Below are 115,343 nucleotides of genomic sequence, written 5' to 3'. Positions count from 1 at the left end.
CTCCTGGGCCGGGGGCCGGAGTCCCGTCCTTCGCCTTGCCTCCCCCCTCGGCTCCCTCGTCCTTCTCCTTCTCCTCCTCCGTCGGCGACTTCGTCGGCGACGCCGATCCGGACGGGCTCATGCCCGAAGGGGAGGCCCCGGGCACGGCCGGGGCGGTGGCCGGGGCCGTCGGCCCGGCCGCCGCGCGGTCGTCGGGCCCGAAGGTGTGGGGCAGGAGCTGGACGGCGAGTGTCGCTCCGCCCAGCGTCACGACGACGGGGACGACGGCGAAGAAGACACGGGTACGCCGCCGGCGCTCGCGCGGCTTCGGGCGGGCCTTCCCACCGAGGGGCAGCGTCTCCACGGACTCGGGTTCCGGCAGCTCGATCTCCTGGACGTGCGCCGCGAAGGCGGCCTTCTCCGCGAGGTTCCCGCTGATGGATTCCGGCCAGAGGGGAGCTGCGAACGGCCCGTGTTCCTCCGCTTGCCGCACCAGCTCGGAGGCCGTAGGACGGGCCGCGGGGTCCTTGGCGAGGCATGCCGCGACGACGTCGGCGAGCGCGGGGTCCAGTGCCCGTACGGCCTCCAGGTCAGGCTCTTCGTGCACGATGCGGTACAGCACGGCGGGGCCGGACTCCTCGCCGAAGGGCGGGCTTCCGCCGGCCGCGTAGGCGATCACCGATCCCAGCGCGAACGCGTCGGCGGCGCCGCTCAGATCCCGCCTGGTCGTGGCCTGTTCGGGAGCCATGTAGGCCGGCGTCCCGACCACCATGCCGCTTCTGGTCAGCTGGCTCTGTTCGGAGGCCCGGGCCACACCGAAGTCGATGACCGTGGCGCCCTCGACCGTCAGCATGACGTTGGACGGCTTGAGGTCCCGGTGCACCATGCCCAGCTCGTGCACCGGAACGAGCCCAGCGGCGGCTTCGCGCAGCAGCAGCCACAGGGTGGGGGCGGGCAGCGGGCCCCCGTGCAGTTCGAGGGCCTTACTCAGGGTGACACCGGGAACGTACGCGGTCGCCAGCCAGGGGGGCCGTGCGTCGCGGTCACTGGCGAGCAGGGGTGCGGTGGCCTCGGCGGGCAGCTGGAAGAGGTTGTCCAGCTCGTGCCCGAAACGGCGGACGAAGTCCTGGTCCTCGCCGGCGATCGAGGGCAGCACCTGCTTGACGGCGACGTACCGGCCCTCGTGGACACCGAGGTACACACGCCCCATGCCGCCGGAGCCGAGCCGGCCCGCGAGCGGGATGCCGCCGATCTGCCGTGGGTCATCCGCTTCCAGCGGCCTGGCTCCACTGCCTGTCAGGTCCAACACGCCCACACCGACTCCCCCGTGACACACCTTTTCCGTTCCAGGGGAAGTCTGACCAGTGGATACTGGAAGCGGAAGCCTATTCTAGAAAATCACTCTAGAAATTCACCGCGGAAGAGCCCCGCCTCACGAACCACAGGGACGGTCACTCGATGAGCCCCAAGCAGCATCGCGGCGAAGTCACTTCCGATCTGCTCCTGGACGCCGCACTGCGCGTGTTCGTCGCGTCGGGCGAGCAGGGACTCACGGTCAACGCCGTCATCCAGGAGAGCGGCGTCAGCCTGGGCAGCCTCTACCACCACTTCGGAAGCCTGGACGGCCTCATCGGCGCCCTCAGTCACCGCTGGCTGGACCGGCTGCTGGGCGAGCTCGCGAAAGCCCTGCAGGACGCGGACACCGCGCGTGCGGGCATCGCCGCCGCCGTGCGGGCCTATCTGACCTTCGCCCAGGAGCACCGCGGGCCCGCCCTGCTCCTGCACTCGCCGCTCGCCGACCGCAAGGGCATGGCGCGGGGCAAGGAGTTCCGCGACGCCCAGGAGGCCAGGGTCTCGGAAGTGGCGCTCTGGATCCGGCTCCACATCGATTCCGGGGAGCTCGCCCCGCTCCCCCTGCCCCTGATCGAGTCCCTCGTCATGGGCCCCGTCGTCGCCGTGGCCCGGCGATCGCTGTCGGGCATCGACGACGTGGACCTCGACGAGGCGGCGCGCCTCCTGCCGGAGCAGATCTGGCGGTCGGTCCGCGCGTAGGGGAGCGGTCAGCCGGCGAGGCTCCAGGAGACCGTGCCGTTTCCGGTGACCAGGACGGCGAGAACGACCAGGTCGGCGACGCCGAGGGCCAGTCCGAGCAGGGCGCGGCCCCGGCGGGCGGTGGAGCGGGCGAGGGCGACGACCGCCATGACGATGGCGACCGGGCCGAGCAGGATGTTCATCACCAGGAGGCCGAGCAGCCCGAGCACGAACGAGGCAACGGCGAGCCCGTCGGCGTCCCGGGTCACGGAGGCGCCACCGGGAGCGGTGCGCGCGGTGCGTGCGGTGGTGAGCGTCATGGTGCGGCTCCTTCTCAGCGGGTGCGGCGGGCGAGGCGTTCACGGACTCCGAAGACCGCCAGCCAGAGACCGATCACGGCCGCGGCGGTCAGGGTCACGGGGAGCGGCAGGTGGGCGACCGCTCCCAGGACAACCCCCAGCAGGAGCAGGGCGGCGACGAGGACGAACATGTCCGGGCCTTTCTGCGAGCTTTGAGAGCACGACTGTTCACTGACTTACGAGTCTAGACCCTGTGCCCCTTCCAAGACTCGGAGAACGGTTGTTTACTGAATGGCATGAGTCACATCACCGGCATCCGCCAGGCCCAGAAGCTGAAGACGCGTCAGGCGCTGCTCGACGCCGCCCTGGAACTGCTGGAGCACCAGAGCCTGAGCAGTCTGGGGCTGCGCGAGGTGACACGGGCCGTGGGCGTGACCCCGACCGCCTTCTACCGCCATTTCGACGGCACCGCGGCACTGGGCGTCGCCCTCGTCGAGGAGACCCTGGGGAGCCTGCACGGCATGATCGGCGCGATCCTCGCCGACACCGGGGACAGCGAGGAGCGGCTGGACCGCAGCGTCGGGCTGATAGCACGTCATGTCGGCGCTCAGCCGGCCCACTTCCGCTTCATCGCCCGTGAACAGCACGGCGGCGTCAGGCAGGTGCGCGAGGTCATCGCCGCCCAGCTGCGCGGCTTCGCCGAGGAGGTCGCCCACGTCCTCGGCGAGGAACCGGAGTCGACGGGCTGGGACCGGGAGGACCTCCGGATGCTGGGCGGGCTGTACGTCGATCACATGGTGCTGACCGCGTCGGCACTGCTGGACGCCGGCCCCGAGGGCGAGGCCGAGGTCGTCCGGGTGGCGCGGCGCCGACTGCGCCTGGTCACGCTGGGCAGGGCCCACTGGCTGGACAGTCCGGCCGTAGGGCCGGCGTCATGAGCGACTGGACTCTGAACCGGACCTTCACCGGCTCCTCGGGCGAGGTGCGCTGGGACGTACTCGGCCCCGAGCAGGCCCCGCCCGTCGTCCTGGTGCACGGCACACCCTTCTCCTCGTACGTCTGGCGCGGCATCGCACGGGCGCTGGCGCAGGACCACCGCGTCCACGTGTGGGACCTGCCGGGTTACGGCACTTCCGCGCAGTACGCCGGCCAGGACGTGTCGCTGGGCTCCCAGGCCCGGGTGCTCACCGAGCTCCTCGATCACTGGGGGCTGGAGGAACCGGCCGTGGCCGCCCATGACTTCGGAGGCTGTGTCGCCCTGCGCGCGCACCTCCTGCACGGCGCCCGCTACCGTCGCCTCGCTCTCGTCGACCCGGTGGCACTGGCCCCGTGGGGGTCACCGGCCTACCGTCTGCTCGGCGGCCGGGCCGAGGTCTTCGGCGAGCTGTCGCCGGAGCTGCACCGGGCACTGGTGACCGAGTACGTCGGCTCGGCGAGCCACCGGGGACTGCATCCGGCAGTACTGGACAGGCTCGTCGCCCCCTGGTGCACCGAGGCCGGGCAGCCCGCCTTCTACCGGCAGATCGCCCAGAACGACCAGCGGTTCACTGACGAGATCCAGCACCGCTACGGCGAGCTGGAGCCCCGGGTGCCGAACTGCGACTGATCGACGGGGCCGGACATCTCGTCCAGGAGGACACCCCCGCCGAGCTCACCGCGGCCCTCACCCGTTTCCTGCGTACGACTCCGTGACCGGCCGCCCTCTCGGCGGGGTTCAGCCGCGGGGCGCGCGGGCCAGCTGACGGGACTGGGCGACGAGGCGGTCGGCGCTGTCCCAGACGTCCGCGTCCTCCTCCAGGAAACCGCCCGCGAGGTTACGGGTGGTGATCGAGACACGCAGCGGCCCGGGGGCCGGGCGGCAGCGGATGTGGGTGGTGAGCTCGATGGTGGGCGTCCAGCCCTTCAGCCCCAGCTCGAACGAGGTCGGCGGCAGCGCGTCCACGGTGAGGAGCAGCGAGAGCGGATCCGCGTCACGGCCGTCCGCGAGCCCGAACCAGCCCCGCATCTCCCCCTTGCCCGACGGCGCGCCGACGGCCCAGCCGACCGTCGCCGGGTCGAGCTTGATGTCCAGCCGTTCGGTGATGGCGGAACTGCCGGGGATCGGCGCCGTCCCGTCGTCCGTTCCGAGGCACTGCTCCAGGGGCGGAATGGCCGGCGGCTCGGCCGCCGTGCGGATCTCACCGGCCAGGCCGTCCAGGTCGCCGTAGGTGGCCAGCACCCGGATGCGTTCGACCTCCGTGCCGTCCTCCGCGAACTGGAAGAGCGAGGCCTCACCGGTGGAGAGCGTGCGGCCGGTGCGGACGACCTGGGTGCGGATCACGGCGGGGCCGGGGACGGAGGCCGTGAGGTAGTGCGCGGAGATGGAGAAGGGGTCGGAGTGCGGGAGCGCCTCACCGAGCGCGCGGCCCAGCATGGCGAGCAGGTAGCCGCCGTTGACCGCGCGGATGATCGTCCAGCCCGCGGAGAGCTCCGCGTCGTAGACGCCTTCCTCCCGGCGCGTGACGGCGGTGTCGCGGTCGAACTCGCTGTCACCGATGGTCGCCTGTACTGCGCGCGACTCCTGCGCTGCTGCCTGTGCCATGGCATGCACGGTACACCGATCGTATTACTGAGCGGTAGCTTTTTGTTTTCCGTCAGATGACGGACGGAGCTTCCTCCGCCGTGGCCGAGCGCCTGTTGTAGGCGCGCGGGGCCCGCCAGTGGAAGCGCATGGCCATCAGCCGCAGGACGAACGCGGCGATCACGGCGGCACCGCTGGTGTAGGCGTTGAGGGTCTCGAAGCGGATGCAGAGGACGACCATGCCGGCGCCGACGATCGCGGGCACGGCGTACAGGTCGCGGTCCCAGCGCAGCAGCGAGGGCACCTCGTTGGCCAGGACGTCGCGCAGCACACCGCCGCCGACCGCTGTGGCCAGCCCGAGGGCGGCGGACGAGGTGAGGCCGAGGCCGTACTCGTACGCCTTGATCGTGCCGGATACGCAGAAGAGTCCCAGCCCTGCCGCGTCGAAGACGTTGACGCCGACCTGGATCCGCTCCACGTGCGGGTGGAGGAAGAAGACCAGGCCGGCGGCGAGCAGCGGGGTCACGAAGTAGCCGAGGTCCGTGAAGGCCGCCGGTGGCAGCGCACCGATCATCACGTCACGGAAAATCCCTCCGCCCAGCGCTGTCACCTCGGCGAGGACCGCGATGCCGAAGACATCGAAGTTCTTGCGTACGGCGAGCAGGGCGCCCGAGATCGCGAAGACGAAGATCCCGATGATGTCGAGCGCATGCTGGACGGAGGGGGTGAAGAGTTCGTTGAGCACCGGGCAATTGTGCCGGTCCTACTTCTCCGGCTCGTCCTCCGCACCCTTGGACGGTGCGGCGGAACCCTTGCCGTCCTTGTCGGAAGCGGACTCGGCGGACGCCGCGGGCTCGGCGGACTCCTCCGCGCTCTCCGACTCGGCGGGCTCGGCAGGCTTCTCCGGACTCTCCGATTCGGCGGGCTCGGCAGGCTTCTCCGGGCTCTCCGGGCTCTCCGATTCGGCAGGCTCGGCGGGCTTCTCCGCGCTCTCCGGTGCGGCAGGCGCGGGAGCCTCGTCCGGCGTGCCCGCTTCCTCCGCCTCCGGCGTCGCGACCGGCTCGGCCGCCACCGTCGACTTCACCGTGATGACGTCCGCGACGAGCGGAGCGTCCCCCGGCGCCTGGTCCTCGCCGTTCTCCGGGTGGTGGCACGCCACCTGGTGCCCGGTCTTCAGCTGGAGCAGCGGCGGCTCCGTCGTCTTGCAGACCTGCGTCGCCTTCCAGCACCGGGTGTGGAAGCGGCAGCCGCTCGGCGGCGAGATCGGCGACGGGACGTCGCCCTTGAGCAGGATGCGCTCGCTCTTGGCGCCGCGCCGGCGCGGGTCCGGCACCGGCACCGCGGACATCAGCGCGTTCGTGTACGGGTGCATCGGCGCCTCGTACAGCGACTTACGGTCCGCGAGCTCGACGATCTTGCCGAGGTACATCACCGCGATGCGGTCCGAGACGTGCCGGATGACCGACAGGTCGTGCGCGATGATCATGTAGGTGAGGCCGAGCTCCTCCTGGAGGTCGTCCAGCAGGTTCACCACCTGCGCCTGGATCGACACGTCCAGCGCCGAGACCGGCTCGTCAGCGACGACCAGCTTCGGCTTCAGAGCGAGCGCCCGCGCGATGCCGATGCGCTGACGCTGACCGCCGGAGAACTCGTGCGGATAGCGGTTGTAGTGCTCGGGGTTGAGCCCCACCAGCTCCAGCAGCCGCTGGACCTCCGCCTTCACACCGCCCTCGGGCTTGACGCCCTGGAGCCGGAAGGGGGTTCCGACGATCCCGCCGACCGTGTGGCGCGGATTCAGCGAGCCGTACGGGTCCTGGAAGATCATCTGGATGTCACGGCGCATCGGACGCAGGCGCCCGGCCGACATGTGGGTGATGTCGCGGCCCTGGAACTCGACCTTGCCGCCGGTCGGCTCCAGCAGACGGGTCACCAGCCGGCCCATGGTCGACTTTCCGCAGCCCGACTCGCCGACGACACCCAGGGTCTCCCCGGGGCGCACCTCGAAGGTGAGCCCGTCCACGGCCTGGACCGCACCGACCTTGCGCTTCAGAATGCCCTTGGTGATCGGGAAGTGCTTGACCAGTCCGTCGACCTTGAGGAGCGGCTCGGACCCGGACCCGTCCGACCCGGCCGCGGCGGACGCGGGAGTCTTCTTGTTCAGATCAGTCACAGCTTCGGCGCAATCTCTTCGGTCCAGATCCGGTCGCGCTGCTCACGCGACATGTGGCACGCGGAGTGGTGCCCGTCGCTGACCTGCTGCAGCTCCGGGCGCTCGGTGCGGGTGATGTTGTCCGGCGGGACGTCGGCGTACGGGCAGCGCGGGTGGAAGGCGCAGCCCGACGGGACGTTGATGAGACTGGGCGGCGAGCCCTTGACCGGGATGAGCCGCTCGGTCTGCTCCCGGTCGATGCGCGGCATCGAGCCGAGCAGGCCCCAGGTGTAGGGGTGCTGGGGCTCGTAGAACACCTTCTCGGCGCTGCCGCGTTCGATGCAGCGTCCCGCGTACATCACGAGCAGGTTGTCCGCGATCTCGGCGACGACGCCGAGGTCGTGGGTGATCATGACGACCGCGGAGCCGAACTCCTTCTGCAGGTCGCGGATGAGGTCGAGGATCTGCGCCTGGACGGTGACGTCGAGGGCGGTCGTCGGCTCGTCCGCGATGAGCAGCTGCGGGTTGTTGACCAGGGCCATCGCGATCATCGCGCGCTGGCGCATACCGCCGGAGAACTGGTGCGGGTAGTCGTCGTACCGACGGTGCGGCTCGGGGATGCCGACGCGGTCGAGCATCTCGACCGCGCGCTTCTTCGCGGTCTTCTTGTCGACCTTGTTGTGGACCCGGTGGGCCTCCACGATCTGCACGCCGATGCTGTAGTACGGGTGCAGGGCGGACAGCGGGTCCTGGAAGATCATGGCCATCTTCTGGCCGCGCAGCGTGCGTACCCGCTCGGGGCCGGCGCCGATGAGCTCCTCGCCGTCGAGCCAGATCTCGCCGCCGATCCGGGCGCGCTCCGAGGTGTGCAGACCCATGATCCCCAGGGAGGTCACGGACTTGCCGGAGCCGGACTCGCCGACGATGCCGAGGGTCTGGCCGGCCTTCAGGTCGAAGCTGACGCCGTCGACGGACTTGACCAGGCCGTCGTCGGTGTCGAAGTGGACGCTGAGGTTGCGTACGGAGAGGAATTCCTTGGCGTCGCCGTCGCCGGAGCGCGGGGCCGGAACGGCGTCCGCCGCCGGGGAGTCCTTCTTGATTGCGTCGCTCATGAGAGCCTCACCCGGGGGTCGATCGCGGCGTACACGAGGTCCACCAGCAGGTTGCAGATGACGATGAAGAAGGCGGCGACCAGGGTCACGCCCATCACCTTGGGCAGGTCGGCGGTGGTGACGCCCTGGATGGCGAAGGCACCCAGCCCCTGGAAGGAGAAGACCCGTTCGGTGATGACCGCGCCGCCGAGCAGCAGCGCGAAGTCCATACCGAAGATCGTGACGAGCGGGGTGAGCGCCGAACGCAGCCCGTGCTTGACGACGACCTTGCGTTCCTTGAGGCCCTTGGCCCGCGCGGTTCTGATGTAGTCCTCGCCCATCGTCTCCAGCATCCCGGCCCGGGTGAGCCGGGCGTAGAGCGCGGAGTAGAGCAGGGCGAGGGTGCACCAGGGCAGGACGAGGCTGCCCGCCCATGCGACGGGGTTGTCGGCGAACGGTACGTACTCCCCGTTCCCGAACAGCGCCAGGACGACGAGGCCGGTGAAGAACATCGGCAGGGAGACGCCGGCGAGGGCGACACCCATGGAGACGCGGTCGAAGAACGATCCCCGCTTGAGCGCGGAGAGGACACCGATCGCGACACCGGAGACGACCCAGATGACCGCGGCACCGACGGCCAGCGACAGCGTGACCGGGATGCGGTCGACGAGCTGCGGCCAGATCTCGGTGTGGGTCTTGAAGGAGTAACCGAAGCACGGGGCGTTGCAGGTGACCGGGTCGGGGCCGAACTGGTATTCGGCACCGACGACGATGCCCTTGACGAAGTTCCAGTACTGCAGGTAGAGGGGCTGGTCGAGCCCCAGGTTCTTCTTGACCGCGGCGATGACGTCGGGGTCAGGGCTCTTCCCGACGTACTGGGCGGCCATCGAGTCGAGGGTCTGCCCGCCGAGGCGGGGGACCAGGAAGAAGATCGCGAACGTGACTGCGCTGACCACCAGCAGCAGCAACACCGCGGCGAATACGCGTCGGATGATGTACGCAGCCACAGCCGTGCGGCGCCGGGCGGGCGGACGGGGTATGCCCGCCGGCCCGGCGCCTTCACCTGCCTTTCAAGGGATGCTGTCGATGAACAGGTGTTACTTGGTGGACGTCATCAGCACGTAGTCGTACATGCCGAGGTAGGCGTCCGTGACCGTGACGTTGGCCGCGGAGGCCGGACGGTAGAGCAGGTTCTTGCGGTAGACGAGGGGAACGACCGAGGCGTTCTCCATGACCTTCTGGTCGACCTCGCCCCACGCCGCGTTGCGCGCCGTGGTGTCGACGGTGCCGATGCCCTTGACGAGGAGGTCGTTGACGCCCTTGTCGTCGAGCTCCATCAGGTTCGTGCCGCCGGACGGCTTGATGGCCGATCCGTTCACGATCTGGTCCAGGAAACCGAAGCCGGTCGGCCAGTCGGCGCCCCACTGCATCATCATCATGCCCGCGTTGTTCTTGTGGACCCACTCGGGGACGCCCGCGAAGTCCGTGAAGTACTTGTCCGCCGGGAACTGCTTGATCTCGGCGGTGATGCCGATCGCCTTCAGGCTGCCCTGGAGCTGCGTGGCGGCGGTGATCTCGTCAGGACGGTCGGAGCGCGCCGTCAGCGTGGTCTTGAAGCCCTTGGGCTTACCGCACTTGGCCAGGTGCGCCTTCGCCTTGGCGACGTCGCCCTTGTTGCCCTCGGTCGGGTACAGGTCGAACTTCTTGTAACCGGCGACGGTCGGCGGGATGACCGTGGTCGCCGGGTCACCCTTGACCGAGCCACCGATCGAGTCGATCAGGCTCTGCTTGTCGACGGCGTACTGGACGGCCTTGCGGCACTCGACGTTGTCGAACGGCTTCACGTTGACGTTCAGCGCCATGTACTGCAGGGCACCGGCGTACGGGTTGTCCGTCTTCGCCTTCTCGTCGGCCTTGACCAGGACCTTGGGCTGCGTCTTGGACTGCAGACCCGTGCCCGCGATGTCCGCGGTGGTCACGTCGTTGAGCAGGTGGTCGTCGACCGTGGTGGCGTTGACGTTGAACTTGAGCTCGATCTTGTCCGGCAGAGCCTTGCGGATCGGGTCCGTCTTCGCGTCCCACTCGGGGTTGCGGACGAGCGTCGCACCCTTGCTCTCGTCGTACGCCGAGAACTTGTACGGGCCGGAGGAGACCATCTTCTGGACGTAGCTGGCACCCGTGTCGGCCTTCTGCGGGACCGGAGCGGTCTGCGAGAAGGCGGCGAGGTAGTCCATGTCCGCGAAGGGCTTGTTCAGCTTGAAGACGATCGTGTGGTCGTCCGGCGTCTCGATGGACTTGAGACCGTCGGCCGACTTGTCCTTGTACGGGCCCTTGTACTTGTCGCCACCCTCAAGGTAGGCCTTGAAGTACGTCGGGCCGTTGGACAGGGCCTCCGGCGCGAAGTTGGAGCGCTCGACGGCGTACTTGACGTCCTTCGAGGTGACCTCGGTGCCGTCCTCGAACTTCACGCCCTTGCGGAGGGTGTACGTCCAGGTCTTGGCGTCGTCGCTGGCCTTGCCGAGGCTGGTGGCCAGGTCGGGAACGACCTCCAGGCTCTCCTTGCCGGCGGCCGGCTTGAAGGTCACCAGCGAACGGCCGTACAGGCGGGAGAAGTTCTGCACCCAGCCGTAGTACGTGTTGCCCGGGTCCAGGGAGTCGGGGCCACTGGAGTGCTCGTACGTGACCGTCCCCCCCTTCTTGTCGGTCGCGTTGACGATGCTCGTCAGACCGGCGTCAGCCTTGGCGTTGCCCCCACCGCCGTTGCTGTCACCGCCCGAGTCACTGCCGCTGCACGCCGACGCGCCGAGCGACACCGCTACGGCCACGGCTATGGCCGCTGCTGTCTTTCTGTTCTGCATGCTGAGGAAAGCCCCCTCGCTAGTCCGGTGCGGCACTGCCGCGTTATTACTTGCCACGAGGGTCGAGTGCGTCACGCAGCCCGTCCCCCAGCAGATTGAAGGCCAGCACGGTGATGAAGATCGCCATACCGGGGATGACCATGAACATCGGGTCCACCTCGTAGAGGTCGACCGCCTGCGTGAGCATGCCGCCCCATGACGCCTGCGGCGGTGCGATACCGACGCCGAGGAAGGACAGCGAGGCCTCGAAGAGGATGTTCGTGGGGATCAGCAGCGTCGCGTAGACGAGGATCGGCGCGATCAGGTTCGGCAGCAGCTCGCGGAAGAGGATGAACGGGCCGCGTGCGCCCAGTGACCTGGCGGCCTCGACGAACTCCCGCTCGCGCAGCGACAGGGTCTGCGCACGGACGATGCGGCCGATGTAGGGCCAGCTGAAGAAGCCGATCACGAAGATCAGGACCGCGATCCGCAGCGTGAGCCCTTCCATCCCGAAGGCGTTGCCCTGCAGGGAGGCGGAGATGGAGATCGCGAAGAGCAGCAGCGGGAAGGCGAGGAAGGTGTCCATCAGCCGGCTGATGAAGCTGTCCACCCAGCCGCCGTAGAACCCGGCCACGACGCCCATGACGACGCCGATGACGACCGAGAGCAGCGTGGAGCCGACGGCGACCACCAGGGAGACCCAGGAGCCTTCGAGGATGCGCGCCAGGATGTCGCGTCCGGTCTGCGGTTCGACTCCGAGGGGGTGGTCCCAGCTGATCCCGCCGAGGGCGCCCTTGGGCGCCAGCAGGACGGGGTCGACCAAGCTCTGGTTGAACGCGTTGGGGTCGAGCCCGAGGAGGGACTGGAGCGGCTTGGAGAGCACCGCGGTGAGGATCAGCAGCACGACAACGATGCCACCGGCCATCGCGCCCTTGTCCCGCTTGAAACGCGTCCAGGCGATCCGGCCGAGCGAGCGGCCCTCGATCTCCTTGCGCCCGGCGCCTTCCAGCACCGTTTCGGGCGACGCGTCCGCCCCGGTGGTCTCGATCGGTGCCGTCATTGCGCTGGAGACCCCTCTCGGCCGACGGTGGCCGGCCTGTGACCGCCGCTGTAGCGGCTCTAACAAAACATGACAGATGCACTCAGGCATGACCGAACCGCCCCGTTTGAAACGGGGGTTCGCCGGGCATGGAGCACCTGCTGTGTGGAGTCTTCAACCACTTTGCGATCACCCGCCAGACCTGACGGGGAATGTTTGCTCAAACGTGATGCTGCCAAGAGGCTTCCGTTATCCGGACAACCATGCTTGGTGAGCGTACGTCTCGGTCACTAATCCGCTATAACGGGCATGACGCCCGACTGCGTTGTACAGGTGACTAATTGACCGGCGGTCCGGAGCGGAGACCGGAGCCACGATCCGGGACCGCGGTCACGCTTCCCTCAGTACGCGCGCGGTGCCGGGCCGGTGGCCGGCGGATAGCCGTAGCCGGGGGGCGCGGGTGCCGGGGCGTGGGCCTCGCGGTCGTAGAACGGCCGGGCGTTGGCGTTGAGCCACATCGCGACGGGGTCGTACTCGTCGGACAACGAGACCGTGGAGACGGGCAGACCGTCGGGGACCACGCCGATCGACTGCTGCATCATCGCGCGGACCGCGTCGACGGACGGACGGCCGGTGTCGTAGAGGTCGAGCCCGATCGCGAGGTACGGGACGCCGAGCGCGGGCTGCACCCAGGCGCGGCGCAGCGCGCGGACAGCCGGGGTGCGGTGGGCGTTCTGCGTCAGCAGGGCGTAGAACTGCGGGATCTCGATGGCGGGTTCGGAGAGCCGCAGCGGTCCCGCGGGCATCCGGTCGAGGCCGGTGGCGATGCGGCGCAGGTCCAGCCACGGGATGCCGACGCCGCCGCCGGGAGCGTGCGGGTTGAGCCAGATGCCCCAGCGGTCGGGGAAGAGGGCGCGGGCGATGTCGCGGCCGGTGGTCACCTCGTGGGCCCTGTTCCAGCCGCTGGCCGAGAGCTCCTGGGCGGAGGTCACACACGGGGCGTAGCCCTGGCCCTCGATCTCCATGTTGCCGTACTGGGCGTCGGGGGAGCCCGCCATGCCGTGCCAGAGCAGCATCCACACCGGGCCGTCCGCCAGGGACCGCAGGAGCGCCTCGTACGCGTCGAGCCGCCCGGGGGTCACTTGGCGAAGCATGTGCTCGACCTGCCCGGCCGCCGCGGTGCCTGACGCACTCACCCTGGTCCCGCCCCTCATCGATCCGCTGTTCCCGCATGCTGCACGGTGCTGTGGTGCCGCTCCCGGGCACACGGGGCGGCCTCGCCATCCAACCAGCTTATGCGCCGCCCCTGACACCGGCTTGACGCCACGTGGCAGCAGGGGCTGCCGAGTTCAGTACCCGTCGCGCCGGTAGAACGGGCGTACCTTCTCCATCATCCAGTCACCGACCGGGTCCTGCGCCACGTCGAGCAGGAGGAGGTTGACCTGCCAGGGCGCCTGCACACGGCCCAGCGCGCGGCCCAGGGCTTCCAGCGGGACGCTCTGCTCCGCGGCGTCCCGTACGGCGAACTCGACGCCGACGAAGAGGACGGGGCTGTCGCCCTCGATGCTGGCCAGTGCCCGGCGCGCGGTGCTCACCACGCCGGTCCCCTGGAATTCGGCGGACACCGCGGCCAGGAAGTCGACGGGGTCCTCCTTCCAGTCGGGCTCGTACAGCCGCACCCGGCCGCCGCTCGCGGGACCGTCCAGCGGGGTGCGCCCGGCCCGGCAGAGCTCGGCGACGGCGGGCGGCGGCAACGGCATCCCGACGGCCCCGCCCGGGTTGACCGCCATACCGAGCTGCGGGGGAAGGCCACGGGCGAACTCGCGTGCGGGCGCGACGGTGAAGGAGAGATGGGTGCCGACGCACTGGAGGAACTGCGCCTCGGAGCTGAACACGGGGACGTACGCACCACCGCCGATGTCGACCGTCGGCAGGTCGAGATCGGCGCTGTCGGGCCCACCGCCGTTCGGCAGGGGCACCCAGATCTGGCTGCGGCCGAGTACCTCGACCAGCCGTCCGCCCGCCCCGGGTACGCCGAGCGAGGCGCTGAGCACTTCTTCGAGCTCGTTGGCCGGCCATCCCTGCGGTGGGTGCGACGGGGCCTGGGCCTGAGCCGGAATGTCCACGGTGTATGTGTCCCTTTCTCGCCATGCTGTGCGGCTGAAACCTTAGACCGGCCCGCGCGTCGAAGGCAGCGCCGCAGGCGGGAGCCGCGTCCCGGCCCGCCGCACGGTCCAGATTCCGGACAGCCCGGGGGAGGTCCGCGAACTGTGCGTATGCGAACGGTGACACCTCGGGCCGCGCCGCCGCGCCCCCCTGGGAGGCGTGGTCACTCCTGCGGGAGCCGCGCCTCCGGGAAGGAGATCCTGTCGATCGCGGCCGCCGTCTCCCGGTCGAGCAGCACCGCCGAGGCACACCCCGGCGGCAGCACACCGCTCCGGGTGTCGCGCAGCAGCCGTCCGACCGCGCGCCGGTGCCGGGCGAACGCGTATCCCGACACCCCACGGCCCCGCTCCCGCTGCCCCTGCCTGGCCACCCGAGGGGTGACGTCGAGCAGGACGAGATGGAGCGCGCTGCCACGGCGCAGGGCCTCGCGCGCCAGCCAGCGCCGCACCCAGGCCTGCGTGCCGCAGTCGTGCACGACGACGGATCCGCCCGACCGCAGGGCCCGCCACAGCCCGGCGTAGTGCGCGGCGCGCACCAGGGGGCGGTAGAGGGCGTACGGGAGTAACCGGGGCAGCCTGGCCGCCCAGCGGTCCCTGGTGTCCTGGGAGTCGATCGCGTATTCCTGGACCGCCCGCCGGATCAGCGTCGACTTCCCGCTGCCGGGCAGCCCCGAGACCACCACCACATCACCGGCCGCGAAGTCCAGACCCCGCGGCCCGCGGCCACCGCTGCCCCGCAGATCACGCACCACCGGTGCGGGCCCGCCCCTCCGCTCCCGGGCGGGCCCGCCCGGCTGCTGGGGCATCGCACCGCGTGCCGCTCCCGCGGTAGTCGCGTAGTGCTGCAACGTCATCGCCTTCCCCCTGCCGAGTCCCCCACTGACCTGCCCAAGAAGTGTAAAGAAAAGGTAATGCGGCACAACCGGTTCCACCCGCACGTGTCGGGACCGGGGCCGGCCCCGACCGCGACGCCCCACTCTCCCCCAATGCGTGCGATGATGACCCCGCCAACTGCATACCGGCCGTTTGAATCCGCGCGGGAGAGTCCCGGTCACTGTGTGCGCCGGGCGCCGAAGGAGCAAGTTCCTCCCTTGAATCTCTCAGGCCCCGTACCGCGTGGATGAGGCAGATCTGAAAAGCGGGCCGCTCTGCGGCTCCACCCAAGGTGCAAGCCGAACCTGACAGGGCTGTCCCGGTCAGGACCCTTTCAGGGGCTCTCGGCGAACCTCTCAGGTTCCGATGACAGATGGGGAGGGATCCACCCCCTGTCGTCATGCCCTGGAGCCATGTCCATGAGCACTGCCCCCCGTCTCACCGCCCTCGACGCCCTGCATCGGTCCCTGGGCGCGACCATGACCGACTTCGCGGGCTGGGACATGCCGCTGCGGTACGCCAGTGAGCGCGACGAGCACAACGCCGTACGCACCCGGGCGGGCCTGTTCGACCTGTCGCACATGGGCGAGATCACCGTCACCGGGCCGCAGGCGGCGGCCTTCCTGAGCTATGCGCTGGTCGGCAACATCGCCACCGTCGGCGTGGGCCGGGCGCGCTACACGATGATCGTCGCGGAGGACGGCGGGATCCTGGACGACCTGATCGTCTACCGCCTCGGCGAGCCCGAGGCCCCCGAGTACCTGGTCGTCGCGAACGCGGGCAACGCCCAGCTCGTCCTGGACACCCTCACCGAGCGCGCCGAGGGCTTCGACACCGAGGTCCGGGACGACCGCGACGCGTACGCGCTGCTCGCCGTCCAGGGCCCCGACTCCCCCGCCGTACTGAAGTCGGTCACGGACGCCGACCTGGACGGACTGAAGTACTACGCCGGACTCCCCGGAACGGTCGCCGGAGTCCCCGCGCTCATCGCCCGTACGGGCTACACCGGCGAGGACGGCTTCGAGCTCTTCGTGGCCCCCGCCGACGCCGAGCAGCTGTGGAAGGCCCTGACCGAGGCCGGTGCGCCGTACGGCCTGATCCCCTGCGGGCTCTCCTGCCGCGACACGCTCCGCCTGGAGGCGGGCATGCCGCTGTACGGCCACGAGCTGACCACCGCGCTGACACCCTTCGACGCGGGCCTGGGCAGGGTCGTGAAGTTCGAGAAGGAGGGCGACTTCGTCGGCCGCGAGGCCCTGTCGGCCGCAGCGGAGCGGGCGGAGACCTCCCCGCCCCGCAAGCTCGTCGGCCTGGTCGCCGAGGGCCGCCGGGTGCCGCGCGCCGGTTATCCCGTCGTGGCCGGCGGGGAGGTCGTCGGCGAGGTCACCTCCGGCGCGCCGTCGCCCACCCTGGGCAAGCCGATCGCCATGGCCTACGTGGACGCGGCCCACGCCGCGCCCGGCACCGAGGGTGTCGGGGTCGACATCCGGGGCACGCACGAGCCGTACGAGGTCGTGGCGCTGCCCTTCTACAAGCGCCGTAAGTGACGCGGCGCGGCGCGCACGGGGCACGGCGCGCCGGGCACGTGACGCATTCGTGTCTCACACCGTAAGACCACCGTTCATCAGCACTCCCCCGCGTACAGGAGAATTCAGGTCATGAGCAACCCCCAGCAGCTGCGGTACAGCAAGGAGCACGAGTGGCTGTCGGCCCTCGAGGACGGCGTGGCCACGGTCGGCATCACCGAGTTCGCGGCCAACGCGCTCGGTGACGTCGTCTACGCCCAGCTCCCGGAGGTCGGTGACACGGTGACCGCGGGCGAGACCTGCGGTGAGCTGGAGTCGACCAAGTCGGTCAGCGACCTGTACTCGCCGGTGACCGGCGAGGTGACCGCGGCCAATCAGGACGTCGTGGACGACCCGTCGCTGGTGAACTCCGCCCCCTTCGAGGGCGGCTGGCTGTTCAAGGTGCGCGTCGCGGAGGAGCCGGAAGACCTTCTCTCCGCCGACGAGTACACCGCGTTCTCCGGCAACTGAGACCCCAAGGGACCCACTGATGTCGCTTCTCAACTCCTCCCTCCACGAGCTGGACCCGGACGTCGCCGCCGCCGTCGACGCCGAGCTCCACCGTCAGCAGTCCACCCTCGAGATGATCGCCTCGGAGAACTTCGCTCCGGTCGCGGTCATGGAGGCGCAGGGCTCCGTCCTCACCAACAAGTACGCCGAGGGCTACCCCGGCCGCCGCTACTACGGTGGCTGCGAGCACGTCGACGTGGTCGAGCAGATCGCGATCGACCGCATCAAGGCGCTCTTCGGCGCCGAGGCCGCGAACGTCCAGCCGCACTCGGGTGCGCAGGCCAACGCCGCCGCGATGTTCGCGCTGCTGAAGCCGGGCGACACGATCATGGGTCTGAGCCTGGCCCACGGCGGTCACCTGACCCACGGCATGAAGATCAACTTCTCCGGCAAGCTCTACAACGTGGTCCCGTACCACGTCGACGACACCGGCGTCGTGGACATGGCCGAGGTCGAGCGCCTCGCCAAGGAGTCGAAGCCGAAGCTCATCGTGGCCGGCTGGTCCGCCTACCCCCGCCAGCTGGACTTCGCCGCCTTCCGCCGCATCGCGGACGAGGTCGGCGCGTACCTGATGGTCGACATGGCGCACTTCGCGGGCCTGGTCGCCGCGGGTCTGCACCCCAACCCGGTGCCGCACGCCCACGTCGTCACCACCACCACGCACAAGACCCTCGGCGGTCCGCGCGGTGGCGTGATCCTGTCGACGCAGGAGCTCGCCAAGAAGATCAACTCGGCGGTCTTCCCCGGTCAGCAGGGCGGCCCCCTGGAGCACGTGATCGCGGCCAAGGCCGTCTCCTTCAAGGTCGCGGCGACCGAGGAGTTCAAGGAGCGCCAGCAGCGCACCCTGGACGGTGCCCGCATCCTCGCCGAGCGCCTGGTGCAGCCGGACGTCACCGAGGTGGGTGTCTCCGTCCTCTCCGGCGGCACGGACGTCCACCTGGTCCTGGTCGACCTGCGCAACTCCGAGCTGGACGGTCAGCAGGCCGAGGACCGGCTCCACGAGCTGGGCATCACGGTCAACCGGAACGCCATCCCGAACGACCCGCGGCCCCCGATGGTCACCTCGGGTCTGCGGATCGGTACGCCGGCCCTGGCCACCCGTGGCTTCCAGGCCGAGGACTTCACCGAGGTCGCCGAGATCATCGCGGCCGCGCTGAAGCCCGCGTACGACGCCGACGCCCTGAAGGCCCGTGTGACCGCGCTGGCCGAGAAGTTCCCGCTGTACCCCGGCGTCAAGTAGTCACCCGCCGTTTGCACGCAGGGTGGGGGCATCGCGCACACTGAACACAGTGAGCCCGGTGCCCCCACCCCTTTGCCCCGCGCTCCCGGGCCCACCCGGCCCGTCCCGCACCACCCGGCGGACAACGACGTCCACCAACGCCTTAGGAGTACCCCCGTGGCCCTCTCGGTCTTCGACCTCTTCTCGGTCGGCATCGGTCCGTCCAGTTCCCACACGGTCGGCCCGATGCGCGCGGCCCGCATGTTCGCCCGCCGCCTCAAGAACGAGGGCCTGCTGGCCCACACCGCGTCGATCCGGGCCGAGCTGTACGGCTCGCTCGGCGCGACCGGCCACGGCCACGGCACCCCCAAGGCCGTCCTGCTGGGCCTGGAGGGCGAGTCGCCCCGCACGGTCGACGTCGAGGGCGCCGACGCCCGCGTCGAGGAGATCCGCGCCTCGGGCCGCCTCAACCTCCTCGGCATGCACGACATCCCGTTCGACGCCGACGAGCAGCTGGTCCTGCACCGGCGCGAGGCCCTGCCGTACCACGCCAACGGGATGACGGTCCTCGCGTACGACCACGAGGGCGCCCCGCTCCTGGAGAAGACGTACTACTCGGTGGGCGGCGGCTTCGTCGTCGACGAGGACGCCGTGGCCGGCGAGAACCCGATCGTCCCGGACGACACCGTCCTGAAGCACCCCTTCCGCACCGGCGACGAGCTGCTGAGGCTCGCCCGGGAGACCGGCCTGTCCATCTCCTCGCTCATGCTGGAGAACGAGAAGGCCTGGCGTACCGAGGACGAGATCCGCGCCGGTCTGCTGGAGATCTGGCGCGTCATGCAGGCCTGCGTCGCACGCGGCATGTCCCGCGAGGGCATCCTGCCCGGCGGTCTGAAGGTCCGCCGCCGCGCCGCGAACTCGGCCCGCCAGCTGCGCGCCGAGGGCGCCCCCCAGACGCACGCGATGGAGTGGATCACCCTCTACGCGATGGCCGTCAACGAGGAGAACGCCGCCGGCGGCCGTGTCGTCACCGCCCCGACCAACGGCGCGGCGGGCATCATCCCCGCCGTCCTGCACTACTGGATGAACTTCGCGGCGGACGGCTGCACCGAGGCCGAGAAGGACGACGGCGTGGTCCGCTTCCTGCTGGCCGCCGGCGCGATCGGCATGCTCTTCAAGGAGAACGCCTCCATCTCCGGCGCCGAGGTCGGCTGCCAGGGCGAGGTCGGCTCCGCCTGCTCCATGGCCGCCGGCGCCCTCGCCGAGGTCCTGGGCGGCTCCCCCGAGCAGGTGGAGAACGCCGCCGAGATCGGCATGGAACACAACCTGGGCCTGACCTGCGACCCGGTGGGCGGCCTCGTCCAGATCCCGTGCATCGAACGCAACGGCATGGCGGCGGTCAAGGCGGTCACGGCCGCCAAGATGGCGCTGCGCGGCGACGGCAGCCACAAGGTCTCCCTGGACAAGGTCATCAAGACCATGAAGGAGACCGGCGCCGACATGTCCGTGAAGTACAAGGAGACGGCGCGGGGCGGGCTCGCGGTGAACATCATCGAGTGTTAGGCACGTCCGTCCTGGTCAGCGCGTTCACGCCGTTCAGCGCTGGTCGGTGCCGGCTGGTCGGGAGTTCTTGGCGCCTCCACCGGAGGTGACGGCTGACCGGACGCGCGTCGGTCGCCGACGAACCACCGCTACAGGTCATCGCCCGGCGGGGGGCACGCTCATCGCCAGGAGCGCGGTGTCGTCGTCGAGCCCCTCGCCGAACGAGCCCAGGAGTGCGGTGAGCGCTTCGACGGCACCGGGAGCCGAGGTGGGTGCGAGGGCCCGCGCGAAGTCCAGGAGCGCTTCGTCGCCGTAGCGTTCGCCCGCGCCCGTCGTACGTGCCTCGGTCAGACCGTCGGTGTAGAGCAGCAGCGTGTCCCCGGGCCCCAGGTCCACGGTGGCCGTGGTGAACTGCGCGTCCGGTACGACTCCGACCAGCTGACCGCCCGGCGTGGACACGTAGTCGGCGCTGCCGTCGGACCGCAGGAGCACAGCCGGCGGGTGGCCGCCACTGGCCAGGACGACATGGAATCCCCCGTCGTCCGCCCGGAGGGTGAGCAGGCCGAAGATCACGGTGCAGAAAGGCGGTTCGTCTTCCTGGAAATCGTGGTTCAGCACGGTGTTGAGGTTGGCCAGGACCGTGGCCGGTACCGGATCGGAGACCGCCGCGGCTCGCAGGGTGTACCGCGCCAGGGACGTCACCACGGCCGCGTCCGCGCCCTTGCCGCGCACGTCACCCATGAAGAACCCCCAGCGTCCGGCGGCCAGCGGGAACAGGTCGTAGAAGTCCCCGCCCACCTCGTCGGGGGATGCGAAGTGGTACCGCGCGGCGACGTCCAGGCCCGGAACCGGCTGGAGGGCCGGCGGGATCAGGGTGCGCTGCAGTGTCGAGGCGAGGCGCTGCACGCGTTCGCGGTCGTGCTCGGCCGCCTGCCGGGCCCGTAGGAGTTCGCGCTCGTAGGTACGTCTGTCGCGGGCGTCCAGGAGGGTGGTGCGGATCAGCAGTGGTTCGCCGTCGCCGTCCCGCTTCACGGTGGAGGTGACCAGGACGGGCAACCGGCTGCCGTCTGCGGCCTTGAGCTCCAGGGCGATGCCGCTGACCTCGCCCTGCATGCGCAGCAGCGGTGAGAAGTGCGTCTCGTGGTACAGCCTGCCGCCGATGGTCAGCAGGTCGGAGAACCGCCTGTGGCCGATCAGCTCCTCGCGACGGTGGCCGAGCCATCTCAGCAGGGTTCCGTTGACCTTGGCGATCCGCCCGTCCATGAGTGTGGAGAGGTAGCCGCACGGCGCGTTCTCGTACAGGTCCTCCGCGCTGTCCTCCAGCAGGGCGGAGAACGGCAGCTGTTCCTGCACACGGTCTCCCGCCGCCCAGGACGCGTCGGATCCCTCGCCGCCCGGGCCCACCCTCACGGCCCCTGCACGAAGTCGATGATCGCTCGGGCCGTCTCCTCGGGGGCGCTCAGCTGCGGGCAGTGGCCCGTGGAGTCCAGGGTGACCAGTTCGCTGCCGGGGATCTGCGCGTGGACGAAGGCGCCCACCTCTCGCGGGGCGATCGTGTCGTGCGCGCTCTCGGCGATGAGCGTCGGAACGGTCACCTCGGCGAGATCCGCCCGGTTGTCGGACAGGAAGGTCGCTCTGGCGAAGGCCTTGGCGATCTCCGGATCCGTTCGGCAGAAGCTGTTGGTCAGTTCCTCACCCAGTTCGGGGCGCTCCGGGTTTCCCATGATCACCGGTGCCATCGTCGCGGACCAGCCCAGGTAGTTGCTGTCCAGCGACTCGAGCAGCTCGTCGATGTCCTGCTCGCTGAATCCGCCCCGGTAGTCGCCGTCGTCGATGTACGACGGCGACGGAGTGAGCAGGATCAGCTTGTCGAAGAGCCCGGGCTCCCGCACGGCGGCAAGGACGCCGATCATGGAACTGACCGAATGCCCGACGAAGGCCACGGGTCCGAGGCCGAGCTCCTGGCAGATCTCGATCACGTCCTGCGCGTAGCCGTCCAGGGTGGAGTACCGCTCGGGGCTCCAGGAGGACACGTCCGAGCGCCCCGCCCCCACATGATCGAAGAGGACCACCCGGAAGCGCTCCTCCAATGCGGGCGCGACCAGCCGCCACAGGTTCTGATCGCATCCGAATCCATGGGCCAGCATCACCACCGGGCCGCTCTCCCGGCCCGTCACCGATACCCGGTTCCTTTTCCGGACGTCCATAAGAACATCCTGACACTCCCGGCGCTTGACGGCCTGATCTCCCGGAGGAGGACGGCCCACCAGCACTTGACACCCACGACCCGCGATGACCATCATTCCATTAATTGACTAATGGAATTGAGGCGGAGACAAGGTGACGGAGACGAGCGATCCGGGCGGCAGCCCGGGCTCATGGGCCCTGGAGGCCTACGGGCTGGGTAGGCGTTACCGGCGCGGCTGGGCGCTGCGGGACTGTTCCTTCCGGCTGCCGGCCGGGCGGATCTGCGGCCTCGTCGGGCCCAACGGGGCGGGGAAGAGCACCCTGTTGCGCCTGGCGTCCCGTCAGGTGACGCCGACACAGGGCGAACTGCGGGTGTTCGGCGTACCGGTGGATGACCCCGGGGTGATGCCGAGGTTCGCGTTCCTCGGGCAGGACAAGCCGATGTTCAAGCGGTTCAGCGTGGCGGAGACGCTGCGGATCGGCGGGGAGCTCAACCCCGGCTGGGACGGGGCGGCGGCCGAGCGGATCGTGCGCGGGGCCGATGTGCCGATGGGCGCAGCGGTCGGGACGCTCTCCGGTGGGCAGCGCACGCGGGTCGCCCTCGCGCTGGCCTTCGGCAAGCGCCCGGATCTGCTGCTGCTCGACGAGCCGATGGCGGATCTCGACCCGCTGGCCCGCGACGAGATGAGCACCCTGCTGATGGCCGAGGCCGTCGAGCGCGGCACCACGGTGGTGATGTCCTCGCACATCCTGGCCGAGCTGGAGGACATGTGCGACTACCTGCTGGTCGTCGCCGACGGCCGGATCCGGATGGCCGGTGACGCCGACGCGCTGGTCCCGGCACACACCCTGGTGACCGGGCTGGCCGAGGACGGTGACCTGCCCGCCGCCCTGGCCCGTCACACGGTCATCGAGAAGCGCGTGCAAGGGCGGCAGTTCCAGGCGATGGTGCGGACCGACGGCCCGCTGCCCGGGGACTGGCAGGTGGCCGAGCCCAGCCTGGAGGAAGTGCTGCTCGCGCACCTGCGCTCACCGGACGCCCCCGCGCTGTACACACCCGGCGCGCAGATCGAGACCGAAGGGACCAGGGTCGCATGAGCACCACCCTGACCGGTACCCCGACCGCGCGTACCGCCCGTCCGAGGATGCTGCGCGGGCTCACCTGGCTGGTCCTGCGTCAGCACCGGACCACACTGCTCTGCGTCCTCGCCCTGACGGTGCTCGGCTCGCTCTGGATCGTGTACCAGCGCGCACAGCTGGCCGACGCGCTCGCCGCCGCCGGCTGGCCCGGGAAGACCGTGCCGCAGCCTGTGGTCGGCGACAGCTACAGCCGGCTCACCTCTTGGCTGAGTCTGCTGCCCGGCATCCTCGCCGTCTTCTTCGGCGCCCCGTTGATCGCCGCCGACCAGGAGCAGGGCACCGCGCAACTCGTCACCACGCAGTCCGTGACGCGCCGCCGCTGGCTCGTCGCGAAGCTCGGCTGGTGCCTCCTGATCACCCTGGTGGCCTGCTCGCTGCTCTCCGCGGTCTTCAGCTGGTGGTGGCGGCCCCACCGTTCGGTCCTCCCGGACATCTGGATGGACACCTCGGTCTTCGACACCACCGGCCCCGTCCTGCCCGCGCTCGCCCTGTTCCTGACCGCGGCCGGCTTCACGATCGGCATCCTGGTCCGCCGGGTCCTGGCCTCCATGGTCGCCACCTTCGTCTTCTGTGTGGCCGCGCAGACTGCCTGGGCCATGCTCCGGGTCCACCTGGCCGCGCCGCGCACGCTCACGTATCCGCTGGACGCCGAATACCCCGCGCGCCTCGATGACGCGTACGAGGTGGACCGCTGGGTCGGGACCGCCGACGGCCGCCTGCACGGATGGGGTTCGTGCGCCGAGGCGACCGAGAAGGCCACGAACGCGTGCATCGAGAAGCTGGGCATCGTCAACAACGTCTACGAGTTCCTCGAGTACGACCAGATGGCCGCCATGCAGTGGACCGGCGCCGGCATCCTGCTGGCCGGCACCGCCGTGCTGACCGCGTTCGCCCTGTGGTGGGCCTCCCGGCGTCCCCTGTAGGGCAGGGCCCGCTCCTCTACGTAAAATGTCATCCATCGAGCGGAAGGTGATGTCCGTGGTCGTGTTCCGCATCGACCGGCGCAGCGGAGTGGCGACGTATCTCCAGATCGTCCGGCAGGTCGAACAGGCCCTGCGGATGGGCGCGCTGGAGGAAGGTGACCGGCTGCCCACCGCGGCGCAGGTCGCCGCCACCACCAAGGTCAACCCGAACACCACGCTCAAGGCCTATCGCGAGCTGGAGCGTGCGGGGCTCGCCGAGGTGCGCCAGGGGGCGGGGACGTTCATCACCCGCACCCTCGCCGAGCCGGGGGCCGGACCCGAGTGGCCGCTGCGTACCGCACTGAACGCATGGCTGCACCAGGCGCGCGACGAGGGCCTGGGCGGCGAGGAGGTGCAGGCCCTTTTCCGGGCCGCCTTCGAGGCCGCTTATCCCTCCGCCCCGCAGAGCTGAGCGCTCGGCCGCTCAGGGGCGCGGCGGCGACGGATCCGAAGCCCTCCGCCGGCACGAAGGGCCTGCGCGAAGGGCCGGACCACCGCTGCCGGTCCGGTGCGGGTCAGGCCTTGTTCTGCGAGGCCCAGAACTCGTCGAACGTGAGCTCACCGTCGCCGTTGCCGTCGTGCGCGTTGATGACGGCCTGGGCGACCGTCTCGGTGACGTAGGGGTCACCGAGCTGCGCCATCGCGCTCTTGTACTCGGCCGCCGTGATGCTGCCGTCGCCGTTCTGGTCGAAGCGCTCGAATGCCTTGCGTGCCGACTCGATGTCCGCCACTGTTCCGCCCCTTCGTTAAGCGTCCTTGACGAAGGTCAGATTATCCGGCACCCCGGGCGGCGGATCCGGCGGGCGACGGCGCCCCGGCCGTCCCCCTGTGCCGGTCAGCGGAAGACGCCGGTGTGGCCGAGCGAGTAGCGGCCCGGCTGCGGGTAGACCGCCAGTCCGTGCGGGCCGCTGCCGACCGGGATCCTGGCCAGCTGCTTGCCGCTCGTGGTGTCGATCGCGTACACCTCGGCGTCGTACCGCCCGGAGAGCCAGAGCACCTTGCCGTCGGCCGACACACCACCCATGTCCGGGCTCCCGCCGTCGGGGAGGTGCCACTTCGCGGCGAGCTCGTTCCTGGCGAAGTCGAAGACGGACACGGAGCCCTCACCCCGGTTGGTGATGTACATCTTCCTGGAGTCCCGGCTGACGTAGAGCCCGTGGGCACCCTTGCCGGTCGGCAGCAGCTTCGGTGTGATGAACCCCTTGCTGTCGAGCACCCACATGCCGTGCGCCATCATGTCGGCGATGTAGAAGGTCGTGCCGTCCGGGGAGAGCTTCACATCCTGCGGCATCGCGCCCTGCAGCGGCAGCTTCTGCTGTCCGACGACCTTCATCTTCTCCGTGTCGACCTTGAGCAGTTCACCGGAGAACTCGCAGGAGACGATGAAGTACCGGCCGTCCGCAGAGAAGTCCGCGTGGTTGACGCCCGCGCAGTCCACCGGCACGGTTCTGGCGACCTTCATGGTTTGCGGGTCGCGGAAGACCAGTTCGCGGTCCATCGAGGCCATGACGACGGCGTACTTGCCGTTCGGGGTGAAGTACAGGTTGTACGGGTCGGAGACATCGACCGTCCGGCCGGCCTTCCCGGTGGCCGGGTCGATCGCGGTGAGGCTGTCGCCGAGGTCGTTGTTGACCCAGAGCGTCTTCAGGTCCCAGGAGGGCACGACGTGCTGCGGCTGGTTGCCGACGGGAATGGTCTCGATGACCTTGTACGTCGCCGGGTCGATCACCGACACCGTGTTGGAGCTGGTGTTGGGGACGTAGACGCGGGAGGGGAAGCCCTTGACGGCCGGGGCCAGCTTTCCGGCGCGGTCCGCCGCGTAGACGTCCCTGGGGTCGAGCACCGGCGGCATCCCGGGCAGCCCGGGCGGGGGTGCCTGCTTGTCGGGCGGGGCGGCGGCCTCGGTGCGGGCGGGATCGGGGCGGCCGTGGTCCGCGGGGGCGGCGCAGGCGGCGAGCGCGGCGACGAGCACGGCGGCGGCGGTGAGGGTGCGCGAGGAGGGAAGCATCAGGTCAAGAGCTCCGTGGTGGTCACCGCGCGCAGTTGGCGCCGGCCGATCTCGGTGAGGAGGAGGGGCAGTGCCGCAACGGTGTCCCGGTAGCCGAAGTGCAGGCTCACCACGGAGCCGTTGCGGAGTTCGCCGGCGACCTTGCGGGTGACGGCCGCGACCCCGGGCGAGGTGAAGTCGAGGGAGTCCACGTCGTAGGACAGGACGTGCGGGTATCCGGCCCGGCGCGCGAGGTCCTGGACCAGCGGGGTGGCGTACCTGGCTCGTGAGGGCCTGAACCAGGTGCCGATCGAACCGGTGAGCCGGCGCAGACGCTGGGCGCAGCCGGTGATCTCCTCGTACGCCCGTGTCCCGTCCATCGCGTTGATGTCGAGGTGGCCCTGAGTGTGGTTGCCGAGTTCATGGCCGCCGTCGAGGATCCGGCGGGCCATGCCGGGGTACTGGTCGAGCCACGCGCCGACGGCCAGGACGGTGAGCCGGGCGCCGGTCCGTTCGGCTTCGGTGAGCACGGCGCGGGCCAGGGCGGGGTCGCCGTGGCCGTGGAAGGTGAGGGCGACGCGGGGACGGTCGCGGGGGCCGTGCTCGATCTGGACGGGCTGCCCGGGGAGGCGGCGCGGGGTGGCGGCCGGGCGAACGGCGCCGTGGGCCTTCTCCGCGCTCCGGGTGCTGTCGGCGCTCTGTTCCTTCGGGGCCGGCGGCTTCGGGGTTCCGTCCGGCGTGCAGCCCGCGGCGGTGGTGCCTGCCAGGAACACTCCGGCGGCCGTGCGCAGGGCGCCGCGACGGGGTACCGGTGTCCTGCGACCGTCCATGGCCGTCCACCTCGCGGGTCGGTTCGGGTGCTGTTTCCCCGATGCCCGAGACACAGTAGGACGAAATGAGCGGAAATTCGGGAGCAACCGGGCACGGTCACTCCCGTAGGCGATCAATGAATCACCGAGAAAACCAAGAGGTGTGCAAATAATGCCAGGCGCGTGACTCATCACACCTATGATTCATAAATCATATGAACCATTTACTACGGAATTGCCCGTTTTGCGGCTTTGACTCCAAGGTCGTCCGTCTGCCATAGTCGGGGACACGACCTCCTCCGACCCGAGCCAGGTCCCTCGTGCGGCCGTGGACACACCCCCCATTCCACGGCCCCCTCAGACGCCCCCGACGCGCCACACCCAGGCCGCGACCGGGGGCTTCTGCGTGTCAGCGGTCGGCGGTGCGCATCTCGAACCATGTGGTCTTCCCGCGCGGCAAGAGATCCACACCCCACCTGTCGGAGAGCTTGTCGACCAGGAAGAGGCCTCGCCCGCTGACGTCCATCTCACGAACCGGCATCAGGCACGGCAGCCCGCGCGAGGGGTCGCGCACCTCGATCCGGACCCAGCCGCGACGACGTAACATCCGCAGGCCGAAAACCCGCGCTCCGGTATGTCGCACAGCGTTGCCCACCAGCTCGGAAACCAGTAGCACACCGTGTTCGGCGGCCTGCGGGGGAAGCTGCCACTGGCGCAGCATCACGCACGAAGTGATCCGCCGGGCAGTCGCGGCGGACTCCGGACGGGAGGGAAGCCGGACTTCACTCTCCGTCGGATTTCCGAACAACTCCAGCACTTTGAACGCCTGTTCGTCTTCGACGGCGGCCGTCCGGCGTGCCGCTGTCGCACTGCCGCGCGGTCGCGGCTGTTCCACACCCTCCAGGCCCGCCATGCCCACCATCATGGCCGCACAGAACGCTCTCCGTGACCGTTCCAACAGATCCCTCTCCCGGAACCAGTCATTCCGCGCCGGTTCTCCGGCATGTGCCAGAGGCGGAATGAAAGTCCGCACAGCCGAGCCGACCTGCGAGGACAGCGGAAGGCCGAGTAGGTGTACAAGCGGCGCGACCGCCGGGCCTCAGGGCTCCCCTAGGGCGTGTTTCGGAAGTCCCGCCTGTCCGGCGACGTCTGGCACGCACGCTCGCCGCGTTGTCGGGATCACCCCGATACACCAGTATCGGGGCGACCCTCCGCCTTGCGATCGCACGCACCAGACGCCGCCGGCCCCGCCCTCCGGGCGGACGGCGCTACTTCCGAAACACGCCCTAAGGCCCAGCCGATCCGCCCGCACGGATGAACGCGCGGCCCCGCGTGCGCGACTCACTCCCGGTCAGAGGAATCGGGCCTTGCCCGGGCCTTCCTCCACGAAGCTGCGCATGCCGCGCTCCCGGTCCTCCGTGGCGAACAGGCCCGCGAACCAGTTCCGCTCGATCGCGAGCCCGGTGTCGATGTCCGTCTCCAGCCCGGCGTCCACGGACTCCTTGGCCGCCCGCAGTGCCAGGGCCGGCCCCCGGGCCAGCCGGGCGGCCCAGGCACGCGCTTGCCCGTACACCTCGGCGGCGGGCACCACGCGGTCCACCAGCCCCATCGCCAGGGCCTCCTCGGCCTTCACCTGACGGCCCGTGAAGATCAGGTCCTTGGCCCTGGACGGACCCACCAGCCGGGCCAGGCGCTGGGTACCGCCGGCGCCGGGAATCACCCCCAGGAGGATCTCCGGCTGGCCGAGCTTGGCGTTGTCCCCGGCGATCCTGAAGTCGGCACAGAGCGCCAGCTCGCAGCCTCCGCCCAGCGCGTAGCCGGTGACGGCCGCGACGACGGGCTTGGGGATGCGTGCCACCGCGGTGAAGGACTCCTGCAGGGCCTTGGAGCGCACGACCATCGCCGCGTGGTCCATCGCCTGCATCTCCTTGATGTCCGCGCCCGCCGCGAACACCTTCTCGCCGCCGTAGAGGATCACGGCCCGTACGTCGTCGCGCCGGCCCGCCTCCTCGGCGAGCTCGCGCAGCCGGTCCTGGACGGCCACGTCCAGGGCGTTCATCGGCGGACGGTCCAGCCGGATCGTGCCGACGTTGTCGCTTACTTCGAGGGTTACGGTCATGGGAAGCAGGTTAACCGTCGCTAACGACGGCGGGCCCGGTGCCGTTGGTCACAGCACCGGGCCCGCTTCCCACGTCAGCGGTGGGGATCTACTTGATCCACTCCGACCAGTCCATGTTCCAGCCGTTGAGGCCGTTGTCGGGCTGGATCACCTTGTCCTTGGAGTTCTTGACGACGACGACGTCGCCGATCAGGGAGTTGTCGAAGAGCCAGGCGGCGGGTGTCTTGCTGTCCCAGGCGCCTCGCACGTCACGCAGACCGACGCAGCCGTGGCTGGTGTTGGTCGAGCCGAAGATGCTCGACGCGCCCCAGTAGTTGCCGTGGATGAAGGTGCCCGAGGTCGACAGACGCATCGCGTGCGGCACGTCCTTGATGTCGTACTCGCCGCCGAAGCCGACGGTGTCACCGTTCATCCGGGTCACCTTGAGCTTCTCGCTGATGACCATCTGCCCGTTGTACGTGGTCGTGGCCGGCGCGCCCGCGGAGATCGGGATGTCCTTGATCTGCTTGCCGTCACGGACCACCTTCATCCGGTGGGAACTCGCGTCGACCGTGGAGACCTGGCTGCGGCCGATGGTGAACTCGACCGTCTTGGCCTGCTTCCCGTAGACCCCCGGCCGTCCCTCGACACCGTCGAGGTCGAGGCGCAGCTTCACCTTGGTGCCCGCCGCCCAGTAGTTCTCGGGGCGGAAGTCGAGACGGTCGTTGCCGAACCAGTGGGGCTCGATCCGCACGGCGGGCTCCGCCGTCACGCTGATCGCCCGCTCCACGGCCTCGGGGTCGGTGATGCCCCGGGTGAAGTGGATCGACACCGGCATGCCCACGCCGACGGTCGAGCCGTCCTCGGGGGTGTACTGACCGATGAACGTGTTCTTCGGTACCAGCGTCGTGAAGCTGGTGTCCTTCGCCGACTGGCGGCCCTTGTCGTCCTTGGCGACCGCGTGCACCGTGTACTTGGTCGCGGCGGCCAGGTGACGGTCGGGCACCCAGCTCAGGCCGTCCTTCGCGATCTTGCCCGCGACTTCCCTGCCCTTGGGGTCCGCGACCTTCACCGTGCTCAGCTTGCCCTCGGCCGCCGAGACCTTCAGCGCCCCGCTGGTCGCCACGTCGTCGGCGCCGTCCTTGGGCGCGATGGTCACCACCGCCTGCGAGGCGCTGGTGTCATCGACCTTCGCACCCGCTTCCTCACCGTCCTTGCCGGCGGCGCTCCCGCCGCACGCGGTCACCAGCAACAGCAGCGCGCCCAGTACCAGTGCGAGAAGTCCGCGGGACCCTCGCCCGCGCCGCTCCCCGCTCGTTCCGGCCCATGCCCCCGATATCGGCTGCCCGTTCAATGTGGTCGTCTCCCCTCGCACGGCCTGGCCCCGCCATGGCCCCGCACCCCCGCGCGCTGTTCATGCACGCTCGGCGCAAGATAATCACACCGCACGTCGGGAGAACTCCCCCAGATTGTCACCGTTCGGTCCCAAGTCGTCCTCAACCACCGTCGGGTGGCCCCGGAGAGCGGGTCTCCGGGACCTTCCCAGGTCGGAACGAGGGTCAGCGCAGGGCGGAACCGGCCTTCCACCGGCCCCAGTCGAGGTTCCAGCCGCCCAGGCCGTTGTCCGGGGCTACGGTCCTGTCCGCGGAGTTGACCACCTCGACCACGTCGCCGATGAGCGTCCGCTCGAAGAACCAGCCGGCCGGGCTGTCCGAGCTGCCGCCCTTCACGTCACGCAGCCCGATACAGCCGTGGCTGGTGTTCTCGGAGCCGAAGATGTCCGGGGCCTCCCAGTAGTTGCCGTGGAGGAAGGTGCCCGACTTCGTCAGCCGGATGGCGTGGGGCACGTCCTTGATGTCGTACTCACCGCCGAACCCCACGGTGCTGCCGTCCATGCGGGTCACCTCGTGCAGCTCGGAGACGACCATCTTCCCGTTGTACGTGGTCCTCTTCGCCGCGCCCGCCGTGATCGGCACGGTGCTGACGATCTCGCCGTCCCGGCGCACCTCCATGGTGTGCGCCTCGGCGTCCACCAGTGACGTCTGGGAGCGGCCCACCCGGAAGGTCACCTTCTTCTGCTGACTGCCGTACACCCCCGGCGCGCCCTGCACGTCGCGCAGGCCCACATCGACGGTGACCTCGGTGCCCGGTTCCCAGTAGGTGGCGGGCCGGAAGTCGAGCCGGTCCTTCCCGAACCAGTGGCCGACCACCTCGACCTCGGGCTTCGTGGTGATCCTGATGGCCTTCTCCACCTCGGCACGACGGGTGACGGGCCGGTTGAAGGCGAAGGACACGATCATGCCGGTGCCCACGGTGGACCGGTTCTCCGGCTTGAAGTAGCCGATGAAGCGGTCCTTGGGGACCAGGGTGGTGAAGGTGGTATTGCGGGCCGAGCGGTGGCCGTCGCCGTCGACGGCGACCGCCTCCACGCTGTACTTCCCGGCCAGCCCGAGCCGGTATCCCCCGTCCTGTGGGGACCATGACCGGCCGTCCTTCGCGATGCGGCCGGGTACCTCCTGGTGGTCCGCGTCCTCCGTCCGGGTCACCTTCACCCGCTCTAGCCGTCCGTCGGGGACGGTCACCTCGAGCCGGCTGTCCGCGCCGATGTTCTCGGCGCCGTCCTCGGGGACGATCCGGATGGCGTCCCCGGGTGAGCGGTTGTCCCCGAAGAACGACGTCGCCTCGGTGCAGCCCGTCAGCAGGGCCAGCACGGTGAACAGTCCTGCCCATGTCAGCACGGCGGCCGAACCCGCCCGTGCTCTCTTCGCTACGTGGTTCACGCTCCCCCCAACGACGGGGCCGCCCCGGGGAAACGTGAGTGCGGGCCCCCTGGTGGGCAGAACGAAGGGGAGGACACCGCCAGGAAGGCCGCGGCCGGGACGCCGCGTACTCCTTCTGCCGGGTGACCGCTCCTACGAGCCGCAGGAGGCTGAAGGTGTCGAGCACAGCCGAGCAGGAGGAAACGCCGCGTACGACGGGGCGGGCGGTGACGACCGGACCGGCCACGGGAGACGACGTCGACGAACCACCCGTATGGCCGGGTGCCCCGATGCCGCTGGGAGCCCGCTTCCGGGTCGGGCCGGACGGTGTGGCGGGCACCAACTTCGCCCTCTGGGCGGGCGGGGCCGAGGCCGTCGCGCTCTGCCTCTTCGACGAACGGGGAGCCGAGACCCGGCTCCCGCTGACCGAGCTGACCCATGAGATCTGGCACGGCTTCGTGCCAGGCGTACGCGCGGGACAGCGCTACGGCTACCGGGTGCACGGCCGCTGGGACCCCTGGACCGGGGCCCGCTGGAACGCGGCGAAGCTGCTCCTCGACCCGTACGCCCGCGCGGTGGACGGGTCGTTCAGCCTTCCGGCCGAGGTGTACGGCCATGTGAGGGACTGGCCCGAGCAGCATGTCGCCGACACCGTGCGCGACGACCGGGACTCGGCGCCGTACGTGCCCAAGGCGGTCGTGGTGCATGACGACGACGACTGGGCCGAGGACCGCAGGCCCAAGACCCCGTGGGCCGACTCGGTCATCTACGAGCTGCACGTACGCGGCTTCACCAAGCTCCACCCCGACATCCCGCCCGAGCTGCGCGGCACCTACGCGGGACTCGCCCACCCCGCCGCGATCGATCACCTCCGCCGTCTCGGGGTGACCGCCGTCGAACTGCTCCCGGTCCACCAGTTCGCCCACGAGGACCATCTGCTGCGGCGCGGGCTGCACAACTACTGGGGCTACAACTCGATCGGCTACTTCGCCCCGCACGCGGGCTACGCGGCGAGCGGCACGACGGGTCAGCAGGTCGGCGAGTTCAAGCAGATGGTGCGCGCCCTGCACGACGCCGGGATCGAGGTGATCCTCGACGTGGTCTACAACCACACCGCGGAGGCCGGCGAGCTCGGCCCCATGCTGTCCCTGCGGGGCATCGACAACCGCGGCTACTACCGCCTCCAGCCGGACGCCCGCCGCTACGCGGACTACACCGGCTGCGGCAACACCCTGCACGTGGTGCAGCCGCAGGTCCTCCGGCTGATCACGGACTCGCTCCGCTACTGGGTGACGGAAATGGGCGTCGACGGCTTCCGCTTCGACCTGGCGGCGGCCCTCGCCCGCTCGATGCACGACGTGGACATGCTCTCCCCGTTCCTGGCGGTGATCGCCCAGGACCCCGTACTGCGCCGGGTCAAGCTGATCGCCGAACCGTGGGACGTCGGCAACGGCGGTTACCAGGTGGGCGCGTTCCCACCGCTGTGGACGGAGTGGAACGACCGCTACCGGGACGCCGTGCGCGACTTCTGGCGCGGCGCCCTGCCCGACGTGCGCGACATCGGCTACCGGCTCACCGGGTCCAGCGACCTGTACGCCTGGGGCGGCAGGCGCCCGTACGCCTCGGTCAACTTCGTCACCGCGCACGACGGTTTCACCCTGCGCGACCTGGTCAGCTACGAGCACAAGCACAACGAGGCCAACGGCGAGGGCAACCGCGACGGCACGGACGACAACCGCGCCTGGAACGGCGGCGCCGAGGGTGAGACCGACGACCCCGCCGTCAACGCCCTGCGCCGCCGGCAGCTGCGTAACCTCCTGACGACGCTGCTCCTGTCGACCGGGGTGCCGATGCTGGTGGCGGGCGACGAGATGGGCCGTACCCAGGGCGGCAACAACAACGCCTACTGCCAGGACAACGAGGTCAGCTGGCTGGACTGGTCGCTCCTGGAGGAGCCCCGGTGGCGGGAGCTGACCGAGCTGACCGCCCGGGTGCTGGCCCTGCGCCACCGCCATCCGGTGCTACGCCGCCGGGCCTTCTTCGCCGGGACACCGCAGGCCCCGGACGGCCTGCGGGACCTGGCGTGGTTCACCGCGCAGGGCGCGGAGATGACGGAGGGCGACTGGTACGCACCGGCCGCGACGCTCGGTCTCTACCTCTCCGGGCGTGACATCCCGGGCCGGGACGCCCGGGGCGAGCAGATCACCGACGACAGCTTCCTGGCGGTCCTGCACGCGGACCACCGGCCCCGCGACTTCCTGCTCCCCGGCCCGCCCTGGGCCCAGGCCTACGAACTGGTCCTGGACACCTCGCGCGAGCAGCAGTCCACGGCCCCCGGCACCCTCCACCGGGGCGGCACCGCGCTGACGGTTCCGGGCAGGTCGGTGATGCTGCTGCGGGTGGCGGAGTGAGGGACGCCCTCCCGTACCGGCCGGTCTCAGCCGAGGATGCCGCGCTCGTAGGCGACGGCGACGGCCGCCGCGCGGTCCTTGGCGCCCAGCTTGGCGAAGACATGGGTCAGGTGGGTCTTCACGGTCGCCTCGCTGATGAACAGCTCGGCGGCGATCTCCCGGTTCGAGGTGCCCTTGGCCACGAGCCGGAGCACCTCGCACTCACGTGCGGAGAGCGACTCATGACCGGCTGCCGCCGGGGTGCGCACCCGGGAGACGAGCCGTGAGGCGACGGCCGGGGACAGGACCGTGCGGCCGTCGGCTGCGGCGCGTACGGCGGTGAACAGCTCGTCCCGGGGCGCGTCCTTGAGCAGGTAGCCGGTCGCGCCCGCCTCGATCGCGGGCAACGTGTCCGAGTCCGTGTCGTACGTGGTGAGGACGAGCACCTGGGACCGCACGCCGAGCCGGGTCAGTTCGGCGATGGCCGCCACTCCCCCGCCGCCCGGCATCCGCAGGTCCATCAGCACGACGTCGGGGTCCAGGCGGGTGGCGAGCTCGACGGCGGCCACTCCGTCGGCCGCCTCGCCGAGTACCTCGAAACCGGGGGCCGAGGCGAACATGCCGCGCAGACCGTCCCGTACGACGGGGTGGTCGTCGACGACGAGAAGGGTGATGACGCGCGCGGTTCCCGGGGCATCGGTCATATGACTCCAGGCTACGTCCCGTCAGGTGCGCCGGACCAGCGGCACCCGGGCGGAGACGGCCGTGCCCCGTCCGGGCTCCGTCTCGATCTCCACGGTGCCTGCGATCCGTTCGGCGCGGGCCCGCATCCCGCCGAGGCCGAAACCACCCGTGCCGCTGTGCGGGGTCAGGGCTGCCGGGTCGAAGCCGCAGCCGTCGTCGCGTACGTCCAGGGTGATCTCGTCGCCCATGTAGGAGAGGGTGACGCCGGCCCGGGCCGCCCCGGCGTGCCGGGCGGCGTTGGCGAGTGCCTCCTCGGCGATGCGGAGCAGCGTGGCGCCGACCTCGTCGTGGAGCGCCTCGACGGTGCCGGTGACGGTGAACTCCGCGCGTACGCCGGTGCGTTCCGTCCAGCCGACGACCGTCTTCTTCAGCGCACCGGGCAGGTCGTCGTCCTCCAGTGCGGCGGGCACCAGGTTGTGCACGGAGCGGCGCGCCTCGCCGAGACTGTGCCGGGCGAGGGCCGCCGCACGGTCGAGGTGCTCCCGGGCCACGGCGGGGTCGGGGGCGGAGGTGCCGGCCTGGAGCTGGGCGATGATCCCGGTCAGGCCCTGGGCCAGGGTGTCGTGGATCTCGGCGGCGAGCCGGCGCCGCTCGTCGGCGACCCCTGCCTCCCGGGCCTGGAGCAGGAGTTGGCTGTGCAGGGTCGCGTTCTCGGCGAGGGCCTGTTCCAGCCGGGTGTTGGCGAGTTCCAGCTCGGTGATGGTCTCCTTCTGGCGCCGGGCCTTCTCCTCCTCGCGGTCCCCGAGGTTGCCGAAGAAGATGGCGAGGGCGGAGTGCAGGGCGAAGAGCGCGCCGAAGGCGATCCAGTTGGTCAGGGAGGCCGGCGGCAGTCCGCTGCCGGACTGCGCTCCGGCCATGGTGACGGCGGTGCACATCAGCCCGGGTCGTACGAAGCGCCGCGGGACCAGCGTGGCGACGTCGAAGTAGCCGACGATGGCGTAGATGGAGAAGAAGGGGTTGCACCAGCAGAGCGCGAAGCCCAGCACGGTCCGCAGCACGTAGTAGACCTGACCGGCCCCGGCGTGCGCGGGCCGTTGCCGGGTCCGGCCCCACCACGCCTCGAGTGCGACGGCCGCGGAGACCATGGCCGTTGCCGCGGACATGGCCGTTGCGGACATGCCGACGACCCCGGCGGACAGGGCGGCCATCAGGACGGCGACACCCAGGAGGGCGTACGGGCCGTACCGGTGGAACCGCTCCGCCAGCGTCCCGACGTTCACGCCTACCTCCGTCGCCTCGTCCGGGCCCAGTCTCCCCCGTGCCACGCTCCGGGTCACTCCCAGCGGAAGAGCCGCGTCGCCGCCTTGCTCAGCACGGCGGTCCACAGGACCATCACCAGCAGGTGCGTCCACCCCGGCCAGTTCCCCGAGGCCGCCTGGTCCAGGGCCTGGGAGGCGGCGCCGAGCGGGGTGAACTCGACGATCGTGCGCAGCAGGTCCGGCATGGTCTGGACGGGCACCCAGACCCCGGCGGTGAACATCATCAGGAAGGAGGCGCCCGACCCGACGGCGGTCGCGACCTTGGACGTCCGGGACACCGCGCAGAGGGTCGCACCGAGGACGAGGACGCAGACGACGGCGAGGACGAGCGCCAGCAGGTAGCCGGCCGCCTGTTCCGGCAGCCGTACGCCGAAGGCGATCCGGCCGACGGCGATGACGAGTACCGCCGATCCCAGCGAGGCCGCGCCGTGCAGGACGATCTGCGCGGTGAGCAGGGCCGTGGGGCGCACGGGGGTGGCCGACATGCGCCGAAGAATGCCCCGCTCGCGGTATCCGGTGAGGACCGGCGGCATGGCCTGGAGCGCGGCCATGATCATGGCCAGCAGCACGGCCACCGGCACGTACAGGTCGATGACGCTGCGGCCGCCGAGGGCGTCGTCGTCCTTCCGGAAGGACGGGATCAGACCGAGGATCGTCAACAGGACGGTGGGGAAGACCAGGATCCAGAACAGACTGCCGGGTTCACGCAGGAAGAGCCGGGTCTCCGTCCTGAGGACGGCGGCGAGCGGGGTGGGAGGGGACGCGACGGTGGTCGTGGTCATGAGGTCTGCTCCGTGAGGTCGAGGAAGACGTCGTCCAGGCCGGCCTCGGCGACGCGCAGCTGACGGGCGGTGATGCGGTGGCGGGCGAGGAGCGTGATCACGGCGTTGGCGGTGTCGTCCGTGCCGTGGATGACCACCCGGCCGCCGGGATCGGTCACGTCGACGGAGACGGCGCCCGGCAGCGTCTTGAGTTCGGCGTACGCGATCGGCTCCGACGGCGTGAAGGAGATGGCGGTCGCTCCCGCCGCACCGCCGATCAGCCCGCCGGGGGTGTCGAGCGCGACGACGCGGCCCTTGTCGATCACCGCGACCCGGTCGCAGAGCCGCTGGGCCTCCTCCATGAAGTGGGTGACCAGCAGGACGGTCACCCCGCTGTCCCGGATCTCCTCGATCAGCTGCCAGGTGTCACGGCGGGCCCGGGGGTCGAGGCCGGTGGTCAGTTCGTCCAGCACGACCACGCGCGGGTTCCCGATGAGGGCGAGCGCGATGAACAGGCGCTGCTTCTGACCGCCGGACAGCTTGGCGAAGCGGCGGTCGAGGTGGCCGTCGAGACCGAGCCGTTCGGCGAGCGCCCGCCGGTCGGCGGGGTGCGGGTAGAAGGCGCTGTACAGCTCCAGCGCCTCCCCCACGGTCAGCTTGGGCTGGAGCTCGCTCTCCTGGAGCTGGGCGCCCAGCAGTTGGGTGACGGCGCGGCGGTCGACGGCGGGGTCCAGTCCGGCGACCCGGACCGTGCCCGCGTCGGGGACCCGCAGTCCCTCGACGCATTCGACCGTGGTGGTCTTGCCGGCCCCGTTGGGGCCGAGGATCCCGAAGATCTCCCCCTCGTCGACGGTGAAGGTCACCCCGTCGACCGCGGGGCGGCCGCCGTAGGCCTTGTGGACCCCGTTCACTTCGATGATTGCCATGCCCGTAAGGATTCCGTCGGGCGGGCGGCGCCGGTATCCACCGTCCCGCTCGGACCGGCATCAGCCGATCGGTTGACAGGGCGCTCCGACCCACGGCGTGTGTCCGGAAAACCACGTGAGCGATGTCAGTCGTGAACCATAGGCTCGCTCCTGATGCCCGAAGAACCTGCAGAGCCCACGGACCGGTCCGCCGTGCGCTCCCTCCTGCGACTGTGGCCCTATGTCAGACCGGTGCGCGTGCGCTGGATCAGTGCGGCGCTGGTGGCGGTACTCGCGTCCTGTCTCGCGCTGGTGATCCCGCTGGTCCTGAAGTGGATGGTGGACGGCCCCGTCGCGGACCGTGATCCCGGCGGGGTGTGGCTGGGGGCGCTCTGGCTGCTGCTGCTGGGGATCGTCGAAGCGGGGCTGTTCGGGCTCCGGCGGTGGCTCGTGGCCCGGCCCCTGGCCGGTGTCGAGGCGTCGATGCGCGCCGACCTCTACCGCCATCTGCAGCGGCTCCCGGTGGCGTTCCACGACCGCTGGCCCTCGGGGCAGCTGCTCTCGCGCGGGACCACGGACTTGATGCTGCTGCGGATGTTCCTGGCCTTCCCGCTGACGTTCCTGCTGGTCAACGGCACGACGATTCTGGTCGGTTTCGTCATCCTGTTCGCCCAGGAGTGGTCGCTGGGGCTGGTACTGCTCGCCCCCGCCGTCCCGCTGATGATCCTGTGCTCGGTGTTCGAGACGAAGTACGCCCTGGTGGCGCGCAGGGCACAGGACCAGGTCGGCGATCTGACGACGGTCGTCGAGGAGAGCGTGCTGGGCATCCGTATCGTCAAGGGATTCGGCCGCAACCGCAGCCAGGCGCTGGCCTTCCGCGCACTCGCGCGGCGGCTGCGGACCACGGAGCTGGGCAAGGCCCGGCTGCTCGCGGGGATCTGGGCGCTCATCACCGCCATTCCGGAGCTGGCGATCGGTGCCGCGCTGGTGCTCGGCACGATCGAGGTCGCGGACGGCGGCCTGTCGGCGGGCACGCTCGTCGCGTTCCTCTCGACGGCCCTGGCGCTGCGCTGGCCGGTCGAGTCGATCGGCTTCCTGCTGGCGATGAGCCAGGAGTCGGCGACGGCAGCCGACCGCTACTTCGAGGTCATGGACGTCGCGGAGGAGCCGGAGCCGGGGACGCCGGAGGAGGCGGCCGGGACGGCCGGGCAGGGCATCGTCTTCGAGGGGGTGGAGTTCCGCTACCCCGACGCCGACCCCGGCTCACCACCCGTCCTGGCCCGGATCGACCTGCGGATCCGTCCCGGCGAGACGATGGCCCTGGTGGGCGCCACGGGTTCCGGGAAGACGACGCTGACGGCGCTCGTCCCCCGGCTGCACGAGGCCACCGGCGGCCGGATCCTCCTGGACGGCGAGGACATCGCCACCATGGAGCGGCCCCGGTTGCGCGAGCTGGTGTCGGTGGCCTTCGAGGAACCGACCCTCTTCTCGGCGACCGTCGGGGAGAACGTACTGATGGGCGCGGAGGGCGCGAGCGAACAGGAGCTGAGCCGGGCGCTGTCGGTCGCGCAGGCCGGCTTCGTGCACGATCTGCCGCAGGGAGTCGACACGCAGGTCGGCGAGCAGGGGCTGAGCCTCTCCGGCGGCCAGCGGCAGCGCCTCGCACTGGCCCGTGCCGTGGTCGGCGGACCGCGCTTCCTGGTGCTCGACGACCCGCTCTCCGCCCTGGACGTGCACACGGAGACGCTGGTGGAGGCCGCGCTGCGGCGTGTGCTGGAGGACACGACGGCCGTGGTCGTCGCCCACCGGCCGTCCACGGTGATGCTGGCGGACCGGGTGGCCCTGCTGTCCGAGGGCCGGATCAGCGCCGTGGGAACCCATCAGGAACTCCTGCGCACCAACGCCGAGTACGCCTGGCTGATGTCCGGTGCCCGCGGCACCGGCGTCCCTGTCCCCGAGGAGGGCAGCACCCGATGACCAGTACGACTGCCGACGGACCCGCCCTCGCCGACGAGGACCTGACCGGGAAGAAGTCCGGCCCGGCGCCGGGCGACGGGGACCTGTTCGACGCCGATGCCCTGCCCGCCCCTCCGGGTGCCACCCGGGCGCTGCTGACCTCCCTGCTCGTCCCGCTGAAGGCCAGGGTGGTCGTGGCCTCCCTCCTGCTGCTCGTCCAGCAGGCCGCCGTGCAGGCGGGGCCGCTGCTCGTCGCGTACGCCATCGACAGCGGTGTGCCCGCCTTCCGCGACCACGACTACGGTCCGCTGGCCGCCGTGGGCGTCGGGTACGCGGTGTGCTCGATCGGTGCGGGGCTGCTCCAGTACGCCTTCATCCGGGCGGCCGCCCGGATCAACCAGGATGTCCTGCTCGATCTGCGTGGGCGGATCTTCCGCCACGCGCAGGCGCTGAGTGTGGACTTCCACGAGCGCTACACCTCGGGCCGGCTGATCTCCCGCTCGACCACGGATGTGGAGTCCCTGCGCGAGTTGCTGAGCGAGGGCCTGCAGGAACTCGTCGGGGTGGTCCTGTCGTTCGTGTCGATCTCCCTGATGCTGCTCTGGCTCGACCTCGGCATCGGCGCCATCGCCGTGGCCTCCTTCGCCCCTCTGTTCCTGCTGGTGCGGAGCTACCGGCGCAGGGCGTCCAAGGCGTACTCGGCGCGCTCCTCGGCGATCGCCGCGGTCATCGTGAAGTTCGCCGAGACGATGAACGGGATCCGTCCCGTGCAGGCCTTCCGCAGGGAGCACGCCAACGACAAGGACTTCGCGGTGTTCAACCGCCGCCATGAGCGGAGGAACGGCGACGCGCTGCTGGAGATGGCCCGCTACGTCGTCGGCTCCCGGCTCGTCGCCAACACCGCGGTGGCGTCGATGGTGCTCTGGGGCGCCCACCGGGTGGCTTCGGGCACGCTGGCGCTCGGTGTGCTGGCCGCGGCGGTGCTGTACCTGCGGCGACTGTACGACCCGATCGACCGGCTCGCGATGTTCCTCAACTCCTACCAGTCGGCGGCCGCTTCGCTGGAGAAGATCGCGGGTCTGCTCGCTCAGACGCCGGCGGTTCCCGAGCCCGTGGCGCCGAAGGCGCTGCCCGCCCTCGCCGGTGAGCACCCCGGCCGCGAGGTCACGTTCGACGGGGTGCGGTTCGCCTACCGCACGGGGGGCGAGGTCCTGCCACGCTTCGGCCTGACGATCCCGGCCGGCCAGACCGTGGCCGTGGTCGGCTCGACGGGTGCGGGCAAGTCGACGCTGGCCAAGCTGCTGGCGCGTTTCTACGACCCGACGGAGGGCCGGGTCCTGCTGGACGGTACCGATCTGCGGGACCTGGCGACGGCGGAGCTGCGCAGGGGTGTGGTGATGGTGACCCAGGAGGCGTTCCTGTTCTCCGGGACGATCGCCGAGAACATCGCGATCGGCCGTCCGGAGGCGACGCCCGAGGAGATCGAGCACGCGGCGAAGGCCATCGGGGCACACGACTTCATCAGCTCGCTGCCCGACGGGTACGACACGGATGTCCGCAAGCGGGGTGGCAGGATCTCCGCCGGACAGCGCCAGTTGGTCGCCTTCGCACGGGCGTTGCTCGCGGACCCGGCGGTGCTGATCCTCGACGAGGCCACGAGTTCGCTGGACATCCCGGGTGAGCGGGCGGTGCAGCGGGCGATGGACACGGTGCTGCACGGGCGCACGGCCGTCGTGATCGCCCACCGTCTCTCCACGGTCGAGATCGCCGACCGGGTCCTCGTGATGGAGCACGGCCGGATCGTGGAGGACGGCGCCCCGGCCGAACTCATCTGCGGTGCGGGCCGGTTCGCGGGACTGCACCGGGCATGGCGGGAGAGCCTGGCGTGAAGGGCCGTGGTCGCGAACCCCACGACGGGTAGCCCCGCGTCCCGTCCGCCCCGCGGGGTGAGACGGGGCCGGGCCGGCCCGAAGCCGTCAACCTCGCTCCGGCCGGCGGTGGGGAGCAGCGGCGGGTGGTCAGCGGGCGAGCGGCGGCCCCCTCCCGGCCACTCTGTTCGGATCCGGCCATACGTGCGCGCCGTCTCAGCACGTGGTCCCCTCCGCTTCCCCGCGCGGGACCCGGACGCGATGGACACCACGGGAAACCCCTATCTACCCTGCGGCGTACGGCAGTTGATCGTCACGGAAACGTTCCGCGCCATGGAAATGACACACGGCGAAACGTCCGCTTAACGAACACGGTTCTTCCGGCAACGGACGAATTCCAGCCATTATGTTGACGCGGTCCTGACACGCCCATGGTCCGGCTGGCACTCTTCCCCCGTTCCACGCACCGCCTGCTCCGCCCGGCCCGCTCACCCGGCCGGCCGTCGCCCCCTCGCAAAAGGAGTCCGCGTGAGACCCACGCCCAGCCGTCGTGCCACCGCGACAGGCGCTCTGATAGCCGCAGCCGCCCTCCTCGCCGTCGGAATCCAGGGCGGTGCCGCAACGGCCGCCCCCGAAAGCGCGACCGCGGCCCCCGCCGCAGCGACGAAGGGCGCCGACCCCGGCGCGCTCCCCGCGAAGCTCTCCCCCGCCCAGCGGGCCGAACTGCTCCGCGAGGCCAACTCCACCAAGGCGGCCACCGCCGAGGAACTCGGGCTCGGCGCCACGGAGAAGCTCGTGGTCCGCGATGTCGTCAAGGACGTCGACGGCACCACTCACACCCGCTACGAGCGCACGCTCGACGGCCTCCCCGTCCTCGGCGGCGACCTGGTCGTGTCCACGTCGGAGTTCGGGACGGCCGACGGCGTCACCAAGGCGTCCAAGGCGACCGGCGCACAGCTGAAGGCGGCGGGCACCACCGCGGACGTCGCGCCGGCCACCGCCGAGAAGCAGGCGCTCACCGCGGCCCGGGCCGACGGTTCGAAGAGCACCGAGGCGTCCAAGGCCCCGCGCAAGGTCGTCTGGGCGGCGAGCGGGACCCCCCAGCTCGCGTACGAGACCGTGGTCGGCGGCCTCCAGCACGACGGCACCCCGAACGAGCTGCACGTCATCACGGACGCCTCCTCCGGCGCCAAGCTCTACGAGTGGCAGGCCATCGAGAACGGCACCGGCAACACGCAGTACAGCGGACAGGTGACGCTGGGGACCTCCGGTTCCTCCGGCTCGTACAACCTGACCGACAGCGCGCGCGGCAGCCACAAGACGTACAACCTGAACCGCGGTACGTCCGGCACCGGGACCCTGTTCTCCGGCGCCGACGACGTCTGGGGCAACGGCAGCGCGTCGAACACCGAGACGGCCGCCGCCGACGCGCACTACGGGGCAGCGGAGACCTGGGACTTCTTCAAGAACGTCATGGGCCGCAGCGGCATCAGGGGCGACGGCGTCGGCGCGTACTCCCGCGTCCACTACGGCAACAACTACGTCAACGCCTTCTGGTCCGACAGCTGCTTCTGCATGACGTACGGCGACGGCAGCGGCAACGCCGCGCCGCTGACCTCGCTCGACGTGGCGGCGCACGAGATGAGCCACGGCATCACCTCCAACACCGCCGGTCTCAACTACAGCGGGGAGTCGGGCGGCCTCAACGAGGCGACCTCGGACATCTTCGCGGCGGGCGTCGAGTTCTACTCGGACACCGCCGAGGACCCCGGCGACTACGAGGTCGGCGAGAAGATCGACATCAACGGCGACGGCACCCCGCTGCGTTACATGGACAAGCCGAGCAAGGACGGCGCGTCCAAGGACTACTGGTACTCGGGCATCGGCTCGGTCGACGTCCACTACTCCTCGGGCCCGGCGAACCACTTCTTCTACCTGCTCTCCGAGGGCAGCGGCGCCAAGACCGTCAACGGGGTGGCCTACGACTCCCCGACGTCCGACGGCCTCCCGGTGACCGGCATCGGCCGGGACAAGGCGCTGCAGATCTGGTTCAAGGCGCTCACCACGAAGTTCACCTCCACCACGAACTACGCCGCGGCCCGCACCGGCACCCTCGCCGTGGCCGGTGAGCTGTACGGCACCACGAGCGCCGAGTACACCGCGGTCGCCAACGCCTGGGCCGGCATCGCCGTGGGCTCCCGCCCCGGCGGCGGCACCGACCCCGACCCGGGTGGCACGGTCTTCCAGAACACGACCGTCAAGGCCATCGCCGACCGGAGCACCACCAGCTTCCCGGTGGCCGTCAGCGGCGTCACCGGCAACGCTCCCAGTGACCTGTCGGTGGCGGTGAACATCAGCCACACCTACCGCGGTGACCTGGTCCTCGACCTGGTCGCCCCGGACGGGACGGCGTACCGCCTGAAGAACTCCTCGTCGAGCGACTCCGCGGACAACGTGGTGGAGACCTACACGGTCAACGCCTCGTCCGAGGTGGCCAACGGTACGTGGAACCTCAAGGTCCAGGACGCCTACTCGGGCGACACCGGCACCTTCAACAGCGTCAAGCTCACCTTCTGAGCCTCCTCCGCGGGCGCTGAGCAGGCCGCGCGGAACACGGAAGCCGGAAGCCTGACGGCCCGGGGGAGCACCGCTCCCCCGGGCCGTCGCGCGTTCGGCCGGGGGCGCGTTCAGCCCGGGACGTTCTGCTCGGCCCAGACGACCTTGCCGGTCGCCGTGCGGCACGAACCCCACCTGCGGCACAGCAGGTTGATGAGCTGCAGCCCCCGGCCGCCCTCGTCGCTGACGTCGGCGTGCTGGATCTGCGGCAGGTCGGGCCCGGTGTCGGCGAGCTCCACCTGGAGCCGCTCGTCGTACAGCAGCCGCAGCCGGCCCGGACCGCCGCCGTAGCGCAACGCGTTGCCGACCAGCTCGCTGACGACCAGTTCCGTCACGTCCGTGAGTTCGTCGAGGCCCCACCGGGTGAGCTGCTCGGTGATCAGCTTGCGCGCGGTGGAGGCGGGATTGCCCTCCTTGGGCAGGTCCCACTCCCGCAACTTCATGGCGGACGGCGGCTCGTGGCCCCCGGCGACCAGCAGCACGGCCTCGTCGAAACGGCCGTCGTCCCGCCGCGGCGAGGTGAGCGGGCCTCCGGCGTCGAGCTGCTCCGGCGGCATCGCGGCCACGGCCGCGCGCAGCCCCTCCAGCTGTACGTCCACGTCGTCGGTCCTGGTCTTGATCAGCCCGTCGGTGTACAGCACCAGCCGGCCACCCGCCGGGCCGCGCAGCCTCAGCGGGTCGTACGGGATGACCCCGGCGCCCAGCGGCGCACCGACCGGCACGTCGAGGTAGCGGGCGGTGCCGCCCGCGTCCACCAGCAGCGGCGGCGGATGGCCCGCGCTCGCGATGGTGTAGCTGGAGTCCGCCGGGTCGTAGACCGCGCACAGGCAGGTGGCGACCTGGTCGTCCTCCAGGTCGCGGGTCGCCAGGTCCAGCCGGGCGAGCACCCGGTCGGGTGCGATGTCCAGCATCATGAGCGTCCGGGCGACGGCCCGCAGCCGGCCCATCGTGGCGGCGGCGGGCAGACCGTGGCCGGTGACGTCGCCGACGACCAGCGCCGTACGCCCGCTGGGCAGTGCCACCACGTCGTACCAGTCGCCACCCACCCCGTGCGCCTCGACGGCGGGCGCGTAATGGGCGTGCACCCGCAGGCCCGGGGTGTGGGGGGTGGCGCGCGGCAGCAGGGAACGCTGCAGCGAGACGACGTGCTCCCGCTCGCGCCCGTAGAGCCGGGCGTTGTCGATGAACACGGCTGCCATGGAGCCGAGTTGACCCGCGAGATTCAGGTCGGCACGGTTGAAGGGCGGGCTGTTCCCGGCGCGTACGAAATCGGCGGAGCCCAGCAGGACACCGCGGGCGATCAGCGGAACGGCCATGTAGCTGTGGACGCCCTGCCGCCGCATCGCCGCGGCCGCGCTCCGGGTGGGCGTGACGCGCTCGTAGTCATCCGGAGTCATCCGGCTGACCAGCACGGGCCGGCCGTTGCGCAGACACTCGGTGGTCAGCAGCGTCTCGCGGCGCTCCCGGTGGTCGACGACCTGGCCCACCGGTGAGGGTTCCAGCTCGTTCAGCGCGTCGATGGCCCGGACCGCCATGGCACGGGTGACGGGGACCGCCGCGCCGGTGACGCGCTCGCCCTCCTCGCCGCGCAGCACGGACTCCAGCACGTCGACGGCCGCGGCGTCGGCCAGTCTCGGGACGCTGAAACCGGCCAGCTCCTCGGCCGTGCGCTCCAGGTCGAGGGTCGTGCCGATCCGGGTGCTCGCGGCGTTGAGCCAGCGCATCCGGGCCGCGGTGGTGAAGCGGTCGCCCCGCAGCGGGACGGATTCAGGGCGGCGGATGTGCAGCGGCCGGGAGGTGCCGTTCCGCGCGGCCAGCCGACGGGTCAGGCGCCTCGCTCGGCCTCCGCCGCCGTTCGCCGTGCTGACCTCCACTCGCGCCCCGCCGGGACGCCTCGCTGTCACGTCGGTGACTGCTGGGCGACACCGGCACGTTTTCATGTTAGCGAGGTCACGGCGGAAACACCCCTGCCGCTTCTTCCCCCGGGACCGGCGGGCACAGCGGTGGGCCGGGCGCCGCACGCACGCACGCCCGGCCCGCCGCGAGCCGGTGCGTCAGCGCAGGAGCATTCCACCGCCGTCGCCCGTGGCGGCGTTCGGCACCGCGACCAGGCCGAGTTCCGCACCCGAGGCGAGCCGCGGATGCGACGGCAGGACCCGCACGGTGTAGCCGTAGGGACCCGTGCGGTCGAGGGCGAGCGGGCCCTCGTACAGCCAGCGGTCCTCCAGGTCGTGCCCGCCGGCCGGCTTCAGCGGAAACGTCCGGGCCTCCGCGATCGCGTCGCCGGAGTCGACCCGCCCGGCGACCACCTGCACCTCCACGTCCTCCGGGTCGAGACCGCCCAGGGCGATCCGGACCCGGAGCGCCAAGGTGGACCCCAGCTCGGCGGAACCGCCGACGACCGTGTCGACGGAGGCCTCCACGTGGTCGACCGCCACCTGCGGCCAGGCCGTACGGATCCTGGCCTTCCAGGAGGCGAGCTCGCGGGCGGCCACGGGCTCCAGAGCCCTGCGGGACAGCGCCGCGGGAGCGTAGAGCCTTTCGACGTACTCCCGCACCATGCGGCCCGCCAGGACCTTGGGGCCCAGGGTGACCAGCGTGCGGCGGACCATCTCGATCCACCGCTCGGGAAGGTCCTCGGCGTTGCGGTCGTAGAAGCGGGGGGCGACCCGGTCCTCGATCAGCGCGTACAGGGCGTTGGCCTCCAGCTCGTCGCGCCGCTCCTCGTTCGTGGCGGAGCCGTCGGCGGTGGGGATCGCCCAGCCGAAGTCGGGCTCGAACCACTCGTCCCACCAGCCGTCGCGGACGGAGAGGTTGAGGCAGCCGTTGAGCGCCGCCTTCATGCCGCTGGTGCCGCAGGCCTCCAGGGGGCGCAGCGGGTTGTTGAGCCAGACGTCGCAGCCCGGGTAGAGCTTCTGCGCCATCCCCATGCCGTAGTCGGGCAGGAACACGATGCGATGGCGCACCCGCGGGTCGTCCGAGAACCGCACCAGTTCCTGGACCAGCCGCTTGCCGCCGTCGTCGGCGGGGTGGGCCTTGCCGGCGACGACGATCTGGATCGGGTGCGTCGGATGGAGCAGCAGCTCCCGCAGCCGGTCGCGGTCGTGCAGCATGAGCGTGAGGCGTTTGTACGAGGGCACCCGGCGGGCGAAGCCGATGGTCAGCACGTCCGGGTCGAGGACACCGTCGATCCAGCCCAGTTCGGCGGTGCCCGCGCCGCGCCTGCGCCAGGAGGCGTAGAGCCGTTTGCGCACCTCGGTGACGAGCTGCTCGCGCAGCCCCCGGCGCAGGTCCCAGATCTCGCGGTCGGGGACGGAGGTCACGGCGTCCCAGCGCCTGGGTGTGCCGGCCGTCCCGCCGTCGGCACCGGTCTCCCCGGTCTCGGCTCCGGCGAGGGCGTTCTGCGCGCGGGCGGAGCCGAATGTGCCGGCGCCGAGCCGGAGAACCTCGGGGGCGACCCAGGTCGGGGCGTGCACCCCGTTGGTCACGGAGGTGATCGGCACCTCGGAGGGGTCGAATCCCGGCCACAGCCCGGAGAACATCTCCCGGCTGACGGCTCCGTGCAGGGTGGAGACCCCGTTGGCGCGCTGGGCGAGCCGCAGCCCCATCACCGCCATGTTGAAGAGCTCGGGCTCGCCGCCGGGGTAGGTCTCCATCCCGAGGCGCAGGATCCTGTCCACGCCGACCCCGGGCAGCTCGCCGTCGTCACCGAAATGACGGGCGACGAGCTGGCGCTCGAACCGGTCTATCCCGGCGGGCACCGGGGTGTGCGTGGTGAAGACCGCGCCGGCCCGGACGACTTCCAGCGCGGCGTCGAAGTCCAGGCCGGTCTCGGAGAGTTCCCGGATCCGCTCCAGACCGAGGAATCCGGCGTGCCCCTCGTTGGTGTGGAACACCTCGGGAGCCGCGTGCCCGGTGAGACGGCAGTAGGTGCGCACGGCGCGCACCCCGCCGATGCCGAGCAGCATCTCCTGCAGCAGCCGGTGGTCGCTGCCGCCGCCGTAGAGCCGGTCGGTGACGTCGCGCTCGCCCGGTGCGTTCTCCTCCACGTCGGAGTCCAGGAGGAGCAGGGGGACACGCCCGACCCGGGCCTGCCAGATCGAGGCGTGGAGCGAGCGCCCGCCGGGCAGGGCGAGCACGACCCTGCTGGGGGTGCCGTCGGCCTCCCGCAGGAGGGTGAGCGGCAGCTCGTTGGGGTCGAGGACGGGGTAGTGCTCCTGCTGCCAGCCGTCCCGGGAGAGGCTCTGGCGGAAGTAGCCGTGCCGGTAGAGCAGGCCGACCCCGATGAGCGGTACGCCCAGGTCGCTGGCGGCCTTCAGATGGTCACCGGCCAGGATGCCGAGCCCGCCCGAATACTGGGGCAGGGCGGCGGTGACGCCGAATTCGGGTGAGAAGTAGGCGATGGCGGCGGGGAGCTCCGCGCCCTGGGAGAGCTGGTTCTGATACCACCTCGGGCCGCCGAGGTACTCCCGGAGGTCCTCGGACACCTCGGTGAGCCGGCGCAGGAACTGCTGGTCCCCGGCCAGCTCGGCGAGGCGCGCGGCGGAGACGGCGCCGAGCAGGCGCACGGGGTCGGCGTCCGCGGGCCGCCAGCCCTCCGGGTCGGCCGCCTGGAAGAGCTGTCGGGTCTCGGTGTGCCAGGACCAGCGCAGGTTGTGGGCGAGGTCGCTGAGCGGTCGCAGGGGTTCGGGGAGGACGGGACGCACGGTGAATCGACGAATGGCCTTCACGTATCCCACCTTTACAGGGGACGTACGGATCCGAGGGGACGCACGACGGTGGGCGCCCTCTCCGTCACCCTCGACGGTAGCGGCGTGCCGCCGAACGCGACCACGGCGCGCGACCGGCTCAGTGGGTCCGCCCCGACGCGGTCCACCCGCCCCCGTTCCCCTGCGCTGCACCGGGCGCGCCCTCTCCCTGCCACCTCCCGCGCCACTCCGGCCACCGAGGTCCCGTCGGCCCCTCGTACCTCTGCCGCCGCATGGGCCAGATGCGCCAGTTACGCCCCCATCTGTCACGGGCGATATGGCTGATTTCCCCACCTCGCTCGGGCTTGTGGCACCCCGCACCACAGGGAAGGCTGCGGAGGTGCCCGCGTGGCGGCCGGGGGACCGGCGCGCGGCCCACAGCGTGTGCACCGGTTGCACCCAGGAGTTAACACACCGCCGGGTTGGCCGCCCGAAAGCGGTGGGAAGGCTCCCCCGGTGACGATCCGGTCCGCCCGTCGCGGACCGGGCCGTCACCCCCGCGCTGCACATCCCAGGTGCCCCGGTCCGAGCACGAACCGCCCGCGCACCTGCCATTCGAGTGCCATTCGAGTGAACGCGGACAGGAGCGGCCATGCCCACAGCCCGCCAGCCGACAACCGAGCAGCTACAAAGGACGCAACCCCACCATCGCGGCGCGCGCGGTCAGCCCTTCACGCCCACGTCGCGCGCCGTGCATGCCGAGCTCCCACCCCCAGGTGATTCCATGATCGGTCGCATTCCCGTCCTGGACGTCCGTCCGCTCGTCGACTGCGGCAGGCGGCCCGCCAAAGCCGTCGCGGGCGAGACCTTCGAGGTCAGCGCCACCGTGTTCCGCGAGGGCCACGACGCCGTGGCCGCCAACGTCGTCCTGTGCGACCCGAACGGACGGCCCGGCCCCTGGACGCCGATGCGTGAGCTCGCGCCGGGCACGGACCGGTGGGGCGCCGACGTCACCCCGGAGTCCGAGGGCCGCTGGACGTACACCGTCGAGGCGTGGAGCGATCCGGTCACCACCTGGCGCGCCCGCGCGCAGATCAAGATCCTGGCGGGCATCGACGTCGCGCTGGTCCTCGACGAGGGGGCCGAGCTGTACGCCCGCGCCGCCGAGGGCGTACCCAAGAAGGACGGGCGGGAGGCCGTGCTGGCCGCCGTCGACGCGCTGCGCGACGCGAAACGCCCGGCGGCCGGCCGGCTCGCGGCCGCGCTGACCGCCGAGGTGGACGAGGCGCTCGGCCGCCACCCCCTGCGCGAGCTGGTCACCGCCTCCCGGCCGCTGCCGCTGACGGTGGAGCGCCGGCGCGCCCTGTACGGCTCCTGGTACGAGCTGTTCCCGCGTTCCGAGGGTGCGCGGGAGGAGCCGGTGGCGCCCCCGAAGCCCGCCCGGAAGCCACGGGCCACGAAGACCGCCGCCACGCCCGCCAAGGTCACCCCCGCCCGGAAGAAGGCCCGGGCGGCCGTCAGCGCGGAGCTCCCGCCGCCGGCTCCCCGGATGATCAGCGGCACGTTCCGGACCGCCGCCGAGCGGCTTCCCGCAGTCGCCGCGATGGGCTTCGACGTCGTCTACCTCCCGCCGATCCATCCCATCGGCACCACGCACCGCAAGGGCCCCGACAACAGCCTCACCCCCGGGGACGGCGACCCGGGAGTGCCCTGGGCGATCGGTTCGGCCGAGGGCGGCCACGACGCCGTCCATCCGGATCTCGGCACCCTCGATGACTTCGACCACTTCGTCGCGACGGCCCGCACCCTGCGGATGGAGATCGCGCTGGACTTCGCCCTCCAGTGCTCGCCGGACCACCCCTGGGTGACGGAGCATCCGGAGTGGTTCCACCACCGCCCGGACGGAACCATCGCCTACGCCGAGAACCCGCCCAAGAAGTACCAGGACATCTATCCGATCGCGTTCGACACGGACATGCCCGGAATCGTCACGGAGACCGTGCGCGTCCTGCGGTTCTGGATGGAGCACGGCGTACGGATCTTCCGTGTCGACAATCCGCACACCAAGCCGGTGGTCTTCTGGGAGAAGGTGATCGCCGACATCAACCGCACCGACCCGGACGTCATCTTCCTGGCGGAGGCCTTCACCCGCCCCGCGATGATGCGCACGCTGGCCTCGGTCGGCTTCCAGCAGTCGTACACGTACTTCACCTGGCGTAACACGAAGCAGGAACTCACCGAGTACGTCACCGAGCTTTCGGGCGAGAGTTCCTCGTACATGCGGCCCAACTTCTTCGTGAACACGCCCGACATTCTTCCCGGTTACCTCCAGGAGGGCGGCCGTCCCGCCTTCGGGACCCGGGCCGTGCTGGCCGCGACGCTGTCCCCCTCCTGGGGTGTGTACGCGGGCTTCGAGCTGTACGAGAACACCCCGGTGCATCCCGGGAGCGAGGAGTACCAGAACTCGGAGAAGTATCAGCTCAGGCCCAGGGACTGGGAGTCGGCGGAACGTGAGGGCCGCTCGCTCGCTCCACTGATCACCTCGCTCAACCGGATCCGGCGTCGCCATCCGGCGCTCCAGCAACTGCGCGACGTCCACTTCCACCCGGTCGACAACGAGGCACTGATCGCCTACAGCAAGCGCTCCGGCCCGGACACCGTCCTGGTGGTCGTCAACCTCGACCCTCACCACACCCAGGAGGCCACGGTCTCGTTGGACATGCCGCGTCTCGGCCTCGACTGGCACGAGAGCGTGCCGGTGCGCGACGAGCTCACCGGCGACACCTATCACTGGGGCAGGACCTTCTATGTGCGTCTGGAGCCGGGTACGGCACCGGCGCACATCGCGGCCCTGCGACCGTCCCCGCCGACCGGAGGGTCACCCACACCATGATCGTCAATGAGCCTGTCCACGACCTGTTCGAGGACACTCCCGCCAAGGACCGCGATCCCGACTGGTTCAAGCGCGCCGTCTTCTACGAGGTACTCGTCCGGTCCTTCCAGGACTCCAACGGGGACGGCGTCGGTGACCTCAAAGGCCTCACCGCCAAGCTGGACTACCTGCAGTGGCTGGGCGTCGACTGCCTGTGGCTGCCGCCGTTCTTCAAGTCACCACTGCGCGACGGTGGTTACGACGTCTCCGACTACACCGCCGTGCTGCCCGAATTCGGCGACCTCGCCGACTTCGTGGAGTTCGTCGATGCCGCGCACCAGCGCGGCATGCGCGTGATCATCGACTTCGTCATGAACCACACGAGTGATCAGCACGACTGGTTCCAGCAGTCCCGCACGGACCCGGACGGGCCGTACGGCGACTACTACGTCTGGGCGGACGACGACAAGCAGTTCCCGGACGCCCGGGTCATCTTCGTCGACACGGAGACCTCCAACTGGACCTTCGACCCGGTCCGCAAGCAGTACTACTGGCACCGGTTCTTCTCGCACCAGCCCGATCTCAACTACGAGAACCCGGCGGTGCAGGAGGAGATCATCTCCGCCCTGCGCTTCTGGCTGGACCTCGGCATCGACGGCTTCCGGGTCGACGCGGTGCCCTACCTCTACCAGCGCGAGGGCACCAACTGCGAGAACCTCCCCGAGACCCACGGCTTCCTCAAGCGGGTCCGGAAGGAGATCGACGCCAACTACCCGGACACCGTGCTGCTGGCCGAGGCCAACCAGTGGCCCGAGGACGTCGTCGACTACTTCGGCGACTACACGGCCGGCGGCGACGAGTGCCACATGGCGTTCCACTTCCCGGTGATGCCCCGCATCTTCATGGCCGTACGGCGCGAGAGCCGCTACCCGGTCTCGGAAATCCTGGCGAAGACCCCGGAGATCCCGTCGGGCTGTCAGTGGGGCATCTTCCTGCGCAACCACGACGAGCTCACGCTCGAAATGGTCACGGACGAAGAGCGCGACTACATGTACGCGGAGTACGCCAAGGATCCACGGATGCGGGCCAACATCGGCATCCGCCGGCGTCTCGCACCACTCCTGGACAACGACCGCAACCAGATCGAGCTGTTCACGGCGCTGCTGCTGTCCCTGCCCGGCTCCCCGATCCTCTACTACGGGGACGAGATCGGGATGGGCGACAACATCTGGCTGGGCGACCGTGACGCCGTACGCACCCCGATGCAGTGGACACCCGACCGCAACGCCGGGTTCTCCTCCAGTGATCCGGGCCGGCTCTACCTCCCCACGATCATGGACCCGGTCTACGGCTACCAGGTCACCAACGTCGAGGCGTCGATGGCCTCGCCGTCGTCGCTGCTGCACTGGACGCGGCGGATGATCGAGATCCGCAAGCAGAATCCGGCGTTCGGCCTCGGCTCGTACAGCGAACTGCCGTCGTCGAACCCGGCGGTGATCGCGTTCACCCGCGAGTACAAGGACGATCTCGTGCTGTGCGTCCACAACTTCTCGCGGTTCGCACAGCCGACGGAGCTCGACCTGCGGGCCTTCGACGGGCGTCATCCGGTGGAGCTGATCGGCGGGGTGCGCTTCCCCGCCGTCGGTCAGTGGCCCTACCTGCTGACACTCGCGGGGCACGGTTTCTACTGGTTCCGGCTGCGGAAGGATGCTCCGGTCAGCTGACCACCGGTGACGGCCGGCTGACGGCGCCTCGCCCTGCGGGGCGCCACCCGCGGGGCGGTTTCCGCCGCCCCGCACGGGGCACTCTCCTCCCATATCGAGCACTTCCTGACTCTTCCTGGCCCTTCTGGACCCTTTGTGGCCCATTGATCGAGCATTGATCGAGTCCATACGAACATTTCCTCACCCGACACGTCCCGCACAGCCGGACAGCCATTGCCGCAATCCGGGACACTCTTCGCATCCTGTGGTGTGCCCGGGGAAAGGACGCGATGCCATGTCGGAGGCTGCATCCACTCGAGTCGCCCTGGCGAAGAGCACAACATCGAGAAAGACGACAAGAAGACATTCGACGAGTGCCACGGGCCCCACGGCCCTGCTGGCGTCACTCGCCCCGCTGCTCCACGAGTGGGTGCCCCGGCAGCGGTGGTTCGCGGGCAAGGGGCAGCCGGTCACCGGCTTCTCCCTCGTCGCGGGCACCGAGATACTGCCTCTGGACACCACGGGTACGACCCCCGGACTGCTGCATCTACTCGTCCGGGTGCACCAGCCGAGCAGCCGCTCCGCGCATGCCCAGGGAGACTGCTACCAGCTCCTGCTCGGCGTGCGCACCACGCTTCCCCCACATCTGGCCGGCGCCCGGATCGGCCAGGTCACGGACGGTCCGCTGGCGGGCCGCACCCTGTACGAGGGGCTGCACGACCCGCGCGTCGCCGACCTTCTGCTGGAACGATTCCGTACGCCCGGATCCCTCGGTCTCCTCCGCTTCGACCGGGCGGAGCCCATCCCGCCGGACCTCACCCCGCGCTTCCTGGACACCGAGCAGTCCAACTCCTCGCTCGTCTACGGGGACGCGCTCATCCTGAAGATCTTCCGGCGGGTCTTCCCCGGCACCAACCCCGACCTCGAGCTGCCGCTCGCGCTGGGCCGCGAGGGCTGCGGCCGGGTGCCCGCTCCGGTGGCCTGGTTCGAGGCGACGACGGCCCCGGAGCCGCTCACGCTCGGCGTGCTGCAGCCGTTCCTGCGCGGCGCCCAGGACGGCTGGCAGCTCGCGCTGGCCGCCCTGGCCGCCGGGCGGGACTTCGTGCCCGAGGCGCACGCGCTCGGCCGGGCGACCGCCGAGGTGCACACGGCCCTCGCCGCCGCACTGCCGACGCCGCCCCTGGCCCACGAACGCACCAGGGACCTGGTGGCCGGGATGGTGGAGCGCCTGGAGGCCGCCGCCCAGGCGGTCCCGGCACTCGTCCCGCACGTACCGGGGCTGCGCACCGCCTTCGACGCCGTCGCGGCCCTCGGGGACACCGGGCGCGGCTGGGCGGCGCAGCGGGTCCACGGGGATCTGCACCTCGGCCAGACCCTGCGGGGCGACGACGGCTTCTGGTCGCTGATCGACTTCGAGGGCGAGCCGGCCAAGCCGCTGCCCGAACGCCGCAGTCCGCAGCCGACCGTGCGCGACGTCGCGGGGATGCTCCGGTCCTTCGACTACGCGGCCCGCTCGCACCATCCGTGGAACCCCGCATGGGCGGCCCGCTGCCGTGCCGCGTACTGCGAGGGCTATGCCGCAGCGGCGGGCTCCGATCCGCGCTCCGAGCCGGAGCTGCTGCGCGCCCATGAGACCGACAAGGCGGTGTACGAGGTGCTGTACGAGGCCCGGCACCGCCCCGACTGGCTCCCGGTGCCGATGGCCGCCATCCGGCGCCTGGCGGCCACGCCCGTGTGACCTCCCGTTCCCTCCACCCACCCCGTGACCGTGTGACCTCCACTTCCCACCGCCCATCCCCCGCGCCCTACGAGTCTTCCGAGGAGGCTGTCTCTGTGACCGCCCGCAAGCCGTCCCGCAAGCCGTCCGAGCCCATCGAGGTCCCGCCCACGGCCAAGCCGGTGACCACCGAGGTCACCGCCCCGGCCGCGGCGCCCGCCCCCGCTCCCGCCACAGCTCCTGCCGCCGCTTCCGCCACCGGCGGGGGCGCGACTTCGGAGACCACTCCGCCGCCCGCCAAGCGGGCCCGGGCCAGGAAGACGACCGCGGCGGCCACCAAGACCCCGCCCCGGCCCCGGCGCGGTGGAGGCAGCAAGAACGTGCTGCCGGCCCCCGCCCTGGACGACGCGGACCGGGGCCGGCTGCTCGCCGGTGAGCACCACGATCCGCACGGTGTCCTGGGCGCGCACCCGGCCTCGGGCGGAGTGCTCTTCCGCGCGCTGCGCCCCTTCGCGCGTTCGGTGACGGTGCTGGCCGAGGGCAAGCAGTCCGAGCTGCAGAGCGACGGTGACGGCTTCTTCTCGGGCGTCCTGCCACTGCCCGCCGTGCCCGACGGGTACCGCCTGCGGGTCGCCTACGACGACAACACGATCGAGGTGGAGGACCCGTACCGGTTCCTGCCCGCCATCGGCGAACTCGATCTGCATCTGATCGGCGAGGGCAGGCACGAGGAGCTGTGGAAGGCACTCGGCTCCCAGCCGATGGAGCACCAGGGCGTCGCGGGCACCCGGTTCACCGTCTGGGCACCGAACGCGCGGGGGGTGCGCGTCGCGGGCGACTTCACCTACTGGGACGGCACGGCCCTCCCCATGCGCTCCCTCGGCTCCACCGGCGTCTGGGAGCTGTTCCTCCCCGGCGTCGGCGAAGGCGCCGTGTACAAGTACGACATCAGCAGGCCCGACGGCTCGCACACCCAGCGCGCCGACCCGATGGCCCGCTCCACCGAGGTGCCGCCCGCGACCGCCTCGGTGGTCACCGCGTCGCACCACGTGTGGCAGGACGAGGACTGGATGGGCCACCGGGGTGACCGCCCGGTCCACGAGTCCCCGTTCTCGGTCTACGAGGTCCATCTGCCGTCCTGGCGCCCGGGCCTCAGCTACCGCCAGCTGGCCTCTCAACTCCCGGCGTACGTACGGGAGCTGGGCTTCACCCATGTGGAGCTGATGCCGGTCTCCGAGCACCCCTTCGGAGGGTCCTGGGGCTACCAGGTCACCGGCTTCTACGCGCCGACGTCCCGCATGGGCACCCCGGACGACTTCCGCTTCCTGGTCGACGCGCTGCACGCGGCGGGCATCGGCGTCCTCATGGACTGGGTGCCGGCGCACTTCCCCCGCGACGACTGGGCGCTCGCCGAGTTCGACGGCCGCCCGCTGTACGAGCACTCCGACCCGAACCGGGCCGCGCACCCGGACTGGGGCACGCTGGAGTTCGACTACGGCCGCAAGGAGGTGCGGAACTTCCTGGTCTCCAACGCCACGTACTGGTGCGAGGAGTTCCACATCGACGGCCTGCGGGTCGACGCGGTGGCCTCCATGCTCTACCTCGACTACTCCCGCGAGGACGGCCAGTGGTCGCCGAACGAGCACGGGGGCCGGGAGAACCTGGACGCGGTCGCCTTCCTCCAGGAGATGAACGCGACGGTCTACCGGCGCAACCCCGGCGTCGTCACGATGGCGGAGGAGTCCACCGCCTGGGACGGCGTCACCCGCGCCACGGACCACAGTGGTCTCGGCTTCGGCCTGAAGTGGAACATGGGCTGGATGCACGACTCGCTGGTGTACATGTCCAAGGAGCCCATCCACCGCAAGTACCACCACGACGAGATGACCTTCTCGATGGTGTACGCGTACAGCGAGAACTACGTGCTGCCGATCTCGCACGACGAGGTGGTGCACGGCAAGCAGGCGCTGGTCACCAAGATGCCCGGCGACTGGTGGCAGCGGCGGGCGAACCACCGCGCGTACCTCGGCTACATGTGGGCCCACCCGGGTAAGCAACTCCTCTTCATGGGACAGGAGTTCGCGCAGGGCGCCGAGTGGTCCGAGGGCCACGGCCCGGACTGGTGGCTGCTCGACGAGACGTACGAGGCCTCCGGCGACCACCGGGGCGTACGCAACCTGGTCACGGACCTCAACGGGGTGTACAACGCGCTGCCCGCACTCTGGCAGCGGGACACCGTGCCGGAAGGTTTCAGCTGGATCGACGGGGGCGCCGCCGAGGACAACGCGTTCGCGTTCGTGCGGTACGACGCGGACGGGTCGCCGCTGATCGCCGTCTCCCACTTCTCCCCGGTGGTGCGGAACGACTACCGCATCGGCGTACCGGACGGCCCGGAGGCCTGGGTGGAGGTCATCAACACGGACGCGGCCCGTTACGGCGGCGGCGACGTGCGCAACGAGGAGCCGCTGAAGCCGGAGGCCGTACCGGCGCACGGCAGGGACACCAGCATCACGCTGACGCTCCCACCGCTGGCGACGGTCTGGCTGCGGCCGGCCTGACGGCCGGGGAGCAGGCGGCGCACCCGGACGGAACCGGGTGCGCCGCACCACGCCCGTGGTGATGAGAAGGGGACGCCCGTGACGCCCCTGCGAGCGAGTGCGACCTGCCCTACTTGAACTTGTACGAGCAGGGCTTGCCCGGGTCCTTCTTGGTGTCGACCACCGTCTTGCCGTCAAAGACGATCGAACACGTCGCCCGGGGGGCGTATGTACCGTCGGCCGTCATCATGTGGCCGGGCGCAGCGATCACCAGCCGGCCGACCTCCTGCTCGGCGCCTCGCGCCGCGATGGTGGCCGTCTTCGACCAGGGCAGGGTCACCTTCGGGGTCTCGGACTCGTCGAGGGTGTACATGACGATGCCCGTGCCCTCACCCTCGATCTTGATGGTGACCTCGTGCGAGGGGCCCTCAGAGACGCCGCTGCCGCCGGATTCCTCCGACTTCTCGGCCTGCGGACTCGCGGAACTCGCCGCCTTGCCGGTGTCGGCGGGCTTCTCCTCGCCACCACCGCAGCCCGTCAGCAGAGCGGCCGCCAGAACGAAGGCCGTCGCGGTAAGCGTCTTGCGCATTGTTCCCCCATGATCGGTGTCCCCCGGCGCGCTCGGCACGCCCCGGGTCCCGGAAGAGCCTAGTCAGCCGCACCGACAGCCTTCCCGACGGCCTCGGCCGACGGCTGGAAGGCCCTTGCCTGGGAGCCCTCAGGGCGCCCGCATCAGGTTGCGCATGCTGCCCACCAGCGCCTTGACGTCGCGCCCACCGGGCAGTTCGGCCGCCGGGTCCTCGATGGCTCCGGCCCCCGCCTGGACGGTGGTGCGGCAGGGGCGGCAGAGGCCGTCCGGGAGGGCCTCCGCCGGGCCGGGCCGACCGCATTCCGCGCACTCGACCAGGAGCGGGCGCACCTCGGGCGCGGCCAACCCAGGGGGAGGAGCGTCGGGCAGCCGGGGCGGGAGTTTGTCGATGAGGCGACGACGTACGAAGCCGACGGGCGAGCCGATCGGGGAGGGGAGGCCGGAGGTCAGGGCCTGGGTGAGGTAGTCGGCGTCCACCCCACGGGCGAACCACTCCGCGGCGAACCGCTCCAGCGCGGCGCAGTCCCCGGCGGAGAGTGCCAGCCTGGGTTCGATGCGGCCGAGCCGGGCGAGGGCAAGGTAGGCGGGCGAGGGAGCGGAGTCGTCCGAGGCCGGGTCGGCCGTCTGCCTCTGCTGCGGTACGGAGACCGGCTCTTCAGCAGGTACCCAGGGCGGCGGCGGTGCGGGCGCTTCCTGCACGGACGAGCCCTCTCCCCCGGTCGCCTCGCCTGTGAGGTGGTTGGCCCACCACTCGTTGTCGCGGGCGGCACGGGACCAGTACGTACGGGTCACCCAGCGGCTCTGGCCGAGCGATTCGACGCGGCAACGTACGTGACGGAGATGCCCGGCGACCGCGAGCGTGCGCAGGGCGGTGCCGATGGCCATCTGTCCGTACAGCGGGAGGTCCTTGGCGAGCGACTTGATATCCATGGCCGCACCGTCGGGGAGATGGTCCACGTACCCGGCGACGTACCGCTCGCGCTCGGGGAGGAGGGCGAAGTCGGACGCCTGAGGCGCCGGTTGATCCGGCACGGAGCGCTTGCCGTAGCCGGTGCGGGCCTGGCGGTACGAGCGTGAGGGTGCGGGGGCGCACAGGGCGGAGCTAGGGTGCTGGGTAGCCACGGGATCGGCCTCTTCGATCTTGGGGTGAGACCCCGGATGGTGCTGCTAACACCGTGCCGGGGTCGTTTCGTTGAGGGCACCGTAAGCACCCGCGACTCTGCGCCGCAACCCGGTCACTATTAGTCATACTTGCTGGCCGTGACGGGGTGGGGAGGGTGGGTAGGTTTTCCCAACCCCTTCTTTTTTCCCCCCGGATGTACAACACCGCTCGAATCTTGGCTCCCGGATTCCGACCCCCGAATCCCGAAGCTCAAGCGCCGGGCCGGGGGCCTCACACGTACCCCCGAAAGAGTGACCGGACCGCATCCGACGCTCGAACCCCGTCCCCCGAGACCCGAGTTCCGGGACTCGGGCTTCGGAGTGAGCTACGGCCTTCCTCCCCCGCGCAGCGAAGAGAGCACCAGCCGCCCGTAACGCGTCGCGAGAGCGCCAGCGGTCACTACAACGGAAATTCCGAGCGCAACGAGTAGGTGACTGACGGATTCATCCCCGAGAACTTGAAGCACGCCGAGCGAGGTTCCGAGTGGCAGGCCCAGAATCGTGAGCGTCCCCAGCGCACCGCTGATCTGCTGGCTCTCCTGCGTCTGCACCAAACGGCTGTAATCAGCGGCCTCCGCCAGGATCTCCCCGAACCGTTCGGGCAGCCGGTGCTGGTGCTGGAAGGCGTGAAGCAGTTCGTTGGCCGGGCCGTGGGCGGTCAGGTGCTGGCGCCAGTAGGTACTTCGGAAGGCTGCGATGTTGCGCTCCAGCGTGGCCACTCTCCGCGCCAGTCGCCGGGTGTCGAAGACGTCCGAGAGTTCGTCGGTGAGCTCGTCGATATGGTCGCGCTGCAGCGATCCGAGCAGCAGCGCATCCAGATAGACGGTGCGCGAGTGCAGGGCGCCGAACGCATAGAAGTCCCCCTCCCCCGTGTCGGCACGGTGACCGAGGAAGGCAGCTCCCTGCCGCAGCACCAGGGCACTCCAGTCCGCCGAGATGCGTACGGCCTTACCGAGCTCCATGGCGGCGGTCTCCGGGGAGAGCGGGAAGTCAGCCGGGGTCGAGCGCGACGCCAGCTGCCACAGCCAGCGGTCGGCACTGTCCGGCAGTTCCCCCTCAGGGCCCGCCCGAAGCGCAGGACCGTGACCGGCCTCAGGGGTGAGGAAAGCGACGGTGTAGGGGCGGGCGAGAGCGAACGTCCCCGTCGCGCTGGTGACTTCGGCCAGGCCCGTGAGAAGTTCCCCAGGATCCAGCGGCCCGGTGAGCGTCGGGATTACCTCGCCGTGGGAGGCCGCCCGGCCGGCTATCGCACGCACCACAGGCAGGAGAGACCTGGTCACCGTGAAATGCAGTACGGCGAGGGCGTGTTCGGGGTTACGAGCGGTGGCAGTACGGAGGAGCTCCATGCCGATGAGATGCAGACCGTCATGGACGACCGAGGCCGGCCGATGCCAACGGCGGGGCCTGCCAGGTGTGCCGTACAGGACGCGGGCGGAGGCGGGGGCGAAGTACGTCGCCCTCGTCTCGGTATCGGTGCGTCGGCTGCCCAACTCGAACGGAAACGGCCCTTGGCTCCAGTCCGGGATCCGCAGCAGGCATACGGGCACGACGACCGTCAGCTCCTGGCGGGCGCCGGTGACTGTTTCGAGCGGCGGGGGCGGCGCGGTCATCCGTAGTACTCGGACGGGTCGGGCTGGTCGAGACGGATGACGAACTCCGCCCGGTCGGGGCTGACACCCGAGACATGGAAACGGACGCGTTCTCCTGTACGGATGGTCCGGAATCCTTCAGTCACGATCTGCCGGTAGTCGAAGCCGTAATACCGCTGGTCCTCGTCGTCCTGAACGATGTAGGACCCGAGGGTGCCGTTCACTCCCCCGCCGCTCGACCGCCGGTCAATGATCGTTCCGAGGCGGGGCTCGCCGCTCATACAGTCGTCTCCTCGGTGCCCGTTACGTCTTTCACGCATCGGAAGCCCACCGCGTTACTTCCACCGCGCTTCCGGTAGATCCCCTTGCTGCTCGCCTGCACTGCGCGCATCGGATTGTCATAGCTACCACCGCAGATGACGGCCTCGCCGGGATCGCCGAGGCTGGTGGACGTCCACTCCCAGCAGTTGCCCACCATGTCCGCTATGCCGAACGGAGACCGGTTGCCGGGCCGTTCGGTGGCCGGGGTTACCCATGCCCTGCGTACAGCGTCACCCGCGAAGTCCTCGTACCACGCCTGGTAGGTGACCACGGGGTGCCCGACCCATGAGTCCGCGCAGTTGACCAAGCCGGCGTCCGGGTCGTCGCCCCATGGGAACAGTCGCCCGTCCGTTCCGCGCGCCGCGGCTTCCCATTCCAAGGACGTAGGCAGCCTCTTGCCCTCGAAGGCAGCAAAGGCGTAAGCGCTCCACCAGTTGACGCAAACGGCCGGATACGCGTCGTATCGTGCGTCCGTGTAGTAGTCAGCCTCGCGCAATCGGTCAGTCCAGGGGTGGTGTGTGACATTGGCCGGCTGGTCAGGGTGGTCCCAGCGCGAGGTGCCATCGCTGTTCAGCACTTCGAGGAAGCGGCGATAGCGCGCCACCGTCACGGCGGCGCGGTCGAACCGTACAGATCCCGGGACTCGGCGCAGGAGCAACCGTTCCGCCGGGCCGACCAAGTACGTCCCGGCCGGCAATACGCAGTCGTCGGTCCTCGATGTGGCGGCAATTCCGGCGAGGAACGCCCTCACCTGCTCTGTGAGAAATGCACCGCCCGGCATGTCCGCTGCCGCGTCCCGGTACTCGTCCGCGACCAGGTACCGCGCGGCCAGCAACTCCTGGTAGGCGGTGTGCACGAACGCGACATGGTCGGGCCCGGCCATACGCAGCAAGGGAGCGAGCACACAGGCCTCGAAGTCGAGCCGGCCATCGGTGAACGCGGCGGGCCCCAACGACCGGTGCAGGTCAAGGAGGGAGAACATGGTCCTGTCGGAGAGGAAGGCATGCCCGAGGAGGTCGAGCATGCGCTCGTCGAGACCTGCTCGGCCATGCGCAGCCAGAGTCCGGGTGATGTTCGTGCCGAGAGCATCGGCGAGTGGGGTCCCGGAAGGTAGCTCCAACGAAGCGGTGAGCCGCTTCTCCAACGGTGTCGCGTCGGGTTCGGCAAGGCGTACGAGGTGGAAGTGCGGGACCTTCGCCGGGTCGACGCCGTTGGCGTACATCTGCTCCACAAGCTGCTCGGACCGGCCCGCACCGCTGTCCAACAGCTGGCGGACCTGCGGCGAGTCAGCGAGGAAGGACACCCGCGAGCTCATGATTACTGCGGACTCGGCCGAAAGTACGGCCGCGAGATCCACGAAGAGTTTCAGGAACCCGGCAGGGCTCGACTCCTCGACGCCCTCATCCACCGCGTCAAGCACGCAGAGTGCGGTGCCGGAACGGATGAGGTAGAGGAAGAGATCGTAGGCACAGGAGCGGTCTGCTGCCATGGCCGGTGCGAGGAGTCGCGCGGCGTACTCCGAGAACGGCTCATCCTTGGGCTTGAGCCCGAGGTCGAAGTAGAAGCGGAACCGGCGGGTTTCGGGGTTGGACGCCAGGGAGCGCAGAAGAGTGCTCTTCCCGCTTCCGGGACGGCCGGTGACGAGCACGTTGGCACTTCCCCGCGCGAGGCGGGTGAGCAGTTCTGCCGCGTCCTCAGATTCCGTCATTCGGGGTTCACCCGTGTGCGGGTCGGTGGACAGCACGGCGGCATTGACCGGACTCCGGGGTTCGGCGGGTCCGGCTGAGGGTGAGACGACACCGAGGTGAGCCTCGAGGTCGACGAGTGTGTCGACGAAACCGTCGTAGCGGACGATCCGGAAGTCCAGTCCGAGCAGATTACGGAGTCCGACGGATGTCGCGCTGTCGTTGTCCTCCTCCAGGACCACGAACCTGGTGAGCTTGGGCAGCTTGGTACGCAGCAACTCGCCGCCACTGGAGGCGAGGACCGTGCTCAGATCGTCCACGTCCTGGGAGAGCATGAGTTCCACGTACTCCAGCCGCATACCCGACTCACGGCAGAACAACTGGTAGACGGTGTCGGGGCTGAGAACGAAGCGCTTGGCCTGCCTATAGCCCAAAGTGACGTAGAGGCCCGCCAGGAACTCACAGCGCCGGGCCACTTCGGGGGCCACGTCCGGCTCCCCGCCGAGAAGAGCGGCGCTTCCCGTATTCGTGAACCAGACCAGTACGTCGACGAGACGGCGCACGGCCAGTAGCCCGTCCTCATCGCTGATGTCGTATCCGTCATGCGTGGAGCGATTGCGAAGGCGACGGATGTCCTCGAGTGCGTCCATCACGGTGCTGCTACGGATATGCGGACGACAGCGCTTGACCAGGTCGTTCAGTGCCTTGGTCGTGGGGTCGCCCTCGATGTTGTGGTGACGCCATAACTCTTTGAGGAGCTTCTCGGTCAGCTTACCGACAAGCGCAACGGCGTTCTCGGGATAGCCATCGTTGAGGGAACGTAAGGGGCGCTCCAGGTCGAGCCCCAAGTGGTCCGCGATCCGCGAATGATCGTCGAGTTCCCCTCGAAGCCGACGCAGCCGTTCATCGACCACGGTACTCACGTGCCTTCACCTCGTAGTGTCCCCAATTGGCCTCGGACAAAGGCGAACCGATCGGGGAACGTGAGGACGGGCCCGGGGTGGGCAGCTGCCATCTCTTCGATCCCCTCGTCGATCTCGGCGTCGCTGAAAGTGGAGAGCAGGGACATGTAGCGAGCACGCACCATGCCGAAATACTTGTCCCGGTCGATGCACAGCTCATGCTCGACATGGACGAGTTCGGCCTCCATGCCGGCGGCCGACAGATGCTCCGCAATGTCCGCCGGGTCCGGCTGGAGCTCCTCGAAACGGGTGAGAGCCGCTTTGAACAACGGATACCGGATCGTGGCCGGGAGCATGACCACCAACAGACGCCCACCCGGTGCCAGACGACTGACCAGACCACGCAACGTCCGGGCCGGATCAGCGAGGTGGTGTACCGATTCCTTCAACCACATTGCATCGAGCTGGCCCAAGGGCAGGTCGATGGTGCCTTCCGCGATGTCCTCCGCCGAAGCGACAACCGGCGTCAGATCCGGCGGGGGCGGCACACCGATCTGGCGCAGCATCGCTTCCGACGGGTCGGCGCACAGAACAGGATGGCCGGGCCGGACCTGGTTCGCCACTTTTCGCGCGAACAGTCCCGTGCCGCAACCGATGTCGGCCATACGGTCATCAGCCGTGAGCCGCAACGCTTCGGCGATTCGGGCAGCCATCCAGCGAATGTAGTCCGGCCCGTACACCCAGTGCTCGTCGTACTCGGCGGCCAGTTGTTCATAGTGGCCCTGCACATCGCGCTGCTCCACGATCCCCCTCGCGCGTCACCGGCTGGTGCGGTGGACAGCGAAAGGCTATCGCGGTGTGCGGCGTCAACAACAGTGTGTAATGCGCCGCTGTCCCTCGCCGGTCCAGCGGCGCACCTTCTCCGTCACTCGTGGGCGAGATGCCCCGCCACCCCGACGCACGGCACCTCGTCCAAGGCCGGGGTGAGGCCTACTCTCGCATCGCCACGGCAAGAACGTCGCGGAGTGCCGCATGGAGTACGGGTGCGAACGCCGCGAGCTCGACATCGGGGGCTGTCCCGTCGCTCAGCACGTCCCCTACAAGCTCTTCAATCGCCGCGCCGGTTTCCAGCGCGTACCGGTCGGCGATCTCCTGAAGCTTCCCACCGGGTGCCGTACTGCCAAGGGAGGCATGACCACAGGTCTCCTGTACTACTCGTAGCCCACCTCCCCCACAGGCGCGCAATCCGTGCACGCATTCACAGGCGCCCGCTTCGCAGGTCGAGGCAAGGGCTTCGCACGTAAGTTCTGTCATGTCGCTGACTCCATCCAACCGGTGTCTGCACGCCCTCCGGACAGGTTCCAGCGGTCGCCGGGGCACCTCCTCAGCTCATTATGCGTAAGCGCGATACCGCACTAACGCGTAACCGCGATAGCACATTTTCGCGAACTCGCTCACGCTGAAGATATGAACCTTGACCGCTCCGTCCCCGTGTGGCCCCAGGTAGCCGATGAGCTGCGCCGACGCTTGGATGCCGGCCACTACGAACCCGGCACACGCTTCCCCGGCACAGTGGCGCTGGCCGCAGAATTCGACGTCAGTCAGTCGACGGCGCAGAAGGCCGTGGTCGCCCTCCGGCAGGAAGGGCGTCTGTACACCGTGCTGGGCCAGGGATCGTTCGTATCGCGCTGAGGTGTACCTGGCCGCCTCCGTCGCCGAGACGGTGCGCACGACCCAAGCTCTGCGGTGCGATGGGGTTACTCATCGTGCGGGCCGACTCCGTGGTCTACGGCACCGTCGTGGTGAGCACCTGCCGGGCCCTGAACGCGCGCTTCTCCGTTCACGGTGCTGATGCACGCCTCGCTCAAGGCCGCCCACCGCGGGGATCGTGGAGGATGCCTGGACGGCTGCCAAGTGCCCCAAGACGGTGTGGGATGAGGGAGCACTGTGCTGGACCTCGGACGCCGAGATGGCTGAGAACCCCACACACCGCGCTACCACACCGCATTCACCGGCAGACCCCTGACCACCCGCTGCTCAGATCGCCCAATGGCGGATCTGGACTGAGGCATCCCTACTTCTGGGTAATCAGGAATTCTGGTCGAGCAATCCCCGTTCAATCGCCTGCTTACGAAGGGCGGCAAGCGGAATATGCTTGCCGCTCGCGTGAGCTACATGCCAGAAATCCCAGCCAGGACTTGCCACCCTTTCCGTCGCGGCGGCGCCAGCAGCCGAGAGGGACTTAAATTCTTCACCGCTTGGCTCAAGGCGAATCCTCCCTCCACCCGTGACAACTGCGTCGAAAACACGCTGAGAGCGCTTAAGTTCGCCACGCAACTTGCTGCCTTCACTAAGCAAGCCCACACGGATCAAATCGGCGACCTGAACACCGTAACGAGGCTTCCTCCTCTGAGTGACAGACCTTCGCGGCGGAGCGACCTTCGACTCCCCAATAAAACCGAGCTGATCGAAACTCCACACATGCTCGCATAGTTGCCGATAGAGGTTTCCCCGCTGCGCGATTGATTCCCTATCAAAGCTGTCCGGATACGGAATGAACGAATTAACGAGATCCCATTTCTTCCGGAACCTTTCGAACGGAGGGTTACGCCTGTAGGATGTAGGATTCAGAGATGCGGCCAATACATTTTGGCGGAAGTAATGCGGCAGCTTATCGCCATAAATGTCTGCCCCAAAGCTCGCGTTGATCGACTTCTCAAGCAGAAGGAGGCCCCCGAGACGGTTCCTCTCGCGCTTGAAATCCTCCTCATTCGCGACACCTGTTTGCAAATGAAGACTGTACTTGCTGGCCCAAATGTGCTCAATTTCCCATGGCTGAGACTCCGGAAACCCAAGATAGCGATCCGCTTCATCCGGTCGACCACAACCATCTTCCACGAAGGCTGTAATCCTGGCCAGCAGGTACCGGATATGCTTTCTGTTGTTGTGCAAGCTCAGCTTCTCCACTCCCGAGAAACCATCAGGAAGACACGCCGCCTCTCGCCCAAGCAGCTTGCGGAGGTCGTCGATCGACGTGATCTGCCGAGCGCTCGGCAGGAGGCGTTGGACTTCCTCTCGGAAATCCTGCGCTTGCACGGCACCGTCGTTGTTGACAATGCGGAGCACGAAGAACAAGTCGAGATAGTTGGCTACGACCTGCGCTTTTTCTCGGACTACCTGCGGCGAATCATCCAGCCGGAGTACGGAGAGGATGAGTAGAAACTGTGACTCAATATCGTTGATTGCATTGTAATAGACCGAATGAAGGCCTGGCTTGCGGGTGCGCGCAGCCTCCAAAAGGAAACGGTACTGCTCGGCACTATGTGCAATCGTTTTGAGTACGAAATCACTATAGTCCCGCCCCTGGCGTTTCATTCCGACCCGTTCCGGATCGTTGCGCACCCACTCGTGAAAAGCCCGCTCGATCTTCTCGTCCTCGGTCCCGTCAGCTGCTGCGTAACGGGCAAGGAACAGCGTCTCGAAAAATTTGCTGGGGTAGTGGCGTCCGAAGAAGCTCAGGTCGGTAACCATTTTTCGCCAGGCTGAATTTACCTGGTCTTGCTCCTGGCCCACTTGAGAAAGTACAAAACTTTTCAGCAGGTCGAGAGAAGTCAAGCCGGCACCGCGGTCGTTCATGGTCTCAAAAATCTCCCACCCAAGATCGCGGTCGTCAACCGAAATCTCTACTAGGAAGACTCGATCAGCTAGCCAGTCAGCGAAGATGGGCAGACACTGCTCCTGGAGCGTCACGGGCAGAGCATCAGCAACATCCTGGGCTCGCTGGTAGAGATTTTGCACGGAAACAGTGGCACCAGTCGGGTCGAATTCATCCCCGGAACACAGCGCCTCCAGGCACGCACGGCGCTCCTCCACCTCAATCGCATAGTGGTATTGCCCAGCCGCGTACCGTCGAACCATACCGCCCACCATTCCAGCAGCGCCCTCATTGTTTTGCTCTTTGAGTAGGCGTTCAATGTGAATGAGGAGGAGGTGCAAAGTGGTGAAACGCTGCTGCCCATCGATGAGGTTCTTCTTCACTCCAGCGGAGTGGCAGACGAAAGGCCCAAGAAAGTAGGGACGGTACTGAGCGTATTGTTGGCCGTCGTGTTCGACGCGCCAATCACGCAGAAACGCGTTGGCCAGGTCGGTCACGAGTTCCGCGACATGGCGACGCTCCCACGTGTATTCCCGCTGATAGGACTCAAGCACGTACTGCTTGGTAAAGAGTTCCCGAACCGCATAGTCCTTGCCGTGCAGCCCCTGCTGCGTAACCGCGTTCATGCCCCCACACCCCACCTGCTAATTGCGACACGACCCCGCCGCGCGCTCCCCTTGGTTGTACCTGATCCCACCGACAGAAGCGTGAGCTTTCAGTCAGACGAGCACCACTCGGCACCCAGCACAGACGCCGACCCACCCTCCGCGACCGCCATGACCGCACACGAGCCGGCTTCAGCATCACCCTGCGACTGTAGCGATGTGTCAGTTTACAGCGACGGAGACACCTATTACGTTAGCACCGCCAACACGCTCACAATGTCCAGCAGGGGACTGGAGGCGTGTACTCTCACCATCATGGAGGCAGAGGAATCCACTTCGGCGGCCGTTGTCACGGCGGCACAGATCGCGCGGCTGGCGGGTGTCACCAGGGCTGCTGTCGCCAACTGGCGACGGCGCCACGAGGACTTTCCCGTGCCCGTCGGCGGCACAGCGGCGGGCCCGCTCTTCTCCTTCGGTGAGGTCGAAACGTGGCTGGCGGCACAGCGCAAGGGCCGGGGAGCTTCGCCAGAAGTCGCTCTCTGGCAGTCCCTGCGCGCCGCCTACGGGGACGACATGGCCGCCGCCTTGGTCGCCGTGGGTCGGCACCTGACTGGCGGGAAGGACGGCACACTCCCCGGACCACTCCGCGAGGCGGTTGACCAGTTGGCCGCCGAGCGGACCGCGCCCAGCCTCTTCGAAAACCTGGTCACCCGCTTCACCACATCTGCCGGCCGTAGTGGCGCGCAGGCCGTATCGTCACCGCGCCTCGTCCGGGCGTTCGCGCATTTCGCCGGCTCTGTCGAGGGAATCGTCTACGACCCGGCATGCGGAGCCGGGTCGCTCCTCTTCGCCATCACCGGCACGGCACACACCGTCCGGACAGGGCAGGAACTGAACGTGACCTTGCTGAGCGTGGCCCGGCTCAGGGCCGCGCTCAATGGCCCCTCTGCGACACAGCTCGAAGCGGGCGACTCGCTGCGGGACGACCGCCAGCCTGGCCTGCGGGCTCAACTCGTCGTCTGCGAACCGCCCCTAGGCCAGTCCGACTGGGGCCGCGAGGACCTGCTGATCGACCCGCGGTGGGAACTGGGCACACCGCCACGTGCCGAGGGAGACCTCGCCTGGCTCCAGCACTGCTACTCCCACACCACCCCGGGCGGCCGTACTCTCATCGCGCTGGCACCCTCTGCCGCGTACCGAAAGAGCGGTCGCCGGATTCGTGCGGAACTGGTCCGTCGTGGTGCGCTTGCATCGATAGTGGCTCTGCCTCCGGGCCTGGCGACCAGCCACAACCAGCCCTTGTTCCTGTGGGAGCTACGTCGCCCGACCGGGACGGGCGACGAGGCCCGGACCGTACGGATGGTCGACCTCACGCAGAACGACCCTGACGGCCCGCTTGAGCCGACTCCCGACCAGACCGCCCAGGTGTCGGTGATTGACCTCCTGCGCGAAGACGTGGACCTGAGCCCCCCCGTGTACGTCACTGCGGCTCAGCCGGACTACCCGGCCGAGTACCTGACCCTGCGGGCCGAACTCGAACAACAACTACTCGAACTCGCGAGACTGATGCCCCACCTTCCGCCCGGCCCGGGTACAGGTGTGCTGGACACATTCGCTGAGGTGGGCGTCGGCGACCTCGTCCAGGCCGGGCTGGTCCGCGCGGAGGGGGACGAAGCCGTGTCCACGAGCGAACAGCTGGACACGGACTACCTCCGGGGGTTCCTGCGGAGCGCCGGCAACACCCGCCGCAACGCCTCGTCGACCGGCACACACCGCGCCGATCTACGATCCGCACACCTGCCACAGATGGGCATAGAGCAACAACGCCGATACGGAGCCGCTTTCAGGGACTTGGGCGAGTTCGAGCGGAGACTCAAGGATCTTGCCAGGATGGGCGACCGGGCTGCCCGCCTGGCCTACGACGGACTGACGAACGGTGCACTGGCGCCGGACGCAACACGAAAAGGTGCCGAGTGAGCAACACCAATCAGGAACTTGCCGACTTCATCTGGTCGGTGGCCGACCTGCTGCGCGGCGACTACAAACGCTCGGAGTACGCCAAGGTCATCCTGCCGCTCACGGTATTGCGGCGCTTCGACTGCGTCATGAAGGAGAAGGGCACCCGGCAGGCCGTGTGGGACCGGGACGCCTCGTACAGCGGCGACCGGAAGGACGCCGTCCTTCTCGCCACCTCGCAGTTGCCGTTCTACAACACCTCCAAGCAGAGCTTCGAGACGATCGGCAGCGACGACAGGCGGGTCTACGAGAACCTCAAAGACTACATCGGAGGCTTCTCCCCGGCGGTCACTGAGATCATCGACCGGTACGACTTCCACATCCAGCAGGACCGGCTCCGGGACGCCGAGCTGCTCTACCAGGTGGTCCAGAAGTTCGCGGCCATCGACCTCAGCCCGGGGCGGGTCAGCAACCACGACATGGGTTACGTCTTCGAGGAGCTGATCCGCAAGTTCGCGGACGCCTCCAACGAGACAGCCGGGGAGCACTTCACCCCGCGTGAGGTCGTCAAGCTGATGGTCGAGCTGCTGCTGGGCCCGGACGACGCGCTGATCCGCCGCCCCGGCCAGGTCATCGACATCCTGGACCCGGCCTGCGGCACGGGTGGGATGCTCGCGGCGGCCGAGGAGCACATCAAAGACATCAAGCCGGGTGCGCGGGTCAATCTGTACGGCCAGGAGCTCAACGCCGAGTCGTACGCGATCTGCCGCTCGGACATGCTCCTCAAGGGGCACGCGGCGGACAACATCAGGTTCGGCAACACGTTCGTCCGCGACTGGCACGAGGACCGCAGGTTCAGCTACATGCTGGCGAACCCGCCCTTCGGCGTGGAGTGGAAGAAGGCGGAGAAGGCCGTCAAGGAGGAGCACGAGGACCTCGGCTTCGCCGGCCGCTTCGGGGCAGGGCTGCCGCGCATCAACGACGGCTCGTTCCTCTTCCTCCAGCACATGCTGCACAAGATGGCTCCACTGAAGAAGGACGAGAACGGCGAGGAGATCGGCGGTTCGCGCATCGCGATCGTCTTCAACGGTTCGCCGCTCTTCACGGGTGGGGCGGGGTCCGGCGAGTCCGAAATCCGGCGGTGGATCCTGGAGCACGACTATCTGGAAGCCATTGTCGGCCTGCCGGACCAGCTCTTCTACAACACGGGCATCTCGACGTACTTCTGGATCCTCAGCAACCGCAAGCCCAAGCACCGGCAGGGCAAGGTCGTCATGATCGACGCCCGGGGTGAGTGGGTGAAGCGGCGGAAGTCCCTCGGCGAGAAGCGCAAGGAAATCTCCGAGGAGCAGATTCAGGGCATCAGCGCGATGTACCGGGACGCCGAGCAGATCGCCGACAACCCCGAGCACCCGCAGCACGCCAAGGTGAAGATCCTCCGCAACGAGGACTACGGCTACCGGCGCATCACGGTGGACCGGCCGCTGAAGCTGCGCTTCGAGATCACCGAGGACACGCTGGAGGCGCTGGCTACGTCTGCCTCGCTCCAGAAGGTGCTGGGTGACAAGACGATGGATGCTGAGGCGGTGGCGCGGCGCCAGGCAGAATTCGTCGCTGCGGTGAAGCCGCTGATAGGGCAGGTCTGGTCGACAAAGGCTGAGGCGTGGGACGCCCTGCACGGGGCCGTCACGGCCGCTGGGCTGTTCTGGCCGTCGGGCTCGGCGTTTCAGAAGGCCCTACGGGACGCGGTGGGTGTCCGGGACCCGAAGGGCGAGGTCCAGCCCGCGAAGGGCAAGCAACCCGAGCATGACCCGGACCTCCGGGACGCGGAGAACGTGCCGATGGATCGGGACATCGATGAGTACCTGGACGACGAGGTCAAGCCTCATGTCGAGGATGCGTGGATCACGGAGCTGAAGAACCCGAAGTCGAAGCTGAGCGAGCGGTACAAGACGGGGTACGAGATTCCGTTCACCCGGCACTTCTATGTGTACGAGCCGCCGCGGCCGTTGGCGGAGATCGATGCGGAGCTGAAGTCACTTGAGGCGGAGATTCAGGCGCTGCTGGGAGAGGTGACGGGATGACGCGTATAAGTACCCGTAAAACTTTGCGCTCATACGCTGAGGTTGCCTTGGGGCGCCAGCGCTCGCCTCAGCATGCAGAGGGCCCGCACATGGTGCGGTACTTGCGTGCGGCCAACGTCAAAGACGGAGCGCTGGATCTCAACGATGTCCAGTCGATGAACTTCACCCCGTCGGAACAGGTCACGTTCTCCCTGCGTGCAGGCGATGTGTTGGTTTCGGAAGGCAGCGGAAGCCTCAAAAGCGTGGGGGCGGCGGCTGTATGGCGCGGCGAGCTCGAAGGCACGGTCTGCTTCCAGAACACCCTGCTGCGTCTGCGTCCTCGCCCTGGCACCGATGGTGAATTCCTGGGGTGGTGGGCACGCTCCGCGTTCGGGTCCGGGATTTTCGCTTCCATCGCGTCTGGCGCCAATATTTACCATGTGAGCGCGGAGCGGGTACGGGCGCTATCTGCACACTTCCCGCCGCTCGACGAGCAGCGGCGGATCGCTACCTTCCTCGACGTCGAAACTGCCCGAATCGACTGCCTTACAGTCGCCCGCCAACGTCAGCTCACCACACTCCAAGAACGTGCGTACGCGACCGTTTCGGAAACATTGGTGCCGGGCACCCTTGGTGCCCCTGCACAAGTCTGGCCGTGGGTATGGCTCCCTGACACCCCACCTGAAGTGCCACTCGTACGTCTCGGCTATGTCTGCCAACTGCAGACCGGCCTCACAGTTGATGGAAAGCGAGACATCAGCGGTGACGTCGTCACCCGCCCATATCTGCGCGTGGCAAACGTACAGGCTGACCACGTGGCATTGGAGTCAGTCACAGAGATCACCGTCCCCCGCGAAATCGCTGCGCGCAGCACCCTGCTTCCCGACGATGTCCTCATGACAGAGGGCGGAGACTTGGACAAGCTGGGGCGCGGCACCGTGTGGCATGGCGAGTTGCCTGGCTGCCTGCACCAGAACCACGTATTCGCGCTGCGTCCCGACCACGACCGCCTCGAAGGCGAATATCTGGCGCTCATGACACAGACTGTTCACGGCCGCTGTTATTTCGAGAGCACAGGAACGAAGACTACGAATCTTGCATCGACAAACAGCAGCAAGATTCTCAGCTTCCCCATTCCCCTCCCCAGCGTTGAGCGACAACGCGCTCTGGTCCGGGAAGTCCAGCAAAATCTCGACGCCGTGAGGCAAGCGAAAGTGGCTCTGAATCGCCAGCTCGCCCTCCTCGCCGAGCGCCGTCAGTCCCTCATCACCGCAGCCGTAACCAGCCAGATCGACGTGTCCACCGCCAGTGGCCGAGGAGTTGATGTGCTATGACCTCCGACCGCGCAACCCAGTGGCTGACGACGAACACCACACCCGCCGTCCCGTTCGTCACCCGCCTTCGTGTCAATGGCTACCGGTCCCTCGCTCACTGCGATGTCACCTTCGGCCCGCTGACCGTGCTTATCGGCCTCAACGCGTCGGGAAAGTCGAACCTTCTCGACGCGCTCGAATTCGTCCGTGACTGCCTTGAGGGGCGTCCCCAGCAGGCTGTTCAGTCGCGCGGCGGCGCCGAGACGCTGTTCCACCACAGTGGAGGACGGGCCGCCGACCGGCTTTCGATCGAGGTTCATCTCCTCCTCGCACCCAGGGACCGCAGCGCCCCCGACTCCCACCGCATCCACGCCACCTACGGCTTCGAGCTGGTACAGGGGCGGCAGAACCGCACCCACCAGCCCGTCGCCGTCACCTCGGAGTGGCTCGAAGTCACACCCGAGGGAACCGAGACCCGTACAGGCTTCCGCCGGGACAGCACCGGCAGCGTGACCTCTCTGCCAACCGGCACGTCCACGGGGCTGGTCGCAGCCAACGCCCTGTGGCTCGGCAACGCCGCAGCAGCGGACGAGACGGTTGCCGGTGTACTCCAAGCCCTCACCAGCATGTCCTTCTACACTCCGGATCCCGCACGCATGGCCGAGCCGCAGCGGGCCACCACCGGTGAGGCGCTGGCGCCCGACGCGGCGAACGCCGGTGAGGTGCTGGGGGCTCTCGCCGCCTCCCGGCCGGAGATCAAGCAGCGGGTGGACGCCTATGTGGCAGCCATCGTCCCCGGCGCTCAGGGCGTCGATGAGCTGCCGCTCGACACATACCGCACCCTGCACCTGCGCATGCTCGACGGCGAGACGAACGAGGTCGTCCGGTTCGGTGCCGGCCAGCTCTCCTACGGAACGCTCCGTGCCACCGGACTGCTGTCCGCCCTGTTCCAGCCCGATGCCCTCAACGGGTTCACCTCGTTGGTATGTGTGGACGAACCCGAACTGGGCCTGCACCCGTCCGCCGCCGGCGCGCTGTTCGACGCGCTGACCGAGGCGGCCGAGCATGTCCAGGTCATCGTGGCCACGCAGAGCGGTGACCTGCTGGACCGGGACGAATTCGATCCGGACTGGGTCAGGGTCGTAGCGGTCCGCGGGGGTGCCACAGTCGTCGGCCCCATCGACGCCATCGGGCGTCGTGTCCTGGGTAAGGGACTTGCCACCGTCGGTGAACTGATGCGGGGCGATCAGCTGCCGCCCGCCGACCCGGAGGACCCGCAGAGCCCTGACACCGCTGAGAGCACGGACAGCACTCCGGGAAGCGAGGAGCCGCAGCCGTGACCCCCGTCGTGATTGCCTCCGTCGTCGAAGGCGATGGCGAGGTGAAGGCTCTGCCGAAGCTGCTGCACCGTATCGCCGGCGAACTGGGTGTCTGGGATCTGCGCGTCCTCAAGCCCATGCGCGTTCCCCGCAGTCAGCTGGTCAGGACCGGTGGGATCGAGGGGGCCGTACTCCAGCAGGCGGCCCTCATGCCCCGGCCGTCGGACGGCGGGGGCGGGGGTGTCCTCGTTCTGCTCGACGCGGACGATGACTGCCCCGCGGCTCTGGGACCGGAGCTGCTCGCCCGCGCCCGGCAAGCCCGTGCCGATGTCGCTGTCTCCGTAGTGCTGCCCTGCCGGGAATACGAGTCGTGGTTCCTCGCCGCCGCATCGTCGCTGGCGGGGGTCCACGGATTTCCCGACGGCATGGCGTGTCCGGTGAGCCCCGACGAGAAGCCCCGCGACGCCAAGGGGTGGCTCACCCACCGGCGCGGCACGCAGCATCCCCGGTACAAACCCGTCATCGATCAGGCTCCGCTGACGAGCGCGATGGATCTGTCCCTCGCCCGAGCCAATTCGCCTTCCTTCGACAAGCTCTACCGCGATGTGAGCCGCCTCCTGACGGCCGGAACGGAGTCCCGCTGATGGGGCAGCAGCGCCATGACACCGAGGAAGCCTTCGAGAACGCCGTGGAGGACGGGCTCCTCACGCACGGCTGGGAGAGGGGCCAGTCCGACAACTACAAACATGACCTCGGGATCGACACCGCCGAGCTCGCCACCTTCCTCGGCGCCTCGCAGAACGATGCCTGGCTGCGGCTGCGCGCCGAATACGGGGAGGGCGAGACCGCGTCCATCCAGCGGTTCGCCAAGCGTGTGGCGGAGCAGATCGACAAGCGCGGTGTTCTCGATGTGCTGCGGCGCGGGGTCAATGACCGCAACGTCAAGATCCAGCTCGCCTACTTCCGGCCCGCGCACACGCTCGCCGCCGGGGCGCAGGACCAGTACGACGCCAACCGGCTCACCGTCGTACGGCAGTTCCACTACTCCGCGAAGACGCCCGCCAAGTCGCTCGACCTCGCCCTCTTCGTCAACGGCATCCCGATCGCCTCCGTCGAGCTGAAGAGCCACTTCACGAAGCAGAACGTCGAGCACGCCATCCGCCAGTACCGCAAGGACCGGGACCCGAAGGAGCTGTTCTTCTCCAAGCGCAGTCTCGTCCACTTCGCGGTGGACCCACAGCTGGCGTTCCTGACCACTCGCCTGGCCGGCGCCAAGACCCGCTTCCTCCCGTTCAACACCGGCACGGGCGGACCCGGCGCCACCGGTGGCGCGGGCAACCCGTCGCAGGCGGCGGACGGGGCGTACCCCGTGTCCTACCTCTGGGAGCAGATCTGGGACCGTGACAACTGGCTGGAGCTCCTCGAACGTTTCCTGCACATCGAGGACGAGCAGGCGAAGGCCGGGAAGTCGCCGTCGCACCGGCCCGGCAGCGCGCACGCGCAGCCGCTCATCTTCCCCCGGTTCCATCAGTGGCACGCCGTGCGGGAGCTCGCCGCGCACGCCGGTCTCAACGGTGCCGGGGAGAACTACCTGGTGCAGCACTCGGCCGGCTCCGGGAAGTCCAACACCATCGCCTGGCTGGCCCACCGCCTGTCCTCCCTGCACACCCCGGAGGACCCGGCGCAGCTGGGCACGGGCGCGCGGGAGAAGGGGATGGGGACCAATCAGCGGGTCTTCGACAAGGTCATCGTCATCACGGACCGCCGGGTTCTGGACAAGCAGCTCCAGGACACGATCTTCCAGTTCACGCACACGCCGGGCGTCGTCGTCCGGATCGACGAGGACTCCGCTCAGCTCGCCGACGCGCTGACCGGCGCCACCGCCCGTATCGTCATCACCACCCTGCAGAAGTTCCCCTTCATCCTGAAGAAGGTCGGCGGGCTCGGCGCCCTGCGCTACGCCGTGATCATCGACGAGGCTCACTCCTCGCAGGGTGGCGACGGTTCGGCAGCGCTGAAGAAGGCGCTCGGGGGCAACACGGTGGACGCGGAGGGCGATCCGCTCACCGCCGAAGCACTGGCCCGGGGTCAGCAGCCGAACATGTCCTTCTTCGCGTTCACGGCAACTCCCAAGCCCAAGACGCTTCAGCTCTTCGGGGCTCCGGATGCCACCACCGGTCAGCCCGGACCGTTCCACGTGTACTCGATGCGTCAGGCCATCGACGAGGGCTTCATCCTCGACGTCCTGGGCAACTACGCCACTTGGAGCACTTACTTCAAGCTGCGCAACGATGCCGCGGAGCAGGTCGAGCAGCAGGTGGACCCGCGTAAGGCGCGCTCGCAGCTCGTACGGGCGGCTCTGCTGTCCGAGGCGTCCATGGCTCAGCGGGCCAAGATCATGGTGGATCACTTCCGTTCGCACAGCGCCGCCAAACTGGGCGGGCGGGCCAGGGCCATGGTCGTCACCCCGAGCCGCGAGCACGCGGTGCGGCTCTACCTGGAGATCCGCAAGTACGTCGACGAACGCGGAGCCACCGACTGCGCGGCTCTGGTGGCCTTCTCCGGGTCGTTGACCCTCGACGGGGTCGAGTACACGGAGTCCAAGCTCAACGGCTTCCCCGAGAAGGAGCTGCCCGGCCGGTTCGGTTACGTACGGACGGACGATCCGAATCCCCCGGCCGTGCCCAAGCCCGAGTACCGCATCCTCGTCGTCGCGGAGAAGTACCAGACGGGCTTCGACCAGCCGCTCCTGACCACCATGTACGTGGACAAGCCGCTGGCCAACGTGGCGGCGGTGCAGACGTTGTCGCGCCTCAACCGCACTCACCCCGAGAAGTCGCAGGAGGACCTGTTCGTCCTCGACTTCGCCAACAAGCCGGAGGTGATCCAGGACGCTTTCCAGAAGTACTACGAGGTGTCGCTGACCGACGAGATCGACCCGAACCTGCTCTTCGACCGGCAGGACGAGGTCATGGCCTACCAGCTTCTGGTGGAAGCCGACATGGAGGCACTCGTCAAGGCGTATTTCGCCGCTTTCGACGACGGGCGTGCCTCCGAGGACGCGGTGAAGAAGGCGCACGCGCAGCTGTACCGGTACACAGCTCCTGCGGTGGACCGCTTCAACGACCTGGTGGCCATCGAGCCGGAGAAGGCCCAGGAGTTCCGCCGCGCCCTCCAGTCGTACGTCAAGGCGTACGGGTGGCTGTCGCACGTCATCGGCTTCGAGAACCGTGAGCTCGAGAGGTTGTTCCAGTACGGGCGGTTCCTGCTGCGCAGGCTGCCGCGCCCGGACGGAACCGCAGCCGCGGACATAGGCGAGACGGTTCCGAGCCATATGCGGGTCAAGCAGACCGGCACGCCCGAGCTCAAACTGGACGCCGCCGGTGCGCAGATCCTGCCCGGTCTGCCGGAAGCCGCAGGCGCGGCGGTGGAGATCGAGGAGCAGTCACTGGCGGAGGTCATCCAGTCGATCAACGACGATCTGGGAGCGGACCTCACCACGACGGACCAGATCCTGCTGGGGCAGCTGGTCGTCGCGATCGCGGAGAACCCGGACATGCAGGAGATCGGGCTGCACCAGGACGAGGCGACCTACGGTCGTGAACTGGCCAAGGAGATGGACGACTTCGTCATCCGGCAGGCACAGTCCAACGATGCGCTGATGGTCCGCTACTTCGACGAGGACCAGGTCAACAAGCTGTTCCGACAGGTGGCGACCGCACAGTCGTACAACCTGATCCGGCGCCCGGCGCGTCGTGAGGCCGACCGGCTGGCCACGGCCGAGCGGGCGGCCGAACTGAAGAACGGCGGATCCGGGCGGGCTGAACCCCGAAACCCGTAACCTGCACGAACGATCGACGCATCAGTACAGGGAAGGGCGGCGCGCCACATGGGGGACTCGGCACTGCGGGCAGCGACGAGTACGGGACGTCCCCTCGCGGGACGGTACCGCCTGGGGACACCGATCGGCGCCGGTGGCATGGGCGAGGTCTGGCAGGCGTACGACGAGGCGCTGGACCGCAGGGTCGCGGTCAAGATGATGCTGGCCGACCAGCCCGGTATGTACGCGGCGCAGCAGGAAGTACTGGAGACCCGGCGGCAGCGATTCCTGCGTGAGGTGCGCACAACCGCCGGGCTGCACGAGCATCCCGGGCTTCCGGCGGTCTACGACACCGGGGTCGACGAGGCGACCGGGCGGCTGTACGTAGTGATGCAGTTACTGAGGGGGCGTGAGGTCCAGACCCTCATCGACGAGACGGACTACGACTACGAGCCGCTGCCGGTGGCGTGGGCCGCGGCCATCGGGGCGCAGATCGCCTCGGCTCTCGACGAGGTCCATCACCACGATGTCGTCCACCGGGACATCAAGCCCGCCAACGTGATGCTCACGCCGGGCGGGGTGGTGAAGGTGCTCGACTTCGGGGTCGCGGCGCTGCTCGGTACCGGCGGCGCTCATCCGCATCTCACGCAGGAGGGGATGACCGTGGGCACTCCTGCTTACATGTCCCCCGAGCAGAGCCTCGCCAACGCGGTGGGCCCGGCGGCGGACATCTACGCATTGGCATGCCTGCTCCACCAGCTCTTCGTCGGCAGAACACCGTTCATCGCCTCGCGTGACCGGTCCCTTGTCTGGCATCACGTGAACACCGCCCCGCCGGCCGTCCGGTCGCTCCGTCCCGACGTACCGGCCGAGGTCGAGCGGTTGCTGCTCCGCATGCTGCACAAGGACTCGGAACAGCGTGTGGGCGCTGCGACGGTCTACGAGACGTTGCTGCCGTTGGCCGCCATGGGGGCTCCTGCCGGAACCCCGCGGCTGCTGACCGCCGACGGTCTGGAGCTCGACCCCTGCACTCCGTTCACGCGGCCGTTCGGTGGATCGGTGCGCCGAGAGCTGGGCCGGGCGGTGCTGTACACACCGACCGTGGCCGATGTCGTCGCGACGTCACCGTCTCCGTCCGGGCCTGTGCCGTTGACGGACGCGGAGGCCGACGAGGCGACGGAGCGGGCGGGGGAACTCGCCCAGCAGAAGCAGTTCACGCAGGCCTCCGACGTCCTGGTGGCAGCTCTCGACCGGGCCGGGGAAGGCGTGCTGGCGGTGGATCTGTCCCTGTCCCTCGCGCATGTCAAGTTCCTGGCCGGAGCACACCGAGAGGCTCTCAGCCTGTTCGAGCAGGCCGCAGAAGCGATCGGTGCGAGGTTCGGCCCCGACGATCACGAGACACTGCAATGCCGCTACTACGCGGCCGAGTGCCTCGTGGAACTCGGCGAGACAACCGCGGCCCTCGCGGCCTTCACGGTCTATGCCGAGCACGCCCCTGACGAGGACGATCCCCTGTCCGTCGACCGCCATCTCGCGGGACTGGCCCACATCATGCGACTGGAAGCCGGTGCGGAGCACTACTCCCGAGCCCGTGACGCAGCGCGCGAGCTGGTCGGTGCGACGCTCCGCTATCGCGGGACAGACACGAGCGCGCTCGCGGGCATCGAAGATTTCGTCAAACGTCTGAACCGGTTCGAGGGAGCGTAGGCCGGAGCCCGAGCCGGGCCCTCGTGGTGTGGTCCGGGGGACGGCAGCAGCTGCGACGTCAGCAGGTCGTGGACAGGTGCATGAACGGTGACGGCTCGCTCCGCAAGGGCCCAGCTCCGGCCGGCCCCCGGCCCGCTCGTGGGCCGGCGGCCCCGCGGTGGCCTGGGGGCCGCACCGGCTCGGCAACCGGCGGCGCACCGAGGCCCCGGGCCGCGCTGTCCGTGGACCGCGCGAGGGTCCGCACAATCGTGCGGGCCCGTGGAGTCCGACCGCCGAGGCAGCGGCTGCCGGACAGCTCGCCTGTACAACGACTCCGGTGAATCCTCGATGGCCGATCTCAAGGTGGCCGAACATTCCACCCGGCAGAACGGCCAGGAGGCTCTGTGGCCGGAGATCGACTGTCACTGGGTACGGCAGAGCGAGCCCCGTCAGCGGGTGGAGGTCTTCGTCGCAGGTGAGTCGGGCCATGCCCACCAACTTCTGTTCGATACCGTCTCCACGCCGAACCGCCTGGCTGAACAGCAGCGGATGTTCGCCACCGCTCGCTCGCAGTTGCTGATCGACAGAACACAGTGACCGCGCCTGCGGGTCCCGTCCCGGACATGTGCTGCGGGGGTTTGTCTCCGTGACCTCAGGAGGTTTACTCGCCACATGAGTGACGTGAGTAGGACATTGAGATGAGTGGGACGAGCGGGATGTTGGCGGGCAAGACCGTCATGATCACGGGTGCGTCGAGCGGTATCGGAGAAGCAGCCGCTCGTCTGTTCGCCGCCGAGGGAGCGGCAGTCCTCCTGATGGCCCGTCGCGAGGACGTACTGGAACGACTGGCCCAGGAGATCAACGACTCGGGCGGTCGGGCGGCGATCAGCCCGGGCGACGTCTCGGTCGCCGAGGACGTACAGCGCGCCGTGGACGCGGCCCAGGAGCACTTCGGCTCCCTGGACGCGGCCTTCAACAACGCGGGCTTCGCCGGCGACGACCTGTCCCCGATGCATGAGCTCGACCAGGCCGTCTTCGACCGCTCGATGGCCGTCAACGTCAGCGGCACCTGGAACTGCCTGCGCTCCCAGATCCCGGTGATGCTCGAAGCGGGGAAGGGAGCGATCGTCAACACGTCCAGCACCGCGGCCGTGGGTGCCACCGGAGCCCCCGTGCCCTACGTCGCCGCGAAGCACGCGGTGCTCGGCATGACCAGGGCCGCAGCGGCCGAGTACGCGGCACACGGCATTCGCATCAACACGCTCGTCGTCGGCACCACCCGGACAGACATGATCAACCAAGTGGTGGACGCCTATCCGGAGTTGGGGTCGGCCTTCGTCGCCCGCCAGATGCAGAAACGCATGGCGGATCCCGTCGAGATCGCCCAGGCGGCCCTGTGGCTGTGCAGCGACCGCGCCTCGTTCGCCACAGGGTCGGCACTGGCCGTGGACGGCGGGTGGACGGCGGGCTGACGGCCGCCGCGGATAGCTCGCCGGGGCGTCAGGCGCGGGTAACGGAACCGGCCACGGTCCAGGAGCGCGGCCGGCGGTGACACGCCCACCGCCGGGAAGTGGATCGAGCCCCGCTGGGTCCGGGTCGCCGACACCGTCGACGGTGTCGGCGACTCTGCGGAGAAGAACCCGTGTGACCCGTACTGCGCGAGGCGCACCAGCGTGTACTCGGCCTCGGTGGTGCGCGACCTCGGCGGCATCGACGAGCTCTGCACCCAGGTCACGTACGCACTTCCCTCAGGCGAGGTGAAGACACTCCGGGCCTCATACTCCTAGGGCATGTTTCATAGTCAGGTCAGGCCGCGACGAGGAGGCCGATGGCGCGCCGGCAGACGGCGCGGACGGACGGGCGGACGGGCAGTCGGGCGGATGGCGAATTCTCTCAGCCGGCCCCGGGATCAGAACTACTGTCGCGGGCATGGTCGAACACGATGCCCTCGGTGCCACCCGCGAGGCTTACAACGCTGCTGCCCTCACTTATGCGAACCTGTTCCGCGACTCGCTGCGTGACAGTCCCCTGGACCGGGCGTTCTTGGGCGCCTTCGCCGAGGTGGTACGCGCGGGTGGGGGCGGTCAGGTCGCGGACCTGGGGTGCGGACCCGGCCACATCACCGCCCACCTGGACGAGCTGGGGCTGGCGGCGTTCGGTGTCGACACCTCACCCGAGATGATCACGTTGGCCCGACAAGCCTATCCCGGCCTGCGGTTCGACGTGGGCTCGATGGCCGCGCTGAACATCGCTGACGGCGTCCTGGGCGGCGTACTCTCACGCTGGTCCGTCATCCACACTCCGCCGCCGGAACTCCCGGTCATCCTGGAGGAGTTCCGCCGCGTGCTGGCACCGGGCGGCCACCTGCTGATCGGATTCTCGGCGAGCGAAGGCCCGTCTCACCTGACGCAGGTCTTCGATCACGCAGTCGCCCCGGCCTATCGGTGGTCACCTGATCACCTCGCCGCGCTGCTGCGCGATTCCGGGTTGGCCGAGGTGGCCCGGATGGTTCGCGAACCCCAGCCCACCGACCGAAGGCAGTTCCAGGAGATCCACCTGCTCGCCCGCAAGGCCTGATCGACGGCCACCAGGGGCCTTTGGCGGAGCCCTGGGCCCCCTCCGTCATCACGTCAGCGGTCCGGTTCCGTGCACGTGCGCTTCGGCCAGGAAGCTCACCGTCGACCAGATCTCGACGCAGATCCAGCAGGACATCGGTGTCGACCTGACGGAGTCCGTCGAGCTGGGCCGGCACCTGGGACGACGTCACCGTTGACGGGCTGTACGCAGCTGCGTCACGCGGCTCCGGACGACGAGCCCGAGAGGGAGACCTGACGGCAGCACCCAGCAGCGAAGGGTTCCGGCGGGCGAGTCCGCCGGGGCCTCCTGCATGTGAGTACGGTGCTGTCTATGGAGATCAACGGGGCGGAACAGCAGCGAGGACACGTACTACTGATCGCGGGTGACAGTGCGGTACGCCGCCGCACCGTCCAGGTGCTTCCCTCGGAGAACCTTGCCGCGCTGTCCATGGTCCCTGTCTCCGCCCTGCTGGGCAGCGGCCTGCCGAGCGACACCACGTACCTCGACGGCATTCACGATCAGAACGCGCTGCAGGTCCGGCTACGCGCAGCCGCTGCGACTCCCGGCCCGCTGCTGGTCTACCTCTCCGGCCGGCTCACCACCGACCGTCGGGGACAGCAGCTCTACCTGGCTCTCTCCAGGACCACGACGGCCACGGCCCGCTACACCGCGCTCCCCTGGGAGTGGTTGGGCATCGAGCTGCGGAGCCGGCCCCCGGGCCTCACGACCGTGGTCTTCGACCTCGCGGCGGACAAGAGTGCGTGGCCCCTGCTGCAGGAGTACGGGGCGCTGCCGGCCTCGACGACAGCCGACGTGTTCGGAGTGGTGGCTCCGCCGGGATTCCCGGGAAACGAGGGGATCAGCGTCTACACCCGGCACTGGATCGAGCTGCTGCGCCACCATCCCGAGCGGCCGACCAACGCCCGGCTGCACGCTTTGACCGTGTCCTCCGGATCCCTGCCACCGGGCGCCCTGGTCATCCCCAGCACTCCGGAGATCGCCGCCCCCGAGCCAACGGCCCGGCCACCGATGACACATGTGCAGCGCCTCCTCGCAGGGGACACCTCATTCCTCCCTCACCGTCGGGGTACGGGCACGTCCACCGTGCCGGAGCAGGTACCGCCGCACCCCGCTCCGGGATACACCCACGCTCCGGATCCGCAGCTGCTGGCCTCTGCCCCCGTTCCTCAGCAGACCGCCCCCGCGCAGACCTCGCAGACGCTTTCCCCAGCTCCCGCAGAGCAGGACCCCCGTCCCCACATTCACGCCCTCGCCCAGGCCGGACGGCACCAAGAGGCCGCCGAACTGGCCCAGGTGTGGGAGCAGCACACCCTGCACACCAGCGGATTCGATTCGCCCCAGGCCACGCAGTGGGTCGAGATCCGAGCCGACCTCGCCAAGATGTCCGGGAACTTCCTGCTCGCGACGCAGCTGTGGGTGGGCGTCGGCCGGGCCAGGCTCGCTCACCAGTCCCCCGACGCCCCGCAAGTCCTGTCCGCGGCACAGAGCGCCCACTACTGCTGGACCCAGATGAAGGACGTGGCCAAGGCCAGGGAGTGCGGGCCCGAACTGATCGGCCTGCTCCGAGCACTGCCCTCTCTCGACCGTCGGCATCTGTGGGTGGCGCAGCAGCGCATGGAGTACCTGAACAACGCGCCCACCCGACGCTGACCAGCACCACAGCGGCAGGAGGGAGGCGTTGAGCCTCGGACGACGCGGTAAGAGTCTCCGGAGTCGGGCCGATGCCGCGCCCCACGACGTAGGTGCGGCCGGTACGGGGCTCCCGTACCGGCCGCACTCACCTGCCTGTGTCGCTGTGCCTTCTTACGCCTTCGCCAGTGACGGCTTCTCGTCGGCGTCCACGTCGCCGTCCCGCGAGTCCGGGACGTGCGGCTCGCCGCCGTGGGCGTCGTCCGTCATCGTCTTCTCGTCGAACGGGAGGGCGCCGGAGAGGACCAGGTCCACCCGCTCCCGGTCGATCTCCTTGGTCCAGGTGCCGACCAGCACCGTGGCGACCGCGTTGCCCGCGAAGTTCGTGAGGGCGCGCGCCTCACTCATGAAGCGGTCGATGCCGACGATCAGGCCGACGCCGTCGACGAGTTCGGGCCGGTGCGACTGGAGGCCGCCCGCGAGGGTGGCCAGACCGGCGCCGGTGACGCCCGCCGCGCCCTTCGACGCGATCACCATGAAGACCAGCAGGGAGATCTGCTCGCCGATGGTCAGCGGGTCGCCGGTCGCGTTGGCGATGAAGAGCGAGGCCATCGTGAGGTAGATCGCGGTGCCGTCGAGGTTGAAGGAGTAGCCGGTCGGCACGGTGATGCCGACGACGGGCTTGCTGACGCCCATGTGCTCCATCTTCGCGATCAGCCGCGGCAGGGCCGACTCGGACGAGGAGGTGGAGAGGATCAGCAGGAACTCACGGCCCAGGTACTTCAGCAGCGTGAAGATGTTGACCCCGGCCACCAGGCGCAGGATCGCGCCCAGGATCAGGAACACGAAGAGCGCGCAGGTCACGTAGAAGCCGATCATGATGATCGCCAGGGACTTCAGCGCGTCCACGCCGGTCTCGCCGACCACCGCCGCCATGGCACCGAACGCGCCGACCGGAGCCACCCACATGATCATGGCGAGGATGCGGAAGACGAGGCGCTGGATGTGGCCGATGCCGCGCAGGACCGGCTCGCCGGCCGAGCCCATGGCCTGCAGCGCGAAGCCCGCGAGCAGGGCGATCAGCAGGGTCTGTAGGACCTCGCCCTCGGTGAAGGCCGACACCATGGTGGTGGGGATGATGCCGAGCAGGAAGTCCACGGTGGACTCGCTGGCCCCGGAGGCCTGCTTCTCACCCGCGGCACGGGCCGCCTCGGTGAGGTGGAGGCTGGAGCCGGGCTCCAGGAGGTTGCCGACGACCAGGCCGATGGCCAGGGCGACGGTGGACATCACCAGGAAGTAGCCGAGGGCCAGGCCGCCGACGGCACCGACCTTGGCGGCCTTCCGTACGGAGCCGACCCCCAGCACGATCGTGCAGAAGATGATCGGCGAGATCATCATCTTGATGAGGTTGACGAAGCCTGTGCCGATCGGCTTGAGCTCCACGGCGAAGTCCGGAACCACCAGACCCACCGTGACGCCCAGCACCACGGCGGCGATCACGGCGATGTAGAGGTAGTGGGTGCGGTCCCGTCGTGCGGCTTTCTCTGCCACGGGGGTCTCCTCGGGTATGCGGCTGCTCCCCGTCCCTGGGGGCCCCGGTGACTATTCACTTCCCTGTGACGGCCGTCACCCTTACGTTCATATCGTTCACAGATGCTTTCGAGCCACCTTGGGTCGGGTGTCCCCGCCAGGCAGACTGGGTGCCATGCGCCTGACCCGAACCCTCCCCCGCAGCCTGGCCGGCCAGCTGTTCGCGATGCAGGCCCTGCTCGTGGCCGCGGTCGTGGCCGGGTGCGCCTTCTTCGCGTACGCCTCCGGCCGGTCCCAGGCGGAGGAGACCGCGGCCCGCCAGGTGCGGGCCGCCGCCCTCGCCATGGCCGGATCACCGTCCGTCCGGGAGGCCATCCGTACCCCGGACCCGTCCGCCGTACTCCAGCCGTACGCGGAACAGGTCCGCGAGGAGACCGGGATCGCCTTCGTCACGATCATGAATCCGGAGGGGGTCCGCTGGACCCATCCCGACCGCTCCCAGATCGGCAGGAGCTTCATCGGTCACACCGAGCGCGCGCTGCTCGGCGAGACCTTCGAGGAGACCTACACGGGAACGCTCGGCCCCTCCATACGGGTCGTGACCCCGGTCCACGACGGGGACAGAATCGTCGGCCTGGTCAGCGCGGGCATCACCGTCGAGCGGGTGTCCACCCAGGTGCGTGAGCAGCTCGGCGCCCTGGGGACGGCGGCGGGTGCCGCCCTGGCGCTCGGCGCGCTCGGGACGTACGTGATCAACGCCAGGCTGCGGCGGCACACCCACGGGATGAACGCGCGGGAGCTGAGCCGGATGCACACGTACCACGAGGCCACGCTGCACGCGGTGCGCGAGGGGCTGATCATGCTGGACGGGCAGCGCCGGGTCGCCCTGATCAACGACGCGGGCCGGGAGCTGCTGGGACTGGAACCGGGGTCGGTCGGCCGCAGGATCGACGAGCTCGCGCTGCCGGCGCCGCTGACCGGGGCGCTCCTGGCGTCCGAGCCCCGGGTGGACGAGGTCCATCTGACGGCGGACCGGGTGATCGTCGTCAACACGAGCCCGGTGGTCGGCGGTGAGCGGCGCGGCACGGTCGTGACGCTGCGCGACCACACGGAACTGCAGGCGCTGTCGGGCGAACTCGACTCGGAGCGCGGTTTCACCCAGGCGCTGCGCTCGCAGGCGCACGAGGCGGCGAACCGGCTGCACACCGTGGTGTCGCTGATCGAGCTGGGCCGGGTCGAGGAGGCGGTGGATTTCGCGACGGCGGAGCTGGAGCTGGCGCAGGTCCTCACCGACCGGGTCGTGGACGCGGTGGCCGAGCCGGTGCTCGCCGCCCTGCTGCTCGGCAAGGCGGCGCAGGCCAACGAGCGCGGGGTGGAGCTGGTGCTCGCCGAGGACAGCCTGATCGACGACGGGGCCCTGCCGCGCTCGCTGGCACCGCGTGATCTGGTGACGATCCTCGGCAACCTGATCGACAACGCGGTGGACGCGGCGTCGGAGACGGCGACGGGTGACGCCGTCGGGCCGGTCCCCGCCGAGCGCACCGTGTCGCGGGCCCTGGTCACCGTGACCGCGCGGGCGGAGTCCGGCGAGCTGCTGCTGCGGGTGGCGGACACCGGCGCCGGGATCGGCCCGGACGACGCGGACGAGGTGTTCCGGCGCGGCTGGACGACGAACGGCGCGGGCCGGGGTCTGGGCCTGGCACTGGTACGGCAGGCGGCCCACCGCAACGGCGGGACGGTGACGCTGGGCCGGGCGCCGGAGGGCGGCGCGGAGTTCACGGTGCGGCTGCCGCTCGCCGGCCGTACGGCGAGGGTGGAGGTGGCCGCGCCGTGATCCGGGTGCTGGTCGTGGAGGACGATCCGGTGGCCGCCGACGCCCACCAGCTGTACGTGGGCCGGGTGCCGGGCTTCGAGGTCGCCGCTGTCGCCCACTCCCGGGCGGAGGCCGTACGGGCGCTGGACCGGACGGAGGTCGACCTGCTGCTGCTCGACCTCTACCTGCCCGACGGGCACGGTCTGCAGCTGCTGCGCTCGCTGCGGGCGGCCGGACACGGCGCGGACGTCATCGCGGTGACGTCGGCGCGTGATCTCGCGGTGGTGCGGGAGGGCGTGTCGCTCGGCGTCGTGCAGTACGTGCTGAAGCCGTTCACGTATCCCACGCTGCGGGACCGGCTCGTGCGGTACGCGGAGTTCCGGGCGGCGGCCGGTGAGGCGAGCGGCCAGGAGGAGGTGGACCGGGCGCTGGGCGCGCTGCGGGTCTCGGACCCGGCCACGCTGCCCAAGGGGCTGAGCGGGCCGACGCTGGAGGCGGTGACCCGGGCCCTGCGGGAAGCCCCGGACGGGGTGACCGCGGCGGCCGCCGGGGAAGGGCTGGGGATCTCCCGGATCACCGCCCGCCGCTATCTGGAGCACCTGGTGACGGCGGGCCGGGCCGTGCGGCGGCCGAGCTACGGCCAGGTCGGCCGGCCCGAGTTGCACTATCACTGGGTGGCTGAAACTCGCTGATGTGTGAGGGCCCCGCCGGGGCGTGCACCCTAGGAGGATCGTACGAAGGGTGAACTGGGGGGAACAGGCTGTAGCCAGGGCGTTCACGAACTTCTACGGTGGGGCCGTGCACCCCACACCACCCTTCAACGCCCCCGCCTCGCGCCGCCTCCGCGAGGCGCTGGGAATGGCTCCCGGACATGTTGCGTACGGCCTCGGCGCCCAGTACGGACTTGCCGTCACCGCTGAGACCGTCATGGCCTGGGAACGCGGCACGGCCCTGCCCGGCGAACGCGAACTGAAGGCACTGGCCGGCGTGTTGTGGTGCGCGCCCGGCGAACTGCTCACCGCCGCGAGCACCTTGCGCGAGCACCGGCTGGCGCGGGACATCGCGGTGGAGGACCTGGCGCGGACGCTCGGGATGACGGCCGCCGCGTATCAGCGGATCGAGGAGTCGGGCCGCTGGCGCGGCAACGAGCGCCAGGCCGTGGCACTCTGCGGGGCGCTGGACATGTCGGCGGCGCAGTTCCTCACGGCGACCGGCCGGAACGAGGAGCTGGCGGACCTGCTGAACAAGGCCGTCACGACGCGCTGGCAGGCCTACGTACGGCCGGTGGACAAGCTCGTACCGCTGGACCGGGTCCTGGTCCAGAACGTGCTGGAACAGTTGCACGCCGACTACCAGGCCCTGACGATATCGACGTTGAGCTGGAACCCGACGGCCCGGGACCAGGCCGCGACGGGTGACCCGGGGCGGGAGTTCCTGGACCGGGTGGTCGAGGAGTTCTGGCGGACGGCGGGAATCTGAGCCGGGAAGAACGGCACGTGGCCCCCGTCGTCCGCGAGGACGGCAGGGGCCACGTGCACAGGAGGGCGGTCCGGCCTCAGAAGACCGATTCGGCCTCGTACATCCGGTCGCTGGGCACGGTCTTCAGCCGGGTCACCGCGTCGGCCAGCGGGGCCATCACGATGTCGGTCCCGCGCAGGGACGTCATCCGCCCGAAGTCGCCGCGGTGCACGGCCTCCACGGCGTTCCACCCGAAGCGGGTCGCCAGCACGCGGTCGTACGCGGTCGGCGTGCCACCGCGCTGCACATGGCCGAGAATGACCGGCCGGGCCTCCTTGCCGAGCCGCCGTTCCAGCTCGGTGGCCAGCCGGTTGCCGATGCCCTGGAAGCGCTCGTGACCGAACTGGTCGATCTCGCCCTTGGCGTACGTCATGGAGCCCTCGGCCGGGTGCGCACCCTCGGCGACGCAGATGACGGCGAACTTCTTGCCCCGCGCGAAGCGTTCCTCGACCATCTTGACCAGGTCGTCGACCTGGAAGGGCCGCTCCGGCAGGCAGATGCCGTGGGCACCGCCGGCCATGCCGGACTCCAGCGCGATCCAGCCCGCGTGGCGGCCCATGACCTCGACGACCATGACCCGCTGGTGCGATTCGGCGGTGGTCTTGAGCCGGTCTATGGCTTCGGTCGCGACGCCGACGGCGGTGTCGAAGCCGAAGGTCCGGTCGGTGGCGGAGATGTCGTTGTCGATGGTCTTCGGGACGCCCACCACGGGCATCCCGGCGTCGGACAGCATGCGGGCCGCGGTGAGCGTGCCCTCGCCGCCGATCGGGATGAGCGCGTCGATGCCGTAACGGAGGGACAGTTCCGCGCAGTTCTCGGCGGCCTCGCGCAGCCGGTCACGCTCCAGGCGTGCCGAGCCGAGGATCGTGCCGCCGCGGGCCAGGATGCCGCTGACCGCGTTCAGGTCGAGGGGCCGGAAGTGGCCGTCGAGCAGCCCCTTGAAGCCGTCCTCGAAGCCGATGACCTCATCGCCGTGCCCCACCACGGCACGGTGCACGACCGACCGGATCACAGCGTTGAGGCCTGGACAGTCGCCGCCTGCGGTGAGAATTCCGATGCGCATCCTGACTCTGTCTCCTGCTCGCTAGTGCCATGCATTCCGGGGAGCTGCCGAGAAACCCCCGTACCGTGAGCCACGACGATTGTCCCACGCCGAGCCGGGCCCCCGCGCTTCCGGCTTCGCGGCAGGGACCGTTCGGGCCCGGGAGCGGCCCGTCCCGGGCCGCCCGCCCGGCGGGCGGCTCACCTGCCCCGGTAGGTATCGTCAACAGGACAATGCCAGCCAAACAGGACGGGAGACCACGCGTGGCGCGCAGCGTGTACGTGACCGGGATCGACCGGGGAGACGGCCGGCAGGTCGTCGACCTGGGAGTCATGGAGCTACTGACGCGTCAGGTGGACCGGGTGGGTGTCTTCCGGCCGCTGATCCACGACGGGCCCGACCGGCTGTTCGAGCTGCTGCGGGCCCGCTACCGGCTCTCGCAGAGTCCGGAGACCGTCTTCGGACTGGACTACCAGCAGGCCTCCGCCGTCCAGGCGGAGAAGGGTACCGACGAACTGGTCTCCCTGCTCGTCGAGCGGTTCCACCGGGTGGCCCGCGACTACGAGGTGGTCCTGGTCCTCGGCAGCGACTTCGCCGCCACCCAGCTCCCCGACGAGCTCGCCCTGAACGCGAGGCTCGCCAACGAGTTCGGCGCCTCGGTGATCGCGGTGGTCGGCGGCAAGGACCAGGACGCCGAGTCCGTACGGGCCGAGACGCGCAACGCCTACCGCGCGTACGCCGGTCTCGGCTGCGACGTCCTGGCGATGATCGTGAACCGGGTGGCGTCCGGGGACCGCGCGGACATCGCCGACCGGCTGAAGACGCAGCTCCCGGTCCCCTGTTCCGTACTGCCGGACGATCCCGCGCTCTCCGCACCCACCGTCGCCCAGATCACCACGGCACTGGGCGGAACGATTCTGCTCGGTGACGACTCGGGCCTGGCCAGGGACGCGCTGGACTTCGTGTTCGGCGGCGCCATGCTGCCGAACCTCCTGAAGGCCCTGACCCCGGGCTGCATGGTCGTCACCCCGGGCGACCGTGCCGACCTGGTCGTCGGTTCGCTCGCCGCGCACAGCGCCGGCACGCCGCCCATCGCGGGCGTCCTGCTGACCCTGGACGAACGGCCCGGCGAGGAGATACTCAGGCTGGCGGCCCGCCTCGCACCGGGCACCCCGGTCGTCGCGGTGGCCGGCGGATCCTTCCCCACGGCAGCCGAACTCTTCGCCCTGGAAGGCAAGCTGAACGCGGCGACGCCCCGTAAGGCGGAGACCGCCCTCGGCCTCTTCGAGCGCCATGTGGACACCGGCGCCCTGCTGGAGCGCGTCTCGGTGGCCCGCAGCGGCCGGGTCACCCCCATGATGTTCGAGCACGAGCTGCTGGAACAGGCCCGCGCGAAGCGGCGCCGGGTCGTCCTCCCCGAGGGCACCGAGGAGCGCGTCCTGCGCGCCGCCGACGTACTGCTCCGCCGCGACGTCTGCGACCTGACCCTCCTCGGGGACACCGACGTCATCCGCAAGAAGGCCGCCGATCTGGGCATCGACCTCGGCGGGACCCAGATCGTCGACCCGCAGACCTCCGAACTGCGCCAGAGCTTCGCCGAGCGGTACGCCGAGCTGCGCGCGCACCGTGGCGTGACGGTGGAGCTGGCGTACGACGTCGTCTCGGACGTCAACTACTTCGGCACGCTGATGGTCGAGGAGGGACTGGCCGACGGCATGGTCTCCGGTTCGGCGCACTCCACGGCGGCGACGATCCGCCCGGCCTTCGAGATCATCAAGACCAAGCAGGGGAGCACCTCCCGGGGCGAAGGCTCCGGCGGAGCCTCGATCGTCTCCTCGGTCTTCTTCATGTGCCTCGCCGACAGGGTCCTGGTCTACGGCGACTGCGCGGTCAACCCCGATCCGGACGCCGAACAGCTCGCGGACATCGCGGTGCAGTCGGCGGTCACCGCGTCCCGCTTCGGCGTGGACCCGCGGATCGCGATGCTGTCGTACTCGACGGGCACCTCCGGCACCGGCGCCGACGTCGACAAGGTGCGGGAGGCCACGGAGCGGGTACGCGCGTCACGACCGGACCTGAGGATCGAGGGGCCGATCCAGTACGACGCGGCGGTCGAGCCGTCCGTCGCCGCGACCAAGCTGCCGGCGTCGGAGGTGGCGGGCCGGGCGACCGTGCTGATCTTCCCTGACCTCAACACCGGCAACAACACCTACAAGGCCGTCCAGCGTTCGGCGGGAGCCGTCGCGGTCGGCCCGGTCCTGCAGGGGCTGCGCAAGCCGGTCAACGACCTCTCGCGCGGCGCCCTCGTGCAGGACATCGTGAACACCGTGGCCATCACAGCGATCCAGGCGCAGGACGAGGAGCAGACCGGATGACCCCCGCACACAGCACCGGCGACCGGGCGAGCCGGGTGCTCGTCCTCAACTCGGGGTCCTCCTCGGTGAAGTACCAGCTCCTGGACATGCGCGACGGCGCACGGCTGGCGACCGGCCTGGTCGAGCGGATCGGCGAGGCGGACTCCCGGCTGGTGCACACACCGCCGGCGGGCGGGGAGCCCCGCGAGCGCACCGGCCGGATCGCCGACCACGCACAGGCGCTGAAGGCCGCGGCCGAGGAACTGGCGGCCGACGGGATCGGCCTGGACTCCCCCGAGCTGGTGGCGATCGGGCACCGGGTGGTGCACGGCGGGCTGAAGTTCAGCGAGCCCACCGTGATCACCGACGAGGTGCTGCGGGAGATCGAGCAGCTCGTCCCCGTCGCCCCGCTGCACAACCCGGCGAACATCACCGGGATCCGTACGGCGCAGGCGCTGCGCCCGGACCTGCCGCAGATCGCGGTCTTCGACACGGCGTTCCACACGACGATGCCGGAGTACGCGGCGCGGTACGCGATCGACGTCGAGACCGCCGACGCGCACCGCATCCGCCGCTACGGCTTCCACGGCACCTCGCACGCGTACGTGTCACGCAGGACGGCCGAACTGCTGGGCCGGCCGGTGGCCGACGTGAACGTGATCGTGCTGCACCTGGGCAACGGCGCCTCGGCCTCCGCGGTGGCGGGTGGCCGGTGCGTCGAGACGTCGATGGGACTGACCCCCTTGGAGGGGCTGGTCATGGGTACGCGTTCCGGGGACATCGATCCGGCCGTCACCTTCCACCTGGAGCGGGTGGCGGGGATGTCGACGGACGAGATCGACGTCCTGCTGAACAAGAGGAGCGGCCTGGTCGGTCTCTGCGGCGACAACGACATGCGGGAGATCCGGCGCCGGGTGGACGAGGGCGACGAGCGTGCCACGCTCGCGTTCGACATCTACGTCCACCGGCTGAAGAAGTACATCGGCGCCTATTCGGCGGTCCTCGGCCGGGTGGACGCGGTGGTGTTCACGGCGGGGGTCGGGGAGAACTCCGCCCCGGTACGGGAGGCTGCGCTCGCGGGACTGGAAGGTTTCGGCCTGGCCGTGGACGCGGACCGCAACGCCGCACGGTCCGGCGAGCCGCGGCTGATCTCGCCCGACGACGCGCGGGTGGCGGTCGCCGTCGTACCTACGGACGAGGAGCTGGAGATCGCCGGTCAGACCTTCGCCCTGGTCGACAACTGAGCGGGCCCGCGCCCCTTTGTATCTTCCACCAGACGGAATATTCCGCAGTGAAACAAACCGATAGGATCCGCCTCATGCGCCGTTCCAAAATCGTCTGCACCCTCGGTCCCGCCGTCGACTCCCATGAGCAGCTCGTCGCTCTGATCGAGGCCGGCATGAGCGTGGCCCGTTTCAACTTCAGTCACGGTACCCACGAGGAGCACCAAGGCCGTTACGACCGGGTCCGTAAGGCCGCCGCCGAGACCGGCCGCGCGGTCGGCGTGCTCGCCGACCTCCAGGGCCCCAAGATCCGCCTCGGGAAGTTCGCCGAGGGCCCTGTCGAGCTGGTCCGCGGGGACGAGTTCGTCATCACCTCCGAGGACGTCGCCGGCGACAAGTCGATCTGCGGCACCACCTACAAGGGGCTGCCCGGCGACGTCACCAAGGGTGACCCGATCCTGATCAACGACGGCAACGTCGAGCTGAAGGTCGTCTCGGTCGACGGCCCCCGGGTCACCTCCATCGTCATCGAGGGCGGTGTCATCTCCGACCACAAGGGGATCAACCTCCCCGGTGCGGCGGTGAACGTCCCCGCGCTGTCCGAGAAGGACGTCGAGGACCTGCGGTTCGCCCTGCGGATGGGCTGCGACCTGGTCGCGCTGTCCTTCGTCCGGGACGCCGAGGACGTCAAGGACGTGCACAAGGTGATGGACGAGGAGGGCCGCCGGGTCCCCGTCATCGCCAAGGTCGAGAAGCCGCAGGCCGTCGAGCACATGGAGGGCGTCGTCGCCGCCTTCGACGGTGTGATGGTCGCCCGTGGTGACCTCGCCGTCGAGTATCCGCTCGAGAAGGTCCCGATGGTGCAGAAGCGCCTCGTCGAGCTGTGCCGCCGCAACGCCAAGCCGGTGATCGTGGCGACCCAGATGATGGAGTCGATGATCACCAACTCGCGGCCGACCCGCGCCGAGGCGTCCGACGTCGCCAACGCGATCCTGGACGGCGCGGACGCGGTCATGCTGTCGGCGGAGTCCTCCGTCGGCGCGTACCCGATCGAGACGGTCAAGACGATGTCGAAGATCGTCGTCGCCGCCGAGGAGGAGCTCCTGTCCAAGGGCCTCCAGCCGCTGGTGCCGGGCAAGAAGCCGCGTACGCAGGGTGGTTCGGTGGCTCGCGCGGCCTGTGAGATCGCGGACTTCCTGGACGGCAAGGCGCTGGTGGCCTTCACCAAGTCCGGTGACACCGCCCGCCGCCTCTCCCGCTACCGCGTGGCGCAGCCGATCCTGGCCTTCACCACGGAGGAGTCCACCCGCAACCAGCTGGCACTGAGCTGGGGCGTCGAGTCCTACGTCGTGCCGCACGTGGACAACACGGACGCCATGGTCGACCTGGTGGACGCGGAGCTGCTGAAGCTGAACCGCTACAGCGACGGCGACACGATGGTCATCACGGCCGGCTCGCCTCCCGGCGTCCCCGGCACCACCAACATGGTCCGGGTGCACCACCTGAGCGGCGAGCGCGCCTGACCGGCCGTACGGCAGATACGACTGTGGCCCGCACCCCCGTGAGAACGGGGATGCGGGCCACAGTCGTCATGCGGCTCCCGGACGGGTCCGGACCACCGGTCAGCTGTTGCCGCCGGTGAAGTAGTTCTGCAGTCCGGGGACCTTGAGCGAGCCGCCGAACTGGCCGGCCTGGGTCACCGTGGCGTCGGTGAAGAAGGCGAAGGGCACGTTCAGCGGCGGCGGGGTCTCCGGGCTGAAGGTGACGGGGATGAGGCCGAAGAGGTTGCCCTTCAGGCGCTCGGTGTACATCGTCACCGTGCCGTTGCGGATGGTGGAGGTGGAACCCTCCTCCGCCTTGACGTGGCCGGTGGTACCGGCCGGACCCTTCGTCAGCTGGTGCAGGTCCTTGATGTCGATGGTGTCGGCCGTGAACTTCAGCACCTTCTTGACGCTGCCGTTGTACGTCTTCACCTCGACGATGCCCGCGTAGTCCAGCCCGTTGAGCGTGAGCTTCGAGGTCTCCAGCGTCCACGGGTCGTCCGGCAGCAGCGGGATGCCCTGCTCCAGCTCGGCCGCCGCGAGCGCCTCGGGGTCGGCGGTGGGGCACGGGAAGCGCTCCTTGGCGCCGTCCGGGATGTCCTCGTCCTTCACGGGGTCGAGGCCCTTGACGTCGTCGTCGAGCTCCTCGACGTCCTTGCCCGCCTTCTCGGCCGCCTCACGGATGGCGTCGGTGGTCTTGTCGACCGTGTCCTTCGCGGCCTCCGTCGCCTTGTCCACCGGATCGGTGGCGGCGGCGCTCTCCGACGGCTCCGGGCTCCCGGTGGTGGCGCTGGGGGACGGCTCGGCCGTCTCCTTGTCCGGTCCGTCGAGGAGGTCCTCGAGGGCGTCGCCGACACCCAGCGGGTCGAGGGGGTTCTTCGACTCGGTGGGTGTGGGGGCGGCCGGCGTGGCGTCCTCGTCCCCGGAGGTGTCCGCGGGCGCGCTCGCGCTCGCGGAGGGCTCCGGGGTCGCGGTCCCGTCATCCTTACCGGCGTCGTCCTCGCCCGTGTCGTCCTTGCCCGAGTCGTCCTTGCCCGAGTCGTCCTTACCGGCGTCGTCCTTACCGGTGTCGTCGGACGGCGTGGCGCTCGGCGTCGGCTCCGTCTCGGGTTCCTGCGACTCGGACGGCTCGTCGGAGCGCGTCACACATGGCCCGGGCGCGAAGGGGATGTCCGAGCTGTCGTCGGCCATGGCCAGCTTGGGGGTGAGCCCCATGCCCACGAAGACGGCCGTCGGCATCGCGGCGAGCGCGAACGCCTTCTTGCCCGAGGGCATGTGCAGCTTCGTCAGGAGTGACTTCCTGGGCGCCGCGTGGCGGGGCCCTCTTCGCTCCGGAAGGTCCTCCGGGCCGAAGTCGTTCGTCTGCCCGTCGTCACCCCTCACGATGCCTCCCACCGTCGGCCTCCGTAGCCGCCTCGAACAGCATCGGCCTCCGCGGGGCCTCAGCGGTGCGGTGGGGCTCCTGACCGTACTCCGGAGCCCCGAGGGCGCCGTCCCGGGCCCTCAGCGCCTCCGGGTGCTCGGACGCCTGGGCGTCACCCGGAGCCCAGGCGATGGAGAGGGCTCCGCCGAGGAGGGAGAAGAGGAAGCCGATGATGAAGCCGCCTATGTTGGCGACGGGTATGGATATGAGCGCGAGCAGGATCGCGGCGACCCCTGCGAACACCCGCACGATGTGGTGGAACCACATCGTGAAGCCCAGTGTGATGAGCAGGATCCCGATGATCAGCGACCCCGCACCCGCGGTGGTGGACATCGCGATCGTCATGTTGCCGAGGTGCATGTTGGCGTACGGGAAGTACGCGATGGGTAGACCACCCAGGATGGTGAACAGGCCCGCCCAGAACGGCCGGTTACCCCGCCAGGTGCGGAATCCCCGCCGGTAGACGGTGAGGTGGTGCTCGTTCTGCCCTGTGGACTCGGGGCTCATGGAAAACAGCTCCCTGGAACCGGTACTGCTGTGAGAAGAGAAGGGGTGGGCAGCCGAAGGCCCTCACGGAACACTCCGGCCGCCCCGGGCGAGTGCTAGAAGCACTCCTTGACGCCCTTGTGCAGCTTCAGGCTCAGGTTGCTGAGCTTGAAGGTGCCGGCGGTGGTTGCCCACGCCGTCTGCTCCACGTCGGTCAGCGTGGCCTTCTCGGCCCGCTGCGAGAAGCCGTTCGGGTTGACGGCCTTCTCGGTACCGGCCTGGATGCCCGGCTTACCCACCGAACCGGCGGCGACGCCGATGTCGATGTTCTCGAAGTACGCGTCCGCGTCGAGCTGGGCGACGTCGAGGTACAGGTTCGTCGCCTCGACGGGCTTCTTCGGGTCGGTACCGGCCGTCAGGTTGAGGCTGACACTGCCGAGACCGAAGGGAAGGTCCGGCGTGACCACCGACTGGCACATGTTGGTGATCGTGGCCTTGCTGAAGCCCGACACCGCGACCGGGTGAGCCGCGTCGCCGCCCTTCAGGTCCTTACCGACAGCCACGCTGCCGTACTGGACGAAGTTTTCGCCGACGAGCTTGTCGGTGCTGACCTTGAAGCTCTGGCCGGAGACGCTGAACGACGCGGCGAGCGCACCCTGCGCAAGACCGACGCCGACTGCGGCGGTCGCGACGACGCTCGGCACCATGACCAGAGCGAAACGCTTCCATCTGGTACCACCGCGAACCTGCGAACTCATAAATTTCCTCCTTCTCGGACGTACATCTCCGGTACGGGCATCGTGCCCGTCCTGGGATGGGAGAAGTGCTACGTCCTCGGGAAGGAGAGCGCCCGGACCGGAGGCGCGTACCGCATCCGAATCACCGGCGATCACCCCCGAGCGACAACCACTGGCGGCGCGTCTGCGCAGCCGGTTCGGACAGGCCCTGCCAGGGGCAGGAACCCCCCTGTCCGCGATCGGCGCCACTGCCGCCGACCACCCGGTGGGGAACCAACAGACCCACCTGCGCCGACTGGCCGTCGGGCCGGCGGGTATTGGACCGAGCGTGGCCGATCGTGGTGCATTCGCGGCCGTGACACAAGGGGGGTCGTTACTGACTAGTAACGACCCGATAACCAGGACGCGACAGGGCGGCATCGTCCGGCCACACAGGGTGGCACCAAAGGGACGTGCGAATGACGGGATTGCGACCCGAAACCGGACAGACCCCTGCAGGCGATTTACTGCGAGTAACAGTGTGGACTTTTATCAAGTTTTAGTAAAGCGGACGTGTTCATCGGCGTTCGCCCGTGGAAACGGCCGTGGCGCCCGAAGGGCTCCACGGCCGCGTTGTCACATCAGAACAAGACGCGCGCCAGGGCGGTCCGGGCCGCGCCGACCCGGGGGTCGTCGGGGCCGATCACCTCGAAGAGCTCAAGGAGCCGGACCCGGACGGCGTCGCGGTCGTCGCCGGCATTACGGCGCACCGTCTCGACGAGCCGCCCGAACGCGTCCTCGACATGGCCGCCCACGAGGTCCAGGTCCGCGGCGGCCATCTGCGCCACCGGCTCGGCCGGATTCTCCGCGGCCTCCTGACGGACCTGCTGCGGGTCCATGCCCGCGACACGGCCCAGCAGTTCGGCCTGCGCGAGGCCCAGCTTCGCCTCGGTGTTGACCGGGTCGTCGGACAGGACGCTCCTGTACGCCTGGACCGCGCCGGCGAAGTCATTGTCGTCCAGGGCCAGCGCGGCGGCTTCCAGCTGTGCGTCGTACGGCCCTGCGGGGACCTCGGCGGGCTCGCTCTCCTCGCCTCCGGCTCCGGCGTCCGGGTCGACGGTGATCCCGGTGAGACCGAAACGCTCCTCGCCGACCTGGATCAGCTGGTCCAGCGTCTGGCGGATCTGGCTCTCGGGGGCCGCGCCCTGGAAGAGCGGAAGGGCCTGTCCGGCCACCACCGCGAACACCGCCGGGATGCCCTGGATCCCGAACTGCTGCATCAGCATCTGGTTGGCGTCGACATCGACCTTGGCCAGCACGAAGCGGCCGTTGTACTCGGCGGCGAGACGCTCCAGGAGCGGGCTGAGCTGCTTGCACGGCTCACACCACTCCGCCCAGAAGTCGATGACGACGGGGACTTCGGTGGAGCGCTGGAGGACGTCGGTCTCGAAGCCCGCCTCGTCGACGTCGATCACCAGGGAGGCGGGTGCCACGGCACCGGTGCCCCCCTGCCGGACGGACTCCGCGCGGGCCTGCTCCGCCTTCGCCTTGGCGTCGCCGGCCGCCTTCACAGCGGCGAGGTCGACGACACCACTCATGGACATGTTCCTAGGCTGCATACGTACATCCTCCCCCCTGCGCCCACTGTTCCGGAAAGCGATCCGTGAACCGCTTCCGTCCACAGCCACGCCGGTGTGCGCGGCGGGCGGACGGAAACGGTTCCGGGGCCCTGAAAACCCCGTGTTCGGCACCGGGTCCCCACCCGGCACCTGTGGTTGTCGATCGGTCGTCGCGCAACGACGCACGAACCGTCACGCCTTACGCTACGCCCCGTAGCGTAACTGCCCGGACCCCCCGCGAGGCAAGGGTGTGCGGTGATCTGTCTCACGGGCTCCGGGGCCGGTCAACAGTACTTACCGGCCGGTATGGTCGCCGCATGCTGAGCCGCAGCCCCACCGGACCCGCCCGTTCCGGACGTCCTCGCAGTGCCGAGGCCGATGCCGCGATCCTGGAGGCGACCCGTGCGTCGCTGGTCGATCTCGGCTGGTCGAAGCTGACGATGGGCGATGTGGCGACGCGGGCGGGGGTCGCCAAGACGACGCTCTACCGCCGCTGGGCGGGCAAGAACGAGCTGGTGGTGGACGCGGTCGCGGTTCTCTTCGACGAGCTGGAGCTGCCCGACCTCGGCAGCCTCGCGGCCGATGTGCAGGCCGTGGTCCTCCAGTTCGCGGCCCTGCTGGAACGACCGGAGACCAAGACGGCGCTGATGGCGGTGGTCGCCGAGTCGACGCGGGACGAAGCGCTGCGCGACCGCATCCGCGATTCGATCGTGGCCCGGCAGAAGCGCCTCGTGCTGCAGGGGCGGGAGCGCGCCCAGCGGCGTGGTGAGCTGCCCGCCGAACCGGACGCGGTGGTGGCGGCCCGCACCGCCGATCTGATCTTCGACGTGATCGCCGGCGCCGTGGTGCACCGGACGCTGGTGAGCGCCGAGCCCGTCGACACCGACTGGGCCCGGCGCTTCACCCTGCTGCTGCTCTCGGGGCTGGGCGCGGCGGCGTCCCCCTCGGAGGGCTGACGCCCGCCGGTCAGAAGCCGGGCGGCTCCGTGTAGACGCCCCACTCGTCGCGCAGCACCCCGCAGATCTCGCCGAGGGTCGCCTCCGCCCGTACCGCCTCCAGCATCGGCCCGATCATGTTCGAGCCGTCGCGGGCGGCGGCCAGCATCGCGTCCAGCGCGCCACGGACCTTCGCGTCCTCACGGCCCTCCTTGCGCGCGGCGAGCTCGCGCACCTGCTCGCGCTCGACCTCGTGGCTGACCCGGAGGATCTCCAGGTCACCGGTGACGGACCCGTGGTGGACGTTGACGCCGACGACCCGCTTCTCCCCCTTCTCCAGCGACTGCTGGTAGCGGAAGGCGGATTCGGCGGTCTCGCCGGTGAACCAGCCGTCCTCGATGCCCCGGAGGATTCCGGAGGTCATCGGCCCGATGGGGTGCTTGCCGTCCGGGTGCGCCCGGGTGCCGCGCTCCCTGATCTGCTCGAAGATCTTCTCGGCGTCGGCCTCGATGCGGTCGGTGAGCTGCTCGACGTACCACGAACCGCCCAGCGGGTCGGCGACGTTGGCGACGCCGGTCTCCTCCATGAGCACCTGCTGGGTGCGCAGCGCGATCTCGGCGGCCTGCGCGGAGGGGAGGGCGAGCGTCTCGTCCAGGGCGTTGGTGTGCAGGGAGTTGGTGCCGCCGAGGACCGCGGACAGCGCCTCCACGGCGGTGCGTACGACGTTGTTGTACGGCTGCTGGGCGGTGAGCGAGACACCGGCCGTCTGGGTGTGGAAGCGGAGCCACTGCGCCTTGTCGGTCTTCGCGCCGTAGGTCTCCTTCATCCAGCGGGCCCAGATCCGGCGTGCGGCGCGGAATTTGGCGATCTCCTCGAAGAAGTCGAGGTGCGCGTCGAAGAAGAAGGAGAGTCCGGGGGCGAAGGTGTCGACGTCCAGACCGCGCGAGAGACCGAGCTCCACGTATCCGAAGCCGTCGGCGAGGGTGTACGCGAGCTCCTGCGCGGCCGTGGCCCCGGCCTCACGGATGTGGTAGCCGGAGACCGAGAGCGGCTTGTAGGCGGGGATGTCGCGCGTGCAGTGCTCCATCAGGTCGCCGATCAGGCGCAGATGGGGCTCGGGCTGGAAGAGCCACTCCTTCTGCGCGATGTACTCCTTGAAGATGTCGGTCTGGAGCGTGCCGTTGAGCACGGCCGGGTCGACGCCCTGGCGCTCCGCCGCCACCAGGTACATGCAGAAGACGGGGACGGCGGGTCCGCTGATCGTCATGGAGGTGGTGACGTCGCCGAGCGGGATGTCCTGGAACAGGACCTCCATGTCGGCGGCGGAGTCGATGGCCACGCCGCAGTGGCCGACCTCGCCGAGTGCGCGGGGGTCGTCGGAGTCGCGGCCCATCAGGGTCGGCATGTCGAAGGCGACGCTGAGTCCGCCGCCGCCGTTGGCCAGGATGGACTTGTACCGCTCGTTGGTCTGCTCCGCGTTGCCGAAGCCGGCGAACTGGCGGATGGTCCAGGTGCGCCCCCGGTATCCGGTGGCGTGGAGTCCCCGCGTGAAGGGGTACTCACCGGGCCAGCCGATCCGCTCGAACCCCTCGTACGTGTCGCCGGGGCGGGGCCCGTACACGGGCTCCACCGGGTCTCCGGAGAGCGTGGTGAAGTCCGCGTCGCGCTTGCGGGCCTTGTCGTAACGGGCCTGCCAGCGGCGGCGGCCTTCCTCGATCTCGTGAGCGTCCATGGAACAAATTTACTAGGACGTCCTAGTATCTGTCGATGGCAAACCGCCCGGCGCATCGCGCGGGGCGGTTCGGGTCCTTCCGATCAGACCTTGACGGCCTGGGCGGAGCCGTCGGTGATCAGCGGCTCGACCTCCTTGACGACCTTGCGCTCGACGAAGAACGCGGCCGTCGGGATCGTGCCGGAGATCAGCACCCAGAGCAGCTTGCCGATCGGCCACTTCGCCTTGGAACCGAGGTCGAAGGCGAAGATCAGGTAGATGATGAACAGGACGCCGTGGAGCTGCGAGACCGCGAAGGTCAGGCTCTCACCGGTGTCGAATCCGTACTTGAAGACCATGCACACGCACAGGATCATCAACATGACGGCGGTGACGTAGGCCATCACCCGATAGCGGGTCAGCACGCTGCGTTTCATGGCACCGAGCGTAACCGGGCGGCCGGAGCGATCTTGCAGCACCCCGCCCTCGCGGTCACTCGTCCTCGAAGTCCTGGGCCGCCACCCGCAGCGGCCTGAGCATCGCGAAGATCTCGGCGCACTCCTCGTCGTCGTACGCCCCGAGCCCGAAGTCCATCGCCATCAGGTCCTGGCTGGCCGCCTCGACGACCTCACGGCCCTTGTCCGTGATGGAGGCCAGGGTTCCGCGCCCGTCGTTGGGGTTGGGGCGCTTGTCGACCAGCCCCGAGCGCACCAGCCGGTCCACCGTGTTCGTCACGGAGGTGGGGTGCACCATCAGGCGCTCGCCGATCTTGGACATCGGCAGCTCACCGGCCTGGGAGAAGGTGAGCAGGACCAGTGCCTCGTAGCGGGCGAAGGTCAGCCCGTACGGTCTGACCACCGCGTCCACCTCGGCCAGCAGGATCTGCTGCGCGCGCATGATCGAGGTGATCGCCCCCATGGAGGGCGCCGGCCCCCAGCGCCGCTGCCAGAGTTCTTCGGCGCGGGCGATGGGATCGAAGGGGAGGCTGAGCGGCTTCGGCACGGCACGACCTTACCCACTGGTCACATGACGGTCAGCCCCGTCTCGCACTTCGGTACCGGATACGCGTTCGCCGCACCTCCGCCACCAGCAGGAGCGTGCAGACCGTGCCGATCGCCCCGGCGTACGCGACCACCTGGTGCACGGGGACGAACTCGGCGGCCAGTCCGGCCAGGGCCATGCCGAGCCCCTGGGAGGTCATCAGACCGGCGGTGAGCAGGGTCATGGCCCGGCCGCGCAGCTGCTCGGGCACCGCCTCGACGAACCACTGGTCGAGCCCGATGATGTACGCCGCGCCGACCCCGGCCAGCACCAGGGCGGCCGTGGCGAGGGCCGGTCCGGGCCGGAACGCGTACAGCAGGAGGGGCAGCAGCCCGAGGGCGGCGACCGGCAGCACGAGTCGGGAGCGGGCACCGGGGCGCAGGGCGGCTCCCACGTAGAGCTCGGCCCCGATGTGGCCGACGGCCATCGCGCACATCAGCAGGCCCACGGTGGCGGGCCCGGCGCCGATCGCGTCCGCGTACGGCGCCGCGAGGGCCTCGGGGGCGACCACGAAGAACGCCGGAACCCAGAAGAGCAGGAGCAGGCCCCGGATGCGGCGGTCCCCGAGGACGGCCCGCGCGCCCGCGAGCGACTGGGCGAGCAGCGCACCGCCGGCGCCCTCCGCCGTGCGCGCGGGCCGGTCCCGGGTGCCCAGGCGCAGCAGCGCCGCCGAGCAGAGGAACGTCACCACGGTGACCGTGATCGCCCCGCGCGGGGACAGCGCGGTGAGCAGCAGCCCGCCCGCGCCGTAGCCGACCAGCATCGCGCTCTGCGAGACCAGACGCAGCAGCGAACGCCCCAGGACGCAGAGGTCGCCCTCTCCGAGGATGTCGGTGAGGGCCGCGGTCCTGGTCCCGGTGAAGACGGGCGCCACCGCGGCCACCGCGCAGCGCAGGGCGAGGAGTCCGGCGACGCTTGTGCCCGGGAGGACCATCACGGCGACGCAGCCGGCGCAGACCAGGTCGCACACGACGAGGACGCGACGGGCGGGGTAACGGTCGGCGACCCCGGCGAAGAGGGTGCCGCCGACGAGGTAGGGGAGGAAGTTGAGCGCGAAGGTCAGGGCGGACAGGAGGGGCGAGCCGGTGAGGTCGTAGACGAGCACGGTGAGTGCCAGCTCGCTGACGGTCACGCCGAGGAGGGAGAACAGGTGCGCGGCGAAGACCGCCCTGAACTCCCGGACGGCGAAGACCGCGCGGTAGCCCCGTGCGCCGGGGTCCGCCTCCGGAGCGCGGCCCGGGCCGGGTGAGGAGGCGTGCTCCGGAGGCAGCGCCGAGGACGGCACCGCGGCGGGCGCTTCGCGGGGTGTACCCGCCGGGGGTGGGGTGTCGTTCGGCATGGACGCAGCGTGGCGGAACACTGCGGCCGCTCCGTAGACTTTCGGCCCAGGCCGAAAGTTGGGTCCATGCCGTTCCATCTGCACTTCGACGAGAGCGATCTGCTCCGCTGCCGCTTCACCCTCTCACCGCTCTGGGAGACGCAGGAGGCGGTGCGCACCCTGAACCGCCCGGGCCGGCACGGCTACCACCTGCCCTGGCTCCGGCAGGTCGAGGAGGCGGCCGCGGGGCTGGATCTCGGGCCGCTGTGGCTACTGATGCCGGACCGCGGATACGGCGCGGACTTCATCTGTCCGCCGCCGCTCGGGCCGCTCGCCACCTTCGCCGAGGAGATCGAGACCGTACGGGCGACGGATCCGGCGACCGCCCGGGACGACATGGCCCTCGCCCTCGCCGACACCCCCGGCGGCCTCGCCTCCCCCGTCGGACAGCGGATGCTGGCGGACCCGGCGCGGGCGGTCCGGGAGATCGCCGACCTGCTGGAGCGGGCCTGGGAGGTGATGATCGCACCGCACTGGCCCCGGCTGCGCGCCCTGCTGGAGGCCGACCTCGCCTACCACTCGCGCCGCCTCGCCGACGTCGGCTTCCAGCGGCTGCTCGGCGAGATCAGCCCGCGGCTGCGCTGGGCAGACTCCACCCTGACGGTGGCCGGCACCAGCGGGAACCACAGCCGGGTCCTGGGCGGCCAGGGCCTCGTCCTGATGCCCAGCGTCTTCGTCTGGCCGGATGTGATCGGGGGCCAGGATCCCCCCTGGCAGCCCGCCGTGATCTACCCCGCGCGCGGCATCGGCGGCCTGTGGACGGAGGCCGCCGAGCGGACGCCCGACGCGCTCGCCCGGCTGTTGGGGAGGGCCCGCGCGGACGTGCTCTGCGCGCTCGGTGAGCCGTCCGGGACCAGCGCGCTGGCCCACAGGCTGTCGCTCGCCCCCTCCTCCGTGTCCGCGCACCTCTCGGTGCTGCGCGCGGCGGGCCTGCTGACCTCACGGCGCTACGGCCATCAGGTGCTGTACGAGCGCACCCCGCTGGGCATCGCGCTGGCGGGCCAGGCGCACTGACCCGGCCGGGGCGCGGCTCAGTTGCCTCCGGCGGGAGTGCCGGCGACGACGGCGGCGGGCGCGGTCTCCGGCTCGTGGGCGGGGCGTACGGTCCGGGACGCGCCCCGGGCCGTACGGCTCCCGCGCCGGTCGGCCGCGCGCTCACGCAGCAGGGCGAGGCACCAGACCGCCGGCGGGGCGAGCGCGATCGCCAGGGCGAGGAGCGCCCAGGGACGCGCCTGGTCGTGGGTGACGGCCAGCACGCCGCTCAGCAGGGCGAACACGCAGGTGACGGCGGTCAGGGGCCGGTGGACGAGCGTCAGCGAATAGCCGAGGAGACGGCCGGGCGGCACCCGGAACAGCGCCTTCGCATACGGCAGCAGCAGCGCCCCGTGCGTCGCCCGGGAACGGCGCAGCCGCTGGGCGTACGCGTCCGTCCAGGACACGGGTTCCTCCCCGACGGCCGGGACGTCCGGGGTGTGGACGGAGCGCCAGTACCGTCCGGACAGCGGGTTGCGCAGGCGGTGGATCGCGAAGCCGGTGGCCATGTCCTCGGTGGCGGAGTCGTGGAAGCCGCCCGCCTGGCGAAGGGCGGCGACGCGTACGACGTGGTCGTGGCCGGCGAAGACGGCCGCCCCGTAGCGGTTGCCCGCCCGCTGGACCAGGGCGTGGAACAGCGCCCAGGGCGACGCGGCAGCCGGGGTGTCACCCCCGTGGACCTGGGGGCCCACGACGAAGGCGACGTCCGGGTCGCGGAAGTAGCCCGTCATGCGCTCCAGGAAGCCCGACTGCGGGACGTGGCCGGTCTCGGCCGAGGCGAAGAGGTCGTAGGCGTCACCATGCTTGGCGAGCCAGGCGTTGACGTTGCCGTGCTTCGTGGCGGCCCGGTGCGGGCCCTTCTCCTGGTTCCACTCGGGCACCCCGACGCGGGTGAAGTGGTGCACGCCCAGCTCGGCGCAGAGCATCCGCGCCTCCGGGTCGTCGCCCTCGTCGAGCAGCCAGACGTCGAGCGGTCCGGGGTGCCGCATCCTGACCGCGCCCTCCAGGGTGGCCCGCACTGCGGCGAGGGGCTCCCGGCCCGGGACGTACGTGGTGAGGAAGGCGAGCACGGTGCCGGGCTCCGGGGTCACCGGGACGGGGTCCCTGGCCACCGACACCGCGTGGGCGACGGCGACCACGCCGGCGAGCACGAACAGCTCGATCAGGCCGACGGACACCAGCGTCACGGAGTCGGCGAGCACCAGCCACCGCCGGCCGTCGCCGCCGCGGGTGGACCAGTGCGTGGGCCACAGCACGTGGAGCAGCAGCAGTCCGGTGACCGCGGGGGCGAGCACCGTCAGGAGGACCGCTCGTATTCGGGGCCTCTCGGTGCGCAGGGGGCGGCGGTACCTCACCCGGTACCGCGCCGCGGGCTTCTCCGCGGGGTGCCCCGCGGGACGGCCGCTGCTGTCGTGGTCGTAACCGTCCGACGGCATCACGCCTCCGATGGTCGAATATGCCGGTATCCCCACAGAAGGGGAGGGACGGCACACTGTCGACCCGGCAGGTCCGACCGAGGGGAATTCTTCGTCCGAACGGGAAACCCCGCCCCGGGGGCTCCCGGGGCGGGGTACGTGCGTACGGGGTGCGGCGGGGTCAGCCCGCGAGGTGCCGCTCCACCGTCTCGACCTTGGAGGTCAGCCCGTCGGTGACGCCCGGCCGGATGTCGGCCTTCAGCACCAGGGAGACGCGGCCGGCCCTGGCCTCGACGGCGGCCACGGCGCGCTTGACCACCTCCATGACCTCGTCCCACTCACCCTCGACGGAGGTGAACATCGCGTCCGTGCGGTTGGGCAGCCCGGACTCACGGACGACGCGGACGGCGTCGGCGACGTACTCACCGACGTCCTCGCCGACGCCCAGAGGGCTGACGGAGAAGGCGACGATCACGCGTCGACCGTCCCCTCGGCGCGGGCGCGGGCGGCGATGACGCCGTCGGCCTCGTACTTCTTGAGCAGCTTCTCGCCGTAGAGACCGCCGAAGGGCACGACCGCGAGGAGGAAGAACAGGGCGACGCGCTTGAGGGGCCACTTGGCCTTCACCCATACGTCCAGCAGGAAGATCACGTAGATCGTGAAGAGCAGGCCGTGCAGCGCGCCGAGCGGCGGCATCAGGAAGTCGATGTCCGAGACCCGCATGAGGAGCGAGCCGAAGATCAGGAGCGCCGGGAAGGACAGCGCCTCGGGAAGCGAGATGAGGCGCAGCCGGTGCAGGGCGGAAGCGGTCTTGATGTCCACGAGGGCACCTTCGGTGGGAGGGGCGTGTCGGCTTGTGAAAGCAGGCACAAGCACAGCCATTGTGGCATCGTCCCGGGGCCCTTCGGGCAGGGGGTCCTCATCCGGTCCGTGCCGCACGTATCCGCGCATATCAGGGTCATTTCGGGGGCGGGATCGGCCACAGGGCCCTGTCCGCCGGCCTCCGCTGCGGCTAACGTCGCCCCGTGGCGATGTTCCGACTTCAAGGCAGCAAGACGCTCGCCGTCGACCTGACGGGCGATGCCGTCAAGGCGAAGAACGGCTCGATGGTGGCGTACGACGGCCGTATGGCGTTCAAGAAGATGTCCGGCGGCGGTGAGGGTCTGCGCGGCATGGTGACCCGCCGGCTGACCGGCGAGCAGATGGAGATGATGGAGGTGAAGGGGCAGGGCACCTGCTATTTCGCCGACCGGGCGAGCGAGATCAACCTCGTCTCGCTGCACGGCGAGACGCTGTACGTCGAGTCCAGCAATCTGCTGGCCGCCGACGCGGGGCTGCGCACCGGGACCTCCTTCACGGGCCTCCGCGGCGGGGCGAGCGGCAACGGCCTGTTCACCACGACCGTCGAGGGAACCGGCCAGGCGGCGATCATGTCGGACGGCTCCGCCGTGGTGCTCCGGGTGACACCGCAGTACCCGCTGAACGTCGACCCCGGCGCCTACATCGCCCACCAGGGCAGGCTCCAGCAGCACTTCCAGTCCGGGGTGAACTTCCGGACGCTCATGGGCGAGGGATCGGGCGAGTCCTTCCAGATCCGCTTCGAGGGCGAGGGCCTCGTCTACGTACAGCCCAGCGAGCGGAACACCGTCGGGGGCGAAGTCTGATGCCGTTCCGTGAGATCAACTCGAAGATGATCGAGGCCGCGGTGAGCCCCGGCCAGAAGATGTACAGCCAGCGAGGCGCGATGCTCGCGTACCGGGGTGACGTCTCGTTCACCCCGAACGTCCAGGGCGGGCAGGGCGGCCTGGGGTCGATGATCGGCCGCCGGGTGGCCGGAGAGGCGACCCCGCTGATGACCGTCGAGGGGAACGGCACGGTGATGTTCGGCCACGGGGGCCACGACGTCCGGGTGATCGGCCTGGCCGGCGACACCCTCTACGTGGAGGCCGACCGGCTGCTCGCCTTCGACGGAACGCTCCAGCAGGGCACCATGTTCATGGGCGCGCAGGGCGGGGTGATGGGCATGGTGCGCGGTCAGGTGACCGGGCAGGGGCTGTTCACGACGACGCTCAAGGGCCACGGCGCGGTCGCCGTGATGGCGCACGGCGGGGTGATCGAGCTGCCGATCACCCCGGGCCGGCCGGTCCACGTGGACCCTCAGGCGTACGTCGCCCATCACGGGGACGTGACCAACAAGTTGTCCACCGCGCTCGGCTGGCGCGACATGGTGGGGCGTGGTTCCGGCGAGGCCTTCCAGCTCGAGCTCAGCGGCAACGGAGCGGTGTACGTCCAGGCGTCGGAGGAGAAGCTGTGAGCACGCCGGTGATTTTCGACCCGATGACGCTGCCGTCGGACGACAACGTCAACGCGTACACCTTCTGCGTGGAGCTCAAGGGGAGCCAGTGGTTCCTGCAGAAGGGCAAGATGATCGCCTACTACGGGCAGATCGACTTCAACGGCATCGGGCACGGCCGCTTCGAGCGGCTGATCCGTACGAGCTTCCACTCCCCGCTGCACGTGAGCGACTGGGTGGTGGCCGAGGGCAGCGGCAAGATGCTGCTCGCCGACCGGGCCTTCGATGTGAACTCCTTCGACCTGGAGGACGGGAACCTGACGATCCGGTCCGGCAACCTGCTGGCCTACCAGCCGACGCTGGCGCTGAAGCAGTCGATCGTGCCCGGCTTCCTGACCTTGATCGGGACCGGGAAGTTCGTCGCCGCGTCCAACGGCCCGGTGGTCTTCATGGAGCCGCCGCTCCGGGTGGACCCGCAGGCGCTGGTGGGGTGGGCGGACTGCCCCTCACCGTGCCACCACTACGACCACGGCTACATGACGGGCGTGATGGGCGGGCTGCGCTCGCTGACCGGGATCGGCGGCACCTCGGGCGAGGAGCATCAGTTCGAGTTCGTCGGGGCGGGGACGGTGCTGCTCCAGTCGACCGAGGCGCTGATGCCCGAGCAGGCGACCGGCGCCGTCCCGCACGAGCCGGGTGTGCCGGGCGGCGGTCCCGGGAGCGGTGGTCAACACGGCTCCACACCCCGCATGCCCGGCCAGCTGGGGGACCTCCAGCGTCGCTTCGGGCTGTGAGCGGTAGTCTGCGGAGTGTGACACCGGCAGGCGCGTGCGCGGTGTCACACCCCCAGACTTCGTCCGGCTTTCAACATCTTAGGTAGAATCCATACATGGAGACCGAGACGGCCACACGCTGGCTTACCGATGCGGAGCAGTGCGCCTGGCGCACCCACCTGGACGTCAGCAGACTGCTGACACACCAGCTGGAGAAGGACCTCCAGCCGTTCGGCCTGACCATGAACGACTACGAGATCCTGGTCAACCTCTCCGAGTCGGAAGACCAGCGCATGCGGATGAGCGATCTCGCCGCCGCCACCCTGCAGTCCAAGAGCAGGCTCTCGCACCAGGTCACCCGCATGGAGAACGCCGGCCTGGTGCGGCGTGAGCACTGCGAGTCGGATCGGCGCGGACTGTTCGCGGTCCTCACGGACCTGGGCGGCGAGACGATGCGGAAGGTCGCGCCGCGCCATGTCGAGTCGGTCCGCAGGCACTTCATGGACCTGCTCTCCCCCGAGGAGCTCGCCGCACTGCACTCGGCGCTGACCCCGATCGCGGACCACCTGCGCGGCCGACGCGGCAAGCCGTAGCGCGGACGGCGCTCAGCCGTCCTCCGCCGTCCCGTCCCGCCCGTCCTGCGGCTTCTTCGGCAGCCGCAGGGTGAACCGCGCGCCGCCGCCCGGCCCCTCACCCACCGTGAGTGTGCCTCCGTGCCGGGCGGCCACATCGCGGGCGATGGCCAGGCCGAGCCCGGCTCCGCCGTCGTCACGGCTGCGGGCGTCGTCCAGCCGCACGAAACGCTCGAAGATCCGGTCCCGCTCGGCCTCGGGCACGCCCGAGCCGTCGTCGGTGACCTCCACGAGCACATCGCCCCCGTCCGCCCGCACCGCCACGGCGACCGAACGCTCCGCGTGACGCTGGGCGTTGTCCAGCAGATTGCCGATCACCCGGGCCAACTGCCCGCGCGAACCGGCGACTTCGAGCGGCCCGCTGTCGTCGGCGACGGACACGTCCGGCCGGATCCGGTCCACGGCGCGCTGGGAGACCTCCTCGCGGACCAGCGCGTCCAGGCCGACCGCCGCCCGCCCCGGCCGCTCCCCCGCGTCCAGCCGGGCGAGCAGCAGCAGATCGGCGGCCAGCACCTGCAGCCGTACGGTGTCGGCCACCGCGCCGGGCACGTCCAGCAGCTCCGGGTGGGCCTCCCCCACCTCCAGCTGGGTGCGCAGCGAGGCGATCGGGCTGCGCAGCTCGTGCGAGGCGTCGGCGACGAAACGCCGCTGCCGGTCGACCGAGGCCTCCAGCACGGTGAGGGTCTCGTTGGTCGTGCGGGCCAACCGTGCGATCTCGTCCCGCGAGTCCGGCTCGGGCACACGGCGGCTGAGGTCCTCGGACGCGGTGATCGCGGCCATCTCCTGCCGGATCCCCTCGACCGGGCGCAGTGCGCGCCGGGTGACCAGCCAGGTCACTCCGGCGACGACGAGCAGCATGAGCGGCAGCCCGGTCAGCATCGAGGTGCGTACGGTGTCCACCGCCTCCTGCTCGGCCGCGAGCGGGGCGCCCGCGTGGACGGTCAGGGTCACGCCCTCCTTCGTGGTCACCTCGACGGCGGCGAAGCGGTAGTCCGCCGTCTCGCCGTCGACGGTGGCGGTGCCGTTCGTGAAGTCCGGCGGGTCGGAGGAGACCTCGCTGCGGGGCGGGTCGTCGTCGTCCACGTCCTCGTCCTCGTCATCGTCGTCGTCATCGCCCGGGCTCGGAGTCGGCGCCGGGGGGACCGGGGCGACCTGTGACGTCCCCGTCCCCGAAATCGCCTCCAGTTCCCTGGAGACGGCCACCACACGCCCTCCCTCGTCCGTCACCTGGACGGGGTGGGTGTCGTCGTCACCCGGATCCAGCTCCGCGTACGTCGTGCCCAGGGCCAGCTCCCCGGCCACCTCGCGCGCCGTCACCTCGGCCTCCAGGCCCGCCCGGTCCGTCAGGTTCCCACGCAGCACCAGCAGGACGGCCAGCCCCGCGACGGTCAGGGCGACGGCGACGACCAGAGTGGCTCCCAGGGTGGCCCTGGCCCGTACGGACCTCACCGCGCCTCCAGCCGGTAGCCCGCGCCGCGTACCGTACGGATCCACGCGGCGCCGAGTTTGCGGCGCAGGGTGCTGATGTAGACCTCGACGATGTTCGGGTCGCCTTCGTAGGCGAAGTCCCAGACGTGCTCCAGGATGTCGGCCTTGCTGACCACCTCGCCCGCCCGCAGCACGAGTTGTTCCAGTACGGCGAACTCCTTGGTGGTGAGCGTGACCTCGTCCTCGCCCCGGTGGACCCGGCGGGCGGCGGTGTCCATCCGCAGCGTGCCGGCGGTCAGCACCGGCGCGGCGGATCCGCCGCGGCGGCGCAGCAGCGCCCGGATCCGGGCGACGAGCACGACGTACGAGAACGGCTTGGTCAGATAGTCGTCGGCGCCCGTGTCGAGGCCCTCCGCCTCGTCGTACTCCCCGTCCTTCGCGGTCAGCATCAGGATCGGCATCTCGTGCCCCGCGGCGCGCAGGGCGGCGCAGATCCGGTAGCCGTTCATCCCGGGCAGCATGATGTCGAGGACCACGAGGTCATGGACGCCCTGGCCGGCCAGGTGCAGGCCCTCCAGGCCGTCGTGCACGACATCCACGGCGAAGCCCTCGGCGGTGAGTCCCCTCGCGAGGGACGTCGCGAGACGCTTCTCGTCCTCCACTATCAACAGGCGCATGGGGACAGCTTCGCAAACCGAACCTGAAGGAGCCTTCAGGTGGCTTCAGGCTGCGTTCAGCATCGCCGGGCCAATGTGAGTCCCGTCGCTCAGCACAGCACATCCCATCGGGGAGGAACCCACCATGAAGCGCAACATCGCCATCGCCACCCTTACCGCGGCCGTACTCGTCGGCGGCGGGCTCGCCGCCACCGCCGCCTTCGCGGACTCCGACACCGGCGGCACGGACGACCGGACCGCTGTGGCGGACCGGACGGCCGTGGCGGACCGGACCGTCGTGACCGACCAGGCGGCCGGGAACACCGCGCACACCGGGAGCACCGGGGAGCGGACCGCCGAGCGGAAGACCGAGCGGCTCACCGTGGACGAAGCGGTCCGCGCCGCGCTGAAGGCCGTCCCCGGCACGGTCACCGAGGCCGAGCTGGACGATGACGACGACGACCGCGACCGCGCTGTCTGGAAGCTCGACGTGTACGGCTCCGACAAGGTCTGGCACGACGTGACCGTGGACGCGCGGAACGGCACGGTGCTGTCCGACCGCGAGGACGACGACAACGACGACCGCGACCGGCACGCGACCCGTTCGGCGGCCGTGTCCCTGGACGCGGCGGTCAAGGCCGCCCTCGTGGCGCAGCCCGGCACGGTGACGTCGGTGGACCTGGACGACAACGACGATGACGACGACAACGGCAGGCGCGGTGCGCTGCACTGGGGCGTCGATGTCGTCGGCAAGGACGGCAAGCAGCACGAGCTGCACGTCGACGCGAAGAACGGCAAGGTCTCCGTGGACCGGGACGACGACCGCGACGACCGGGACGACCGCGACGACAACGACAACGACGACAACGGCTACGACGACTGATCCTCGCGCCCGGCAGGGTCCTGTCCGGCTCCGCCTCAGGGCGCGAAGCCGGACAGGACCCTGCCGTCGTCGGGTGAGGAGAGGAACAGCGCGTCACCGTAGGCGATCAGGGAGGGCGGCGTGCCCTTGACGGGCATGTCGAAGAGCTTGCCCGCGCCGGGCGGGTTCTCGCCGCCGGCGTCCAGCTCGTAGGCGTTCACCGTGATGTCGTCATGGACGAACGCCTGGTCGCCCACGATCGAGACGTTCCCGGCCTTGTCGTCGAGCAGGGTGTCGACGTGGTACCAGAGTTCCTCGCCGTCACGGAGCCGGAACGCCCGGACCTCGCCGGGCGCCGAGACCACCACCGTGCCGTCCGCCGTGACGGCCGGCTTCAGCACGCCCGTCATCCCCTCGGCCAGGGTGCGGCGGCCGGCGGGGGCGGAGATGTCGGTCACCGTGAGGCCGTCCCTGGCGACGCAGATCAGATCGCTGTCCTTGAGCAGGGGACGGGCACACTCCGTGTCCTCCTCACCGACGCCCCGCAGCCGCCGGCCCGACCCGGCGTCGAAGATCTGGATGTCGCTCCCCACGGCCACCACCCGGCCGTCCCCGGCCAGGAGCGTGGAGTCGGACCCGGTGTACCCGACGGCCCACTTCTCCGGCTTCTCCTCACCGGTGATCCGCAGGGCGGTCAGACGGCCCGCCGAACCGCCCTCGTTCCCGGAGACGTAGAAGATCACCCCGTCCGAGTACACCGCGCCGGTGACCGGCTGACCGTCCGGCACGGCGCGCCGCCACACCTCCTTGCCGTCGGTCAGGCGCAGCCCGACGAGGGCACCCGGCACGAAGACGTACACCGTGCCGTCCGTGGCCGTGACGACCGACCGGCCGCCCTTGCCGTTCCCGGGCCCGGACTTCTCCGGGACGTTCCAGCGTTCGGTGCCCTTCGCCGCGTCCAGCGCGGTGACGCCCCGCTCGCCGGAACAGACCAGGGTTCCGGCCGACAGCAGGCAGCCGTACTTCCCCACGCGTTCGCCGGTCTGCCAGGGTTTCCAGCCGGCCGGCCGCACGGCCAGGTCCGCGCCGCGTGCCCCGAAGTCGTCCGTGCGGGCGGCGTCCGCCCCGGGCACGACCGTGGGGCCGGCCAGGGCGGCCGGCGAGGATGCCGGTCCGCCGGGCCGGGCTGCGGCCGGATCGTCGGCGCCGTCGAGCAG

The 115,343-nt window shown here is 69.8% G+C and carries 94 protein-coding genes, 1 pseudogene and 1 riboswitch (2 of these 96 only partly in view); of the genes and pseudogenes, 44 read left to right on the top strand and 51 right to left on the bottom strand.

The genetic code is table 11. The annotated features are described in order from the left end of the window. On the bottom strand, positions 1–1,288 hold the 5' portion of the coding sequence (locus tag ACFYQ5_RS06250) for a protein kinase (RefSeq protein WP_389193855.1). The gene continues 551 nt to the left of window position 1, outside the view; only the first 1,288 of its 1,839 coding nucleotides appear in the window; the start codon lies at positions 1,286–1,288; its stop codon lies off the left edge, out of view. Between the two features lie 149 nt (positions 1,289–1,437). On the opposite strand from ACFYQ5_RS06250, the gene ACFYQ5_RS06245 reads away from it, so the two are divergent. After that, entirely contained in the window at positions 1,438–2,031 is a 594-nt protein-coding gene (locus ACFYQ5_RS06245) for a TetR/AcrR family transcriptional regulator (RefSeq protein WP_389193852.1), read from the top strand. 8 nt (positions 2,032–2,039) lie between these two features. Here the strand turns inward: ACFYQ5_RS06245 and ACFYQ5_RS06240 are convergent, their stop codons facing one another. Next, entirely contained in the window at positions 2,040–2,330 is a 291-nt protein-coding gene (locus ACFYQ5_RS06240) for a DUF4190 domain-containing protein (RefSeq protein WP_389193849.1), read from the bottom strand. 14 nt (positions 2,331–2,344) lie between these two features. Continuing rightward, positions 2,345–2,500, bottom strand: a complete 156-nt coding sequence (locus ACFYQ5_RS06235; protein WP_099174352.1) for a hypothetical protein — start codon at positions 2,498–2,500, stop codon at positions 2,345–2,347. A gap of 105 nt (positions 2,501–2,605) precedes the next feature. Here ACFYQ5_RS06235 and ACFYQ5_RS06230 point away from each other — a divergent pair, with 105 nt between their 5' ends. Together ACFYQ5_RS06230 and ACFYQ5_RS06225 are read left to right on the top strand one after the other, a co-directional pair. After that, on the top strand, positions 2,606–3,247 hold the full coding sequence (locus ACFYQ5_RS06230) for a TetR family transcriptional regulator (protein ID WP_389193846.1): 642 nt from the start codon (positions 2,606–2,608) through the stop codon (positions 3,245–3,247). Beyond that, positions 3,244–4,001, top strand: a pseudogene (locus ACFYQ5_RS06225) (alpha/beta fold hydrolase). Before ACFYQ5_RS06230 ends, ACFYQ5_RS06225 begins: the two are co-directional and overlap by 4 nt. 22 nt (positions 4,002–4,023) lie before the next feature. Here the strand turns inward: ACFYQ5_RS06225 and ACFYQ5_RS06220 are convergent. From ACFYQ5_RS06220 to ACFYQ5_RS06175, 10 genes are all read right to left on the bottom strand, one after another. Next, positions 4,024–4,890 (bottom strand): thioesterase family protein, encoded by an 867-nt coding sequence (locus ACFYQ5_RS06220; RefSeq protein ID WP_389193843.1) that lies wholly within the window; start codon positions 4,888–4,890, stop codon positions 4,024–4,026. Positions 4,891–4,942: 52 nt separating this feature from the next. Next, a complete protein-coding gene (locus ACFYQ5_RS06215) occupies positions 4,943–5,614 on the bottom strand; it encodes a trimeric intracellular cation channel family protein (protein WP_389193840.1) in 672 nt (223 codons plus the stop codon). Positions 5,615–5,632: 18 nt separating this feature from the next. Next, positions 5,633–7,039, bottom strand: coding sequence for an ABC transporter ATP-binding protein (locus tag ACFYQ5_RS06210; RefSeq protein ID WP_389193837.1), 1,407 nt, complete (start codon positions 7,037–7,039; stop codon positions 5,633–5,635). Beyond that, positions 7,036–8,130: an ABC transporter ATP-binding protein gene (locus ACFYQ5_RS06205; RefSeq protein WP_389193834.1), complete on the bottom strand. Its 1,095-nt coding sequence runs from the start codon at positions 8,128–8,130 to the stop codon at positions 7,036–7,038. Before ACFYQ5_RS06205 ends, ACFYQ5_RS06210 begins: the two co-directional genes overlap by 4 nt. Further along, the gene (locus ACFYQ5_RS06200; protein ID WP_351275327.1) at positions 8,127–9,116 is read right to left on the bottom strand and encodes an ABC transporter permease; all 990 of its coding nucleotides are present in this window, start codon (positions 9,114–9,116) and stop codon (positions 8,127–8,129) included. Before ACFYQ5_RS06200 ends, ACFYQ5_RS06205 begins: the two co-directional genes overlap by 4 nt. Before the next feature lie 90 nt (positions 9,117–9,206). Beyond that, the gene (locus tag ACFYQ5_RS06195; RefSeq protein ID WP_389193830.1) at positions 9,207–10,967 is read right to left on the bottom strand and encodes an ABC transporter substrate-binding protein; all 1,761 of its coding nucleotides are present in this window, start codon (positions 10,965–10,967) and stop codon (positions 9,207–9,209) included. A gap of 46 nt (positions 10,968–11,013) precedes the next feature. Next, positions 11,014–12,006, bottom strand: a complete 993-nt coding sequence (locus ACFYQ5_RS06190) for an ABC transporter permease (RefSeq protein WP_389193827.1) — start codon at positions 12,004–12,006, stop codon at positions 11,014–11,016. A 380-nt stretch (positions 12,007–12,386) separates the two neighbouring features. After that, on the bottom strand, positions 12,387–13,181 hold the full coding sequence (locus ACFYQ5_RS06185; RefSeq protein WP_389193824.1) for an enhanced serine sensitivity protein SseB C-terminal domain-containing protein: 795 nt from the start codon (positions 13,179–13,181) through the stop codon (positions 12,387–12,389). Positions 13,182–13,334: 153 nt separating this feature from the next. Beyond that, on the bottom strand, positions 13,335–14,111 hold the full coding sequence (locus ACFYQ5_RS06180; protein WP_389193821.1) for an enhanced serine sensitivity protein SseB: 777 nt from the start codon (positions 14,109–14,111) through the stop codon (positions 13,335–13,337). 203 nt (positions 14,112–14,314) lie between these two features. Further along, complete coding sequence (locus ACFYQ5_RS06175) at positions 14,315–15,004, bottom strand: AAA family ATPase (RefSeq protein ID WP_389193818.1); 690 nt, start codon at positions 15,002–15,004, stop codon at positions 14,315–14,317. 173 nt (positions 15,005–15,177) lie between these two features. Next, positions 15,178–15,275: riboswitch (glycine riboswitch) on the top strand. Positions 15,276–15,442: 167 nt separating this feature from the next. On the opposite strand from ACFYQ5_RS06175, the gene gcvT reads away from it, so the two are divergent. The 4 genes from gcvT (at position 15,443) to ACFYQ5_RS06155 (ending at position 19,877) form a co-directional block, all read left to right on the top strand. Further along, on the top strand, positions 15,443–16,567 hold the full coding sequence (gene gcvT / locus ACFYQ5_RS06170; protein ID WP_389193815.1) for a glycine cleavage system aminomethyltransferase GcvT: 1,125 nt from the start codon (positions 15,443–15,445) through the stop codon (positions 16,565–16,567). A gap of 111 nt (positions 16,568–16,678) precedes the next feature. Then, positions 16,679–17,056, top strand: a complete 378-nt coding sequence (gene gcvH / locus ACFYQ5_RS06165) for a glycine cleavage system protein GcvH (RefSeq protein WP_351275341.1) — start codon at positions 16,679–16,681, stop codon at positions 17,054–17,056. 19 nt (positions 17,057–17,075) lie between these two features. Then, entirely contained in the window at positions 17,076–18,335 is a 1,260-nt protein-coding gene (gene glyA / locus ACFYQ5_RS06160; RefSeq protein WP_389193811.1) for a serine hydroxymethyltransferase, read from the top strand. 156 nt (positions 18,336–18,491) lie between these two features. Continuing rightward, positions 18,492–19,877, top strand: a complete 1,386-nt coding sequence (locus ACFYQ5_RS06155) for an L-serine ammonia-lyase (protein ID WP_389193808.1) — start codon at positions 18,492–18,494, stop codon at positions 19,875–19,877. Between the two features lie 135 nt (positions 19,878–20,012). Here the strand turns inward: ACFYQ5_RS06155 and ACFYQ5_RS06150 are convergent, their stop codons facing one another. Then, entirely contained in the window at positions 20,013–21,266 is a 1,254-nt protein-coding gene (locus tag ACFYQ5_RS06150; protein WP_389193805.1) for a PP2C family protein-serine/threonine phosphatase, read from the bottom strand. After that, a complete protein-coding gene (locus ACFYQ5_RS06145) occupies positions 21,263–22,063 on the bottom strand; it encodes an alpha/beta fold hydrolase (RefSeq protein ID WP_389193802.1) in 801 nt (266 codons plus the stop codon). Before ACFYQ5_RS06145 ends, ACFYQ5_RS06150 begins: the two co-directional genes overlap by 4 nt. A 133-nt stretch (positions 22,064–22,196) precedes the next feature. On the opposite strand from ACFYQ5_RS06145, the gene ACFYQ5_RS06140 reads away from it, so the two are divergent. Genes ACFYQ5_RS06140 through ACFYQ5_RS06130 form a run of 3 tightly spaced genes read left to right on the top strand, consistent with a single transcriptional unit; the run spans position 22,197 to position 24,557 of the window. After that, positions 22,197–23,141, top strand: coding sequence for an ABC transporter ATP-binding protein (locus ACFYQ5_RS06140; RefSeq protein WP_389193798.1), 945 nt, complete (start codon positions 22,197–22,199; stop codon positions 23,139–23,141). Continuing rightward, positions 23,138–24,106 (top strand): ABC transporter permease subunit, encoded by a 969-nt coding sequence (locus ACFYQ5_RS06135; protein WP_389193795.1) that lies wholly within the window; start codon positions 23,138–23,140, stop codon positions 24,104–24,106. Before ACFYQ5_RS06140 ends, ACFYQ5_RS06135 begins: the two co-directional genes overlap by 4 nt. Positions 24,107–24,131: 25 nt before the next feature. After that, a complete protein-coding gene (locus ACFYQ5_RS06130) occupies positions 24,132–24,557 on the top strand; it encodes a GntR family transcriptional regulator (protein ID WP_389193792.1) in 426 nt (141 codons plus the stop codon). Between the two features lie 103 nt (positions 24,558–24,660). Here the strand turns inward: ACFYQ5_RS06130 and ACFYQ5_RS06125 are convergent, their stop codons facing one another. The 7 genes from ACFYQ5_RS06125 to ACFYQ5_RS06095 all read right to left on the bottom strand — a co-directional run bounded on the left by ACFYQ5_RS06125 (position 24,661) and on the right by ACFYQ5_RS06095 (position 31,819). Next, positions 24,661–24,876, bottom strand: coding sequence for an EF-hand domain-containing protein (locus ACFYQ5_RS06125; RefSeq protein WP_203182564.1), 216 nt, complete (start codon positions 24,874–24,876; stop codon positions 24,661–24,663). Between the two features lie 104 nt (positions 24,877–24,980). Further along, positions 24,981–26,153 carry a hypothetical protein gene (locus ACFYQ5_RS06120; protein WP_389193789.1) on the bottom strand — a complete coding sequence of 391 codons (1,173 nt, stop codon included), beginning with the start codon at positions 26,151–26,153 and terminating at the stop codon, positions 24,981–24,983. Further along, on the bottom strand, positions 26,153–26,962 hold the full coding sequence (locus ACFYQ5_RS06115; protein WP_389193786.1) for a polysaccharide deacetylase family protein: 810 nt from the start codon (positions 26,960–26,962) through the stop codon (positions 26,153–26,155). The genes ACFYQ5_RS06120 and ACFYQ5_RS06115 overlap by 1 nt, the downstream gene beginning before the upstream one ends. A gap of 388 nt (positions 26,963–27,350) precedes the next feature. Further along, a complete protein-coding gene (locus ACFYQ5_RS06110) occupies positions 27,351–27,866 on the bottom strand; it encodes an ATP-binding protein (RefSeq protein ID WP_389193784.1) in 516 nt (171 codons plus the stop codon). 426 nt (positions 27,867–28,292) lie between these two features. Continuing rightward, on the bottom strand, positions 28,293–29,060 hold the full coding sequence (locus ACFYQ5_RS06105; RefSeq protein ID WP_389193781.1) for an enoyl-CoA hydratase/isomerase family protein: 768 nt from the start codon (positions 29,058–29,060) through the stop codon (positions 28,293–28,295). A gap of 88 nt (positions 29,061–29,148) precedes the next feature. Then, positions 29,149–30,393 carry an Ig-like domain-containing protein gene (locus tag ACFYQ5_RS06100; RefSeq protein WP_389193778.1) on the bottom strand — a complete coding sequence of 415 codons (1,245 nt, stop codon included), beginning with the start codon at positions 30,391–30,393 and terminating at the stop codon, positions 29,149–29,151. A gap of 205 nt (positions 30,394–30,598) precedes the next feature. Continuing rightward, the gene (locus tag ACFYQ5_RS06095; protein WP_389193775.1) at positions 30,599–31,819 is read right to left on the bottom strand and encodes an Ig-like domain-containing protein; all 1,221 of its coding nucleotides are present in this window, start codon (positions 31,817–31,819) and stop codon (positions 30,599–30,601) included. Positions 31,820–32,025: 206 nt separating this feature from the next. Here ACFYQ5_RS06095 and glgX point away from each other — a divergent pair, with 206 nt between their 5' ends. Continuing rightward, positions 32,026–34,209 carry a glycogen debranching protein GlgX gene (gene glgX / locus ACFYQ5_RS06090; RefSeq protein ID WP_389194248.1) on the top strand — a complete coding sequence of 728 codons (2,184 nt, stop codon included), beginning with the start codon at positions 32,026–32,028 and terminating at the stop codon, positions 34,207–34,209. Between the two features lie 26 nt (positions 34,210–34,235). On the opposite strand, the gene ACFYQ5_RS06085 is transcribed toward glgX, so the two are convergent. Genes ACFYQ5_RS06085 through ACFYQ5_RS06070 form a run of 4 tightly spaced genes read right to left on the bottom strand, consistent with a single transcriptional unit; the run spans position 34,236 to position 37,878 of the window. Beyond that, on the bottom strand, positions 34,236–34,892 hold the full coding sequence (locus tag ACFYQ5_RS06085) for a response regulator (protein WP_389193772.1): 657 nt from the start codon (positions 34,890–34,892) through the stop codon (positions 34,236–34,238). Between the two features lie 21 nt (positions 34,893–34,913). Beyond that, a complete protein-coding gene (locus ACFYQ5_RS06080) occupies positions 34,914–36,152 on the bottom strand; it encodes a sensor histidine kinase (protein ID WP_389193770.1) in 1,239 nt (412 codons plus the stop codon). Positions 36,153–36,205: 53 nt separating this feature from the next. Further along, entirely contained in the window at positions 36,206–36,973 is a 768-nt protein-coding gene (locus tag ACFYQ5_RS06075) for an ABC transporter permease (protein ID WP_389193767.1), read from the bottom strand. Then, on the bottom strand, positions 36,970–37,878 hold the full coding sequence (locus ACFYQ5_RS06070) for an ABC transporter ATP-binding protein (protein ID WP_389193765.1): 909 nt from the start codon (positions 37,876–37,878) through the stop codon (positions 36,970–36,972). The genes ACFYQ5_RS06075 and ACFYQ5_RS06070 overlap by 4 nt, the downstream gene beginning before the upstream one ends. Before the next feature lie 153 nt (positions 37,879–38,031). Here ACFYQ5_RS06070 and ACFYQ5_RS06065 point away from each other — a divergent pair, with 153 nt between their 5' ends. From ACFYQ5_RS06065 to ACFYQ5_RS06055, 3 genes are all read left to right on the top strand, one after another. After that, positions 38,032–39,834, top strand: a complete 1,803-nt coding sequence (locus ACFYQ5_RS06065) for an ABC transporter ATP-binding protein (RefSeq protein WP_389193762.1) — start codon at positions 38,032–38,034, stop codon at positions 39,832–39,834. Then, positions 39,831–41,702: an ABC transporter ATP-binding protein gene (locus ACFYQ5_RS06060; RefSeq protein WP_389193759.1), complete on the top strand. Its 1,872-nt coding sequence runs from the start codon at positions 39,831–39,833 to the stop codon at positions 41,700–41,702. The genes ACFYQ5_RS06065 and ACFYQ5_RS06060 overlap by 4 nt, the downstream gene beginning before the upstream one ends. A gap of 507 nt (positions 41,703–42,209) precedes the next feature. Next, positions 42,210–44,258, top strand: coding sequence for a M4 family metallopeptidase (locus tag ACFYQ5_RS06055; protein ID WP_389193756.1), 2,049 nt, complete (start codon positions 42,210–42,212; stop codon positions 44,256–44,258). 110 nt (positions 44,259–44,368) lie between these two features. Here the strand turns inward: ACFYQ5_RS06055 and ACFYQ5_RS06050 are convergent, their stop codons facing one another. Further along, a complete protein-coding gene (locus ACFYQ5_RS06050; protein WP_389194245.1) occupies positions 44,369–46,171 on the bottom strand; it encodes a SpoIIE family protein phosphatase in 1,803 nt (600 codons plus the stop codon). A gap of 180 nt (positions 46,172–46,351) precedes the next feature. Beyond that, a complete protein-coding gene (gene glgP / locus ACFYQ5_RS06045; protein WP_389193753.1) occupies positions 46,352–49,027 on the bottom strand; it encodes an alpha-glucan family phosphorylase in 2,676 nt (891 codons plus the stop codon). Between the two features lie 742 nt (positions 49,028–49,769). On the opposite strand from glgP, the gene ACFYQ5_RS06040 reads away from it, so the two are divergent. The 4 genes from ACFYQ5_RS06040 (at position 49,770) to glgB (ending at position 57,835) form a co-directional block, all read left to right on the top strand. Beyond that, positions 49,770–51,878 (top strand): maltotransferase domain-containing protein, encoded by a 2,109-nt coding sequence (locus ACFYQ5_RS06040; protein ID WP_389193751.1) that lies wholly within the window; start codon positions 49,770–49,772, stop codon positions 51,876–51,878. Then, a complete protein-coding gene (treS, locus tag ACFYQ5_RS06035; RefSeq protein WP_389193748.1) occupies positions 51,875–53,581 on the top strand; it encodes a maltose alpha-D-glucosyltransferase in 1,707 nt (568 codons plus the stop codon). Before ACFYQ5_RS06040 ends, treS begins: the two co-directional genes overlap by 4 nt. 274 nt (positions 53,582–53,855) lie before the next feature. Next, complete coding sequence (locus ACFYQ5_RS06030) at positions 53,856–55,298, top strand: maltokinase (RefSeq protein WP_389193745.1); 1,443 nt, start codon at positions 53,856–53,858, stop codon at positions 55,296–55,298. A 95-nt stretch (positions 55,299–55,393) separates the two neighbouring features. Next, complete coding sequence (glgB, locus tag ACFYQ5_RS06025) at positions 55,394–57,835, top strand: 1,4-alpha-glucan branching enzyme (RefSeq protein WP_389193743.1); 2,442 nt, start codon at positions 55,394–55,396, stop codon at positions 57,833–57,835. Positions 57,836–57,944: 109 nt separating this feature from the next. On the opposite strand, the gene ACFYQ5_RS06020 is transcribed toward glgB, so the two are convergent. From ACFYQ5_RS06020 to ACFYQ5_RS05995, 6 genes are all read right to left on the bottom strand, one after another. Next, positions 57,945–58,403: a hypothetical protein gene (locus ACFYQ5_RS06020; protein ID WP_389193741.1), complete on the bottom strand. Its 459-nt coding sequence runs from the start codon at positions 58,401–58,403 to the stop codon at positions 57,945–57,947. Positions 58,404–58,532: 129 nt separating this feature from the next. Then, complete coding sequence (locus tag ACFYQ5_RS06015; RefSeq protein WP_389193738.1) at positions 58,533–59,525, bottom strand: MarR family transcriptional regulator; 993 nt, start codon at positions 59,523–59,525, stop codon at positions 58,533–58,535. 365 nt (positions 59,526–59,890) lie between these two features. After that, positions 59,891–61,174 carry a hypothetical protein gene (locus ACFYQ5_RS06010; protein WP_389193736.1) on the bottom strand — a complete coding sequence of 428 codons (1,284 nt, stop codon included), beginning with the start codon at positions 61,172–61,174 and terminating at the stop codon, positions 59,891–59,893. After that, on the bottom strand, positions 61,171–61,434 hold the full coding sequence (locus ACFYQ5_RS06005) for a hypothetical protein (protein ID WP_389193733.1): 264 nt from the start codon (positions 61,432–61,434) through the stop codon (positions 61,171–61,173). Before ACFYQ5_RS06005 ends, ACFYQ5_RS06010 begins: the two co-directional genes overlap by 4 nt. Then, positions 61,431–64,082: an SUMF1/EgtB/PvdO family nonheme iron enzyme gene (locus tag ACFYQ5_RS06000; protein ID WP_389193731.1), complete on the bottom strand. Its 2,652-nt coding sequence runs from the start codon at positions 64,080–64,082 to the stop codon at positions 61,431–61,433. Before ACFYQ5_RS06000 ends, ACFYQ5_RS06005 begins: the two co-directional genes overlap by 4 nt. Continuing rightward, positions 64,079–64,864, bottom strand: a complete 786-nt coding sequence (locus ACFYQ5_RS05995; protein ID WP_389193728.1) for a class I SAM-dependent methyltransferase — start codon at positions 64,862–64,864, stop codon at positions 64,079–64,081. The genes ACFYQ5_RS06000 and ACFYQ5_RS05995 overlap by 4 nt, the downstream gene beginning before the upstream one ends. A 229-nt stretch (positions 64,865–65,093) precedes the next feature. Between ACFYQ5_RS05995 and ACFYQ5_RS05990 the strand changes: the two genes are divergently transcribed. Then, entirely contained in the window at positions 65,094–65,282 is a 189-nt protein-coding gene (locus ACFYQ5_RS05990) for a hypothetical protein (protein ID WP_389193725.1), read from the top strand. A gap of 246 nt (positions 65,283–65,528) precedes the next feature. After that, positions 65,529–65,753, top strand: a complete 225-nt coding sequence (locus ACFYQ5_RS05985) for a GntR family transcriptional regulator (protein WP_389193723.1) — start codon at positions 65,529–65,531, stop codon at positions 65,751–65,753. A gap of 396 nt (positions 65,754–66,149) precedes the next feature. Here the strand turns inward: ACFYQ5_RS05985 and ACFYQ5_RS05980 are convergent, their stop codons facing one another. Then, complete coding sequence (locus ACFYQ5_RS05980) at positions 66,150–68,342, bottom strand: DUF262 domain-containing protein (RefSeq protein WP_389193720.1); 2,193 nt, start codon at positions 68,340–68,342, stop codon at positions 66,150–66,152. A 150-nt stretch (positions 68,343–68,492) separates the two neighbouring features. Between ACFYQ5_RS05980 and ACFYQ5_RS05975 the strand changes: the two genes are divergently transcribed. The 11 genes from ACFYQ5_RS05975 to ACFYQ5_RS05925 all read left to right on the top strand — a co-directional run bounded on the left by ACFYQ5_RS05975 (position 68,493) and on the right by ACFYQ5_RS05925 (position 84,726). Continuing rightward, the gene (locus tag ACFYQ5_RS05975; RefSeq protein ID WP_389193717.1) at positions 68,493–70,298 is read left to right on the top strand and encodes an N-6 DNA methylase; all 1,806 of its coding nucleotides are present in this window, start codon (positions 68,493–68,495) and stop codon (positions 70,296–70,298) included. Then, positions 70,295–72,361, top strand: coding sequence for an N-6 DNA methylase (locus ACFYQ5_RS05970; RefSeq protein WP_389193714.1), 2,067 nt, complete (start codon positions 70,295–70,297; stop codon positions 72,359–72,361). The genes ACFYQ5_RS05975 and ACFYQ5_RS05970 overlap by 4 nt, the downstream gene beginning before the upstream one ends. Before the next feature lie 89 nt (positions 72,362–72,450). Continuing rightward, positions 72,451–73,674 carry a hypothetical protein gene (locus tag ACFYQ5_RS05965; protein WP_389193711.1) on the top strand — a complete coding sequence of 408 codons (1,224 nt, stop codon included), beginning with the start codon at positions 72,451–72,453 and terminating at the stop codon, positions 73,672–73,674. Beyond that, positions 73,671–74,993 (top strand): AAA family ATPase, encoded by a 1,323-nt coding sequence (locus tag ACFYQ5_RS05960; RefSeq protein WP_389193708.1) that lies wholly within the window; start codon positions 73,671–73,673, stop codon positions 74,991–74,993. Before ACFYQ5_RS05965 ends, ACFYQ5_RS05960 begins: the two co-directional genes overlap by 4 nt. Continuing rightward, positions 74,990–75,616, top strand: coding sequence for a DUF4276 family protein (locus ACFYQ5_RS05955; RefSeq protein ID WP_389193706.1), 627 nt, complete (start codon positions 74,990–74,992; stop codon positions 75,614–75,616). The genes ACFYQ5_RS05960 and ACFYQ5_RS05955 overlap by 4 nt, the downstream gene beginning before the upstream one ends. Beyond that, a complete protein-coding gene (locus ACFYQ5_RS05950) occupies positions 75,616–78,813 on the top strand; it encodes a type I restriction endonuclease subunit R (protein ID WP_389193703.1) in 3,198 nt (1,065 codons plus the stop codon). The genes ACFYQ5_RS05955 and ACFYQ5_RS05950 overlap by 1 nt, the downstream gene beginning before the upstream one ends. A 48-nt stretch (positions 78,814–78,861) precedes the next feature. Beyond that, complete coding sequence (locus ACFYQ5_RS05945; RefSeq protein ID WP_389193700.1) at positions 78,862–80,499, top strand: protein kinase; 1,638 nt, start codon at positions 78,862–78,864, stop codon at positions 80,497–80,499. Positions 80,500–80,826: 327 nt separating this feature from the next. Then, positions 80,827–81,075 (top strand): hypothetical protein, encoded by a 249-nt coding sequence (locus tag ACFYQ5_RS05940; protein ID WP_389193697.1) that lies wholly within the window; start codon positions 80,827–80,829, stop codon positions 81,073–81,075. A gap of 101 nt (positions 81,076–81,176) precedes the next feature. Further along, positions 81,177–81,950 (top strand): SDR family NAD(P)-dependent oxidoreductase, encoded by a 774-nt coding sequence (locus ACFYQ5_RS05935; protein WP_389193694.1) that lies wholly within the window; start codon positions 81,177–81,179, stop codon positions 81,948–81,950. Between the two features lie 457 nt (positions 81,951–82,407). Beyond that, positions 82,408–83,055: a class I SAM-dependent methyltransferase gene (locus tag ACFYQ5_RS05930; protein WP_389193691.1), complete on the top strand. Its 648-nt coding sequence runs from the start codon at positions 82,408–82,410 to the stop codon at positions 83,053–83,055. A 330-nt stretch (positions 83,056–83,385) separates the two neighbouring features. Continuing rightward, positions 83,386–84,726 carry a hypothetical protein gene (locus tag ACFYQ5_RS05925; protein WP_389193689.1) on the top strand — a complete coding sequence of 447 codons (1,341 nt, stop codon included), beginning with the start codon at positions 83,386–83,388 and terminating at the stop codon, positions 84,724–84,726. Between the two features lie 153 nt (positions 84,727–84,879). On the opposite strand, the gene ACFYQ5_RS05920 is transcribed toward ACFYQ5_RS05925, so the two are convergent. Further along, the gene (locus tag ACFYQ5_RS05920; RefSeq protein ID WP_389193686.1) at positions 84,880–86,256 is read right to left on the bottom strand and encodes a cation:dicarboxylate symporter family transporter; all 1,377 of its coding nucleotides are present in this window, start codon (positions 86,254–86,256) and stop codon (positions 84,880–84,882) included. A 154-nt stretch (positions 86,257–86,410) separates the two neighbouring features. Between ACFYQ5_RS05920 and ACFYQ5_RS05915 the strand changes: the two genes are divergently transcribed. The 3 genes from ACFYQ5_RS05915 (at position 86,411) to ACFYQ5_RS05905 (ending at position 89,527) form a co-directional block, all read left to right on the top strand. Continuing rightward, the gene (locus ACFYQ5_RS05915; protein WP_389193683.1) at positions 86,411–88,069 is read left to right on the top strand and encodes an ATP-binding protein; all 1,659 of its coding nucleotides are present in this window, start codon (positions 86,411–86,413) and stop codon (positions 88,067–88,069) included. Continuing rightward, positions 88,066–88,740, top strand: a complete 675-nt coding sequence (locus ACFYQ5_RS05910; RefSeq protein WP_389193681.1) for a response regulator — start codon at positions 88,066–88,068, stop codon at positions 88,738–88,740. Before ACFYQ5_RS05915 ends, ACFYQ5_RS05910 begins: the two co-directional genes overlap by 4 nt. A gap of 166 nt (positions 88,741–88,906) precedes the next feature. After that, positions 88,907–89,527 carry an XRE family transcriptional regulator gene (locus ACFYQ5_RS05905; RefSeq protein WP_389194243.1) on the top strand — a complete coding sequence of 207 codons (621 nt, stop codon included), beginning with the start codon at positions 88,907–88,909 and terminating at the stop codon, positions 89,525–89,527. A 76-nt stretch (positions 89,528–89,603) separates the two neighbouring features. On the opposite strand, the gene ACFYQ5_RS05900 is transcribed toward ACFYQ5_RS05905, so the two are convergent. Continuing rightward, positions 89,604–90,629, bottom strand: coding sequence for an ATP-dependent 6-phosphofructokinase (locus tag ACFYQ5_RS05900; RefSeq protein ID WP_389193678.1), 1,026 nt, complete (start codon positions 90,627–90,629; stop codon positions 89,604–89,606). A gap of 242 nt (positions 90,630–90,871) precedes the next feature. Here ACFYQ5_RS05900 and pta point away from each other — a divergent pair, with 242 nt between their 5' ends. From pta to pyk, 3 genes are all read left to right on the top strand, one after another. Next, entirely contained in the window at positions 90,872–92,983 is a 2,112-nt protein-coding gene (pta, locus tag ACFYQ5_RS05895; protein WP_389193675.1) for a phosphate acetyltransferase, read from the top strand. Next, positions 92,980–94,206 (top strand): acetate kinase, encoded by a 1,227-nt coding sequence (locus tag ACFYQ5_RS05890; protein ID WP_389193672.1) that lies wholly within the window; start codon positions 92,980–92,982, stop codon positions 94,204–94,206. Before pta ends, ACFYQ5_RS05890 begins: the two co-directional genes overlap by 4 nt. A 74-nt stretch (positions 94,207–94,280) precedes the next feature. Continuing rightward, a complete protein-coding gene (gene pyk / locus ACFYQ5_RS05885) occupies positions 94,281–95,708 on the top strand; it encodes a pyruvate kinase (protein WP_389193669.1) in 1,428 nt (475 codons plus the stop codon). 99 nt (positions 95,709–95,807) lie between these two features. Here the strand turns inward: pyk and ACFYQ5_RS05880 are convergent, their stop codons facing one another. The 4 genes from ACFYQ5_RS05880 to ACFYQ5_RS05865 all read right to left on the bottom strand — a co-directional run bounded on the left by ACFYQ5_RS05880 (position 95,808) and on the right by ACFYQ5_RS05865 (position 99,970). Further along, complete coding sequence (locus tag ACFYQ5_RS05880; protein ID WP_389193667.1) at positions 95,808–97,109, bottom strand: hypothetical protein; 1,302 nt, start codon at positions 97,107–97,109, stop codon at positions 95,808–95,810. Continuing rightward, positions 97,099–97,656, bottom strand: coding sequence for a DUF6114 domain-containing protein (locus tag ACFYQ5_RS05875; protein WP_389193664.1), 558 nt, complete (start codon positions 97,654–97,656; stop codon positions 97,099–97,101). The genes ACFYQ5_RS05880 and ACFYQ5_RS05875 overlap by 11 nt, the downstream gene beginning before the upstream one ends. Before the next feature lie 95 nt (positions 97,657–97,751). After that, positions 97,752–98,393 (bottom strand): DUF6230 family protein, encoded by a 642-nt coding sequence (locus tag ACFYQ5_RS05870; protein ID WP_389193661.1) that lies wholly within the window; start codon positions 98,391–98,393, stop codon positions 97,752–97,754. A 599-nt stretch (positions 98,394–98,992) separates the two neighbouring features. Next, the gene (locus tag ACFYQ5_RS05865) at positions 98,993–99,970 is read right to left on the bottom strand and encodes a tetratricopeptide repeat protein (protein ID WP_389193658.1); all 978 of its coding nucleotides are present in this window, start codon (positions 99,968–99,970) and stop codon (positions 98,993–98,995) included. A 317-nt stretch (positions 99,971–100,287) separates the two neighbouring features. Between ACFYQ5_RS05865 and ACFYQ5_RS05860 the strand changes: the two genes are divergently transcribed. Then, positions 100,288–100,926: a TetR/AcrR family transcriptional regulator gene (locus tag ACFYQ5_RS05860; protein WP_389193655.1), complete on the top strand. Its 639-nt coding sequence runs from the start codon at positions 100,288–100,290 to the stop codon at positions 100,924–100,926. Positions 100,927–100,936: 10 nt separating this feature from the next. Here the strand turns inward: ACFYQ5_RS05860 and ACFYQ5_RS05855 are convergent, their stop codons facing one another. The 4 genes from ACFYQ5_RS05855 to ACFYQ5_RS05840 form a co-directional block, all read right to left on the bottom strand. Next, a complete protein-coding gene (locus ACFYQ5_RS05855) occupies positions 100,937–102,637 on the bottom strand; it encodes a methylmalonyl-CoA mutase (protein WP_389193652.1) in 1,701 nt (566 codons plus the stop codon). Positions 102,638–102,720: 83 nt separating this feature from the next. Beyond that, on the bottom strand, positions 102,721–103,053 hold the full coding sequence (locus ACFYQ5_RS05850; protein ID WP_389193649.1) for a DUF3817 domain-containing protein: 333 nt from the start codon (positions 103,051–103,053) through the stop codon (positions 102,721–102,723). A 55-nt stretch (positions 103,054–103,108) separates the two neighbouring features. Beyond that, positions 103,109–103,618: a MarR family winged helix-turn-helix transcriptional regulator gene (locus tag ACFYQ5_RS05845; protein WP_389193646.1), complete on the bottom strand. Its 510-nt coding sequence runs from the start codon at positions 103,616–103,618 to the stop codon at positions 103,109–103,111. A 31-nt stretch (positions 103,619–103,649) separates the two neighbouring features. Next, the gene (locus tag ACFYQ5_RS05840; protein WP_389193643.1) at positions 103,650–104,996 is read right to left on the bottom strand and encodes an MFS transporter; all 1,347 of its coding nucleotides are present in this window, start codon (positions 104,994–104,996) and stop codon (positions 103,650–103,652) included. Between the two features lie 66 nt (positions 104,997–105,062). Between ACFYQ5_RS05840 and ACFYQ5_RS05835 the strand changes: the two genes are divergently transcribed. Then, the gene (locus ACFYQ5_RS05835; protein WP_389193641.1) at positions 105,063–106,049 is read left to right on the top strand and encodes a DUF5937 family protein; all 987 of its coding nucleotides are present in this window, start codon (positions 105,063–105,065) and stop codon (positions 106,047–106,049) included. Between the two features lie 17 nt (positions 106,050–106,066). Here ACFYQ5_RS05835 and ACFYQ5_RS05830 read toward each other — a convergent pair whose 3' ends face one another. From ACFYQ5_RS05830 to ACFYQ5_RS05820, 3 genes are all read right to left on the bottom strand, one after another. Continuing rightward, positions 106,067–107,503, bottom strand: a complete 1,437-nt coding sequence (locus tag ACFYQ5_RS05830; RefSeq protein ID WP_389194240.1) for a glycosyltransferase family 2 protein — start codon at positions 107,501–107,503, stop codon at positions 106,067–106,069. A gap of 160 nt (positions 107,504–107,663) precedes the next feature. Next, complete coding sequence (locus ACFYQ5_RS05825; protein WP_389193639.1) at positions 107,664–107,957, bottom strand: MTH1187 family thiamine-binding protein; 294 nt, start codon at positions 107,955–107,957, stop codon at positions 107,664–107,666. Next, positions 107,954–108,304, bottom strand: coding sequence for a DUF3817 domain-containing protein (locus ACFYQ5_RS05820; RefSeq protein ID WP_389193638.1), 351 nt, complete (start codon positions 108,302–108,304; stop codon positions 107,954–107,956). The genes ACFYQ5_RS05825 and ACFYQ5_RS05820 overlap by 4 nt, the downstream gene beginning before the upstream one ends. Positions 108,305–108,513: 209 nt before the next feature. Here ACFYQ5_RS05820 and ACFYQ5_RS05815 point away from each other — a divergent pair, with 209 nt between their 5' ends. The 4 genes from ACFYQ5_RS05815 (at position 108,514) to ACFYQ5_RS05800 (ending at position 111,141) form a co-directional block, all read left to right on the top strand. Beyond that, positions 108,514–109,146, top strand: coding sequence for an AIM24 family protein (locus ACFYQ5_RS05815; protein WP_389194237.1), 633 nt, complete (start codon positions 108,514–108,516; stop codon positions 109,144–109,146). Then, a complete protein-coding gene (locus ACFYQ5_RS05810) occupies positions 109,146–109,796 on the top strand; it encodes an AIM24 family protein (RefSeq protein ID WP_389193635.1) in 651 nt (216 codons plus the stop codon). Before ACFYQ5_RS05815 ends, ACFYQ5_RS05810 begins: the two co-directional genes overlap by 1 nt. Further along, on the top strand, positions 109,793–110,569 hold the full coding sequence (locus ACFYQ5_RS05805; RefSeq protein WP_389193632.1) for an AIM24 family protein: 777 nt from the start codon (positions 109,793–109,795) through the stop codon (positions 110,567–110,569). Before ACFYQ5_RS05810 ends, ACFYQ5_RS05805 begins: the two co-directional genes overlap by 4 nt. Before the next feature lie 95 nt (positions 110,570–110,664). Then, the gene (locus tag ACFYQ5_RS05800) at positions 110,665–111,141 is read left to right on the top strand and encodes a MarR family winged helix-turn-helix transcriptional regulator (RefSeq protein ID WP_389193630.1); all 477 of its coding nucleotides are present in this window, start codon (positions 110,665–110,667) and stop codon (positions 111,139–111,141) included. A 12-nt stretch (positions 111,142–111,153) separates the two neighbouring features. Here ACFYQ5_RS05800 and ACFYQ5_RS05795 read toward each other — a convergent pair whose 3' ends face one another. Continuing rightward, positions 111,154–112,629 (bottom strand): sensor histidine kinase, encoded by a 1,476-nt coding sequence (locus ACFYQ5_RS05795; protein WP_389193627.1) that lies wholly within the window; start codon positions 112,627–112,629, stop codon positions 111,154–111,156. Then, complete coding sequence (locus tag ACFYQ5_RS05790; protein WP_389193625.1) at positions 112,626–113,285, bottom strand: response regulator transcription factor; 660 nt, start codon at positions 113,283–113,285, stop codon at positions 112,626–112,628. Before ACFYQ5_RS05790 ends, ACFYQ5_RS05795 begins: the two co-directional genes overlap by 4 nt. 124 nt (positions 113,286–113,409) lie before the next feature. Between ACFYQ5_RS05790 and ACFYQ5_RS05785 the strand changes: the two genes are divergently transcribed. Beyond that, positions 113,410–114,147, top strand: coding sequence for a PepSY domain-containing protein (locus tag ACFYQ5_RS05785; RefSeq protein WP_389193622.1), 738 nt, complete (start codon positions 113,410–113,412; stop codon positions 114,145–114,147). A 35-nt stretch (positions 114,148–114,182) separates the two neighbouring features. On the opposite strand, the gene ACFYQ5_RS05780 is transcribed toward ACFYQ5_RS05785, so the two are convergent. After that, positions 114,183–115,343 carry the 3' portion of a protein kinase gene (locus tag ACFYQ5_RS05780; RefSeq protein WP_389193620.1) on the bottom strand. It continues 1,065 nt past the right edge of the window, so only the last 1,161 of its 2,226 coding nucleotides appear in the window; its start codon lies beyond the right edge, outside the window; the stop codon is at positions 114,183–114,185.

Source organism: Streptomyces sp. NPDC005794 (genome assembly GCF_042871445.1).
Taxonomy (GTDB): Bacteria; Actinomycetota; Actinomycetes; order Streptomycetales; family Streptomycetaceae; genus Streptomyces.
The sequence above is the reverse complement of the archived record's forward strand: the minus strand, read 5'-3'. Positions and strand labels throughout refer to the sequence as shown.

Coding starts and splice junctions, on each gene's coding strand:
- ACFYQ5_RS06245 (WP_389193852.1), top strand. CDS start 1,438: ATGAGCCCCAAGCAGCATCGCGGCGAAGTCACTTCCGATCTGCTCCTG.
- ACFYQ5_RS06240 (WP_389193849.1), bottom strand. CDS start 2,330: ATGACGCTCACCACCGCACGCACCGCGCGCACCGCTCCCGGTGGCGCC.
- ACFYQ5_RS06235 (WP_099174352.1), bottom strand. CDS start 2,500: ATGTTCGTCCTCGTCGCCGCCCTGCTCCTGCTGGGGGTTGTCCTGGGA.
- ACFYQ5_RS06230 (WP_389193846.1), top strand. CDS start 2,606: ATGAGTCACATCACCGGCATCCGCCAGGCCCAGAAGCTGAAGACGCGT.
- ACFYQ5_RS06220 (WP_389193843.1), bottom strand. CDS start 4,890: ATGGCACAGGCAGCAGCGCAGGAGTCGCGCGCAGTACAGGCGACCATC.
- ACFYQ5_RS06205 (WP_389193834.1), bottom strand. CDS start 8,130: ATGAGCGACGCAATCAAGAAGGACTCCCCGGCGGCGGACGCCGTTCCG.
- ACFYQ5_RS06195 (WP_389193830.1), bottom strand. CDS start 10,967: ATGCAGAACAGAAAGACAGCAGCGGCCATAGCCGTGGCCGTAGCGGTG.
- ACFYQ5_RS06190 (WP_389193827.1), bottom strand. CDS start 12,006: ATGACGGCACCGATCGAGACCACCGGGGCGGACGCGTCGCCCGAAACG.
- ACFYQ5_RS06175 (WP_389193818.1), bottom strand. CDS start 15,004: ATGACGTTGCAGCACTACGCGACTACCGCGGGAGCGGCACGCGGTGCG.
- gcvT (WP_389193815.1), top strand. CDS start 15,443: ATGAGCACTGCCCCCCGTCTCACCGCCCTCGACGCCCTGCATCGGTCC.
- gcvH (WP_351275341.1), top strand. CDS start 16,679: ATGAGCAACCCCCAGCAGCTGCGGTACAGCAAGGAGCACGAGTGGCTG.
- glyA (WP_389193811.1), top strand. CDS start 17,076: ATGTCGCTTCTCAACTCCTCCCTCCACGAGCTGGACCCGGACGTCGCC.
- ACFYQ5_RS06145 (WP_389193802.1), bottom strand. CDS start 22,063: ATGGACGTCCGGAAAAGGAACCGGGTATCGGTGACGGGCCGGGAGAGC.
- ACFYQ5_RS06135 (WP_389193795.1), top strand. CDS start 23,138: ATGAGCACCACCCTGACCGGTACCCCGACCGCGCGTACCGCCCGTCCG.
- ACFYQ5_RS06130 (WP_389193792.1), top strand. CDS start 24,132: ATGTCATCCATCGAGCGGAAGGTGATGTCCGTGGTCGTGTTCCGCATC.
- ACFYQ5_RS06120 (WP_389193789.1), bottom strand. CDS start 26,153: ATGCTTCCCTCCTCGCGCACCCTCACCGCCGCCGCCGTGCTCGTCGCC.
- ACFYQ5_RS06115 (WP_389193786.1), bottom strand. CDS start 26,962: ATGGACGGTCGCAGGACACCGGTACCCCGTCGCGGCGCCCTGCGCACG.
- ACFYQ5_RS06110 (WP_389193784.1), bottom strand. CDS start 27,866: ATGATGGTGGGCATGGCGGGCCTGGAGGGTGTGGAACAGCCGCGACCG.
- ACFYQ5_RS06105 (WP_389193781.1), bottom strand. CDS start 29,060: ATGACCGTAACCCTCGAAGTAAGCGACAACGTCGGCACGATCCGGCTG.
- ACFYQ5_RS06085 (WP_389193772.1), bottom strand. CDS start 34,892: ATGACCGATGCCCCGGGAACCGCGCGCGTCATCACCCTTCTCGTCGTC.
- ACFYQ5_RS06075 (WP_389193767.1), bottom strand. CDS start 36,973: ATGACCACGACCACCGTCGCGTCCCCTCCCACCCCGCTCGCCGCCGTC.
- ACFYQ5_RS06070 (WP_389193765.1), bottom strand. CDS start 37,878: ATGGCAATCATCGAAGTGAACGGGGTCCACAAGGCCTACGGCGGCCGC.
- ACFYQ5_RS06065 (WP_389193762.1), top strand. CDS start 38,032: ATGCCCGAAGAACCTGCAGAGCCCACGGACCGGTCCGCCGTGCGCTCC.
- ACFYQ5_RS06060 (WP_389193759.1), top strand. CDS start 39,831: ATGACCAGTACGACTGCCGACGGACCCGCCCTCGCCGACGAGGACCTG.
- ACFYQ5_RS06040 (WP_389193751.1), top strand. CDS start 49,770: ATGATCGGTCGCATTCCCGTCCTGGACGTCCGTCCGCTCGTCGACTGC.
- treS (WP_389193748.1), top strand. CDS start 51,875: ATGATCGTCAATGAGCCTGTCCACGACCTGTTCGAGGACACTCCCGCC.
- ACFYQ5_RS06030 (WP_389193745.1), top strand. CDS start 53,856: ATGTCGGAGGCTGCATCCACTCGAGTCGCCCTGGCGAAGAGCACAACA.
- ACFYQ5_RS06020 (WP_389193741.1), bottom strand. CDS start 58,403: ATGCGCAAGACGCTTACCGCGACGGCCTTCGTTCTGGCGGCCGCTCTG.
- ACFYQ5_RS06010 (WP_389193736.1), bottom strand. CDS start 61,174: ATGACCGCGCCGCCCCCGCCGCTCGAAACAGTCACCGGCGCCCGCCAG.
- ACFYQ5_RS06005 (WP_389193733.1), bottom strand. CDS start 61,434: ATGAGCGGCGAGCCCCGCCTCGGAACGATCATTGACCGGCGGTCGAGC.
- ACFYQ5_RS05990 (WP_389193725.1), top strand. CDS start 65,094: ATGGAGTACGGGTGCGAACGCCGCGAGCTCGACATCGGGGGCTGTCCC.
- ACFYQ5_RS05985 (WP_389193723.1), top strand. CDS start 65,529: ATGAACCTTGACCGCTCCGTCCCCGTGTGGCCCCAGGTAGCCGATGAG.
- ACFYQ5_RS05980 (WP_389193720.1), bottom strand. CDS start 68,342: ATGAACGCGGTTACGCAGCAGGGGCTGCACGGCAAGGACTATGCGGTT.
- ACFYQ5_RS05975 (WP_389193717.1), top strand. CDS start 68,493: ATGACCGCACACGAGCCGGCTTCAGCATCACCCTGCGACTGTAGCGAT.
- ACFYQ5_RS05965 (WP_389193711.1), top strand. CDS start 72,451: ATGGTGCGGTACTTGCGTGCGGCCAACGTCAAAGACGGAGCGCTGGAT.
- ACFYQ5_RS05960 (WP_389193708.1), top strand. CDS start 73,671: ATGACCTCCGACCGCGCAACCCAGTGGCTGACGACGAACACCACACCC.
- ACFYQ5_RS05950 (WP_389193703.1), top strand. CDS start 75,616: ATGGGGCAGCAGCGCCATGACACCGAGGAAGCCTTCGAGAACGCCGTG.
- ACFYQ5_RS05945 (WP_389193700.1), top strand. CDS start 78,862: ATGGGGGACTCGGCACTGCGGGCAGCGACGAGTACGGGACGTCCCCTC.
- ACFYQ5_RS05940 (WP_389193697.1), top strand. CDS start 80,827: ATGGCCGATCTCAAGGTGGCCGAACATTCCACCCGGCAGAACGGCCAG.
- ACFYQ5_RS05935 (WP_389193694.1), top strand. CDS start 81,177: ATGAGTGGGACGAGCGGGATGTTGGCGGGCAAGACCGTCATGATCACG.
- ACFYQ5_RS05930 (WP_389193691.1), top strand. CDS start 82,408: ATGGTCGAACACGATGCCCTCGGTGCCACCCGCGAGGCTTACAACGCT.
- ACFYQ5_RS05925 (WP_389193689.1), top strand. CDS start 83,386: ATGGAGATCAACGGGGCGGAACAGCAGCGAGGACACGTACTACTGATC.
- ACFYQ5_RS05915 (WP_389193683.1), top strand. CDS start 86,411: ATGCGCCTGACCCGAACCCTCCCCCGCAGCCTGGCCGGCCAGCTGTTC.
- ACFYQ5_RS05905 (WP_389194243.1), top strand. CDS start 88,907: ATGGCTCCCGGACATGTTGCGTACGGCCTCGGCGCCCAGTACGGACTT.
- ACFYQ5_RS05900 (WP_389193678.1), bottom strand. CDS start 90,629: ATGCGCATCGGAATTCTCACCGCAGGCGGCGACTGTCCAGGCCTCAAC.
- ACFYQ5_RS05890 (WP_389193672.1), top strand. CDS start 92,980: ATGACCCCCGCACACAGCACCGGCGACCGGGCGAGCCGGGTGCTCGTC.
- pyk (WP_389193669.1), top strand. CDS start 94,281: ATGCGCCGTTCCAAAATCGTCTGCACCCTCGGTCCCGCCGTCGACTCC.
- ACFYQ5_RS05875 (WP_389193664.1), bottom strand. CDS start 97,656: ATGAGCCCCGAGTCCACAGGGCAGAACGAGCACCACCTCACCGTCTAC.
- ACFYQ5_RS05870 (WP_389193661.1), bottom strand. CDS start 98,393: ATGAGTTCGCAGGTTCGCGGTGGTACCAGATGGAAGCGTTTCGCTCTG.
- ACFYQ5_RS05865 (WP_389193658.1), bottom strand. CDS start 99,970: ATGCAGCCTAGGAACATGTCCATGAGTGGTGTCGTCGACCTCGCCGCT.
- ACFYQ5_RS05860 (WP_389193655.1), top strand. CDS start 100,288: ATGCTGAGCCGCAGCCCCACCGGACCCGCCCGTTCCGGACGTCCTCGC.
- ACFYQ5_RS05855 (WP_389193652.1), bottom strand. CDS start 102,637: ATGGACGCTCACGAGATCGAGGAAGGCCGCCGCCGCTGGCAGGCCCGT.
- ACFYQ5_RS05850 (WP_389193649.1), bottom strand. CDS start 103,053: ATGAAACGCAGCGTGCTGACCCGCTATCGGGTGATGGCCTACGTCACC.
- ACFYQ5_RS05840 (WP_389193643.1), bottom strand. CDS start 104,996: ATGCCGAACGACACCCCACCCCCGGCGGGTACACCCCGCGAAGCGCCC.
- ACFYQ5_RS05835 (WP_389193641.1), top strand. CDS start 105,063: ATGCCGTTCCATCTGCACTTCGACGAGAGCGATCTGCTCCGCTGCCGC.
- ACFYQ5_RS05830 (WP_389194240.1), bottom strand. CDS start 107,503: ATGCCGTCGGACGGTTACGACCACGACAGCAGCGGCCGTCCCGCGGGG.
- ACFYQ5_RS05815 (WP_389194237.1), top strand. CDS start 108,514: ATGTTCCGACTTCAAGGCAGCAAGACGCTCGCCGTCGACCTGACGGGC.
- ACFYQ5_RS05810 (WP_389193635.1), top strand. CDS start 109,146: ATGCCGTTCCGTGAGATCAACTCGAAGATGATCGAGGCCGCGGTGAGC.
- ACFYQ5_RS05800 (WP_389193630.1), top strand. CDS start 110,665: ATGGAGACCGAGACGGCCACACGCTGGCTTACCGATGCGGAGCAGTGC.
- ACFYQ5_RS05790 (WP_389193625.1), bottom strand. CDS start 113,285: ATGCGCCTGTTGATAGTGGAGGACGAGAAGCGTCTCGCGACGTCCCTC.
- ACFYQ5_RS05785 (WP_389193622.1), top strand. CDS start 113,410: ATGAAGCGCAACATCGCCATCGCCACCCTTACCGCGGCCGTACTCGTC.